The organism is Amycolatopsis sp. VC5-11 (assembly GCF_037034185.1).
Classification (GTDB): domain Bacteria; phylum Actinomycetota; class Actinomycetes; order Mycobacteriales; family Pseudonocardiaceae; genus Amycolatopsis; species Amycolatopsis nivea.
Genome location: NZ_JBAGKF010000003.1, coordinates 1 through 115,343 on the forward strand (window position 1 = coordinate 1; position 115,343 = coordinate 115,343).

Annotated in this window: 98 protein-coding genes, 4 tRNA genes and 1 pseudogene (1 of these 103 running past the window's edge); 62 read left to right on the forward strand and 41 right to left on the reverse strand. The window is 70.5% G+C overall.

The features are described from left to right. Together WA670_RS11505 and WA670_RS11510 are read left to right on the forward strand one after the other, a co-directional pair. Positions 1 to 160 (forward strand): aldehyde dehydrogenase family protein (locus tag WA670_RS11505; RefSeq protein WP_336158022.1); only part of this gene is annotated, 160 nt, incomplete at its 5' end. 25 nt (positions 161 to 185) lie between these two features. Beyond that, on the forward strand, positions 186 to 1,268 hold the full coding sequence (locus tag WA670_RS11510; RefSeq protein ID WP_238605718.1) for an alcohol dehydrogenase catalytic domain-containing protein: 1,083 nt from the start codon (positions 186 to 188) through the stop codon (positions 1,266 to 1,268). Between the two features lie 4 nt (positions 1,269 to 1,272). Here the strand turns inward: WA670_RS11510 and WA670_RS11515 are convergent, their stop codons facing one another. Beyond that, a complete protein-coding gene (locus tag WA670_RS11515; RefSeq protein WP_205673282.1) occupies positions 1,273 to 1,965 on the reverse strand; it encodes a GNAT family N-acetyltransferase in 693 nt (230 codons plus the stop codon). A gap of 14 nt (positions 1,966 to 1,979) precedes the next feature. Next, positions 1,980 to 4,295, reverse strand: coding sequence for a transketolase-like TK C-terminal-containing protein (locus WA670_RS11520; protein WP_336157688.1), 2,316 nt, complete (start codon positions 4,293 to 4,295; stop codon positions 1,980 to 1,982). A 133-nt stretch (positions 4,296 to 4,428) separates the two neighbouring features. Here WA670_RS11520 and WA670_RS11525 point away from each other — a divergent pair, with 133 nt between their 5' ends. After that, positions 4,429 to 4,908, forward strand: a complete 480-nt coding sequence (locus WA670_RS11525) for an Lrp/AsnC family transcriptional regulator (RefSeq protein WP_037815539.1) — start codon at positions 4,429 to 4,431, stop codon at positions 4,906 to 4,908. A 3-nt stretch (positions 4,909 to 4,911) separates the two neighbouring features. Here the strand turns inward: WA670_RS11525 and WA670_RS11530 are convergent, their stop codons facing one another. Next, entirely contained in the window at positions 4,912 to 5,205 is a 294-nt protein-coding gene (locus WA670_RS11530) for a DUF3040 domain-containing protein (protein ID WP_167754255.1), read from the reverse strand. Between the two features lie 151 nt (positions 5,206 to 5,356). Here WA670_RS11530 and WA670_RS11535 point away from each other — a divergent pair, with 151 nt between their 5' ends. The 5 genes from WA670_RS11535 to treZ all read left to right on the forward strand — a co-directional run bounded on the left by WA670_RS11535 (position 5,357) and on the right by treZ (position 14,593). After that, positions 5,357 to 6,211 (forward strand): TIGR03619 family F420-dependent LLM class oxidoreductase, encoded by an 855-nt coding sequence (locus WA670_RS11535; protein ID WP_336157689.1) that lies wholly within the window; start codon positions 5,357 to 5,359, stop codon positions 6,209 to 6,211. A gap of 264 nt (positions 6,212 to 6,475) precedes the next feature. Beyond that, positions 6,476 to 8,416, forward strand: a complete 1,941-nt coding sequence (gene malQ / locus WA670_RS11540; protein ID WP_336157690.1) for a 4-alpha-glucanotransferase — start codon at positions 6,476 to 6,478, stop codon at positions 8,414 to 8,416. 53 nt (positions 8,417 to 8,469) lie between these two features. Further along, on the forward strand, positions 8,470 to 10,596 hold the full coding sequence (glgX, locus tag WA670_RS11545; RefSeq protein WP_037815545.1) for a glycogen debranching protein GlgX: 2,127 nt from the start codon (positions 8,470 to 8,472) through the stop codon (positions 10,594 to 10,596). Next, positions 10,593 to 12,869, forward strand: coding sequence for a malto-oligosyltrehalose synthase (gene treY / locus WA670_RS11550; protein ID WP_336157691.1), 2,277 nt, complete (start codon positions 10,593 to 10,595; stop codon positions 12,867 to 12,869). Before glgX (WA670_RS11545) ends, treY begins: the two co-directional genes overlap by 4 nt. Continuing rightward, on the forward strand, positions 12,866 to 14,593 hold the full coding sequence (treZ, locus tag WA670_RS11555) for a malto-oligosyltrehalose trehalohydrolase (RefSeq protein WP_037815657.1): 1,728 nt from the start codon (positions 12,866 to 12,868) through the stop codon (positions 14,591 to 14,593). The genes treY and treZ overlap by 4 nt, the downstream gene beginning before the upstream one ends. On the opposite strand, the gene WA670_RS11560 is transcribed toward treZ, so the two are convergent. After that, complete coding sequence (locus WA670_RS11560; protein WP_037815550.1) at positions 14,562 to 15,530, reverse strand: helix-turn-helix transcriptional regulator; 969 nt, start codon at positions 15,528 to 15,530, stop codon at positions 14,562 to 14,564. The genes treZ and WA670_RS11560 overlap by 32 nt on opposite strands. Positions 15,531 to 15,699: 169 nt before the next feature. On the opposite strand from WA670_RS11560, the gene glgX (WA670_RS11565) reads away from it, so the two are divergent. The 7 genes and pseudogenes from glgX (WA670_RS11565) (at position 15,700) to WA670_RS11595 (ending at position 28,593) form a co-directional block, all read left to right on the forward strand. Further along, positions 15,700 to 17,844 (forward strand): glycogen debranching protein GlgX, encoded by a 2,145-nt coding sequence (gene glgX / locus WA670_RS11565; protein ID WP_037815552.1) that lies wholly within the window; start codon positions 15,700 to 15,702, stop codon positions 17,842 to 17,844. A 358-nt stretch (positions 17,845 to 18,202) separates the two neighbouring features. Beyond that, a complete protein-coding gene (locus WA670_RS11570; protein ID WP_037815555.1) occupies positions 18,203 to 20,182 on the forward strand; it encodes an alpha-1,4-glucan--maltose-1-phosphate maltosyltransferase in 1,980 nt (659 codons plus the stop codon). A gap of 90 nt (positions 20,183 to 20,272) precedes the next feature. Further along, positions 20,273 to 22,066, forward strand: coding sequence for a maltose alpha-D-glucosyltransferase (treS, locus tag WA670_RS11575; protein WP_037815557.1), 1,794 nt, complete (start codon positions 20,273 to 20,275; stop codon positions 22,064 to 22,066). 46 nt (positions 22,067 to 22,112) lie between these two features. Next, a complete protein-coding gene (locus WA670_RS11580) occupies positions 22,113 to 23,480 on the forward strand; it encodes a maltokinase N-terminal cap-like domain-containing protein (protein ID WP_336158023.1) in 1,368 nt (455 codons plus the stop codon). Positions 23,481 to 23,485: 5 nt separating this feature from the next. Then, complete coding sequence (gene glgB, locus WA670_RS11585) at positions 23,486 to 25,687, forward strand: 1,4-alpha-glucan branching protein GlgB (protein ID WP_336157692.1); 2,202 nt, start codon at positions 23,486 to 23,488, stop codon at positions 25,685 to 25,687. A 428-nt stretch (positions 25,688 to 26,115) separates the two neighbouring features. Further along, positions 26,116 to 26,940 (forward strand): annotated as a pseudogene (locus WA670_RS11590) (glycoside hydrolase family 16 protein); the annotation flags it as partial. Between the two features lie 201 nt (positions 26,941 to 27,141). Continuing rightward, positions 27,142 to 28,593: a S1C family serine protease gene (locus WA670_RS11595; RefSeq protein WP_037815660.1), complete on the forward strand. Its 1,452-nt coding sequence runs from the start codon at positions 27,142 to 27,144 to the stop codon at positions 28,591 to 28,593. A gap of 29 nt (positions 28,594 to 28,622) precedes the next feature. Here WA670_RS11595 and WA670_RS11600 read toward each other — a convergent pair whose 3' ends face one another. Then, complete coding sequence (locus WA670_RS11600) at positions 28,623 to 29,444, reverse strand: oxidoreductase (protein WP_336157693.1); 822 nt, start codon at positions 29,442 to 29,444, stop codon at positions 28,623 to 28,625. Between the two features lie 80 nt (positions 29,445 to 29,524). Between WA670_RS11600 and WA670_RS11605 the strand changes: the two genes are divergently transcribed. The 3 genes from WA670_RS11605 (at position 29,525) to WA670_RS11615 (ending at position 33,034) form a co-directional block, all read left to right on the forward strand. Beyond that, a complete protein-coding gene (locus WA670_RS11605; protein WP_037815563.1) occupies positions 29,525 to 30,049 on the forward strand; it encodes a MarR family winged helix-turn-helix transcriptional regulator in 525 nt (174 codons plus the stop codon). 59 nt (positions 30,050 to 30,108) lie between these two features. Beyond that, positions 30,109 to 30,669: a cysteine hydrolase family protein gene (locus WA670_RS11610; protein ID WP_037815565.1), complete on the forward strand. Its 561-nt coding sequence runs from the start codon at positions 30,109 to 30,111 to the stop codon at positions 30,667 to 30,669. Between the two features lie 1,228 nt (positions 30,670 to 31,897). After that, a complete protein-coding gene (locus WA670_RS11615) occupies positions 31,898 to 33,034 on the forward strand; it encodes an acyltransferase family protein (RefSeq protein ID WP_238605721.1) in 1,137 nt (378 codons plus the stop codon). Here WA670_RS11615 and WA670_RS11620 read toward each other — a convergent pair whose 3' ends face one another. Together WA670_RS11620 and WA670_RS11625 are read right to left on the reverse strand one after the other, a co-directional pair. Then, positions 33,035 to 34,240: an FAD-dependent monooxygenase gene (locus WA670_RS11620; protein WP_051729107.1), complete on the reverse strand. Its 1,206-nt coding sequence runs from the start codon at positions 34,238 to 34,240 to the stop codon at positions 33,035 to 33,037. Between the two features lie 600 nt (positions 34,241 to 34,840). Next, positions 34,841 to 35,116 carry a YggT family protein gene (locus WA670_RS11625; RefSeq protein WP_037815567.1) on the reverse strand — a complete coding sequence of 92 codons (276 nt, stop codon included), beginning with the start codon at positions 35,114 to 35,116 and terminating at the stop codon, positions 34,841 to 34,843. 145 nt (positions 35,117 to 35,261) lie between these two features. On the opposite strand from WA670_RS11625, the gene WA670_RS11630 reads away from it, so the two are divergent. From WA670_RS11630 to WA670_RS11710, 17 genes are all read left to right on the forward strand, one after another. Beyond that, positions 35,262 to 36,962 (forward strand): IlvD/Edd family dehydratase, encoded by a 1,701-nt coding sequence (locus tag WA670_RS11630; protein WP_308196542.1) that lies wholly within the window; start codon positions 35,262 to 35,264, stop codon positions 36,960 to 36,962. Then, on the forward strand, positions 36,962 to 37,795 hold the full coding sequence (locus tag WA670_RS11635) for a fumarylacetoacetate hydrolase family protein (protein WP_238605722.1): 834 nt from the start codon (positions 36,962 to 36,964) through the stop codon (positions 37,793 to 37,795). The genes WA670_RS11630 and WA670_RS11635 overlap by 1 nt, the downstream gene beginning before the upstream one ends. An 87-nt stretch (positions 37,796 to 37,882) precedes the next feature. Continuing rightward, positions 37,883 to 39,187 carry an alginate lyase family protein gene (locus WA670_RS11640; RefSeq protein ID WP_336157694.1) on the forward strand — a complete coding sequence of 435 codons (1,305 nt, stop codon included), beginning with the start codon at positions 37,883 to 37,885 and terminating at the stop codon, positions 39,185 to 39,187. A gap of 105 nt (positions 39,188 to 39,292) precedes the next feature. Further along, a complete protein-coding gene (locus tag WA670_RS11645) occupies positions 39,293 to 39,577 on the forward strand; it encodes an isoamylase early set domain-containing protein (RefSeq protein ID WP_336157695.1) in 285 nt (94 codons plus the stop codon). Between the two features lie 667 nt (positions 39,578 to 40,244). Continuing rightward, positions 40,245 to 40,859: a TetR/AcrR family transcriptional regulator gene (locus tag WA670_RS11650; protein WP_238605723.1), complete on the forward strand. Its 615-nt coding sequence runs from the start codon at positions 40,245 to 40,247 to the stop codon at positions 40,857 to 40,859. Between the two features lies 1 nt (position 40,860). After that, a complete protein-coding gene (locus tag WA670_RS11655) occupies positions 40,861 to 41,523 on the forward strand; it encodes an enoyl-CoA hydratase/isomerase family protein (RefSeq protein WP_037815577.1) in 663 nt (220 codons plus the stop codon). Positions 41,524 to 41,651: 128 nt separating this feature from the next. Then, positions 41,652 to 42,119, forward strand: coding sequence for a fluoride efflux transporter CrcB (gene crcB / locus WA670_RS11660; RefSeq protein WP_043835931.1), 468 nt, complete (start codon positions 41,652 to 41,654; stop codon positions 42,117 to 42,119). Further along, entirely contained in the window at positions 42,119 to 42,487 is a 369-nt protein-coding gene (crcB, locus tag WA670_RS11665) for a fluoride efflux transporter CrcB (protein WP_037815581.1), read from the forward strand. The genes crcB (WA670_RS11660) and crcB (WA670_RS11665) overlap by 1 nt, the downstream gene beginning before the upstream one ends. A 113-nt stretch (positions 42,488 to 42,600) precedes the next feature. Beyond that, positions 42,601 to 43,926, forward strand: coding sequence for a purine-cytosine permease family protein (locus tag WA670_RS11670; protein WP_336157697.1), 1,326 nt, complete (start codon positions 42,601 to 42,603; stop codon positions 43,924 to 43,926). A gap of 27 nt (positions 43,927 to 43,953) precedes the next feature. Next, a complete protein-coding gene (locus WA670_RS11675; RefSeq protein ID WP_336157698.1) occupies positions 43,954 to 45,504 on the forward strand; it encodes a hydantoinase/oxoprolinase family protein in 1,551 nt (516 codons plus the stop codon). A 3-nt stretch (positions 45,505 to 45,507) separates the two neighbouring features. Further along, entirely contained in the window at positions 45,508 to 46,578 is a 1,071-nt protein-coding gene (locus WA670_RS11680; protein ID WP_336157699.1) for a DUF917 domain-containing protein, read from the forward strand. After that, positions 46,575 to 47,669: a DUF917 domain-containing protein gene (locus WA670_RS11685; protein WP_336157700.1), complete on the forward strand. Its 1,095-nt coding sequence runs from the start codon at positions 46,575 to 46,577 to the stop codon at positions 47,667 to 47,669. Before WA670_RS11680 ends, WA670_RS11685 begins: the two co-directional genes overlap by 4 nt. Further along, on the forward strand, positions 47,666 to 48,385 hold the full coding sequence (locus WA670_RS11690) for an SDR family oxidoreductase (protein WP_336157701.1): 720 nt from the start codon (positions 47,666 to 47,668) through the stop codon (positions 48,383 to 48,385). Before WA670_RS11685 ends, WA670_RS11690 begins: the two co-directional genes overlap by 4 nt. 14 nt (positions 48,386 to 48,399) lie before the next feature. Next, positions 48,400 to 49,470 carry a DUF917 domain-containing protein gene (locus WA670_RS11695; RefSeq protein WP_037815588.1) on the forward strand — a complete coding sequence of 357 codons (1,071 nt, stop codon included), beginning with the start codon at positions 48,400 to 48,402 and terminating at the stop codon, positions 49,468 to 49,470. Next, complete coding sequence (locus WA670_RS11700; protein ID WP_336157702.1) at positions 49,467 to 50,963, forward strand: helix-turn-helix domain-containing protein; 1,497 nt, start codon at positions 49,467 to 49,469, stop codon at positions 50,961 to 50,963. Before WA670_RS11695 ends, WA670_RS11700 begins: the two co-directional genes overlap by 4 nt. A gap of 58 nt (positions 50,964 to 51,021) precedes the next feature. Then, positions 51,022 to 51,879 carry a helix-turn-helix transcriptional regulator gene (locus tag WA670_RS11705; RefSeq protein WP_336157703.1) on the forward strand — a complete coding sequence of 286 codons (858 nt, stop codon included), beginning with the start codon at positions 51,022 to 51,024 and terminating at the stop codon, positions 51,877 to 51,879. 77 nt (positions 51,880 to 51,956) lie between these two features. After that, positions 51,957 to 52,808: an oxidoreductase gene (locus WA670_RS11710; protein WP_336157704.1), complete on the forward strand. Its 852-nt coding sequence runs from the start codon at positions 51,957 to 51,959 to the stop codon at positions 52,806 to 52,808. A 61-nt stretch (positions 52,809 to 52,869) separates the two neighbouring features. Here WA670_RS11710 and WA670_RS11715 read toward each other — a convergent pair whose 3' ends face one another. Both WA670_RS11715 and WA670_RS11720 read right to left on the reverse strand, forming a co-directional pair. Continuing rightward, positions 52,870 to 54,099: an alpha/beta fold hydrolase gene (locus WA670_RS11715; RefSeq protein WP_336157705.1), complete on the reverse strand. Its 1,230-nt coding sequence runs from the start codon at positions 54,097 to 54,099 to the stop codon at positions 52,870 to 52,872. Between the two features lie 201 nt (positions 54,100 to 54,300). Next, positions 54,301 to 54,594, reverse strand: coding sequence for a hypothetical protein (locus WA670_RS11720; protein WP_037815596.1), 294 nt, complete (start codon positions 54,592 to 54,594; stop codon positions 54,301 to 54,303). A 121-nt stretch (positions 54,595 to 54,715) separates the two neighbouring features. Between WA670_RS11720 and WA670_RS11725 the strand changes: the two genes are divergently transcribed. Then, positions 54,716 to 54,904, forward strand: a complete 189-nt coding sequence (locus tag WA670_RS11725) for a hypothetical protein (RefSeq protein ID WP_043835915.1) — start codon at positions 54,716 to 54,718, stop codon at positions 54,902 to 54,904. A 221-nt stretch (positions 54,905 to 55,125) separates the two neighbouring features. Here the strand turns inward: WA670_RS11725 and WA670_RS11730 are convergent, their stop codons facing one another. Further along, on the reverse strand, positions 55,126 to 55,743 hold the full coding sequence (locus WA670_RS11730) for an RraA family protein (protein WP_037815601.1): 618 nt from the start codon (positions 55,741 to 55,743) through the stop codon (positions 55,126 to 55,128). Positions 55,744 to 55,786: 43 nt separating this feature from the next. Here WA670_RS11730 and WA670_RS11735 point away from each other — a divergent pair, with 43 nt between their 5' ends. Then, on the forward strand, positions 55,787 to 56,311 hold the full coding sequence (locus WA670_RS11735) for a methylated-DNA--[protein]-cysteine S-methyltransferase (protein WP_442893091.1): 525 nt from the start codon (positions 55,787 to 55,789) through the stop codon (positions 56,309 to 56,311). A gap of 3 nt (positions 56,312 to 56,314) precedes the next feature. Here WA670_RS11735 and WA670_RS11740 read toward each other — a convergent pair whose 3' ends face one another. After that, positions 56,315 to 57,109 (reverse strand): siderophore-interacting protein, encoded by a 795-nt coding sequence (locus tag WA670_RS11740; RefSeq protein WP_336157706.1) that lies wholly within the window; start codon positions 57,107 to 57,109, stop codon positions 56,315 to 56,317. 1,333 nt (positions 57,110 to 58,442) lie between these two features. On the opposite strand from WA670_RS11740, the gene WA670_RS11745 reads away from it, so the two are divergent. The 4 genes from WA670_RS11745 to fgd all read left to right on the forward strand — a co-directional run bounded on the left by WA670_RS11745 (position 58,443) and on the right by fgd (position 61,848). Continuing rightward, complete coding sequence (locus WA670_RS11745; RefSeq protein ID WP_134731346.1) at positions 58,443 to 58,733, forward strand: hypothetical protein; 291 nt, start codon at positions 58,443 to 58,445, stop codon at positions 58,731 to 58,733. Between the two features lie 78 nt (positions 58,734 to 58,811). Continuing rightward, positions 58,812 to 59,186, forward strand: coding sequence for a YciI family protein (locus tag WA670_RS11750; protein ID WP_107051095.1), 375 nt, complete (start codon positions 58,812 to 58,814; stop codon positions 59,184 to 59,186). Positions 59,187 to 59,310: 124 nt separating this feature from the next. Next, positions 59,311 to 60,738, forward strand: a complete 1,428-nt coding sequence (locus tag WA670_RS11755; RefSeq protein ID WP_336158027.1) for a glycoside hydrolase family 76 protein — start codon at positions 59,311 to 59,313, stop codon at positions 60,736 to 60,738. 105 nt (positions 60,739 to 60,843) lie between these two features. Beyond that, on the forward strand, positions 60,844 to 61,848 hold the full coding sequence (gene fgd, locus WA670_RS11760; protein WP_336157708.1) for a glucose-6-phosphate dehydrogenase (coenzyme-F420): 1,005 nt from the start codon (positions 60,844 to 60,846) through the stop codon (positions 61,846 to 61,848). 72 nt (positions 61,849 to 61,920) lie between these two features. Here fgd and WA670_RS11765 read toward each other — a convergent pair whose 3' ends face one another. Further along, entirely contained in the window at positions 61,921 to 64,344 is a 2,424-nt protein-coding gene (locus WA670_RS11765) for an SdrD B-like domain-containing protein (protein WP_336158028.1), read from the reverse strand. 228 nt (positions 64,345 to 64,572) lie between these two features. Here WA670_RS11765 and WA670_RS11770 point away from each other — a divergent pair, with 228 nt between their 5' ends. Beyond that, on the forward strand, positions 64,573 to 65,301 hold the full coding sequence (locus tag WA670_RS11770; protein WP_336157709.1) for a hypothetical protein: 729 nt from the start codon (positions 64,573 to 64,575) through the stop codon (positions 65,299 to 65,301). Positions 65,302 to 65,343: 42 nt separating this feature from the next. Here WA670_RS11770 and WA670_RS11775 read toward each other — a convergent pair whose 3' ends face one another. Beyond that, complete coding sequence (locus tag WA670_RS11775) at positions 65,344 to 66,660, reverse strand: right-handed parallel beta-helix repeat-containing protein (RefSeq protein ID WP_051729110.1); 1,317 nt, start codon at positions 66,658 to 66,660, stop codon at positions 65,344 to 65,346. Positions 66,661 to 67,345: 685 nt separating this feature from the next. Here WA670_RS11775 and WA670_RS11780 point away from each other — a divergent pair. Then, positions 67,346 to 68,467: a Dyp-type peroxidase gene (locus WA670_RS11780; protein WP_336157710.1), complete on the forward strand. Its 1,122-nt coding sequence runs from the start codon at positions 67,346 to 67,348 to the stop codon at positions 68,465 to 68,467. A 62-nt stretch (positions 68,468 to 68,529) separates the two neighbouring features. Here the strand turns inward: WA670_RS11780 and WA670_RS11785 are convergent. The 4 genes from WA670_RS11785 to WA670_RS11800 form a co-directional block, all read right to left on the reverse strand. Beyond that, positions 68,530 to 68,604: transfer RNA gene (locus tag WA670_RS11785), tRNA-Val, on the reverse strand. Position 68,605: 1 nt separating this feature from the next. Then, positions 68,606 to 68,676, reverse strand: a tRNA-Cys gene (locus tag WA670_RS11790). Positions 68,677 to 68,697: 21 nt separating this feature from the next. Beyond that, positions 68,698 to 68,770, reverse strand: a tRNA-Gly gene (locus tag WA670_RS11795). Between the two features lie 129 nt (positions 68,771 to 68,899). Beyond that, the gene (locus tag WA670_RS11800; RefSeq protein WP_005159130.1) at positions 68,900 to 69,325 is read right to left on the reverse strand and encodes an SsgA family sporulation/cell division regulator; all 426 of its coding nucleotides are present in this window, start codon (positions 69,323 to 69,325) and stop codon (positions 68,900 to 68,902) included. 391 nt (positions 69,326 to 69,716) lie between these two features. Here WA670_RS11800 and WA670_RS11805 point away from each other — a divergent pair. Next, positions 69,717 to 69,791 (forward strand) — tRNA-Val (locus tag WA670_RS11805). A 130-nt stretch (positions 69,792 to 69,921) separates the two neighbouring features. Here the strand turns inward: WA670_RS11805 and WA670_RS11810 are convergent. Together WA670_RS11810 and WA670_RS11815 are read right to left on the reverse strand one after the other, a co-directional pair. Next, positions 69,922 to 70,185 carry a hypothetical protein gene (locus WA670_RS11810; RefSeq protein WP_037815611.1) on the reverse strand — a complete coding sequence of 88 codons (264 nt, stop codon included), beginning with the start codon at positions 70,183 to 70,185 and terminating at the stop codon, positions 69,922 to 69,924. Next, entirely contained in the window at positions 70,182 to 70,721 is a 540-nt protein-coding gene (locus tag WA670_RS11815) for an RNA polymerase sigma factor (RefSeq protein WP_336157711.1), read from the reverse strand. Before WA670_RS11815 ends, WA670_RS11810 begins: the two co-directional genes overlap by 4 nt. Positions 70,722 to 71,111: 390 nt before the next feature. Here WA670_RS11815 and WA670_RS11820 point away from each other — a divergent pair, with 390 nt between their 5' ends. The 11 genes from WA670_RS11820 to WA670_RS11870 all read left to right on the forward strand — a co-directional run bounded on the left by WA670_RS11820 (position 71,112) and on the right by WA670_RS11870 (position 82,195). After that, positions 71,112 to 71,993: a nitroreductase/quinone reductase family protein gene (locus tag WA670_RS11820; protein ID WP_336157712.1), complete on the forward strand. Its 882-nt coding sequence runs from the start codon at positions 71,112 to 71,114 to the stop codon at positions 71,991 to 71,993. Between the two features lie 647 nt (positions 71,994 to 72,640). Continuing rightward, positions 72,641 to 74,290 carry a sugar transferase gene (locus WA670_RS11825; RefSeq protein ID WP_037815620.1) on the forward strand — a complete coding sequence of 550 codons (1,650 nt, stop codon included), beginning with the start codon at positions 72,641 to 72,643 and terminating at the stop codon, positions 74,288 to 74,290. Between the two features lie 155 nt (positions 74,291 to 74,445). Further along, positions 74,446 to 75,057: a malonic semialdehyde reductase gene (locus WA670_RS11830; protein ID WP_238605733.1), complete on the forward strand. Its 612-nt coding sequence runs from the start codon at positions 74,446 to 74,448 to the stop codon at positions 75,055 to 75,057. A 155-nt stretch (positions 75,058 to 75,212) separates the two neighbouring features. Continuing rightward, positions 75,213 to 77,258, forward strand: a complete 2,046-nt coding sequence (thrS, locus tag WA670_RS11835) for a threonine--tRNA ligase (RefSeq protein WP_336157713.1) — start codon at positions 75,213 to 75,215, stop codon at positions 77,256 to 77,258. Further along, entirely contained in the window at positions 77,255 to 77,797 is a 543-nt protein-coding gene (locus tag WA670_RS11840) for an HIT family protein (RefSeq protein ID WP_336157714.1), read from the forward strand. Before thrS ends, WA670_RS11840 begins: the two co-directional genes overlap by 4 nt. A 50-nt stretch (positions 77,798 to 77,847) precedes the next feature. Continuing rightward, positions 77,848 to 78,378: a MarR family winged helix-turn-helix transcriptional regulator gene (locus tag WA670_RS11845; protein WP_275294963.1), complete on the forward strand. Its 531-nt coding sequence runs from the start codon at positions 77,848 to 77,850 to the stop codon at positions 78,376 to 78,378. A gap of 100 nt (positions 78,379 to 78,478) precedes the next feature. Beyond that, positions 78,479 to 79,126 (forward strand): phosphatidylinositol phosphate synthase, encoded by a 648-nt coding sequence (pgsA, locus tag WA670_RS11850; RefSeq protein WP_037815631.1) that lies wholly within the window; start codon positions 78,479 to 78,481, stop codon positions 79,124 to 79,126. Continuing rightward, positions 79,123 to 80,025: a phosphatidylinositol mannoside acyltransferase gene (locus tag WA670_RS11855; protein WP_336157715.1), complete on the forward strand. Its 903-nt coding sequence runs from the start codon at positions 79,123 to 79,125 to the stop codon at positions 80,023 to 80,025. The genes pgsA and WA670_RS11855 overlap by 4 nt, the downstream gene beginning before the upstream one ends. Positions 80,026 to 80,042: 17 nt before the next feature. Next, positions 80,043 to 81,185 carry a glycosyltransferase family 4 protein gene (locus WA670_RS11860; RefSeq protein WP_336158029.1) on the forward strand — a complete coding sequence of 381 codons (1,143 nt, stop codon included), beginning with the start codon at positions 80,043 to 80,045 and terminating at the stop codon, positions 81,183 to 81,185. After that, positions 81,182 to 81,667 carry a hypothetical protein gene (locus WA670_RS11865; RefSeq protein ID WP_037815634.1) on the forward strand — a complete coding sequence of 162 codons (486 nt, stop codon included), beginning with the start codon at positions 81,182 to 81,184 and terminating at the stop codon, positions 81,665 to 81,667. Before WA670_RS11860 ends, WA670_RS11865 begins: the two co-directional genes overlap by 4 nt. Positions 81,668 to 81,682: 15 nt before the next feature. Then, a complete protein-coding gene (locus WA670_RS11870; protein ID WP_205673286.1) occupies positions 81,683 to 82,195 on the forward strand; it encodes an XdhC family protein in 513 nt (170 codons plus the stop codon). Positions 82,196 to 82,205: 10 nt separating this feature from the next. Here the strand turns inward: WA670_RS11870 and WA670_RS11875 are convergent, their stop codons facing one another. Both WA670_RS11875 and WA670_RS11880 read right to left on the reverse strand, forming a co-directional pair. Beyond that, entirely contained in the window at positions 82,206 to 83,180 is a 975-nt protein-coding gene (locus WA670_RS11875; RefSeq protein WP_336157716.1) for a 5'-nucleotidase, read from the reverse strand. A 121-nt stretch (positions 83,181 to 83,301) separates the two neighbouring features. Then, complete coding sequence (locus WA670_RS11880) at positions 83,302 to 85,413, reverse strand: elongation factor G-like protein EF-G2 (RefSeq protein ID WP_238605735.1); 2,112 nt, start codon at positions 85,411 to 85,413, stop codon at positions 83,302 to 83,304. Between the two features lie 444 nt (positions 85,414 to 85,857). Here WA670_RS11880 and WA670_RS11885 point away from each other — a divergent pair, with 444 nt between their 5' ends. Further along, entirely contained in the window at positions 85,858 to 87,450 is a 1,593-nt protein-coding gene (locus WA670_RS11885; protein WP_051729111.1) for a M4 family metallopeptidase, read from the forward strand. A gap of 135 nt (positions 87,451 to 87,585) precedes the next feature. Here the strand turns inward: WA670_RS11885 and WA670_RS11890 are convergent, their stop codons facing one another. Together WA670_RS11890 and WA670_RS11895 are read right to left on the reverse strand one after the other, a co-directional pair. After that, the gene (locus WA670_RS11890; RefSeq protein ID WP_037815638.1) at positions 87,586 to 87,906 is read right to left on the reverse strand and encodes an AzlD domain-containing protein; all 321 of its coding nucleotides are present in this window, start codon (positions 87,904 to 87,906) and stop codon (positions 87,586 to 87,588) included. Continuing rightward, on the reverse strand, positions 87,906 to 88,601 hold the full coding sequence (locus tag WA670_RS11895) for an AzlC family ABC transporter permease (RefSeq protein WP_336157717.1): 696 nt from the start codon (positions 88,599 to 88,601) through the stop codon (positions 87,906 to 87,908). Before WA670_RS11895 ends, WA670_RS11890 begins: the two co-directional genes overlap by 1 nt. Positions 88,602 to 88,671: 70 nt before the next feature. Here WA670_RS11895 and WA670_RS11900 point away from each other — a divergent pair, with 70 nt between their 5' ends. Both WA670_RS11900 and WA670_RS11905 read left to right on the forward strand, forming a co-directional pair. Continuing rightward, entirely contained in the window at positions 88,672 to 89,235 is a 564-nt protein-coding gene (locus WA670_RS11900; RefSeq protein ID WP_037815642.1) for a helix-turn-helix domain-containing protein, read from the forward strand. A 466-nt stretch (positions 89,236 to 89,701) separates the two neighbouring features. Next, on the forward strand, positions 89,702 to 90,178 hold the full coding sequence (locus WA670_RS11905) for a cupin domain-containing protein (RefSeq protein ID WP_037811256.1): 477 nt from the start codon (positions 89,702 to 89,704) through the stop codon (positions 90,176 to 90,178). 2 nt (positions 90,179 to 90,180) lie between these two features. Here the strand turns inward: WA670_RS11905 and WA670_RS11910 are convergent, their stop codons facing one another. Together WA670_RS11910 and WA670_RS11915 are read right to left on the reverse strand one after the other, a co-directional pair. Further along, positions 90,181 to 91,422 (reverse strand): flavin-dependent oxidoreductase, encoded by a 1,242-nt coding sequence (locus WA670_RS11910; protein WP_037811257.1) that lies wholly within the window; start codon positions 91,420 to 91,422, stop codon positions 90,181 to 90,183. Between the two features lie 118 nt (positions 91,423 to 91,540). After that, on the reverse strand, positions 91,541 to 91,735 hold the full coding sequence (locus WA670_RS11915) for a hypothetical protein (RefSeq protein ID WP_037811258.1): 195 nt from the start codon (positions 91,733 to 91,735) through the stop codon (positions 91,541 to 91,543). Between the two features lies 1 nt (position 91,736). On the opposite strand from WA670_RS11915, the gene WA670_RS11920 reads away from it, so the two are divergent. Continuing rightward, positions 91,737 to 92,234 carry a hypothetical protein gene (locus WA670_RS11920; protein WP_336157718.1) on the forward strand — a complete coding sequence of 166 codons (498 nt, stop codon included), beginning with the start codon at positions 91,737 to 91,739 and terminating at the stop codon, positions 92,232 to 92,234. A 195-nt stretch (positions 92,235 to 92,429) separates the two neighbouring features. Here the strand turns inward: WA670_RS11920 and WA670_RS11925 are convergent, their stop codons facing one another. Together WA670_RS11925 and WA670_RS11930 are read right to left on the reverse strand one after the other, a co-directional pair. Then, a complete protein-coding gene (locus tag WA670_RS11925; protein WP_037811573.1) occupies positions 92,430 to 92,861 on the reverse strand; it encodes an Hsp20/alpha crystallin family protein in 432 nt (143 codons plus the stop codon). 265 nt (positions 92,862 to 93,126) lie between these two features. Then, positions 93,127 to 93,393: a hypothetical protein gene (locus WA670_RS11930; RefSeq protein ID WP_336157719.1), complete on the reverse strand. Its 267-nt coding sequence runs from the start codon at positions 93,391 to 93,393 to the stop codon at positions 93,127 to 93,129. Between the two features lie 163 nt (positions 93,394 to 93,556). Between WA670_RS11930 and WA670_RS11935 the strand changes: the two genes are divergently transcribed. Then, positions 93,557 to 94,447, forward strand: coding sequence for an aminoglycoside phosphotransferase family protein (locus WA670_RS11935; protein ID WP_336157720.1), 891 nt, complete (start codon positions 93,557 to 93,559; stop codon positions 94,445 to 94,447). A 4-nt stretch (positions 94,448 to 94,451) separates the two neighbouring features. On the opposite strand, the gene WA670_RS11940 is transcribed toward WA670_RS11935, so the two are convergent. From WA670_RS11940 to WA670_RS11975, 8 genes are all read right to left on the reverse strand, one after another. Next, positions 94,452 to 94,967, reverse strand: a complete 516-nt coding sequence (locus WA670_RS11940; protein WP_336157721.1) for a hypothetical protein — start codon at positions 94,965 to 94,967, stop codon at positions 94,452 to 94,454. Between the two features lie 55 nt (positions 94,968 to 95,022). Further along, positions 95,023 to 96,990 (reverse strand): glycoside hydrolase family 31 protein, encoded by a 1,968-nt coding sequence (locus WA670_RS11945; RefSeq protein WP_336157722.1) that lies wholly within the window; start codon positions 96,988 to 96,990, stop codon positions 95,023 to 95,025. Between the two features lie 193 nt (positions 96,991 to 97,183). Continuing rightward, entirely contained in the window at positions 97,184 to 97,960 is a 777-nt protein-coding gene (locus WA670_RS11950) for a DeoR/GlpR family DNA-binding transcription regulator (protein WP_043835871.1), read from the reverse strand. A 75-nt stretch (positions 97,961 to 98,035) separates the two neighbouring features. Further along, the gene (locus WA670_RS11955; protein ID WP_336157723.1) at positions 98,036 to 99,916 is read right to left on the reverse strand and encodes a DUF5107 domain-containing protein; all 1,881 of its coding nucleotides are present in this window, start codon (positions 99,914 to 99,916) and stop codon (positions 98,036 to 98,038) included. After that, positions 99,913 to 100,980, reverse strand: coding sequence for an ABC transporter ATP-binding protein (locus WA670_RS11960; protein WP_134661817.1), 1,068 nt, complete (start codon positions 100,978 to 100,980; stop codon positions 99,913 to 99,915). The genes WA670_RS11955 and WA670_RS11960 overlap by 4 nt, the downstream gene beginning before the upstream one ends. 7 nt (positions 100,981 to 100,987) lie before the next feature. Next, positions 100,988 to 101,917, reverse strand: coding sequence for a carbohydrate ABC transporter permease (locus tag WA670_RS11965; protein WP_037811268.1), 930 nt, complete (start codon positions 101,915 to 101,917; stop codon positions 100,988 to 100,990). 10 nt (positions 101,918 to 101,927) lie between these two features. Continuing rightward, a complete protein-coding gene (locus tag WA670_RS11970; RefSeq protein ID WP_037811270.1) occupies positions 101,928 to 102,875 on the reverse strand; it encodes a carbohydrate ABC transporter permease in 948 nt (315 codons plus the stop codon). Beyond that, positions 102,875 to 104,269, reverse strand: coding sequence for an ABC transporter substrate-binding protein (locus WA670_RS11975; protein ID WP_037811272.1), 1,395 nt, complete (start codon positions 104,267 to 104,269; stop codon positions 102,875 to 102,877). Before WA670_RS11975 ends, WA670_RS11970 begins: the two co-directional genes overlap by 1 nt. A 252-nt stretch (positions 104,270 to 104,521) precedes the next feature. Here WA670_RS11975 and WA670_RS11980 point away from each other — a divergent pair, with 252 nt between their 5' ends. Continuing rightward, positions 104,522 to 106,264, forward strand: coding sequence for an RICIN domain-containing protein (locus WA670_RS11980; RefSeq protein WP_336157724.1), 1,743 nt, complete (start codon positions 104,522 to 104,524; stop codon positions 106,262 to 106,264). Positions 106,265 to 106,333: 69 nt separating this feature from the next. Here the strand turns inward: WA670_RS11980 and WA670_RS11985 are convergent, their stop codons facing one another. The 6 genes from WA670_RS11985 to pdxS all read right to left on the reverse strand — a co-directional run bounded on the left by WA670_RS11985 (position 106,334) and on the right by pdxS (position 114,344). Then, positions 106,334 to 109,471 carry a TIM-barrel domain-containing protein gene (locus WA670_RS11985; RefSeq protein WP_336157725.1) on the reverse strand — a complete coding sequence of 1,046 codons (3,138 nt, stop codon included), beginning with the start codon at positions 109,469 to 109,471 and terminating at the stop codon, positions 106,334 to 106,336. 212 nt (positions 109,472 to 109,683) lie between these two features. After that, complete coding sequence (locus tag WA670_RS11990) at positions 109,684 to 110,520, reverse strand: class II fructose-bisphosphate aldolase (protein ID WP_037811274.1); 837 nt, start codon at positions 110,518 to 110,520, stop codon at positions 109,684 to 109,686. Beyond that, entirely contained in the window at positions 110,517 to 111,404 is an 888-nt protein-coding gene (locus WA670_RS11995) for a 1-phosphofructokinase family hexose kinase (RefSeq protein WP_134727312.1), read from the reverse strand. The genes WA670_RS11990 and WA670_RS11995 overlap by 4 nt, the downstream gene beginning before the upstream one ends. Continuing rightward, positions 111,401 to 112,222: an ROK family protein gene (locus WA670_RS12000; protein WP_238605752.1), complete on the reverse strand. Its 822-nt coding sequence runs from the start codon at positions 112,220 to 112,222 to the stop codon at positions 111,401 to 111,403. The genes WA670_RS11995 and WA670_RS12000 overlap by 4 nt, the downstream gene beginning before the upstream one ends. Continuing rightward, complete coding sequence (locus WA670_RS12005) at positions 112,222 to 113,055, reverse strand: SIS domain-containing protein (protein WP_238608326.1); 834 nt, start codon at positions 113,053 to 113,055, stop codon at positions 112,222 to 112,224. Before WA670_RS12005 ends, WA670_RS12000 begins: the two co-directional genes overlap by 1 nt. A gap of 377 nt (positions 113,056 to 113,432) precedes the next feature. Beyond that, positions 113,433 to 114,344: a pyridoxal 5'-phosphate synthase lyase subunit PdxS gene (pdxS, locus tag WA670_RS12010; protein WP_037811282.1), complete on the reverse strand. Its 912-nt coding sequence runs from the start codon at positions 114,342 to 114,344 to the stop codon at positions 113,433 to 113,435. A 413-nt stretch (positions 114,345 to 114,757) separates the two neighbouring features. On the opposite strand from pdxS, the gene pdxT reads away from it, so the two are divergent. Beyond that, positions 114,758 to 115,343, forward strand: partial view of a pyridoxal 5'-phosphate synthase glutaminase subunit PdxT gene (gene pdxT, locus WA670_RS12015; RefSeq protein WP_336157726.1) — the 5' portion only. It continues 50 nt past the right edge of the window; the window shows 586 of its 636 coding nt (coding positions 1-586); it begins with the start codon at positions 114,758 to 114,760; its stop codon lies beyond the right edge, outside the window.

The following is a 115,343-nucleotide window of genomic DNA, read 5'->3' on the forward strand; positions in this document are numbered from 1 at the left end:
CGCCTTCGCGCGCAAGGTCCGGACCGGGCAGATCGACGTCAACGGCGGGGCGTTCAACCCGCTCGCCCCGTTCGGCGGCTACAAGCAGTCCGGGCTGGGCCGCGAAATGGGCCGCGCCGCGCTCGACGAGTTCACCGAACTCAAGTCCATCCAGCTCTAGCCCCGGCTCTCAAGGAGAAGACATCGTGGTCAAAGCCGTGGTCGTGCGCGAGCAGGGCGGGCGTTCGGAAGTCTGCGACATCGTGCTGCCGCCGGTCGGTCCGGAGGACGTGCGGGTGCGGGTCGCGGCCGCCGGGGTGTGCCATTCCGATCTGTCCATGGTGGACGGAACGCTGCGTCCGCAGTACCCGTTCGTGCCGGGACACGAGGCGTCCGGCGTCGTGGCGGAGGTCGGCAGCGACGTCACGCACGTGCGGCCGGGGGACCGGGTGGTGCTCAACTGGGCCGCCGCGTGCCGGGAATGCTGGTTCTGCCAGGCCGGGGAACCCTGGTTGTGCTCGGCGATCGAGGGCGTTACCACGCTGCCGCGCGGGGAGCTGGACGGCCAGCCGCTCAACGTTCTGCTCGGCGTCGGCGGGTTCGCGGAGGAAACCGTGCTGCCGGGGCACTCCGTCGTGCCGCTGCCGGACGGCGTGCCGCTCGACCTGGCCGCGCTGATGGGCTGCGCGGTGCTCACCGGGGTCGGCGCGGTGCGCAACACCGCGAAGGTCCGAAAAGGACAGAGCGTGCTCGTGCTCGGGCTCGGCGGGATCGGGCTGTGCGTGGTGCTCGGGGCGAAACTCGCGGGCGCCGGCCAGATCATCGCGGCCGACCTGTCGCCGGAGAAGGAAGCGCTCGCCCGCGCGGCCGGTGCGACGGATTTCCTGGTGAGCGACGACAAACTCGCCAAGCAGGTGCGCGGGCTGACCGAGGGGCGCGGCGCGGACTACGCCTTCGAATGCGTCGGCGCGGCGGCCACGATCCGCGCCGCGTGGAGTTCGGTGCGCCGCGGCGGGCACTGCACGGTGGTCGGCGTCGGGCGGAAGGACCAGCAGGTCGTGCTGAACCCGCTGGAGATCTTCCACTTCGCCCGCACGCTCACCAGCACCGTCTACGGCGCGTCCGACCCGGATCGCGACATCCCGGTGCTCGCCGACGAGGTCCGTTCCGGTGCGCTGGACCTGGAAACCCTGGTGACGCACCGGATTTCGCTCGACGAGGTCGGCGACGCGTTCGACCGGATGCGGCGCGGGGAGGGCGCCCGCTCGCTGATCCGGATCGGGGACTGAGCCGTCAGCGAGGCGAGCCGGGCGAGACGATGTCCCAGGTGCCGAACAGGGTCAGCCCGGCGGACGCGGCGAGGGCGATCGACGCGTGGTTGTCGAGCTGACACCGGTACTGCGGCTCGTGCTCTCGCCCGAGCGCGTGCCGCGAGATCGCCCGTACGAGGCGTCGGGCGTGCCCCTTGCCCCGATGTGCCGGCAGCGTCACCACGCCTAAGTCGGCCAGCGGTGCGTCACGCCACGGATACATGCTCGCGACCGCCGCGAGCTGTCCGTCGGCGAACGCGCCGTAGACCGCCCAGTGGTCCAGTTCGACGGACGCGTCGTCCAGATCCTGTTCGGACGCGGCGGCCTCGAACGCGGCGAACGCTTCGGCGTCCGAGCCGGTGAGCGGCCGGACCGACGCGTCGTCCGGTTCGGCGAGCAGCTTTTCCCTTGCCTCGTCGGTGAAATAGAACAGGTTGTCGGCCCCGTGCAGCAGAATCCCCGCCGAGGCCAGCCGCTGCCGGAACTCCGGTTCGTCGCGCGGGCGCCCGAGGGTTTCGGCCATCGCCGGGGTGAGCCGGATCCGGGTCCGCCCGTCCGCGGTGACGAGGACGGTGAGCCGCTCGTCCTCGTCCAGCGCGGCGTCGACGGTCAGGCTGAATCCGCCGCCGTCCGGGACCGGAGGCAGCCAATGGCGGGTGACGGCGGCGGCGAACAAGAAACGCTCCTAGCTCAGTCGGCCACGTCCAGCGCGGCCTGGATGATGCTGTCGGTGTCGATGCCGTGGTGCCGGTACACGCTCTCCAGGTCGCCGGACTGCCCGAACCGCGTCACGCCCAGATGCGCCGCCCGCACGCGGTGGACGTTCGCGAGGAACGCCAGCGTGTGCGGGTGCCCGTCCAGCACCGTCACCATCGGCGCGGACCGTTCGGACGGCAGCGCCGACTCCAGGATCCACGTGTCGGCGGTGTCCTGGCCTGCCCGTGCTTGCACCGCGCGGAACAGCAGGCCGGGGCTCGTCACGCACACGACGTCGGCGTGCTTGCCCAGCGCGTCCAGCCGGTCGGCGGCTTCCAGCGCCTCGGTGACCATCGCGCCCATCGTCACCAGCGTGACGTCCGGGCGCGCCACCGCGGCGGTGCGGATCGGGTACGCGCCCGCGACGACCTGGCGGCGGCGACGCTCCCGCGCGGCCGGATCAGCCGGCACCGCGGCCAGGCTCTGGTCCACCGGACGGGTCGACAGGCGCAGGTAAGCGGAAGTCCCGTCGGGACGGCCGAGCCGCGAAAGCGAAGCCAGCAGGGTCCACTCGACGTCCAGCGCGAACGCGGGCTCGTACGTCACGCAACCCGGCTGCTCCAGCCCGACCGACGGCGTGGTCACCGACTGGTGCGCACCGCCTTCGGGCGCGAGCGTGACGCCGGACGGGGTACCGACCAAAATGGACTGTCCGCCGCCGTAGATGCCGAACGACCACGGTTCCAGCGCGCGCTCCACGAAGGGGTCGTAAAGCACCCCGATCGGCAGCAGCGGACGGCCCCAGCGTGACCACGTCGTGCCCAGTTCGCCGAGCGCGCTCACCAGGTTCACCTCGGCGATGCCCAGTTCCAGGTGCTGTCCGCTGGGCCGCTCGCGCCAGTGCAGGATCGTTTCCGGGTCGTCGGCGAACCAGTCGACGCGTTCCTGCGGCGACCACACGCCGACCTTGTTGACCCAGCCGCCGAGGTTGGTGCTGGACGAGACGTCCGGGCACAGCGTCACCACGAGTTCCGCGGCCTCGGGCGCTTCGCGGGTCAGGTCGAGCAGCGCGCGGCCGAGCGCGGCCTGCGTGGTGGTGCGGCCGGACGGCGTGCGGCCGATGTCGGCCGGCAGGGCCGGAACCGGTTGCAGCTCAACAGGTTCCCGTTCCAGCCGGGCCGCGGTCGAAGCGCACAACTGTGCGGCCGCGGAGCCGTCGGCGAACTTCTGCCACGGGTTGTCCGGCGAGATTCCGACGCGCTCGGCCAGCGAGCCCAGCTGCTCGGCGGTCAGCAGCGACGAGTGGTTCTGCGGGTGTCCTTCGCTGGCGAGGCCGAATCCCTTGACCGTATAAGCGAAAACGACGGTCGGCCGGTGGTCGTCGATGGCGTCGAACGTGTCCAGCAGCGCGGACAGGTCGTGGCCGCCGAGGTTCCGGATGGCGGCGTGCAGCGTGTCGTCGTCGAGGGTGTCCAGCAGCGGAGCCAGTTCCGGCGTCGTCAGGCGTTCGCGCAGCTGCGCCGGGGTGCAGCGGAGCAGCCGCTGGTACTCCGGGTTCGACATCTCGTCGATGCGCCGGCGCAGCGCCGAACCGCCCGGCCGCTCGAACAGGTCCTGCAGCAGCCGCCCGTACTTGACGGTCAGCACCTGCCAGCCGGCCGCCTCGAACATGCCCTGCAGCCGGGTCGCGCCGATGTTCGGGACCACGCGGTCGAGCGACTGCCGGTTCAGGTCGACGATCCACACGACCTCGCCCAGTTCGGCCACGTTCGGGTCGAGGACGGCTTCCCAGCACGCGCCCTCGTCCAGTTCCGCGTCGCCGACCAGCGAGTACTGCCGTCCGGCGCCCGCGCCGCCGCCGTGCGATTCGACGTAGCGCCGTGCCAGCGCGCCCCAGATCGGGGCGGTCGCGCCGATGCCGACCGAACCGGTGGAGTAGTCGACCTGGTCCGGGTCCTTCGAGCGCGACGGGTAGCTCTGCAGACCGCCGAACTCGCGCAGCGTCGTCAGGTACTTCTCGTCGAGGTCGCCGAGGAGGTAGTTGATCGCGTGCAGCACCGGGGAGGCGTGCGGCTTGACCGAGACCCGGTCCTGCGCGCGCAGCCGGGCGAACCACAGCGCGGTCATGATCGACACCATCGAGGCGCTGGACGCCTGGTGCCCGCCGACCTTGAGCCCGGTCGGGTTGGGCCGCACCCGGTTCGCGTGGTCGATGATCGCGGTCGACAGCCACAGCACCCGGTCCTGCACCTCGCGCAGGACGGTCACCGTGTCGTTGTCCGGAAGGCGTTCGGGGGCGGCGCTGCTCACGAAGGATCGGACCTTTCTTGGGCGGAAAGTTCAGGCCAGTCCAGCAGAGCTGGGTAGGGTGCACAACAAGCGCGTTCAACATTGCGCAGAACGCCCAAGTCAGCACCGCACGGTGCGGAGAGGATTGCGCAGCATGCCCAGCACTCAGCGGCTCGACGCCACCGACGCCCGGATCCTGCTCGCGCTCGGCCGCACCCCGCGCGCCACCGCGGTCGCGCTCGCCGACGAACTGGGCCTGTCCCGCAACACCGTGCAGAGCAGGCTCGCCCGGCTCGAACAGGGCGACGCGCTGCGCTCGGCCGAACACCGGATCGACCCGGCCGCGCTCGGCTACCCGCTCACCGCGTTCGTGACCGTGCAGGCGCGGCAGCGGCTGCTGGACGAGGTCGGCCGCGCGCTCGCCGCGGTGCCGGAGGTGCTGCAGGTGCGCGGATTGACCGGCGCGCAGGACCTGCTGGTGCACGTGGTGGCGACCGACGCGGACGACCTGTACCGGATCGCCGGGGAAATCCTGGAGATCCCCGGCGTCGAGCGCACCAACAACGCGCTCGTCATGCGCGAGATGGTGCCTTACCGGCTCACTCCGCTGCTCGAGCGCGCTGCCCAGCGCTGAGGGTCACGTCTGGTCGTCGGCCGCGCGTTCGCGGCGGCGCTGCAGCATGGTCCGGTGCGCCCAGACCAGCAGCGGCGCGGCGAGCAGTCCCCACAGGAACCAGCCGGTCTCCCCGCCCATGAGGCCGAAGACCAGCATCATCAGGACAGTGACCTCGGCGAGCACGAGGATCTTCTGCCATCGCCGGGTCTGCACCGGCGGCACGCCTTGGCTCAGCGTCGCGGCGAACACGGGGTCGCTCGCGGCGAGTTCCTCTTCGATCTTCCGCAGGGCGCTGCGGTCGCGATGGGGCAGCATGATCCCCTCCTCGGGCAGGACGGGCCGGTGATCGCTCAAGTACCAGTGGAGTACCCGGCCGGGGGCGCCGTCAAGCCCGGGTTTTCGCAGGAATAATCGCCCGCGCCCGGGGCCGTTGCAAACTGAAACACGTTCTAATACCGTGCCGGGGGTGAGATACGGGATCGTGCTGTTCACCAGCGACCGGGGCATCTCCCCGGCGGCGGCCGCGCAGGCCGCGGAAGAGGCCGGGTTCGCGACCTTCTACGTGCCCGAGCACACCCACATCCCGATCCGGCGGGACGCCCCGCATCCCCGGACCGGCGACTCCTCGCTGCCGGACGACCGCTATCTGCGCACGCTCGACCCGTGGGTCGCGCTCGCCAGCGCGGTGCCGGTGACCTCGACGATCCGGCTGGCGACCGCGGTCGCGCTGCCGGTGGAGAGCGACCCGATCACGCTGGCCAAGACCGTGGCGACGCTGGACCACCTGTCCGGCGGACGGGTCACGCTCGGCGTCGGGTTCGGCTGGAACACCGACGAGCTCGCCGACCACGGCGTGCCCGGGAAGCGGCGGCGGACCGCGCTGCGCGAGTACCTCGAGGCGATGCGCGCGCTGTGGACCGAGGAAGAGGCGAGCTACGCGGGCGAGTTCGTCGAGTTCGGGCCGAGCTGGGCGTGGCCGAAACCGGTGCAGCCCAAGGTGCCGGTGGTCGTCGGCGCGGGCGGCACCGAGCGCACGTTCCGGTGGATCGCGCGCCACAGCGACGGCTGGCTGACCACGCCGGGCGAAGGCGACATCACCGGGAAAGTCGCGCAGTTGCGCGAAATCTGGCGCGAGGAAGGCCGCGAGGGCGAGCCGGAGGTGATCGCGCTCGGTCCGCGCCCGGATCCGGAGGGGCTCGCCAGGCTCGAGGAGGCGGGCGTGACCGAGGTCGTGTTCGGGCTGCCGGACCGTTCGCCGGGCGAGGTCGAAGCGTGGCTGGACCGGCTCGCCGGGAAGCTCGGGCAGCTCGCCGGAGCCTGACCGCGGCCATTTCGCACGGCGCTACCTCCTTAAGAAGAAAACCGCGCGCTGAAATCGCGAATAGCGCCTGAACGGGTGAACTGGGCGTTCGCGCGTCATTCCGGGGAACGCCTTCCCTCTTGTTTCGTGTGGCGGTGACCGGCCGGCACGCCCCCCGACCGGCCGGTCACCGCTTCGCCCGTCCGCGGCGGCGAGGCGAATGGCGCCGCGGGGCGCCGCCCGGGACACTGGTCCGGTGCGCATTCCCGTTCCCCGGACCGAAACGTGACCCCCGAACTGGCCGAACTGGCCGCAGCCCATGGAGTCGCCACCCACTACGAAAACTCCGACCAAGTCGAGGTACAGGTAGATCCCGACGTCGTGATCGCGGTATTGGCGCAGCTGGACGTCGATGCCCGTACTCCACAGGCAATTCAGCGAGAATTGGCCGCGGTGCAAGAAGCGAGCGCGGCGCGCGTGCTGCCGCCGACGGTGGTGGTGCGCGCCGGGCAAGAACGCGAACTCGGCCAAGCCGCGAGGATTGAGCTCGAAGACGGCACGACGCGTGACGTCGGCGCCACTCTTCCGGCTGACCTTCCGCTCGGCTGGCACCGGATCAAGACCGCGGAGCAACGGGTTTCGCTGGTCGTCGTCCCGGACCGGCTGCCCGCGGTGCCGCCCGCGTGGGGCTGGATGCTCCAGCTTTACGCGCTGCATTCCGAACGGTCGTGGGGGATGGGCGATTTCGGCGATCTCGCCGAGATGGCGTCGCGGTCGGCCGCCGAACTCGGCGCGGGCGTGCTGCTCGTCAACCCGGTGCAGGCGATCAGCCCGGCGCATCCGGTCGAGCGGTCGCCGTATTCGCCGTCCAGCCGCCGGTTCGCGAACCCGCTGTACCTGCGGGTGACCGACACCGAAGCGTTCGCCCGCGCCGACGAGGACACCCGGCGCCGGGTGCTGGCGCTCGCGCCGGACCCGATCGGCGAGCTGATCGACTACGACGCCGTGTGGACCGCGAAACGGGCCGCGCTGGAACTCTTGCGCCCGCACCATCCGCACCCGGTCGACCTGGACGACGACCTTCGCGATTTCGCCGCGTTCGGCGCGCTCGCCGAGGTGCACGGCAGCGATTGGCGCGAGTGGCCCGAGCCGTTGCGCGATCCCGGCAGCGCCGAGGTGGCCGCCGCGCGCGAGGAGCTGGCCGAGCGGATCGAGTTCCACGGCTGGCTTCAGCAGCTCTGTCACGAGCAGCTGGACACCGTCCGCCGCGCCGCGCGCGAGGCGGGCATGCCGGTCGGCGTCGTGCACGACCTGCCGGTCGGCGTGCATCCGGGCGGCGCGGACACCTGGGCGCTGCGGGACGTCTTCGCCGCGCAGGTGCGGGTCGGCGCACCGCCGGACGCGTTCAACCAGCAGGGCCAGGACTGGAATCTGCCGCCGTGGCGGCCGGACCGGCTCGCCGAAGCCGGGTACGCGCCGTTCCGCGACGTCGTGCGCGGCGTGTTGCAGCACGCCGACGGGATCCGGGTGGACCACGTCGCCGGGATGTGGCGGCTGTGGTGGATTCCGCCGGGCGAACCGGCTGGTCGCGGCACATACGTGCACTACGACGCCGAAGCGATGCTCGGCGTCCTCGCGCTGGAGGCGCACCGTGCGGGCGCGGTCGTGGTGGGGGAGGACCTCGGCACCGTCGAGGACACCGTCACCGAAACCATGCACGAACGCGGCCTGCTCAGCTCCGCGGTGCTGTGGTTCCAGCGCGACTGGGACGCGCCCGGCACGCCGTTCGTCCGCCCGGACCGCTGGGACCCGGACGCGATGGCCAGCATTTCGACGCACGACCTGCCGACCGTGTCCGGCTGGCTCGACGCCGAGCACGTCCGGGTCCGCGCCGAACTGGGCCAGCTCGACCGCCCGGTCGAGCAGGAGTACGCAGACGCGGCGGCCGAACGCCGGGCGTTGCTCGAACTGGTTGCGAGCGAAGGAATTCCGGACGACGACCTGGTGGTCGCCCTGCACACGCTGCTCGCCTCGGCGGCGTCGCGGCTGGTGCTCACCGCGCCCGCGGACGTCGCGGGCGAACGGCGCCAGCCGAATCTGCCGGGCACCGTGGATGAGTACCCTAACTGGCGCATCCCGCTTCCCGTCACCGTGGACGGGTTCTTCGCCGATCCGCGGGTGCGGGCGGCGGTCGCTCCGCTGGCCGCGGCCCGCCCGCTGCGCTGAACCCCCGAAAAGCCTGTCCGGACAACGTAAACCGATGCCCAAGGAGAAGCCCTGTGCGGCCCTGGCCCGGAAAGCCCTACCCGCTCGGCGCGACCTACGACGGCGTGGGGACGAACTTCGCGCTGTTCTCCGAGGTCGCCGAGCACGTCGATCTCTGCCTGTTCGACGACGAGGGCAACGAAACCCGCGCGCGGCTGGAGGAGGTCGACGGGTTCGTCCACCACGGCTACCTGCTCGGCGTCGGCCCCGGGCAGCGCTACGGATTCCGGGTCCACGGGCCGTACGACCCGAGCCGCGGCCTGCGCTGCAACCCGGGCAAGCTGCTGATCGACCCGTACGCCAAGGCGCTGTCCCGCGGCGTCGACTGGTCCGAGGCGCTGTTCAGCTACCGCTTCGACGACCCGGAACAGCTCAACGAGGACGATTCGGCCGGTCACGTGCCGTACTCGCTCGTGGTGAGCCCGTTCTTCGACTGGGCCAACGACCGCGCGCCGCGCGTGCCGTATCACGAGACGGTCATTTACGAGACGCACGTGCGCGGCATGACGATGACGCACCCGTTCGTCCCCGAGCGGCTGCGCGGCACGTACGCCGGGCTGGCGCACCCGGCGGTGGTCGAGCACCTGCAGAAACTCGGCGTGACCACGGTGGAGCTGATGCCGGTGCACCAGTTCGTGACTGACCACGGCCTCGACGAGAAGGGCCTGCGCAACTACTGGGGCTACAACACGATCGGGTACTTCGCGCCGCATGACGCCTACGCCGCGATGCAGGGCCAGGGCGGGCAGGTGCAGGAGTTCAAGGGCATGGTCCGCGCCCTGCACGAGGCGGGCATCGAGGTCATCCTCGACGTGGTCTACAACCACACCGCCGAGGGCAACCACCTCGGCCCGACGCTGTCCATGCGCGGCATCGACAACGAGGCGTACTACCGCCTGGTCGAGGACGATCCGCAGTACTACATGGACTACACCGGCACCGGGAACTCGCTCAACGTGCGCAGCCCGCACACGCTGCAGCTGATCATGGATTCGCTGCGGTACTGGGTGACCGAGATGCACGTGGACGGCTTCCGGTTCGACCTCGCCTCCGCGCTGGCCCGCGAGTTCTACGACGTCGACCGGCTGTCGACGTTCTTCGACCTCGTGCAGCAGGACCCGATCGTGAGCCAGGTGAAGCTGATCGCCGAACCGTGGGACGTCGGGCCCGGCGGCTACCAGGTCGGCAACTTCCCGCCGCTGTGGACGGAATGGAACGGGCAGTACCGCGACACCGTGCGCGACTTCTGGCGCGGCGAACCGTCCACCCTGGGCGAGTTCGCTTCGCGGATCACCGGTTCGTCGGACCTGTACCAGGACGACGGCCGCCGCCCGTTCGCGTCGATCAACTTCGTCACCGCGCACGACGGCTTCACGCTCACCGACCTGGTGTCCTACAACGAAAAGCACAACGAGGCCAACGGCGAGGACAACCGCGACGGCGCGGACGACAACCGGTCGTGGAACTGCGGCGTCGAGGGCCCGACCGACGACGAAGAGGTGCTCGCGCTGCGCGCCCGGCAGCGGCGGAACCTGCTCGCCACGCTGCTGCTGTCGCAAGGCGTGCCGATGCTGCTGCACGGCGACGAACTCGGCCGGACCCAGCAGGGCAACAACAACGCCTACTGCCAGGACACCGAACTGTCCTGGATGGACTGGGAGCTCGCCACGGAGAACGCCGACCTGGTCGAGTTCACCGGCGCGCTCGCCGCGTTCCGCAAGGCGCACCCGGTGTTCCGCCGCCGCCGGTTCTTCCAGGGCAAGCCGGTGCGCAAGGGCGAGGAGCTGGGCGACATCGCCTGGTTCACCCCGGCCGGCGAGGAGATGACCGAGCAGAACTGGGACGACGCGTTCGGCAAGTCCGTGGTGATCTTCCTGAACGGGGAAGGGATCCCGGACCTCGACCCGCGCGGGATGCCGGTGGAGGACGATTCGTTCCTGCTCGCGTTCAACGCGCACTGGGAGGACATCGCGATGACGTTGCCGGGCAACGGCTACGGTCGCGAATGGACAGTCGTGGTGGACACCCGGACCGGGGCGGTCGGGGACTGCGGCGTCGAACCGGTCGAAGGCGGCGGCAAGTTCACGCTCGCCGCGCGTTCGCTCGTGGTTCTCCAGCGCACGGCGAAGGAGAGCGAATGAGCACGCCGTCCTCGACGTACCGGGTGCAGTTGCGGCCGGAGTTCGGTTTCGCCGACGCCGCCGCGATCGTGGAGTACCTGCGCGAGCTGGGTGTCGGGGCGTTGTACGGCTCGCCGATGCTCGACGCGACACCCGGGTCGACGCACGGTTACGACGTCACCGATCCGACGCGCGCCCGGGGAGAACTGGGCGGCGAAGAAGCGCGAAAGGCGTTGGCAGCGCGGCTGAAAGACGCCGGGCTCGGGTTCGTCGTGGACATCGTGCCGAACCACATGTCGGTCGAGGTCGCGAAGGCGAACCAGTGGTGGTGGGACGTTCTCCGGAACGGCCGGGAATCGCCGTACGCGTCGTTCTTCGACATCGACTGGAGCCGCGGCAGGCTGCTGCTGCCGGTGCTCGGCGAGGACAACGACGTGCTGACCGTCGAAGGTGACGAACTCGTCTACTACGACCATCGTTTCCCGATCGCGCCCGGAACCGGCGACGGCACGCCGGCCGAGGTGCACGCGCGCCAGCATTACGAGCTGGTCGGCTGGCGGCGCGGCAACCGGGAGCTGAACTACCGAAGGTTCTTCGACATCACGAACCTGGCCGCGGTCGCCGTCGAGCGGCCGGAGGTGTTCGCCGAAACGCACGGCGAGGTGCTGCGCTGGGTGTCCGACGGCGACGTCACCGGCCTGCGCGTGGACCATCCGGACGGCCTCGCCGACCCCGGCGGCTACTTCCGGCGGCTCCGCGAGGGCGCGCCCGGGGCGTGGCTGGTCGCGGAGAAGATCCTGCACCCGGGCGAGGCGCTGCCGCAGAGCTGGCCGGTCGACGGGACCACCGGATACGACGCGTTGCGCGAGATCACCGGGGTGTTCGTGGACCCGGCCGCCGCGTCGGTGTTCACCCGGCTTGCCGCCGAACAGGGCGTGCGCACCGACTACCACGCGGTCGAGGAGAACGCGCGGAGGTTGGTGACCGACGGCATCCTGGTCGCCGAGGTGCACCGGATCGCGGCGCTGCTGCAAGGCGTGGACGCCGGTGCGGCCCGCGCCGCCGTCGCCGAGGTGATGATCGCGTTCCCGGTCTACCGTTCGTACCTTCCCGAGGGGGCCGGCCACTGGGCGACTGCCGTGGCGCGGGCCCGCAAGCGGCGGCCGGAACTGGCCCCGGCGCTCGACGCGCTCGACAGCCAGGTGCGCGGCGCGCCCGACGGCGAGCTGGCGACGCGGATCCAGCAGACGTCCGGCATGGTCGTCGCGAAGGGCACCGAGGACACGACCTTCTACCGGTTCACCCGGTTCGCCGCACTGAACGAGGTCGGCGGCAACCCGGACCGGTTCGGGCTGAGCACCGGGGAATTCCACACGCTGGCCGCGGGCCGGGCGGCCGCGGCCCCGGCCACGATGACCACGCTGACCACGCACGATACGAAGCGGTCCGAGGACACCCGCGCCCGGATGGCAGCGCTCTCGGAGGTCGCGGACGAGTTCGCCGTCGCGGTCCGCCGCTGGACGGCCGCGCGCGGGATCGACGAGCCCGCGCTGAATCTCCTGGCCTGGCAGACGCTCGTGGGCGCGTGGCCGATCTCGCCGGAGCGGCTGCGCGACTACCTCGACAAGGCCGCGAAGGAAGCGAAACTCCGCACCTCCTGGACGGAGCACGACGAGGGCTTCGAACGCGCCGTCGCCGAGTGGCCGTCCGCGGTGCTGGGCGACGCCGCTTTGGCGGCCGACGTCGAGTCGTTCGTGAAGCGGGTGCGCGGCGCGGGCTGGACGAACTCGCTGGGGCAGAAGCTGCTGCAGCTGGCCGGCCCCGGGGTGCCGGACGTCTACCAGGGCACCGAGCTGTGGGACTACTCGCTGGTCGACCCGGACAACCGCCGCGAGGTCGACTACGCCGCCCGCCGTTCCGTTCTCGACCGCATCCAGGGCGGCGAACAGCCGGAGATCGACGAGACCGGCGCGGCGAAACTGCTGGTGGTGCACCGAGCGCTGACCCTGCGCCGAGACCGGCCGGAGCTCTTCACCGGATACCGGCCGCTGCAGGCCGAAGGCGTTGCCGCGGAACACCTTCTGGCCTTCGAACGCGGTGCCGGCCTGACCGTCGCGGTCACGCGGCTGCCGCTGGGCCTGGACCGGGCGGGCGGCTGGCGCGACACCGTTCTGCCGCTGCGCGCCGGGGAATGGACCGACGTGCTGACCGGTCGCGGGGTCGGCGATGCCCCGCAGGCGTCCGCGTTGTTCGAGCGGTACCCGGTCGCGCTTCTGGTGCGGGAGGACTCCTGATGTTCCGCGTATGGGCCCTGTCGGCCGAGCGCGTCCGCGTCCGCGTGGACGGAACCGACCACGAGATGACCGCCGCCGGGGACGGGTGGTGGCAGGCCGACGTCACCGGCACCGATTACGCCTTCTTGCTCGGCGACGACGACCGCCCGCTGCCGGACCCGCGTTCGCTGCGCCAGCCGAACGGCGTGCACGAAGCGTCGCGGGTCTACGACCATTCGGCGTTCGAGTGGACCGACCAGTCGTGGACCGGGCGGCAGCTGCCCGGCGGCGTGGTCTACGAACTGCATGTCGGCACCTTCACCGAAGCGGGCACGTTCGACGCGGTCATCGACCGGCTCGGGCACCTGGTCGACCTCGGCGTCACGCACGTCGAACTGCTGCCGGTGAACTCCTTCGACGGCACCGCGGGCTGGGGCTACGACGGCGTCCTGTGGGGCGCGGCGCACGAACCGTACGGCGGTCCCGACGGGCTGAAACGCCTGGTCGACGCGTGTCACGCACGCGGGCTCGCGGTCCTGCTCGACGTCGTCTACAACCACCTCGGCCCGTCCGGCGCTTACCTCGACCGGTTCGGCCCGTACTTCGCCGGCCGCACCGACTGGGGCGCCGGGCTGAACCTCGACGGCCCGGGTTCCGACGAAGTCCGCCGCTATGTCATCGACAACGCGCTGGGCTGGCTGCGCGACTTCCACTTCGACGGCCTCCGCCTGGACGCCGTGCACGCGCTGGTCGACAACCGCGCCGTGCACCTGCTGGAGGAACTGTCCGCCGAGGTCGACGCGCTCTCGGCGGCCCTGAACCGCCCGCTGACGCTGATCGCCGAGTCCGACCAGAACGACCCCAAGCTCGTCACGACGCGCGACGCCGGCGGCTACGGCCTGCACGCGCAGTGGTCCGACGACCTGCACCACGCGCTGCACGTCCGGCTCACCGGCGAAACCACCGGCTACTACACCGATTTCGCCGAGCCCGGCGCGCTGGCCAAGACCCTGCGGGAGGCATTTTTCCACGCCGGGACCTGGTCGTCGTTCCGCTCGCGCGTCCACGGCCGCCCGCTGGACCGGCGCGTCGCCCCCGGCCACCGGTTCCTGGCGTATTTGCAGGACCACGACCAGATCGGCAACCGCGCGACCGGCGACCGGCTGTCCGCGACCGTTTCGCCCGGTCTGCTCGCCTGCGGCGCGGCGGTGGTGTTCTGCTCGCCGTTCACGCCGATGCTGTTCATGGGGGAGGAGTGGGCCGCGGAGACGCCGTGGCAGTTCTTCGCGTCGTTCCCGGACCCGGAACTGGCCGAGGCCGTCCGCACCGGCCGCCGCCGCGAGTTCGCCCGGCACGGCTGGGGCGAAACGGACGTTCCCGACCCGATGGACCCGGCCACCGTCGCCCGCTCGCGGCTCGACTGGACCGAACCGGGCAAACCGGGCCACCGGGAAATCCTCGGCCTGTACCGGACGCTGATCCGCCTCCGCCGCACGCATCCGGAGCTGACCGATCCGCGGCTGGACCGCGTCGTGGTGGAGACCCCGCCGGACGATGCGTGGCTGATCCTGCACCGGGGCACGCTGCGCCTGGCGTGCAACTTCGGAGCGAAGCCGGTCGAGGTTCCGGTGGCGGGGGAGGTGCTGGCTTCGTGGGGCAACCCCGAGGTCGGCGACGCGACGGTGCTGCCCGCGGAGTCGTTCGTGCTGGTCGCTACCCGGTGTAGCCCTGCAGCATCTTCGTGAGCGTCTCGGCCATCCGGTCGCGAAGCTCTTGCGGCGCAACCACTTCCGCCAACGGACCGAGCCGCAGCAGGTCGTGCACGGCTTGGTCGGGCTGCTCGACCGGAACGATCACCCGAGTCCACCCGTCCGCTTCGACAACGCCGCCCGCAGCCGCGCGGGCAACCGCAGGTTCGGCGAGCTGCGGCAGGAGTCGCATCCCTTCCGGCGACACCCGCAGTACCGCCTCGCCACGGTGCCGGCGGGCGTCGAAATCGTCGAGGTACTCCGACCAGTAGCCGCCCAGATCGAACCCCTCGGCCCGGTCGAAGGTCTCGTCCAGCATCGCCGCCTCGACGATCCGCGCCACCCGGTAAGTCCGGAACTCGCCGGAATGCCGGGCGACCAGGTACCAGTGCCCGGCCTTGAGCACCACACCGTGCGGCTCGACGGTCCGGGCGACTTCGCGGGGCGCGGCCCAGCGCTGATACCGGATCCGGACGCGCCGCTGCTGCCACGCCGCGTCCGAGACCGTCGGCAGCTGCGGCGTGGCCTCCCTGTCGTGGTACCAGGACGCCGCGTCCAGATGGAACCGCTCGCGGACCCGGTCGGCGTGGGACCGCAGTTCGGCCGGGAGCGCGGCCAGCAGTTTGCGCTCCGTGTTCGCCGCGACCGGCCCCAGCCCCAGCCCGGAAGCCGCGGCGGGCAGCCCGGTGAGGAAGAGCGCCTCGGCTTCTTGCCTGGTCAGACCGGTCAGCTGGGTGCGGTACCCGTCGACCAGCCGGTATCCGCCGTCGTGGCCGGGCTCGCCGTACACCGGGATCCCGGCGGCGCTCAACGCCTCGATGTCGCGGTAGACCGTGCGCGGCGAGACCTCCAGCCGGGCGGCCAGTTCGGCGGCGGTCCTCGGCTGGCGGGCCTGCAGCAGCAACAGGAGGGAGACGAGCCGGCTCGCGCGCATGCGGCCAGCATGCCCCGGTCCACTGACAGAACCTGTCAGGGATCCCGAGGGCACGCCCGGCGCGAACCCCTACTGCCGCCGCTGTCGGCCCAGGTCATCACCCCTGCTCCGGGCAAGTTCAGCCAAGCGCCGGAGCCCGTCGCCGCCGAGGGTTTGAAAGGATCGGCGCATGGCACAGCGACCCGCATCCGACAACCAGGTCCTCGCCGGACGTCCGTTCCCGCTCGGCGCCCACCCGGAGGCGGGCGGCGTCCGGTTCGCGGTGACGTCCGCCGTCGCCGACGCGGTCGAGGTGTGCCTCATCGGCGACGACGGTTCCGAGCGGCGGATCGAACTGACCGAACGCACGTTCGGCGTCTGGCACGGGCTCGTCCCGGGCGTCACCGTCGGTCAGCACTACGGCTACCGCGTGCACGGCCCGTACGACCCGGCGCACGGCTACCGCTGCAACCCGGCCAAGCTCCTCGTCGACCCGTACGCGCGCCGGATCGACGGCAAGCTCGCCAGCCTGCACGCCGCGCAGGGCTTCACCGGGGACCCCGAGCGCGGTCCGATGTCCACTGTGGACTCGCTGGGGGCGGTGCCGCTGTCGGTCGTCGCCTCGCCGGGCGGGCAGGACACCGGGGTCAAGCCCGAGGTGCCGTTCGAGGAGTCGGTGATCTGCGAACTGCACGTGAAGGGGTTCACCCAGCAGCATCCCTTCATCCCGGAAGCGCTGCGCGGCACGTACCTCGGCCTCGCGCACCCGGTCGCGATCGAGCACCTGACCCGGCTCGGCGTGACGACCGTCGAACTGCTGCCGGTGCACGCGTTCGCCGACGAGCCCGCGCTGATCCGCTCGGGGCGGCACAACTACTGGGGCTACTCGCCGCTGGGCTACTTCGCGCCGCACGCGGGCTACGCGAGCGAACCGGGCCGCGAGATCGAGGAATTCCGCACGATGGTGGCGGCCCTGCACGCGGCAGGCATCGAGGTGCTGCTCGACGTCGTCTTCAACCACACCTGCGAGGGCGGCCCGGACGGCCCGACGCTCTCGCTGCGCGGCCTCGACGCCCCGGCGTACTACCTGCACACCCGCCGCGGGCACATGGCCGACCTCACCGGCTGCGGCAACACCCTCGACGCCGGTTCGCCGACGGTCGTCCGGCTGGTCACCGATTCGCTGCGGTACTGGACGCAGGAGATGGGCGTCGACGGGTTCCGCTTCGACCTGGCGAGCACGCTCGGCCGGCCGCGCGGCGAGATGTTCGACCGCGAGTCGACGATGCTGACCGCGATCACCACCGACCCGGTGCTGTCGCGCTGCAAGCTGATCGCCGAACCGTGGGACGCGACCGGCGAGGGCTACCGCGTCGGCGACTTCGGCGCGCAGTGGGCCGAGTGGAACGGCCGCTACCGCGACACCGTCCGCGACTTCTGGCGCGGCGCGACCGGCGTGCGGGACCTCGCGTACCGGCTGTCCGGCTCGTCCGATCTGTACGACCACAACCTGCGCCGCCCGTGGCAGTCGATCAACTTCGTCACCGCGCACGACGGCTTCACGCTGCGGGACCTGGTGTCCTACAACGAAAAGCACAACGAGGCCAACGGCGAGGACAACCGCGACGGCACGAACGACAACCGCTCGTGGAACCACGGCGCGGAGGGCGAGACCGACGACGCGGCGATCGTCGCGCTGCGCACCCGCCAGGCGCGCAACCTGTTCGCGACGCTGCTGCTGTCCACCGGCACCCCGATGTTCACCGCGGGCGACGAGATGTGGCGGACCCAGCACGGCAACAACAACGCCTACTGCCTCGACGACGAAACGTCGTGGGTCGACTGGACCCCGACCGAGGCCTCGGAGCCGATGCTCGACTTCGCCCGCCGCGTGGTCCGGCTGCGCGCGCACAGCCCGGCCTTGCGGCAGCCGGAGTTCTTCGAGGGCCGCACCACGGTCACCGGCAAGCCCGATCTTGTCTGGTTCCGCCCGGACGGCGAGGAATTCGACGAGATCGACTGGTTCGACGAGGACCGCCGCACGCTCTGCATGTGGATCGACGGGTCGAACAGCCAGGCGCGCAACCGCGAGGGCGCGCTCGTCACCGACCACTCGTGGCTGCTGGTGCTGCACGCGGGCGCGGAACCGGCGGAGATCGTGCTGCCCGGACCGGAGTACGGCGAGACTTTCAAGCCCACTTTGGACACCAGCACCGCCGACGGCACCCCGGCCAGCCCGGGCGTGCTGGAGCCCAAGGCGCGGATCACGGTCGAGGCGCGGTCGCTGCTGTTGCTGCGCGCGCCGCGGGACACGGTGGAGATCCCGCAGTTGTAAGGAGACCGAGTCCGAGAAGTCCGGGCGCTTCGCGTGATCGCCGCGGGCGTCATGGGGCATCCTGACTGCAGTCAGCCGCCGCCGAGAAACCGTCACCCGGACATCCGCACCGATACTCACCGGTAATCACCGGAACGCGCCGCCGATTGTTAACGCAATTCGGCGAGCGTGTTGCGGGCGGGGGACGGGAATGCGTCCGGGAGTTCCGCCGAATGGGGGCGTTTCGCCCGACCGGGTGGCGGGAAAATCAGAAAAAGGCCCCGCTGTCAACGGCTTTGGAGGAATCAGGCACACTGACCGTGCTCGCGGAAGCACACTCCGACCACCCTCCCACCCACCGTGAAAAAGGGGCATCGCCATGACCGGCAGGCTCGGGATCGACGACGTCGCACCCATTGTCAGCTGCGGCCGGTATCCGGCCAAAGCCGTTGCGGGCGAACATTTCCCCGTGACCGCCACGGTCTGGCGGGAGGGCCACGACGCGGTCGCCGCGACGGTCGCCTGGCGCGGTCCGGGCGACCGCGCCGCGCGCCAGACGCGGATGGCCGAACAGGGCCGCGGGCTCGACCGGTTCGGCGCGGTGATCGTGCCCGACGCCGAGGGCATGTGGACCTACCGGGTGGACGCGTGGAGCGATCCGTGGGCCACCTGGGAGCACGCGGTCGAGGTGAAGATCGCCGCCGGGCAGGGGCCGGGGGAGCTGGCGAACGACCTGGAAAGCGGGGCGCTGCTGCTCGACCGCGTGTCCCGCCGCCCGGAGCGCCGGGCCGAGCGCCCGCTGCTCGCCGGGGCCGCGGCCGCGCTGCGCGACGACGAACGCGATCTCGCCGAGCGCGTCGGGCCCGCGCTCTCGCCCGAGGTCCGCCAGCTCATGCACGACTTCCCGGTGCGCGAGCTGATCACCAAGGGGCGCGTGCTGAAGCTGTGGGTCGACCGCAAACGCGCCGCTTTCGGTTCCTGGTACGAATTCTTCCCCCGCTCCACCGGCGGGGTCGACGCGCTGGGCCGCGCGGTGCACGGCACCTTCGCCACCGCCGAGCGCGAACTGGACCGCGTCGCGGGCATGGGTTTCGACGTCGTCTACCTGCCGCCGGTGCACCCCATCGGCCGGGTGAACCGCAAGGGCCCCAACAACACTCTCGACGCGACGCCGGACGACGTCGGCTCGCCGTGGGCGATCGGCGCGGACGAGGGCGGGCACGACGCGATCCACCCGGAGCTCGGCACGCTCGAGGATTTCGACGCCTTCGTGGCGCGCGCGGAGGAACTCGGCCTCGAGGTCGCGCTCGACCTCGCGCTGCAGGCCGCGCCGGACCACCCGTGGGTCGTCAAGTACCCGGAGTTCTTCACCACCCGCCCGGACGGCACCATCGCGTACGCGGAGAACCCGCCGAAGAAGTACCAGGACATCTACCCGGTCAACTTCGACAACGACCCGCGCGGCATCTACGACGAGGTGCTGCGCGTCGTGCTGCACTGGGTGTCGCACGGGGTGCGGATCTTCCGGGTCGACAACCCGCACACCAAGCCGCCGGACTTCTGGGCCTGGCTGATCCAGTCGGTGAAGGACGCGCATCCGGACGTGCTGTTCCTCGCCGAGGCGTTCACCCGCCCGGCCCGGCTGTGGGGACTCGCGAAGCTCGGTTTCACCCAGAGCTACACGTATTTCACCTGGCGCACCACGAAAGAAGAGCTCACCGAGTTCGGCACCGACCTCGTCGAGCACTGGGACCACGGCCGGCCGAACCTGTTCGTCAACACTCCGGACATCCTGCACGAATCGCTGCAGCACGGCGGTCCCGGCATGTTCGCGCTGCGCGCCGCGCTCGCCGCGACGATGTCGCCGACCTGGGGCGTGTACTCCGGCTACGAGCTGTTCGAATCCGAGGCGGTGCGCCCGGGCAGCGAGGAGTACCTCGACTCCGAGAAGTACCAGCTGCGCCCGCGCGATTTCGCCCGCGCGCTCGCCGAGGGCCGTTCGCTGGAACCGTGGCTGACCCGGCTCAACGCCGTCCGCCGTGCGCATCCGGCGCTGCAGGGCATGCGGTCGCTGCGCTTCCACCACATCGACAACGACGCGCTGCTCGCTTACTCCAAACAGGACCCGGCGACCGGCGACACGGTCGTCGCGATCGTGAACCTCGACCCGCACAACGCGCGAGAGGGCACGCTCTGGCTCGACCTGCCCGCGCTCGGCTTCGACTGGACCGAGCGGCTCATCGCGCACGACGAGGTCACCGGCGAGACGTGGGACTGGGGCCAGGCGAACTTCGTCCGGCTCGAACCGTGGCGGGCGGTGGCGCACATCGTGGCGCTGCGCCGCAGGCTCGCGGCCTGACGCCGCGGCCGCTCCGACCCCCGTGGTTATCCCGGAGCCGAACGGGATAACCACTACTCAGCACACGCGACTCACGACAAGGTGGAACGGATGGACGAGGAGAGCCGGCCCGGCGCCGCGGCGGGACTGGCGGACGTGCCGCACACGGGGGAGGCGGTGACCGCCGACGGCCTGCTGGTCGAACCGCAGGCGGACGACTTCGCGCACGCGCACGCGGCGCCGAAGGACCCCGAATGGTTCAAGAGCGCGGTGTTCTACGAGGTGCTGGTGCGCGCCTTCGCCGATTCGAACGGCGACGGCACCGGCGACCTGCGCGGCCTGGCGGGCAGGCTGGACTACCTCGCCTGGCTCGGGGTGGACTGCCTGTGGCTGCCGCCGTTCTACGCCTCGCCGCTGCGCGACGGCGGCTACGACATCAGCGATTTCCGGGCCGTGCTGCCGGAATTCGGCAGTGTCGAGGACTTCGTGTACCTGCTCGACGAGGCGCACCGGCGCGGCATCCGGGTGATCACCGACCTGGTGCTCAACCACACCTCGGACGCGCATCCGTGGTTCCAGCAGTCGCGCTCGGACCCGGACGGCCCCTACGGCGACTACTACGTGTGGAGCGACGACGATTCCCGCTACGCCGACGCGCGGATCATCTTCGTCGACACCGAAACGTCGAACTGGACCTACGACCCGGTGCGCGGCCAGTTCTACTGGCACCGGTTCTTCACCCACCAGCCGGACCTGAACTACGAGAACCCGGCCGTGCAGGACGCGATGATCGACGTGCTGCGGTTCTGGCTCGACATCGGCATCGACGGCTTCCGCCTCGACGCCGTGCCCTACCTGTTCGAACAGGAAGGCACCAACTGCGAGAACCTGCCGCGCACGCACGATTTCCTCAAGCGGTGCCGGAAAGTCGTCGACGACGAGTACCCCGGCCGGATCCTGCTGGCCGAGGCGAACCAGTGGCCCAGCGACGTGGTCGAGTACTTCGGCGACGCGGAGTCCGGCGGCGACGAATGCCACATGGCGTTCCACTTCCCGCTGATGCCGCGGATCTTCATGGCGGTGCGCCGGGAGTCGCGGTTCCCGATCTCGGAGATCCTGCTGCAGACGCCGCAGATCCCGTCCGGCACGCAGTGGGGCATCTTCCTGCGCAACCACGACGAGCTGACGCTCGAGATGGTCAGCGACGAAGAGCGCGACTACATGTACTCCGAATACGCCAAAGACCCGCGGATGAAGGCCAACATCGGCATCCGCCGCAGGCTCGCCCCGCTGCTGGACAACGACCGCAACCAGCAGGAGCTGTTCACCGCGCTGCTGCTGTCGCTGCCCGGCTCGCCGGTGCTCTACTACGGCGACGAGATCGGGATGGGCGACAACATCTGGCTCGGCGACCGCGACGCCGTCCGCACCCCGATGCAGTGGACCCCGGACCGCAACGCCGGGTTCTCCACCTGCGACCCCGGCCGGATCTACCTGCCGGTGATCATGGACCCGGTGTACGGGCACCAGGCGCTGAACGTCGAGGCGCAGGCCGACAACGCGGCGTCGCTGCTGAACTGGACGCGCCGGATGATCGAGGTCCGCAAACAGCACCACGCGTTCGGCCAGGGCGATTTCACCGACCTCGGCGGCTCGAACCCCAGCGTGCTCGCCTACCAGCGCCGGTGGCTGCGCCCGGACGGCCGCGAGGACGTCGTGGTGTGCGTCAACAACCTGTCCCGTTTCCCGCAGCCGGTGGAACTGGACCTGTCCGCGCACCAGGGCGCGACGCCGGTCGAGCTGACCGGCGGGGTGCGCTTCCCGGACATCGGCGAGCTGCCGTACCTGCTCACGCTGCCCGGCCACGGGTTCTACTGGTTCCAGCTGCTCGAGCCGGAAGAATGAGGTGAGTCCGCTGTCGCCCCACGGTTCCCCGCCTGACCTGTCCGCACTGTCCGAACCGCCCGAGCTGTCCGGGGCGCTGGCCGCCCTGCTGCCGGACTGGCTGCCCGCGCAGCGCTGGTTCGCGGGCAAGGACCGGCCGGTCGACGAGGTCCGCCCGGCGAGCCTCACCGTGCTGGCGGGCCCGGATCCGCTGCTGGTGCACGCGGTCGTCGACGTGGTGCAGGGCGACCGGACCGAGCCGTACCAGCTGCTGGTCGGCCGCCGGTCCGGGGTTCCCGAGGTGGCGTCGGCGGCGCTGCTCGGCGAGCGGTTCTACGAGGCGAGCGGCGACGCGGACCTCACCGCGGGGCTGCTGGACCGGATGGCGGCTGGCGGGTCCGCCGGGACGCTGCGGTTCGCCGCGGAACCGGACGCGACGCTCGAACCCGGGCTGCGCTCGCGGCCGATCACCGCGGAGCAGAGCAACACTTCGCTCGTCTACGGCGGGCAGTACATCCTCAAGCTGTTCCGCAAGCTCAGCCCGGGACTGAACAAGGACCTGCTGCTGCACCGCGCGCTGCAAAGCGCGGGCTGCAAGCACGTGGCGCGCGTGGTCGGCTCGATCTCCGGCGAACTGCACGGCGGACCCGCGACGATGGGGATGCTGCAGGAGTTCCTGCCGGACGCGGTCGACGGCTGGGCGATGGCGACCACGAGCGTCCGGGACCTGCTGGCCGATCCGGACCAGCCCGCGGCCGAGGCGGGCGGCGACTTCGCCGGGGAGTCCGAGCGGCTCGGCGCCGCGGTGGCCGAGGTGCACGCGGACCTCGCGACCGCGCTGGGCACCGAGCCCGCGGACGGCGACGAGCTGGACCGCACGGTGCGCGCGATGACCGAACGGCTCGACCAGGTGTCCGAGGCGGTCCCGGAGCTGGCGGTGCACGCGCCCGCGCTGCGCGAGGTGTTCGAGGCCGTGCGCGCGCACGAGGCGCCGATCTCGCTGCAGTACATCCACGGCGATCTGCACTTGGGCCAGGTGCTGCGTACCGTCAACGGATGGCTGTTGCTGGACTTCGAAGGCGAACCGGCCGCCCCGGTCGCGGAACGGCACGCGCTGCGCTCGCCGCTGCGCGACGTCGCGGGCATGCTCCGGTCCTTCGACTACGCGGCGCACCAGCGGCTCGTCGGGCAGCCCGAGAACGCGGACGTGACCCGGCACGCGATGGAATGGGCCCGCCGCAACCGCGCCGCGTTCTGCGCCGGGTACGCCCGCGCCGGCGGCCCGGTCGGCGACCCGCAGGAGCACGCGGACCTGCTTCGCGCCTTTGAACTGGACAAAGCGGTGTACGAGGTCGCCTACGAGCACGCGAACCGGCCGGACTGGCTGAGCGTGCCGCTGGCGGCGATCGCCCGCAGCACCGACGGAAGCGAGTGACCCCCGTGAACGCTGTCCCCGCGGATCTGCCCTCGGCGGCCCCGTCTCCGCTCGACATCGACCGGCTGCTGGCGGGCGAGCACCACGACCCGCATTCGGTGCTCGGCGTGCACACCGCCGGCGGCGACATCGTCGTGCGTGCGCTGCGCCCGGGCGCGACGTCGGTGTCGGTCGTCGCGGGCGAGCGCCGCGTTCCGCTGGACCGCGTGGCGGACGCGCTGTTCGCCGCGACGCTGCCGGAGCACCCGGGCGACTACCGGATCGAAGTCGGCTACGACAACCACACTGTCGTCACCGACGACCCGTACCGCTGGCTGCCGACGGTGGGGGAGCTGGACCAGCACCTCATCGGCGAAGGACGGCACGAACGGCTGTGGGACGTGCTCGGCGCGCACGTGCGCCGGTACGACACCCCGAACGGCGTCGTCGAGGGCGTGTCCTTCGCGGTGTGGGCGCCGACCGCGCGCGGCGTGCGGGTGATCGGCGACTTCAACGCGTGGGAGGGCCGCGGCCACCCGATGCGCTCGCTCGGGTCCTCGGGCGTGTGGGAGCTGTTCGTGCCCGGCGTGCCGGTCGGCAGCTGCTACAAGTTCCGCATCCTCGGCGCGGACGGGCACTGGCACGAGAAGGCCGACCCGATGGCGTTCGCCACCGAGGTGCCGCCCGCGACCGCGTCGAAGGTGACCGAATCGGAGTACACCTGGGGCGACGGCGACTGGGTCGCCCGGCGCGAGGCGACCGACTGGGCGGACGCGCCGATGAGCGTGTACGAGGTGCACCTCGGCTCGTGGCGGCCCGGGCTCGGCTACCGCGAACTGGCCGACCAACTGGCCGACTACGTCGAGGAAACCGGCTTCACCCACGTCGAATTCCTGCCGGTGGCCGAGCATCCGTTCGGCGGCTCGTGGGGCTACCAGGTCACCTCCTACTACGCGCCGACGTCGCGCTTCGGTTCGCCGGACGACTTCCGGTACCTCGTCGACCACCTGCACCAGCGCGGCATTGGCGTGCTCGTCGACTGGGTCCCCGCGCATTTCCCGCGCGACATCTGGGCGCTTGCGCGGTTCGACGGCAGCCCGCTGTACGAGCACGAGGACCCGCGCCGCGGCGAGCAGCCGGACTGGGGCACGCTCGTGTTCAACTTCGGCCGCAACGAGGTGCGCAACTTCCTCGTCGCGAACGCGCTGTTCTGGCTGGAGGAGTTCCACCTCGACGGCCTGCGCGTGGACGCGGTCGCCTCGATGCTGTACCTCGACTACTCGCGCAAGGACGGCGAGTGGCTGCCGAACGAATACGGCGGCCGGGAAAACCTCGACGCGGTCCGGTTTCTGCAGGAGCTGAACGCGACTGTCTACAAGCGACACCCGGGCGTCGTGATGGTCGCCGAGGAATCCACCGCCTGGCCCGGCGTCACCCGTCCGACGCATCTCGGCGGCCTGGGATTCGGCTTCAAGTGGAACATGGGGTGGATGCACGACACGCTCCGCTACCTGTCGCACGAGCCGATCCACCGGGCGTACCACCACAACGAGATGACCTTCTCGCTCGTGTACGCGTGGAGCGAGAACTTCGTGCTGCCGCTGTCGCACGACGAAGTGGTGCACGGCAAGGGTTCGCTGTGGGAACGGATGCCGGGCGACGACTGGAACAAGGCCGCCGGGCTGCGCTCGCTGCTGGCGTTCATGTGGGCGCATCCGGGCAAGCAGCTGCTGTTCATGGGCGGCGAATTCGGCCAGCCGCGCGAATGGTCGGAGTCGCGGTCGCTGGACTGGCACCTGCTGGAAACCCCGCTGCACCGCGGCGTGCGCGACCTGATCCGGCAGCTGAACGCGATCTACCGGGACACCGCCGCGCTGTTCAGCGGCGACGTCCGGCCCGAGGGCTTCCGCTGGATCGACGCGAACGACTCGGCCGGGAACGTGCTGAGCTTCCTGCGCCTGGGCGCGGACGGCTCGCGGCTGGCCTGCATCGCGAACTTCGCCGGAGTGCCGCACCACGACTACCGGGTGGGCCTCCCGGCGGCGGGCCGGTGGACCGAGGTGCTGAACACGGACGCGGAGTCGTTCGGCGGATCCGGGGTCGGGAACCTGGGCGCGGTGGAGGCGACCGAGGAGCCGTGGCACGGCCAGCCCGCGTCGGCGGTGCTGCAACTGCCGCCGAGCGGGGTGCTGTGGCTGCTGGAGGAGCGTCCGTCCGTCGAGGAGTGACCCTTTCGGCCCACTGCCGCTGGTCGTGAGGTGGCCCTGCGTGAGGGTGGCCCTCACGCACGGCGGCGGGTCGTGAGGGGAACCCTGGGGGAGTCAGCGTCTGTGAGGGTGGCCCTCACGGACGGCGGCGGCGGGTCGTGAGGGGAACCCTGGGGGGAATCAGCGTCCGTGAAGGTGGCCCTCACGGATCTCGCCGAGACCGGCCCAGCGCGCCAGCCCGGTTTCGGCCCGGACCGGTGCCGGTTGCCCGTCCATCCCTCCCGGATTGCCCGGAATTCCTCCCGTCAGCGCCTTTCGCCGGTCGCGGTCGGAAAATGACCCACGCGACGTCTTGCCGGTGAAGGCGCTGGTGGGCATACTTTGTTGCCATCCACAACAAACCCGGGGTGGCGCCGCCAGGCCGCCCCTCGAGTGATTGAGGGATGACAATGACGTCCACGCCCACCTCCTCCCGCTGGCGGCGGCTCGCGATCCCCGCGGCGCTCGCCCTCGCCGGCGCGGTCGCGCTGACGCCCGCGGGGCACGCCGCCCCCGCCGCCGCCCCGGCCGCCGGGTTCTCCGACGATTTCGACGGCCCGGCGGGTTCGCCCGCCGACGGCAGCAAGTGGACCTACGAAACCGGCGACAACAACGGCAACAACCACGAACGGCAGTGGTACACCGCGGGCGCGGCGAACGGCGCGCTCGACGGCCAAGGCCACCTCGTGATCACCGCGAAGAAAGAGAATTCCGGCAACACCTGCTGGTACGGCGCGTGCCAGTACACCTCGGCGCGGCTGAACACGTCCGGCAAATTCAGCCAGGCGTACGGGCACATGGAAGTGCGGATGAAACTGCCGCGCGGGCAAGGGATGTGGCCGGCGTTCTGGATGCTCGGCGGCGGGCAATGGCCGGACGACGGCGAGATCGACGTCATGGAGAACATCGGCAAGGAGCCGAACACCGTGCACGGCACGATCCACGGCCCCGGCTACTCGGGTGCGGGCGGCATCGGCGCGGCGTTCAACGGCCCGAATTTCTCCGACGACTTCCACACCTACGCGGTCGACTGGTCGCCGAACAAGATCGTCTGGCTGGTCGACGGGCAGGCCTACCAGACCCGCACCCCGGCGGACCTCAACGGCAAGAAATGGGTGTACGACCACCCGTTCTTCCTGATCCTCAACCTCGCGGTGGGCGGCGACTGGCCGGGCGACCCGGACGGCAGCACGCAGTTCCCGCAACAGCTGGTGGTCGACTACGTGCACGTGAGCTGACCACCCTCGCCGCCGGAACCACGGCGGCGCGGAGAAGGCGCGGTCTCCGCGGGCCCCGTCCGGCTCTTCCCGAGCCGGGCGGGGCTTTTCCGTGCCCGGTTCCGGGTACACAGCTTCCGCACGGATCACGGCAAGGAAAATCTCAGGTAGCGGGTGTTTGCTGAGCTGGCGGAGGGTGACGAGACGCGGGAGCGGACGATGAACGAGCAGGAGCGCGGCGGGCACGACCAGGGACAGCCCGGCTACGGCGGGCAGGCGCATCCTTATTCGCCGGGGCAGCCGTACCAGCAGGGCTGGGCACAGCAGCAGGCTTGGGGCACTCCGCCGCCCGGCGCGTACGGTCCCCAGCCGGGCGGCCAGTACGCCGGTCAGCCTTATCCGACGCAGCAGCTGCCGCGGCATCGTGCACCACACCCGTTGCGGACCGCGGCCGTCACGGTCGGCGCGATCGTGGTGGCGGTCGCCGTCGGGCTCGGGGTCGGGCATTTCGTGTGGACGCCGTCCGCGCCGTCCGGCGTGTCCGGGAACCAGAACTTCGGCTCGATCGGCAACCAGACCAACCCGTCGAACACGGCGATCGACCCGCAGGCGATCGCGAAGAAGGTCAGCGCGGGCATCGTCAACATCAACACCGAGCTGGGCTACCAGGGCGCGGCCGCGGCGGGCACCGGCATCGTGCTCACCTCCGACGGCGAGGTGCTCACGAACAACCACGTCGTCGAGGGCGCGACCAGCATCAAGGTCACCGACATCGGCAACGGCCAGACGTACACCGCCTCCGTGCTCGGCTACGACCGCAGCCACGACGTCGCGGTGCTCAAGCTGGCCGGCGCGTCCGGGCTGGCGACGGAGACGCTCGGCGATTCGTCGTCGGTGAAGGTCGGCGACGCGGTTGTCGGCCTCGGCAACGCGGGCGGTGCCGGGGGAGCGCCGATCCCGGCCGGCGGGCGGGTGACCGCGCTGAACCAGTCGATCACCGCGTCGGACGAATCGAACAGCTCGTCCGAGAAGCTGCAGGGCCTGATCCAGGTCGACGCGAACATCCAGTCCGGCGATTCCGGCGGCCCGCTCGTGAACGCGCAGGGCCAGGTCGTCGGCGTGGACACCGCGGCGTCGGCCGGGTACCAGTTCAACGGCGGCGGACGGCGCGGCCACGGCGGGCTCGGCAACGGCTTCCCCGGCGACAACTCCCAGGGCTCCCAAGGCGGCTCGCAGGGCTCCCCGGGCGACTCGCAGGGCGACGGCTCCCAGGGTTCGAGCGGGAACGAGGGCTACGCGATCCCGATCAACCAGGCGATCTCCCTCGCCCACCAGATCGTCGGCGGCACCGGCTCCGACACCGTCCACATCGGAAAGAGCGCGTTCCTCGGCGTGACCGTCAGCGATGCCGGACAGCAGCAACAGCAGGGCGGAACCGGTTCGGGCGCGGTGATCCAGCAGGTCGTCCCCGACGGCGCGGCCGCGAAGGCCGGCTTGGCCGCCGGCGACGTGATCACCGCGGTGGACGGCAAAGCAGTCGACTCGCCCACCGCGCTGACCACCCTGATGGACCAGCACCACCCCGGCGACAAGCTGACGGTGACCGTCGTCGGCCAGACCGGTCAGCAGCAGGATGTCACCGTCGTGCCCGCCGAGGGCCCCGTGGGCTGACTCGCCGGCGGTCCGGACGGCTGGATCGATCAGTCGTCCGGATACCGCGTGTCGAGCGAAACCTCCTCCCACGCCGCGAGATCGGCGAGCTGCTGCTCGAGCTTCGCCCGGATCCGGGTCACCGCCTCGGGCCCGAGCGGCAGCCGCAGCGGCGCGTCCGGGGTGTCGACCAGTTTGAGAATGGCCTCGGCGGCCTTCGCCGGATCGTTCGGCTGCGCGCCGTCCTGCGCGGAAAACCGTTGGCGCATCACGCCTGCCGGGGTGTCGCGGTAATCGTCGATGGGCTCGGAGAACGTCATCGACCGCCCGGCGAAGTCCGTCCGGAACGGCCCCGGTTCCACCAGGCTCACCCGGATCCCCAGCGGCGCGACCTCCCCGGCGAGCGCCTCGGACATCCCTTCGAGCGCGAACTTCGACGTCGCGTACAGCGCGTGCCCCGGGTTCCCGACGACTCCGCCGACCGACGACAACTGCACGATGTGCCCGCTGCGCTGCGCCCGCAGATGCGGCAGCACCGCACGCGTGACGTTGAGGACGCCGAACACGTTGGTCTCGAGGACCTGCCGGGCCTGCTCGTCGGTCAGTTCTTCAAGCGCCCCGACCAGCCCGTGCCCGGCGTTGTTGACCAGCACGTCGATCCGCCCGTACTCGGCGATCGCCGCGCTCACCGCCGCTTCCACCGACGCCGGATCAGTGACGTCCAGCCGGGCCGTGAACGTCTTCAGGTCTTCGAGCACACTCGTGTCGCGAGCCGTGGCCACGACCTTTTCTCCGCGCGCCAGCACGGTTTCCGCGAGCACGCGGCCGAATCCGCTGCTCGCTCCCGTGATGAACCAGACGCGTCCGGACATTGCGGACCTCCCCAGGACCAGTTACTTTGATACTCAAATCAAACTACCTTGAGTATCGAGGGAGTGTCCAGTTGGACTCAGTGGGGGCGGGCCTGCCCGAGTGGCTGGCCGTGATGCCCGACGGCGTGGACGAACAGGTCGAAGCGGCCCGCCAGCGGATCGGACGGCTGTCGCGGCAGTTCGAGCAGGTACTGCGCGGGGTCGCGGAGGAATACGGCTTCAGCGTGGGGGATTGGCAGGCATTGTCGGCGTTGCACCGCTCCGGCCGCGCGGCCGTCCTCACGCCCAAGGAACTGGCCGACCGCCTAGGCGTCACCTCCGGAACCGTCACGGTCCGCGTCGACCGCCTGGAACGGGCAGGCTTGGTAGAACGAGTCGCCGCGTCCTCGGACGGCCGGAGCCGCCCCGTCCGCCTGACCCGCAAAGGCCGCGCCCGCTGGGCCGCCGCCACCCGGAAACGCACCGAACGGGAACGGTCTCTGTTCAACGCGGTCCTGAACGAGGCCGACCTGTCTGACCTGAACGCTCTCCTCTCCCGCCTGCTGACCCGCTTCGAAACCGAGTTCGGCCTGTCCTCCCAGCACGATGCCCTCCGCCCCGAGTGACAGTTTTTTGTCGGTGGGCGGCGCTAGCGTGAGCGGTACCTGACTGGAGGGAAGATCCGATGACCACTCTCGACAACCGGCCGAACACCGCACTGCTAGTCGTCGACGTCCAGAACGGCGTCGTCGAGGACTCGCACGAACGAGACAACGTCGTGGCGAACGTGGCCGCACTGGTGGACAAGGCCCGGGAGGCCGAGGTTCCCGTGGTGTGGGTCCAGCACAACGGCGAAGGCTTGGCTAAGGGAAGCCCGGAATGGGGCCTGGTCCCGGAACTGACGCCGTCGCCGTCCGAGCCCTTGGTGGAGAAGACGTACGGGGATTCCTTCGAAGACACCACCCTGGAGTCGATCCTCGCCGAGTTGCGGATCGGACACCTGGTGGTCAGCGGAGCCCAAACGGACGCCTGCATCCGCTCCACCCTGCACGGCGCCTTCGTCCGCGGCTACGACGCGACCTTGGTGAGCGACGCCCACACCACGGGCGACCGCACGAAGTGGGGCGCGCCGCCGCCCGCGCAGGTCATCGCGCACACCAACTTGTATTGGACCCACCAAACCGCCCCCGGCCGGACTGCGGGCACTGTCGCCACGAAGGAGGTCGCCTTCAAGCCTGGCGCGTGAGACCGGCGGGGATCCTGGAAGGTTGCCGCGGGGCGGAGTCTTTCGCGTCCGGCACGTGGGACCGGCGGGCTGCGGGCTGGAACTGTCGTCCGGAGCCGGAGCAGCCCTGGTCGCGAGAGGTCACGGCTCGGAGCGTGAGACCGTCTACGGGAGCTGGAGGCGGAGGGACTCGAACATCATCCAGCCCGGGTCAGCCGATCTGCACGGGGGAGCGCGAGCCGAACCCACAAGGCGGAGAGCCGGGACCGGCGGATCGTCCGTGCCGGGCGGCGCGCGACGTCTCGCACGCGGAGCGTGCGCTGGCCGATTGCGTTCGCGGGGTGAGCTCGGCTGGTGGGCTGCGGCTGGCCGGTTGCGTTCGCGGGGTGAGCTCGGCTGGCGGGCTGCGGCTGGCCGGGCGCGTTCGCGGGGCGGACTCGGTCGGCGGGCTGCGGCTGGCCGGTTGCGTTCGCGGGGTGAGCTCGGCTGGCGGGCTGCGGCTGGCCGGTTGCGTTCGCGGCGTGAGCTCGGTCGGCAGGCCGCGGCTGGTCGGGCGCATGCGCGGGGTGGGCTCGGCTGGCGCGCGACGGCTGGCCGGTTGCAGTTGCGGGGCGGACTCGGTCGGCGGGTTGCGGGTGGCCGGGCGCATTCGCAGGGCGCGCCTGGCTCGGTGTCGGGCGGCGGGCTGCGACCGGCCGAGCGGGTCTGCGAGTTGAGCCTGGCTGGAGGGCCGGAGCAGGTCGGAGCGGAAGCCAGCTTGCCCGGTCGAACCGGGCCGGTCGTCCCGGTTCAGCGGAATGCCGGAGCGGGCCGTCGTACGGCGAGGGCGGCATCCCGCAAGTGACCCCAGCGCTCAACCCCGCGGTGCGCTCGAATCGTCATGCGGTCCGTGGCGCCCGGTCATGCTCGTGCGACACGAACAAGACCGATTCAGTCGCACCGCCGATCCATCCCCAACCCCGCCAACCGCACAGTGCACGGAAACCAAGCAAGCATTTGTCCGTCACATCCAACGAGTCAATCCCGCTTGCTCGCAACCGAAACCCTCTCACTCACCGGAACCCGACAACCCCGAGCCGCCCCTCCCCTCGCGAGCCGACCGAGCCGGAAACCCCTCTGCCACCACGGCTTTCCCCGCCAGACTCCCCGCCCGAAGACCACGAACCCGCGCCCTGTACCGGAAATGCCCGCCCGCCATGCCCCAGGGTCCCTCCGCACCGTGCGAAGCCGACCAGTTACGGTGGCGTGCGTGTCCTCGTTCCGTCCGGTGAGCGTGTCTTCGGGGAACCGGCGGATCAGCTGGGACCTCGTGCGCGGTGGGTGCGTCGTGCTGGTGCTGCTGTACCACGCGACCTTCATGAGCGTCGTCGTGCATCCCGAGCTCGGGCCGCGGCGGTTCGTGTTCCCGCATCAGATCGGGGCGAGCCTGCTGCTCGTGATTTCCGCGTACTTCGCCGCCGTCACGATCGGGCGCGGGTCGCTCGGCCGGTACTGGTGGGGGCGGATCGCGCGGTTGCTGCCGCCGTTTCTCGCCGCCGTCGTCGTGATCTACTTCGCGCTGCGGTACCTCTCGCCGCCCGGCTGGTTCAGCCCGCGGTTCGGCGACCTCGTCGGCAACCTGCTGATGCTCTGGAACTGGAAACCCGCCGTCTACCCCTTCCTCGACGGCTCGCACTGGACGATTCCCCTCCAGCTCATGGCGTTCACCGTCGCCGCGCTGCTCTATCGCGGCAGCTGGGGGCACGGCCGCAAGTTCCGCGTCGTCATGTGGGCCGCCCTGCTCGTCCCGCTCGCGCAGTGGCCGCTGCGCATCTCCGGTCCGCCCGAGTGGTACCGGGTCGTCGTCGACGGCTTCGGATTCCACCGCTGGCACCTGTTCGTCGCCGGCATCGCGGTCTGGCTCTGGACCAAAAAACGGGTGTCCACGACCGAATTCGTGCTGCTGGAAGTCCTGTGCGTCACCGCGCACGCCCTGCACGGCGCGGCCGTCACCCCGGCCGGGATCGACGTCGAATGGGGCTCGACGCTCGGCATCGCGACCGGGATCGCGGTGATCTCGCTGGCCGCGGCGGGCCCGGACTGGAACCGGTTCCTCCCGGCCTTCGTCCAGCGCGCGATCACCTGGTTCGCGGGGATCTCCTACGGCGTCTTCCTGATCCACCAGGCCATCGGCTACCTCGTGCTGCACTGGCTGTCCGGCTTCGGCGTCGACCCGCTGCTGCAGACCGCCGCCATGATCACCACCGGCGTCGTCCTCGGCTGGGCCCTCACCCGCCTGGTCGAACGCCCCGCCCACCGCTTCCTCATGCGCGGCTACGACACCTGGACCGCCCGGCGCCGGCCCGGCGACGAACCAGTCCCAGTCACCGCGGGACCCCGCGCCTGATCAGGTCCGCAGGCTAGGCCCGGAGTCCGGCACCCCGGCATAGTCGGGCAGTTCGACGCCGTTGATCGCGCGATCGATCAGCGCGGTCAACGCCTCCATATCCGGCTCCGGTGCCGGTTCGGCGTCCGGCCGCGGGACGGCGCGGCTCTCCGCGTGCAACCGGCCGATCTCCTGGTTGGCCTCGACGAACGAGCGCATCCGGGCCTCGTACCCAGCGAACCCGACCCCGGGATCCCACTGGGCGGCAGCCAGTTCTCCGGCGAGCAGATAGGCGCCGACCAGAGCCAGCCCGGTGCCCGCACCGGACATCGGCGACGAGCTGTACGCCGCGTCGCCGATCAGCCCCACCCGGCCGTCCGACCAGCGGTCCATCACCACCTGGGCGACCTGGTCGAGGTAAAAGTCCGGGGTGTCGTCCAGGTGCGTGAGAATGCGCGGCGCGAGCCAGCCCAGCCCGGCCGTCTGCTCGCGCAGCAGGCGTTTCTGTCCCTCGACATCGCGGTAATCGACGTCGAATCCGGCCGCGGGGAAGGTGAACATGGCCATCGCCCTCGTGGCGTCCCGGATCGGCCGCAGACCGACGGCCCGCGCGGACGCCTGGTCCTGGTACTCGATGAACCAGCGGTCCAGCCCGAACTCGTTGGGCACGCTGTAGAAGGCCAGCACGAGCCCGAGATGCCGGACGAACTTCTCGCGCGGCCCGAATACCGCCGCGCGCAGTGCCGAGTGCAGCCCGTCCGCCCCGATCACCAGGTCGAAGCGCCGCTGCCCGCCGCTCGCGAAGGTGACGTCGACGCCGTCCGCGTCCTGGACGAGATCGGCGATCCGGTCGCCGAAGACGTACTCGACGCCGTCGCGGGTGTCGTCGTAAAGGACCTGGGACAGGTCTCCCCGCAGGATCTCGATTTCCGCGATGTACCCGTCGCCGCCGTCGTCGTCGGCGCGGTAGGTCTCCAGCACGTTCCCGTCGACGTCCACGGTGTGCGCACCCGCGGTGTCCGTGCGGGCCGCGCGCACCGCCTCGTCCAGCCCCATCCGCCGGATGACCTCCTTGGCCACCCCGCGCGCATCGACCGCCTGACCGCCGGGACGCAAGCCAGGAGCCCGCTCCACCACGGTCACCTCGGCTCCCCGCCGACGCAGCCAATGGGCCAACGCAGGCCCCGCGATGCTCGCTCCGGCCACCAACACCCTGCTACCGCTCACCGCGGCCCCCCTCGCCTCCGGATGACGGTGGGGAGTCTACGGCGAGCGACGCCCGCGCAGGCGCTCCGCAGCCATCGAGGGCGGATGGCCGGGTGCCGCGATCGAGGGCCGACACGGGGTTGCCAGCCGCGAAGGTGCCAACCGGCGAAGTTGTGCCAGACGGCTCCAGGCTGAGAGGGAGCGAGCCCGCGAAGATGCGAGCCTGCGAAGGCGTCGGGGCGCGAAGAAGGTGCGAGCCCGCATGGGTGCCAGGCCCCAAAGACCGCCAGGTCGCGAGGGTGCCAGCCGTGAAGGCGTCAGGCCGCGAAGATGCGAGCCCGCGACGGCTCCAGACTGCGAAGGCGCGAGCCCGCCGAGGTGCCAGCCCGCAAAGGCACGAGGCGGCAAAGACACCAACCCTCGAAGTCGCCAGCCCCGCCAAGGCACCAGCCCGCGGAGTGTCAGCCCGCGAAGGTGTCAGGCCGCGAAGGTGCCAGGCCGCGAAGGTGCCAGCCCGCGAAGGTGCCAGCCCGCGAAGATGCCAGCCGCGAAGGTGCCAGCCCGCCAAGGCACCAGCCCACAACGGCATCAACCCGGCCACCAACCCGCGCACTCCTCGCCCTACAACGCGAACGCGATGCCCCGCACCACCAGCGCCGCGAAGAACACCACCGTGAACGCCAGGTCGAATCCGACCCCGCCCGCCCGTACCGGCGGCAGCACCCGGCGCACCGGGGCGATCACCGGTTCGGTGGCGCGGTGGCTGATCCGGCGCACCTGGCCGAGCCACGCGGGCCCGGTCGCGACCAGGCGGGTCCAGTCCAGGACCATCCGCACCACCAGCACCACGATGAACACGGTCAGGACATACCCGACCAGGGTCCCGATCAGGCTCATCGCACACCTCGCGTCTCCGGCAACGTTCTCACCCCCTCCAACGTCCGGCGGTCCCGCGAAGTGTCCGGTTCACCGGATTTCTCAGCCGATTGCCAGGATCCGCCCGATCGGGTATCGAGGAGAGTTCCGGGGAAGGGAGCGGCGGGTGCGCAGTGCGGCGTGGTTCGGGGCGTCCGGCCGGGCGGGGATGATCCACCGCTCGTGGATGCGGTCCCAGGGGTTCGGCCCGGAGGTGTTCGACGGCAGGCCGGTGATCGGGATCGCGGTGAGCGCTTCCGAGCTGGCCCCGTGCAACGTCCACCTCGACCGGGTCGCCGAGGCGGTCAAGCGCGGCGTCTGGCAGGCGGGCGGCTTCCCGCTCGCGTTCCCGACGATGGCGACCGGCGAGACGCTCATGCGCCCCACCGCGATGCTCTACCGCAACCTGATGGCGATGGAGGTCGAGGAGCTGATCCGCGCCAATCCGCTCGACGGCGTCGTCCTGCTTTCCGGCTGCGACAAGACGACCCCGGCGATGCTGATGGGCGCGGCGAGCGTCGACCTGCCCGCGGTGATGGTCACCGGCGGCCCGATGCTCAACGGCAAGTTCCGCGGCGGCGACGTCGGCTCGGGCACGCACGTCTGGAAGTTCGAGGAAGAGCGCAAAGCCGGCCGGATGACCGAGGAGGAGTGCTTCTTCGCCGAAGGCTGCATGGCCCGCTCGAACGGCCACTGCATGACCATGGGCACCGCCTCGACGATGGCCTGTCTCGCCGAAGCGCTCGGCATGCAGCTGCCCGGTTCGGCGACCTGGCCCGCGGTCGACGCGCGGCGGTTCGAGACCGCGCAGGCGGCCGGGCAGCGGATTGTCGCGATGGTGCGGGAAGACCTGCGCCCGTCCGGGATCCTGACCCGCGCGGCGTTCGAGAACGCGATCCGCGTCAACGCGGCGATCGGCGGGTCCACCAACGCGATCGTGCACCTTCTCGCGCTGGCCGGGCGCGTCGGCGTCCCGCTCGCGATGGGCGACTTCGACGAACTGGGCCGAGCCGTCCCCACGTTGGTGAACCTGATGCCGTCGGGGAAGTTCCTGATGGAGGATTTCTGTTACGCGGGAGGGGTTCCCGTGGTGCTGACGAGGCTCGCCGAAGCCGGGCTGCTGCACACCGACGTCCAAACGGTCGCCGGAAAGACGAGAGAACCCGCGGAGTGCTGGAACGACGAGGTGATCACGACTGTCGACGCGCCGTTCCAGCCGCCCGGCACCGGAACCGCTGTGCTCACCGGGAATCTCGCCCCGGAAGGCGCGGTGCTGAAGCAGTCGGCCGCGTCGCCGGAGCTGCTCACGCACACCGGCCCGGCGCTGGTCTTCGACACCGCCGAGGACTACCACCGCGTCGTCGACGATCCGGACCTGCCCGTCACCCCTGAAACGATCCTCGTGATCCGCGGCGCGGGCCCGAAGGGCTACCCGGGCATGCCGGAGGTCGCGAACGTCCCGGTGCCGAAGAAGCTGATCGAACGGGGGATCACGGACGTGGTGCGGATCTGCGACGGCCGGATGTCCGGCACCGGCTACGGCACGGTCGTGCTGCACGTGAGCCCGGAATCGGCGGTCGGCGGCCCGCTCGCGCTCGTCCGCACCGGCGACCGGATCACGCTCGACACCCCGGCCCGCCGGCTGACCCTGCACGTGCCCGACGAGGAACTCGCCGCCCGCCGCGCAGCGTGGACGCCGCCGGAAAGCCCGTACCGAAGCGGATACACCTGGCTTTACCGCGAGCACGTCACCCAGGCCCACCTCGGCGCGGACTTCGATTTCCTGCACGGCACCCGCGGTTCCGCCGTGCCGAGGGATTCGCACTGATGCGCCGCCTCCTGAAAACCGCCGCGGGCTGGCAGGTCACCGACGGCGAGTCCACCGGCGCACTCCCGCCCGGGACAACGCTCGGCTCCCTGCTGGCACTGTCCGCCGAAGACTTCGCCGAAGCGCTGGCAGTCGAGCTGACGCCGGGAGAACCGGGCGAGCCGCGAGCGCCGGTCGACGATGACACCGAGGTGTGGGCCGCTGGAGTCACCTACGAGGTGTCGCGCGAGGCGCGGATGGAGGAGAGCGGCGACGCGGACGTCTACGCCCGGGTCTACGAAGCGGAACGTCCGGAGCTGTTCTTCAAGAGCGTCGGGCACCGCGTGCGCGGGCCGGGGGAGCCGATCGGCGTCCGCGAAGATTCCACTTGGGACGTTCCGGAACCCGAATTGGCATTGGTGTGCAACGCGAACGCGGAGATCGTCGGCTACACGATCGTCAACGACGTGAGTTCGCGCAGCATCGAAGGCGAGAACCCGCTGTACCTGCCGCAGGCCAAGATGTACCGCGGCTCGTGCGCGGCCGGGCCGTGGATCGTGCCCGCGCAAGACATCCCGGATCCGTATGCGCTCGGCATCACCGTGTCGATCCACCGCGCCGGAGGGCTGCTCTGGGCAGGGGAGACGTCCACCGCGCGGCTGCACCGCCGGTTCACGGATCTGGTCGCGTGGCTCTATCGCGGCGACGTTTTCCCGCGCGGAGCCGTCCTGGCCACCGGTACATCCGCCGTTCCCGGCCCGGACGTCACGCTCGAGGCGGACGACGAGGTCACCATCATGATCGAGGGCATCGGCGCCCTCCGGAACCCGGTCCGGCGGGGCTGGTTCGCCTGACCTCCTCTTGACGCGGCCCCGCGCGTTCGGTTATTCAATCTCAGTTCACATATCTGTGGAGTATTCATATTCTTGAACGGAGTTGCGGTGCTGCCTCCTTCCCGGTCTTCCCGTCCGCGTCGTCTCGCGGCGGTTCTCGCGACGGTCGCGGGGCTGCTCGCGTCCACTGCCGGAGCGGCGACCGCCGCGCCCGCGCCGAGGTCGTGTTCGTTCGTCTGCGTGCCGGACACTGTGGTGCTCGACGGCCTGCACCTGGCAGGCAACAAGATCGGCCTGATGGCCGGCAACCCGACGCTGCGCACGTCGCTGTCGAACCTGCTTAAGCAGGCCGACGACGCGCTGACCAAGGGCCCGTGGACGGTCGTCGACAAGGAGCGCGTCCCGCCGAGCGGCGACAAGCACGACTACCTCAGCCTCGCCCCGTACTACTGGCCGAGCCAGCCGAAAACGCCGGAAAATCCGCAGGGCTGCCCGTACGTCGACCGCGACGGCCAGGTCAACCCCGAGATGAAGAACGTGCCGGACAAGGCCGAGCGGCTCGTCGCGTTCAACGCGATCTACCAGCTTTCGCTCGCCTGGTACTACACCGGCAAGGCCGAGTACGCCCAGCGCGCCGCGCTCGACCTGCGCACCTGGTTCCTCGACGCGGCAACGAAAATGAACCCGAACCTGAACTTCGCGCAGGGCATCCCGTGCAAGACCGACGGGCGCGGGATCGGCATCATCGAGTTCTCCTACACCTTCACCCAGGTCCTCGACGCCGCGCGGATCCTCGAAGCCGGCGCGCCCGGCTGGACGAAGGCCGACGGCAAGGCGTTCCGCGGCTGGTCGGCCGACTTCCTGACCTGGTTGCGCACCAGCAAGAACGGCACCGACGAGGCGAAGGCGACCAACAACCACGGCACCTTCTACGACCTGCTGACCGCGGCGACCGCGAGCTACGTCGGCCAGCGCGACCTGGCCCGCACGATCGTCCGCGACTCCGGCAAGGCCCGGATCGACCACCAGATCGCCGCGGACGGCGGCCAGCCCGAGGAATCCACCCGCACGCGGACGTACCACTACCACACGTTCAACCTGGTCGCGCTGACTCGCCTGGCGCAGCTGGGCAAGCACCTGGGCGTCAACCTGTGGGGCTACCGGAATCCGCAGGGCGGCAGCATTTTCGCCGCCGTCGACCACCTGCTCCCGGCGGCGACCGGGGCCGCGCCGTGGCCGTTGCCGGACATCCATTTCATCCAGTACGCCGCCCTCGACAGCGTGCACGCCGCCGCCGACGCGGGGGACTGGAAGGCCCGGGCCGCGGTCGGCCGCATCCCGGCCCCGCCCGGCGGCGACCTGTTCCCGGTGCGCCCGGCGGCCGAGCAGCTGGACGACGTTTCCACCACCTGAGCCCGCTTTTCACCCGGACGCGGCACCCGCCGCGTCCGGGTTCCCGGCGGCGGTCATGGAACGATTCAGAAGGACCGATTCGCCGGAACGGGAAAGGGAAACGCCGTGATCAAGACCAGCCGGAGCAGCGGCTCCGGGGCCCGGCGGGTGACGTTCGTCCTGCCGCTCGACACCCCGCCCGGCCCGGTGAGCGTGGTCGGCGACTTCAACGACTGGCAGCCCGGACGCCACGAACTCCGCAAACGCTCGAACGGCACGCGCTCGGCCGCGGTGGAAGTCCCGCCGGGCGCCCGGATCCGCTTCCGCTACCTGGCCGACGGCGGCCGCTGGCTGGACGACCCGGACGCCACCGCGCGCGACGGGCGGGATTGCTTGTACGTCGCGGATTGACCCGGCCCGCGGGGCGCGGTCGGTTGCGGCGAATGCGGCTCGGCTCCCGCGAACGAGGCGGGGATCGCACTCTGCTCGCCGGGCGGGATTGCCTGTACTTCGAGGGCTGATTCGGCCTGCGTGGCGGGCGCGGGGGGTTGCTGCGAATGCGGTCGGCTCCCGCGAACGGGGTGGGGGGGGGCCGCGCTCTGCTCGGCGAACGGGGCTGCCTGTACATCGCGGACTGGCCCGGTCTGCGCGGCGGGGCGCGGGCGGTTGCGGCGAATGCGGCTCGGCTCCCGCGAACGGGGCGGGGAATCACGCCTTGCCCGGTGAGCGGCCGAAGGTTGCTTCGCGCGTGGGCGATTCCTCGGTGCCGGACAAGATTTCCGGCGGTGAACGCTCGCTCCGGAGCGACATTCCCCCAGAGCGACCTTTGCCCCCGGAGACCGACGTTGCCTCCGCAACGACGCGTGCCCCGGCGAGTAGCTCGTGCGGCGTGCATCAGGCGAACGACGTCTGAGCAACCCCACGCAAAGCTGGGCACGCAGCGATGGCCCCAGCGAAAGTCATGCAGCGATCCTCGCGTGCGTTTAAGCCGGTGAGAACCAGCACCCCCAAGCACGAACCCTGAGCCACACCTCACCCCGCTCTAGTTTTGGAGCATCCGCTCCATTACCATCCACCCATGCCCCGCCCCCGGATCCACGATCCCGAGCTGATCCTCGACACCGCCGAGCGTCTCATCGCCGACCTCGGTCCCGAGGCGCTCACCGTCCGGCGGCTCGCGCTGGAGGCGGGCGTCCCGAACAGCACGATCTACCACGCCTTCGCCAACCTCCCCGCCCTGATCGGCCGGACCTGGCTCCGCGCCGCCACCTTCTTTCTCGACGAACAAGAACGGCTGGTCGACGAAGCCGCAAACCCGATCGAAGCAGTGGTCGCAGCGGCCGACACCCCAGCCGTAGTAGCCGACGCACGACCGGACGCGGCGCGGATGATGATCGCCGTCCCCTCGAAGCGGGTGCTGGGGCCGCAGCTTCCGGAAGACGTAGCGGAAGCCTTGCACGCCTTGGACAAACGCCTCGTCCGCCTCTTGGTCCGCCTCGCCCGCCAGCTCTGGAACCGCGGCGACGGGCAAGCCGTAGAAGTCATCACCGCCTGCGTCGTGGACCTCCCGACGGCCCTGCTCCGCCGCGAACTCGCCACCGGTCCCGCCAGCAGGGAAAGCCGGGAACGGCTGGCCGCGGCGGTCCGCGCGATCCTCGCACTCCAACCCCCGGAAAAGTCCAGAAAGGACTGAAATGCCCACCCTCACCACCACCGGCGCCGTCCACGTTCTCGACTTCGGCGCCGACGAAAACCGTTTCGCCCCAACGTGGCTGGAGGAAGTCCACGCGCACCTCGACACGGTCACCGCGGGCAAGGAACCCGCCGCGCTCGTCACGATCGGCAGCGGCAAGTACTACTCCAACGGCCTCGACCTCGACTGGCTCACCAGCCACCCCGGCGACGCGGGCAAATACGTGACCAGCATCCACGAACTCCTCGCCCGCGTGCTCGCCCTCCCGGTCCCGACGATCGCGGCGGTCAACGGGCACGCTTTCGGCGGTGGCGCGATGCTCGCGATGGCTCACGATTTCCGCGTCATGCGCGAGGACCGCGGCTACTTCTGCTTCCCCGAGGCCGACATCAACCTCCCCTTCACGCCAGGGATGGCCGCGCTCGTCCAGGCGAAGCTCACCCCGGCCGCCGCAGTCGCGTCGATGACCACTGGGAGCCGGTTCGGCGGTCCGCAAGCGAAGGCGCTCGGCCTGGTCGACGCGACCGCCGCGCTGGACGACCTGCGGACGGCCGCGGTCGACCGGGTCGCTCCGCTCGCGGGCAAGGACCGCGGCACGCTCGGGGCGATCAAGTCCACTATGTTCGGTCCGGCGCTGACCGCGTTGCGGGAGGCGGGGAACTGATCGGGTAGGCTCGCGTACGCGCGGCGGTGGGGCTCGCCGCTCCGGGAATCGCCCGGACAACCGCGGCCGGGGGCCGCCAACAGTCCCTACTCGAACGGTGACGCGTGTCCGTGGAGTAGGAGAAGACTGTGCCTGAAGAACCTCTCGACCCTGACGTCGACCTCCGGGATCCCGTGCAGCAACGCGAACTCGTCCGGCACCACGTGTCGGTGCTCGGGGTGATCGCGCTCGGCGGCGGGCTCGGCGCGCTGGCCCGCTACGGCCTCGCGCAGGCCCTTCCCGCCGAGACCGGCGGCTTCCCGTGGGCGACCTTCTGGACGAACGTCGCCGGCTGCTTCCTCATCGGCGTGCTGATGGTGCTGGTCACCGAGGCGTGGTCGGCGCACCGGCTGGTGCGGCCGTTCCTCGGCGTCGGCGTCCTCGGCGGCTTCACCACTTTCTCCACGTACGCGGTCGAAGCGCGCAACCTGCTGCGGCCGGACACCGTGCCGCTCGCCTTCGGCTATCTCGGCGGAACGCTCGCCGCCGCGCTGCTCGCCGTCCTGCTGGGGCACGCGATCACCCGCAAGCTGGTCCCGGTGGAGGTGGCTGTCTGATGACCGTCCTCCTCGTTTTCCTCGGCGCCGCGGTCGGAGCACCGATGCGGTACCTGACCGACCGGGCCGTCCAGTCCCGGCACCAGAGCCTGTTCCCGTGGGGCACGTTCACCGTCAACCTGATCGGCTGTGTCCTGCTCGGCGGTCTCGCCGGTGCCGGGACTGCGCTGCCCGCGGCGGTTTACTCGCTGCTCGGCACCGGATTCTGCGGCGCGCTCACGACGTACAGCACGTTCAGCTACGAAACCGTCCGGCTGGTCGAGCGCCAGTCGTACTTCGCCGCGGCGGCGAACGTGGTCGTCAGCGTCGCGGCGGGCGTCGGCGCGGCGGCGTTCGCGTACGAGGCTGTCCACGCCTTGGTCGGGTAAGAGTGCGGGTTGCACAGCCGGACTGTCTGGGCTGTGCAGATCGCACGGTGACCTCGCCGGAGCTGCTGCTTACCGTGCTGGGAACCGTTCCCCTCCAGGATGAGGAGGTCGCCATGGCCTCGGCTGTCGGTGTCGACGATTACGCGCTGACCAGGGTGCCCGATTCCGCCCGTTACTCGTGGTGGTCGGTCGCTGTGCAGCGGTTCGGCCAGGTTTCCGCGCTGTCGCAGTTCCTGCTCGGCGCCACCATCGGCTTCGGGATGAGCTTCTGGAACGCCGTGCTGGCGTTCACGCTCGGCTCCGTCATCCTCGAGCTGATCACCGTCCTCGTCGGCGTGATCGGCGTCCGCGAGGGCCTCACCACCTCGATGATCGCGCGCTGGACCGGCTTCGGCCGCGGCGGCTCCGCGCTCATCGGGCTGGCCATCGGGATCAGCCTGATCGGGTGGTTCGGCATCCAGTCCGCGGTGTCCGCGCAGGGTCTCGCCGCGCTGGTCGGCGGACTGCCGGAGTGGGGCTGGGCGCTCGTGTTCGGCCTGGTGGTGACCGCGATCGTGGTCCGCGGCTTCCACTCGATGGCGTGGACGGCGTACCTGATGGTGCCCGCTTTCCTGGTCTTGGTCGGCTGGTCGGTGGTCTCCGAACTGACCCGGCACGACCTCGGCGCGCTGGTGGCGTCCACGCCGCCCGGCCCGTCGCTGTCCCTGCTGCAGGGCACGACGCTGGTCGCGGGCGGGTTCATCGTCGGCGCGGTGATCACGCCGGACATGACCCGGTTCAACCGCACCACCGGCGACGTCGTCAAGCAGACGCTCGTCGGCGTCACCCTCGGCGAGTACGTGATCGGCCTGGCCGGCGTGCTGCTCGCGCACGCGGTCGGCACGGCGCAGATCACCACGATCGTCACGTCGTCGGTCGGCTGGGTCGGGCTGCTGATCGTCATCGCGGGCACGATGAAGATCAACGATTGGAACCTGTACTCGTCCGGGCTCGGCGTCGTGAACTTCATCGGCACCGTCTCCGGGAAACGGGCGCACCGCGGCCTGGTCACCGCCGTGCTCGGCGTGGTGGGCAGCGTGCTCGCCGCGGCCGGGATCCTCTCGAAGTTCACCGATTTCCTGACCGTGCTCGGGGTCGCGTTCCCGCCCATCGCCGGGATCATGGTCGCGGAGTACTTCGTGGTGAAGCAGTGGCGCGGCGACCTGGAGGAGGCGAGGGCGCGGGGCGCGGTACCCACCGACGCTCCGGTGTGGGTGCCCGCGACGATCGTCGTCTGGATCGCCGCCGCGCTGTTCGGCGAGTTCGTGGACTGGGGGCTGCCCAGCATCAACTCGCTCGTCGTCGCTTTCGTTCTGTACGTGGCCGCCGGGAAGCTCGGCCTGGTCCGCGGGGTCGGCAAGAGCCGGACCGCGGACGCCGAACCGGCTCCGGCCGCCTGATTCCGTCACCTGGAAGGGGATTTCTCCGTGCGCATCGGCATCGACGTCGGCGGGACCAACACCGACGCGGTCCTGCTGGACGGCCGCGAGGTGCTCGCCTCGATCAAGACCAGCACCACCGAGGACGTCACCTCGGGCATCGTCGCCGCGATCGACGGGCTGCAGCGGCAGCGGGCGTTCGACCCGGCCGCGGTGCGGGCGGTCATGATCGGCACCACGCACTTCATCAACGCGCTCGTCGAGGCGCACCGGCTGGCCCCGACCGCGGCGGTGCGGCTCAGCCTGCCCGCGGGCGCGTCGCTGCCGCCGATGGTGGACTGGCCGCAGCGGCTGGTCGACGCGGTGTCCGGGCGCAGCTACCTCGTGCACGGCGGCCACGAGTTCGACGGACGCCACATCGCCGAACTGGACGAGAGCGAACTGCGCAAGGCCGCCGACGACATGGGCTCGGCAGGCGTGCGCAGCGTCGCGATCACGTCGGTGTTCTCGCCGGTGAACGCGGAGTTCGAGGCCCGGGCGGCGGAGATCATCTCGTCGCAGCTGCCGGACGTCGCGATCTCGCTGTCCCACGAAATCGGCCGGATCGGCTTGCTGGAGCGGGAAAACGCGACCGTCATCAACGCCGCGCTGCGCGAGCTGGCGGCGCACATCGTGGACGGTCTGGCCGCGTCGGTGACCGGCGCGGGCATCATCGCGCCGCTGTACCTGAGCCAGAACGACGGCACGCTGATGGACGTCGACTTCGCCCGCCGCTACCCGGTGGCGACCTTCGCGTCCGGCCCGACCAACTCGATGCGCGGCGCGGCGGTGCTGTCCGGTTTGGACACGTGCGCGGTGGTCGACGTCGGCGGCACCACCAGCGACGTCGGCGTGCTGCGCCAGGGTTTCCCGCGCGAGGCGACCACGGACGTGAGCGTCGCCGGGATCCGCACGAACTTCCGGATGCCGGACGTCCTTTCGATCGGCATCGGCGGCGGCAGCCGGGTGCGCGGCGACGCGTCCGGCGTGACCGTCGGACCGGATTCCGTCGGCTACGAGCTGACCTCGAAGGCGCTCGTGTTCGGCGGAGACACCTTGACCGCCACGGACATCGCGGTCGCCGCCGGGCGTGCCGAGATCGGCGACCCGGCGCTGGTCGCGCACCTCGACCGGGACTTCGTGCGGGCGGCGCTGGACCGGATCGCGGCGGACGTTTCCGACGTCGTGGACCGGATGCGCACGTCCTCCGAGCCGCTTCCGGTGGTCGCCGTCGGCGGCGGCTCGGTGCTGCTGCCGGACGAGCTGGCCGGTTCCGGCGAGGTCCGCCGGCCGGACCACTACGCGGTGGCCAACGCGATCGGCGCGGCGATCGCGCAGATCGGCGGCGAGGTCGACCGGGTGTACGTGATCGAGCCCGGCCGCCGCGAGGCCGTGGTGGACGAGGCGAAGCAGGAAGCGGTCGACCGCGCGGTGGCCGCCGGGGCGAGCCCGGCGTCCGTCGGCATCGTCGACTTCGACGAGGTGCCGATCCCGTACCTGCCCGGCAACGCGACCCGGATCCGGGTCAAGGCGGTCGGCGACTTGCAGCTGGGGGCGTGAACGATGGCTGAGATTACCGAGAAGGACTTGGACGACATCGCCCGCGGCGCGGCGATCCTCGGCACCGGCGGCGGGGGAGACCCGTACATCGGCCGGTTGCTGGCGCATTCCGCGGTCCGCGAGCACGGTTCGGTGCCGCTGGTGAAACTGTCCGAATTGGACGACGACGCCGTGGTGCTGCCGGTCGCGATGATGGGCGCGCCGACGGTGATGGTGGAGAAACTGCCGTCTGCCGAACAGGTCGGGCTCGCCGCCCGGACGCTCGCTACCTATCTGGGCAAGGAACTCACGCACATCGCCTGCGCAGAAGCGGGCGGCGTGAACTCGCTGATCCCGGTCGTCGCGGCGGCCCAGCTCGGCCTGCCGCTCGTGGACGCGGACGGCATGGGCCGCGCGTTCCCGGAGCTGCAGATGGTTTTGCCGACCCTGTACGGAATCCGCGCCACCCCGATGTCCATCGCGGACGAGAAGGGCAACCGCGGCGTACTGGACACTGTGGACAATCACTGGGCGGAGCGGCTGGCCCGGTCGGCGACCATCGACATGGGCTGCTCGGCGATGATCAGCAACTACGCGATGTCCGGCGCGCAGGCCCGCGAATCGATGGTGCCCGGAACGCTGACCCTGTGCGCGGAACTCGGCGCGCTCGTGCGGCAGGCCCGCGAGGAGCACGAAAACCCGGTAGATCGCGTGGTGGAGCGGCTGCGCGGGCGGACGCTGTTCAGCGGCAAGGTCGTGGACGTCGCCCGCCGCACCGTCACCGGGTTCGCCCGCGGCGAGGCCCGGCTGTCCGGAATGGACGGTGACACCGGCACGGAAATGCTGCTGCGGTTCCAGAACGAGCACCTGGTGGCCGAGGTCGACGGCGCGGTGCGCGCCTCGGTGCCGGACCTGATCTGCACGCTCGACCGCGAATCCGGCGAGGCCGTCACCACCGAAGGCCTGCGCTACGGCCAGCGGGTCACGGTGCTCGCGGCTCCGGCGGACCCGCGCTGGCACACCCCGGAGGGCATCGCGCTGGCCGGTCCGCGGTACTTCGGCTACGACCTGGACCCGATCGGGGTCGCGGGATGAGCTGGACCCTGACCGAAGACCACCTCGAAGACCTCGCCCGCGGCGCGGCCGTCCTCGGCACCGGTGGCGGCGGCGACCCGTACGTCGGGCGTCTCTTGGTGCGCGAGGCGATCCGCGAGCACGGACCCGTCACCGTGCTCGACCCGGACGACCTGGACGACGACGCCCTCGTCATCCCGACCGCGCAGATGGGCGCGCCGACCGTCGTGCACGAGAAGCTCCCGAACGGCTCCGAACCCGAGCTTGCCTTGCGGGCGCTGGAAAAACACCTCGGCACGAAGGCCGACGCGACGATGCCGATCGAATGCGGCGGGATCAACTCGATGATCCCGCTGGTCGTCGGAGCACGGCTCGGGTTGCCGGTGGTCGACGCCGACGGCATGGGCCGGGCGTTCCCGGAGCTGCAGATGGAGACGTTCGGCGTGTACGGCGTCCCCGGTTCGCCGATGGGCATCGCCGGGGAACGCGGCGAGACGACGCTGATCGACACCGGCGCCGACAACCGGCGGATGGAATGGCTCGCGCGCGGGATCACCATCCGGCTCGGCGGGGTCGCGCACATCGCCGAGTACTCGATGAGCGGCGCGGACGTCAAACGCACCGCCGTGCCGCGGACGCTCTCGCTCGCACTGAGCGTCGGCCGGGCGATTCGCCTTGCCCGCGAAGGGAATGCCGACCCCGTGGCTGCGCTGGCGACCGCGCTCGGCGACACGTTGTACTCGCATCTGCGGGTGTTGTTCCGGGGCAAAGTGTCCGATGTGGAGCGGCGGACCGAAGAAGGATTCGCCCGGGGCCGCGCGGCGGCGGTGTCCTTCGACGGTGAGCACAAGCTGGAAATCCTTTTCCAGAACGAAAATTTGGTCGTGCTTGTCGACGGCGAGGTGCGCTGCTTGGTGCCGGACCTGATCTGCGTGCTGGAGGCGGAGTCCGCCGAGCCGATCACCACCGAGACGCTGCGCTATGGCCAGCGGGTCACCGTGGTGGGAATCTCGACGCCGCCGCTCATGCGCACTCCGGAGGCGCTGGCCACGTTCGGCCCGTCCGCGTTCGGGCTCGCGCACGAGTTCGTTCCGGTGGAGGTGGCTTCGTGAGTTCGCTCGACGGCCGGGTGGTCGTGGTGCTCGGCGGCGGGTCCGGGATCGGGCTGGAGGTCGCCCGCCGCGCGAGTGCAGCCGGCGCGCTCGTCCACCTCGGCGGCCGGACCGGCGACAAGCTCCGGGCCGCCGCGGCGGAGCTGGGTCCGACCGCGACCTGGCAGGTGGTGGACACCACCGACCAGGCGTCGCTGGCCGAGTTCTTCGGCGCGCTCGACCGGGTCGACCACCTGTTCACGCCCGCCGCGTCCTACACCGTCGGCCCGATGCGGGACCTGAGCGACGCGGAGGCGGAAAGCCCGTTCGTCACGAAGTTCTGGGGCCAGTACCACGCGGTGAAGCACGCCGCGCCGAAGCTCTCATCGGACGCCTCGGTGGTGCTGATGTCCGGTGTCGCGAGTGTGCGCCCGCCCGCCGCGGCACCGGCGTACATCGCGTGCAACGCGGCGATCGAGGGGCTCGGCCGCGGGCTCGCGGTGGAACTGGCGCCGGTCCGGGTGAACGTCGTGTCGCCGGGCACGATCGACGGGAACCTGTGGGCCGGGCGTCCGGCGGCCGCGCGGGAGGCGAGTTTCGCGCAGTACCGCGCGGACACCCTGCTGCACCGCGTCGGCCGGGAGTCCGAAGTGGCCGATGCCGTGCTGTACCTGTTCACCAGCACTTACACCACCGGTTCGACGCTGTATCCGGACGGCGGCTACAGCTTCCGCTGATACGCTGACCAGCCATGCGCATCACCGCCGCGGACGTGCCGGCACTCGAACGCGGCGTCGCGCTGCTCGGGTCCGGCGGGGGCGGCGACACCGTCACCGCGGCGGTGCTGCTGCGGCGGCTGACCGAATCCGGCCGCGAACCCGTCGTGCACCCGATCGCGGACCTGCCGCCGGACACCCTGGTGGTCCCGGTCGGGATCGTCGGCGCGACCGCCGCGTTCGCCGAGAAACTGCCGAGCGGCGACGAGTTCGCCTCGGCGATCAAGGCGATCGAACGCTGGACCGGGCAGCGCGCGCAGGCGTTGATGACCATCGAGATCGGCGGCCTCAACGGCCTGCTTCCGCTGGTGATCGCCCAGGAGCTGGGGCTGCCCTGCGTGGACGCGGACCTGTCCGGGCGCGGGCTGCCGCGGCTCGACCAGCTCTCGGTCGCCGCGACCGGCCGCGGCGTCGCCCCGGCCGCGATGGCCGAACCCGGCGGCCGGGTGGTGGTGCTCGCCGCCGCGGCGGCCTCGGTGGTCGAGAGCGGGATCCGCGCGTTCCTGGCCAGCTCCGGCGGCTGGGCGGCGATCGCGCTGGCCCCGATCCCGGCCGGCGAACTGGCCGACCACACCGTGCCCGGCACGACGAGCGAGGCACTCGCCCTCGGCTCCCGCGTGCTCGCGGCGGGGGAGAGCCCGGACCTCGCCGCGCTGGAAACCGCCCTCGACGGCCAGGTTCTCGCCCGCGGCCGGGTGCTGGAGGTGTCTCGGCACATCGGCCCCGGCCAGCACGGTCATCCGGGCTTCGGCCGCGGCTCGGCGACGCTGGCCGATCACCGCGACGGCGCGCTGCTGCGGCTGGAAATGGAGAACGAGTACCTGCTCGCGCTGCGGGACGGGCTGCCGGTGGCGTCCACTCCGGACGTTCTCTCGGTCCTCGATCGCCGTACGGGTGTCCCGCTGCAGTGCGACGCGATCCGCGCCGGAGTGGAGGTGGACGTCGTGTGCCTGGCCGCGTCCCCGTTCTGGACCGACCCGCGACGACGTCCGCTGCTGGAGCCGCGCGCATACGGAATCGACTGCGATCCGGTGGTAGCCCAGTGATTCTCCGCCAGCTGCTCGCGCTGCCCTCGTGGGCCGGCCCGGTCCGGGTGCGCTCCGGAGAGTCCGGTTTGGACCGTCCACTCAAGACAGTCAAGGCCGCGCTCGACGCGTCCGGCACGCCCGCTCGCGGCGAACTGGTGGTGGTCGTCCGCCCGCTCGGTTCCGATTGGCAGATCGACGCACTCCTGCGCCGCTGCGCCGACGCACAAGCCGCCGGAGTCCTGCTTCCCGGAGCCGAACCCCTTGCCGCGTCACGACTTCTGGCCGAACGGCTGTCGGTTCCGCTGCTGGTCACGTCCGGCGATCCGCTGGATCTGCTCGTGGACGCCCGCCTCGCCCTGGCCGCCCCGGACATCGACCGCGCCGAAGCCGTGCTCGCCGCACATCGGGCGCTAGGGGAGCGGTTGCGGCCGCCCGAAGAAATCGTGACCGTGCTGCGCCGACTGCTGGACGCTCCCGTCGCCGTCCTCGACGACCGCGGTGAAGTGCTCGCCGGAGAACTCGCCGAGGCCGCCCGCGTGCGAGTGCACGAGCCGGTCCCACAACGCGTCACCCTCGCGGACGGCGTTCTGCTGGCGCATCCCGCGGTGCTGCCGCAGCCTTCGGTCTGGCTGGCCGCTGAGCTGACCGGCGCGAAGGCCCCGCGCGCGGACGTCGTCGCCGCGACGCTGGCCGTCGCCGCCGGTGCCGTGCAGCGCTGGCTGCTGGCCCACCGCCTGGAACTGGAACGCGACGCCCGTTCCCGGTCCGCGCTGCTGGGCGACCTGCTTCGCCACGACACCGAACCCGGTGCCGACCTGCGCCGACGCGCGGCAGACGCGGGCTGGCGACTCGGCGGCTGGCACGTCGGCCTGCGCATCGGCGTGCCCGCAGACGTCGACACGGTCTCTCGCACGCAGGAGGTCGTGCGCGCGCTCCGGGCGGAGTCGATCGACGCGGTCACCGTCGAACACGGCGAGGGCTGGACCGGCTGGGTCACCTTCGAACAGGAACCGACCGCAGAACGGGTGCGGGCGCTGTCCGCTCGGCTGCGCGCCGTGCACCACAGCCTGCGCCGCACCCTCGACGCGCACCTCGGCGTCGGCCGCCCGCACGCCGACGGTCTCACCGCGACAGTCGCCGAAGCCACCGACGCCGCGCGCCTCGCCGCGACCCGTCCGGAGACCGGGCACTTCCTGCACGTAGACCAGCTCGGCATGGCGCAGCTGCTTCTGGAATGGACGCGCACGGACACGTTCGAGCCTGCCGCGCGTGCGTTGCTCGCTCCGCTGGTTTCCGTGCCCGGCGACCTGATCCGCACCCTCGCGGCGTATCTCGATGTGGAGTCTTCGCTGGCGGAAACCGCGACTGTGCTGGGGATTCACCGGAACACGGTCGCGGCGCGGATCAGCCGGATCGAGCAGTTGCTGCAGGTCGACCTGTCGCGTCCGGACGAACGGCTGGCGCTGCATCTGGCTGCTCGAGCAGTCATCCTCGCCCGGTCCGGTGAGTAGTACTGACAGGACCAGTTACGGCCTTGGGCAGCGCCCGGGCGGAAGGCAGACTCGAGGCATGGGCAAGAACGACCTGGGCGATTTCCTGCGGGCCCGCCGCGGCGGGCTGAAGCCGGACGAGATCGGTCTTCCGGACGGATTCGACGGCGGACGGCGGGTTTCCGGCCTGCGCCGCAGCGAGGTCGCGCAGCTGGCCGGGGTCAGCACCGAGTACTACACCCGGCTGGAACAGGGCCGCGCGCGGCAGCCGTCCGAGCAGGTGCTGCACGCTCTCTGCGACGCGCTGCGGTTCGACGACATCGAGCGGCGGCATCTGTTCGCTCTCGCGGGCGCCACGGCCGAACGCCTCGACCAGGCCGAGCACGCGTCCCGGCTGCGTCCGGCGCTGCGGCAGGTGCTGGACTCGATGGAGCTCGCGTCGGCGTTCGTCAGCGACCGGAACCTGACGGTCGTCGGCGGGAACGCGTTGTGGGCCTTGCTGTTTCCCGACGTGGCCGAGCTGCCGCGGCGGGAACGCAGCATGGCGCGCTGGACGTTGCTCGATCCGCGGGCCCGCCTGGTGTGGCGGGACTGGGAACGCGTCGCCCGCGACTACGTGCACGGGCTGCGGCTGGCCGCGGCCGCGCAGCCGCGGAACCAGCACATCGCCAACCTGATCGGCGAGCTGATGATGCGGTCGCCCGAGTTCCCGGCGTGGTGGTCGGAACACCGCGTCCAGGAACGCAGCACTGGCCTCAAACACCTGCGGCATCCGGTGGCCGGCGATCTCGAACTCCAGTACGAGATCTTCACCTCGGTCGCCGACCCGGGCCAGTCGATGGTCGTCTACAGCGCGCCGGCCGGTTCGCCTTCGCAGGAACGGCTGCGGCTGCTCGCCAGCTGGGGCCGCGAACCGGCCGCTCCCGCCGAGTCCTGACCTTCGCCCATCCTCGGGCCCCGCTGTCCTCGCGGGGTCCATGCCGTCCTGCCATTTTCACGAAAGGATCTTGAGCAGTGAGCAAAACCTTCCTGATCACCGGCGTCAGCACCGGCCTCGGAAGGGCCGTCGCCCGACGCGCCCTCGCCGCCGGACACCAGGTCGCGGGCACCGTGCGCACCGAAGCGCACGCGGCCGATTTCCGGGCACTGGGCCCCGAACGCGCCCGCGCCTTCGTCCTCGACCTGACCGACGCGGACCGGATCGAACCCACCGTGCGGGAGGTCGAAGCGGAACTCGGCCCGGTCGACGTGCTCGTGGCCAACGCCGGATACGGGCTCGAAGGCACCTTCGAGGAATCGTCGATGGCGGAGCTGCGCCGCCAGTTCGAGGTCAACGTCTTCGGCACGGTCGCGACGATCAAGGCGGTCTTGCCCGGCATGCGCGAACGGCGCGACGGCCAGATCTTCGTGATCACCTCGATGGGCGGGCACACCACCTTCCCCGGCCTGGCGTTCTACGAGGGCAGCAAGCACGCGCTGGAAGGCATCACCGACACCCTCGCCCAGGAGGTCACGCAGTTCGGCGTGCGGGTGACCGCGGTGGCCCCCGGCGCGTTCAAAACCGACTGGGCGGGCCGGTCGCTGGTCCGCGCCCCGCGCAGCATCGCCGACTACGACGCCCTGTTCGACCCGATCCGGACCCGCCGCCAAGCTCTTGCCGGACAGGGGATCGGCGATCCCGACCGCGCGGGCGACGCGATCCTGCGGCTGCTGGACGTGGAAAACCCGCCGGTGCACCTGCTGCTGGGCTCGGACGCGCTGCGGCTGGTCACCGCCGGACGCCAGCGCGTGCAGGAGGACTTCGACGCCTGGCAGGACCTGACCCTCTCCACCGACTCCGTCGACGGCGGCGTCACCGTCGCCTGATCCTCGCCGGTGCGGGGAATCCTGGGATGGCAAGGGGGTTCAGGGTTCCCCGCACCGCGGGTCAGACGCGCCCGCGCACGAGGTCGATCAACCGCCCGAGCACGTGATCGCCCGACGCGCGGAGGCCGTTGTGCTCGTACTCGTTGGTGATCCACGGCCGCAGCGTCGGGATCAGCCGCGCGGTTTCCTCGGAGAACACCCGCTCGACGTACATGTCGTTGGCGTAGATCGCGGCCGCAGCCGGGACCGTGCACTCGCGCAGCACGTCAGCGTCGTACAGCCGCGGCCACTCGTGCGCGGCGAGCAGTTCGGCGGTCTCCTTCATCGGCCGGAGGCTGTGGAGGTCGTCGAAGAGCGAGGGGAACACGTGCTCGCCGGTGAACAGCGTCCGGTCGGTGCGGAACTCGTCCGGCAGCACGCGCTCGGCGGACCAGCGGGTGGCGAACCCGTCGGAGTACGACGACTCGTGGATGACCGAATACAACGGATTGCGCGCGCTGAACGGCAGCGAGCTGGCGACATCGTGCGCGAAGGCGGGGGACTTCGGGTCGCGTTCGAGCAGGTAGTGCAGCGCCTCCTCGCCGCCGCTGGCGCCGAAGAGGTAGCCGAGCTGCTGGAACAACCGCGCGGTCAGCGGACTGCCGTCGGGCAGGACCACAGCCCCGTCGTCGAGCAACGGAAGCAGCGCTTCGACGCGCTCGCGATCGCCGGGGTAGCGGAGGTAGTACTGGCGGTTGCGCTCGAGGAGATTGGCGAACGTCGCGGTGTAGACGTCGTCCGGATGCCGCGCGATCGGCGGCAGCCCGCCGGTGAAGAAGGCCTCGGCCAGCCCTTCGGGGTACTGGGAAAGGTAAGCGAGCGTGCAGAACCCGCCGAACGACTGGCCGAGCACGCTCCACTTCCCGACGCCCAGCTGCTGCCGGATGAACTCCGCGTCGCGCACGATCGCGTCCGCGCGGAAGTGGGTGAGATAGTCGGCCTGCTCGCCCGGAGTGCCCGGCAGCGTGCCGACCGGCGTGGAGCGCCCGGTGCCGCGCTGGTCGAGCATCAGCACCCGGTATTCCCGCAACGCCCGCGGCAGCCAGCTCGGCGCGCCCCGCGACGGCCGCGGCGCCTCGTGCCCGGGACCGCCTTGCAGGTACACGAGAAACGGCCGGTCCAGCCCGTCCGGATCAGCGACCTCGCGCGCGAAGACGGTGATCTTCGCGCCGTCGGGACGGGAATGGTCGAGGGGGACGGAGAACTCGTGCTCGGTCAGCACGAGGCCGGAAATGCGCACGGTGGTTGCCATACGGGCGATTCAACCAGAACGGGCGGCGGGGAAGCCACGGAGTTTGGCAGGGCGGGTCTATTGTGGACGGTCGTGCCGCCGGGATTGGCCAGCCGACCCCGGTGGCGGATGATTGCCGCGCGCTCGTCCCAGTCTTTCCCGCTTGGCTTCACCTCTGCGGCGCGGAGTGTCCGCCGCGCTGAGCCCAAGCCGGAAACGGCGTTACTCCTTGCCCATCGACCGGCGGATCTCGGCCAGCTTGTCCTTCGCCGCCTCCTTGCGGTCGGCGATTTTCTTGTCCAGCGACTGCAGATCCTCCGGCCCGCCGATCCCGGCGAGCTCCTGCGAACCGACCGAGGTGGTGTAGCGCTTCTCGATCCGGTCCCGCACGAAGTCGAACGACGGGGCGCCGTTGTCGCTGTAGTCGGGCTCGGGGAGGTCAGCGGGCGGCGTGCCGGGACTCTCCACGATCTCCGCGTCGAGCGGCTGCTGCTCGCCGGGCTTGTCCGCGCTCATCGTCTCGCCTCTTCTCGGTTCGTCGGCTCCGCCTTCGACCCTAGCCGACCTCGCGCGGACGGGTGGATGTTTCGCCGCCGCCGGTGTGCGGTAGCCCATCAGGGAGAGAAAGGAGCCCGCGATGCTTCGCCCCCGCTCGACCGCGCCGCCCGCCCCGCCCGAGCCCGTCCCGCCAGGCCCGGTGGAACCCGATCCGGTGACGCCAGGACCGGACCGTCCGCTTCCCGACCCCGAACCCCTCCCGCCGGAATCCGAACCCGGCCCCGAGCTGGCAACGGCCGGTCCGTTGTGGACGGTGCGGCCGGAGTGATCGGGTGCTCCGGCGGGCAAGCCTCCTGATCCAGTAGCCGGGCCGCCTGACTAGCCGGGATGCGGAGGGGCCGGGTGCTCCGGCGAGCAAGCCCCCGATCCAGTAGCCAGGCGTCCGGCCAGCTGGGATGTCGACGGGCCAGCCGGAGCGAGCCGGGTTATCCAGCAATCAACCCCTCCCGATCCCGCAGCCAGCCGGGCATCGCGAGCGAGCGCTCCGGATCAGCCGCGAAAGCCGCCAGCCTCCAGGGCCGCGTCCACCTTCGCCCGGTGCGCCTCCGCCCACTCGTCAAGCGTCTGCGCCTCCTCCTTGGCCAGCTTCGCCCGCGCGTCCGCCAGCACCTGCGCCGCATCGGCCGCGGGCACCACGACCACGCCTTCCTCGTCCGCCACGACGATGTCCCCGGGGTGCACCGTCACCCCGCCGCACCGGGCGGGCTCGCCGAGCGGCGTCACCTTGGCTTTCGTCCCGGGAATCGGGATCACGCCCCGCGCGAACACCGGGAAACGTGCCTCGCGGACCTCGGACAGGTCGCGGATCACGCCGTCCAGGACGAAGCCCGCGATGCCGCGGCGCTGGGCGGTCGCGCAGACGTTGCCGCCGGCCAGCGCGTAGTCGACGTCGCCGGATTCCGCGACGATCACCGCTCCGGCGGGCGCGCGGTGGATGGCCGCGTGCAGCATGAGGTTGTCTCCCGGCGGGCAGCGCACCGGGTACGCGGGCCCGGCGATCCGCGGCACGGGACCCCACAAGGGCCGCACGCCGTAGTCGAGCACCTGGCCGCGGCCGAGCAGGTCGGCGAGGGTCGTGGTCGGGATGTCGGCGAAACCGTCTTCCATGGACGGCGATGCTCTCACGCACGGCCCGGCCGGATACCGTTCCGTGGCACCGATCACGGAGGAGAAGATGGCTTTCCGGCACACCGTCGCGACGTCCCCGGTCGGCGACCTCACCCTGGTCGCCGACGGCAGCGCGCTGGTCGCCGTCTACTTCGACGGCCACAGCCGGACCCCGCGTTTCCCGGACTTCGGCCCGCGCACCGACGACGGTTTCGCCGACGCGACTCAGCAGCTCTACGAGTACTTCACCGGCCGGCGCCGGACCTTCGACCTCGAACTGGACCTGCGCGGCTCCGAGTTCGAGCGCCGCGTCTGGCAGCTGCTCACCCGCATCCCCTACGGCGAGACGCGCACCTACCGCGACCTAGCCGTCGAACTCGGCGAGCCCGGCGCGGCGCAGGCGGTCGGCAACGCGAACGGCTGGAATCCGCTGAGCATCGTCGTGCCGTGCCACCGGGTAGTCGGCAGCAGCGGCGGCCTAACCGGGTACGCGGGCGGCGTCGACCGGAAACGGTTCCTGCTGCAGCTGGAGGAACCGCCCGCCGACGACGCCGGACGCCTGTTCTGAGGCTTACCCCAGCGAGGCGCGACCGTGCTTCCAATACCCCTGGAACGAGATCGCCTGCTTCGGCACCCTGCGCTCGCGCGTGAGGAACCGCCGCGCGCCGGTGGCCAGCCCGCTCTCCCCGGCGACCCACGTGTAGCCCGGAGGATCGGAAAGATCGAGCTGGCCGAGGACGTCGAGCGCGAGCCGCCCGGGCAGCCGGTCGTCCTCGCGGACCAGCCACTGCATTTCGGTGCCGAGCGGCACGTCGACCGCCTGGATGTCGTCCCGCGCCCCGACTTCCAGCAAGACGGTGGCCCGCAGACCCGGCGATGACTCCAAGATCGCCAACGCCGCCGGAATCGCGCTCTCGTCGGCGAGAAGGAGCTGCGTGACGCCCTCCGGCGGCAGATAAGTGATCCCCTCGTCGAGAATCCCGACCTCGTCGCCCGGCCGCGCGTTCTCGGCGAACTGCGAGGCCGGACCGCCGTCGCCGTGCACCGCGAACTCGATGTCCACCTCGCCGGGCCGCGTCGCCCGGATCGTGTAATTCCGCACCCACGGCCGGGACGCGGCGCTCATGAGCATGTGCTGCGCGAGCCAGCGATTGCTCGAAGCAGTGGGGAGGCGGAGCCCGCGCTGCCCCTCGCGCGGGAAGAACAACCGGCACCATTGATCGAACCCGAGCGGCGCGAAGTCCTCGAGATCCTCCCCGCCGACGGTGAGGGTGACGAAATGCGTGGACGTCCGTTCAGCTCGCAGCACGGACGCCCGGAGCAGCCGCCTGCTGTCAGGCGTGCGGCGCTGGGGGAGGGTCGGCATGGTGGTCCCGATTCACTTAGGTAAGGCTTACCTGTCTCACGCTAGCCAGTGGTGCGACGGGACGGCAAGGGCCGAAATCTCCCTGGTCGAAGCTGTGCGTACTCCTCGCCTAATGCGGATACGTCCGTTCGGGCCAGCCTGCCGGGCGTAACGCTCTCCTGTTGATCACTCTCCGTATCACTCTTGTGGGTGACTGTTGACCGCTCAATAACCGGGGATGGCGTGACACTCTGTGTATGATTGTGTGGCGTACTGGGGTGCCGAGCTCGAGTTTCTCCGGCTGGCGACTGTGCGAATGAACGTGCATCTTCCCGTGTCAGAGCCGGTTCGCCGCAGTTCGAGGGCACGCCAAGAGGTCTGGACAAGTCGCGGCTAGAGTGTCCGCCGGGTGTCGAATCGGTGACCGCGAAGAGTAGCGAAAACCGTCACTCGAACCGTTGGGCGACGCTGAGGGACCGTTCACCGCGACACTGCCAGTAGAGCTGGCTGGTGACGCACAGTCTTCGCCAGGATGAGCGCATCCGGGACCCGCTCCGCACGACGGCCAGGGCTCCGGATAGCCGTCGGGGCCGGTCCGCCGGCCGGAAGAGAAAGGGATGACGACCTCATGACGGTGGTTCCCTGCCTCGCCGACCAACCGCACCGAACCGGCGAGCCGCCCGCGCGGGCGGCAGGCGCGGTGCTGGTCCGGGAGCCTCAGCCGAATCGAGGGTCCGCTGGGGAAGCGGCGCTGCCTCGCGACCAGGAGAGTCTGGCGCGGCTTGCGGAGGAGATGCAGGACAGCGGGGCGAACGAGCAGGAAAAGCCCCTGCCGCCGGGCGACACGGCCGATGCAGATGCCAGCGCGGCGAATGCCAGCGCGGCCGCACGCGGCGCAGCCGAGCCAGGTGCCGCGCCGAAGCCCGACCTGGCTGCAGGCGACTCGGCGAAACCCAAGCTGGCTGGCGGCACTGCAGCCGCCCCCGCCCGTTCCGGCGAGGCAGCGGGGAGCGGCTTGGCGATCCCCAACCCGCCTGCAAGCACCGCAGTCGACCGGGTCAGGTCCGGCGACACAACGGCAAGCAACCAGAGGATTCCCAACCCGTCCGCAAGCACCGCAGCCGAGCCCTGCCGTTCCGGTGAGGCAGCGGCAAACGGCTCGGCGAGCCTCAACCCGCCCACAAGCATCACAACCGGCCCCGCCCGTTCCGGCGACATAACGGCAAGCAACCAGCCGCTCCCGCCCGCCCCCACCACAACGCAGCCACCCCCACCGAACCACCCCGACCCCGACCACCCGGCCCGAGTCCGGGTCGTCGTCGACTGGGATCCCTTCTCCCGTCCTCCTCGCCGGGTGGCGACCAGGGAAGAGATGGTCGCCTCCGCGCACCGCGTGCTGGCTCGGCGCAAGCCCGGGCGGCATCGCAAGCCCGACACTCGCGAGCCCTGGATGTCCCGGGCCGCGGATTTCGTCGTCGCCTGGGCGGCCACGCTCCGGATGGCGTTGCTTCTCCTCGCCGGGACCGCGTTCCTCAGCGGTCTCGTGCTGATGAACAGCCCCATCGCGGGCGCCGCGGTGACCCTGGTCGCGGGCGTCGCGGCGTGGGCAGCCCGGCCGCGGAAGTCGCCGACGCATCGCTGCTGAAAAATGTCGAACCCGCGCCAGGCCGTTCGACGAGGATGTGACGGCTGGACGAAGCCAGCCCCAACCGAGGAGCGGTCAATGCGTTTCCTGATGATGCACCGGCTCGACGAGAGCGCCCCCGAGGCCTGGAACCCCAGCCCCGAGTTCATGGAGAAAATGGGCGCGTTCATCCAGGACTGGACCGAACGCGGCATCCTGATCACCGCCGAGGGCGTGCACCCGTCGGAGAGGGGCGCGATCGTCCGCAAACCTCGCGGCGCGGCCCCGAAGGCGACGGACGGGCCGTTCACCGAGGCCAAGGAGGTCATCGGCGGGTTCGCCCTGGTCAACGCCGCGGACCGGGCGCAGGCGGTCCAGTACGCGAGCGAGTACGCGGACCTGTTCGACGAGATCGAGGTCGAGGTCCGCCAGGTCGTGGAGTTCGACGACCTCCCGGACCTGACCGCGGAATAGCCCAGCGCGCCGGGCAGCCGGCGGCATTCTCGAGCCAGGTCTTTGTCATTCGTTGACCCGCACCGCGTCTCGGGCGGATCTTCGTTCCGGGGGAACGGGGTCCGAGGAGGCAGCGGTGCGGGTCATGCTCACGGCGGTCCTGACAACGATGTCGGCGCTGCTGCCGGTCCACGCGAAAGCGCCCCGGCCGGCGGCGAACATCGTGGTGTGCAACAAATACTGCGACGACCGCGCCGCCGACCAGGCGTCGAGCGACCGGATCGCGGTCACGACGGCGCTCGACGACCGAGTCCTCCAGTTGCATTTCGCCGACGCAGACCCGATGGGCTGGGCCGTCGTCGACCACTCGCGCCCGGGCGACCGGGTGTGGCTCGACCGGTCCTTCGACGGCGGCGCGACCTGGGACGGCGGCGCGCAGCTCGGGCTCACCACCGCGCCGTCCGGGGTCGGCGGCTGGCGCACCCAGATGTACAACAACGACGACTGGAACAACCGCGGCGTCGGTGCCCTGCGCGCGTGCGGCAGCGCCATCGACAGCGGCCGGATCGCTTGTACGCCTTGGGCGCGCACCCGCTGGAACGCGGCGAACCGTGCGCAAGCGGCGGCGACCGCGATGATGGCGCTCTACGACAACGGCACCGGCTACTTCCGCAACGGCGGCGGCTGGGGCACCGCGGTGTCGCTCGCCGCGGTGATCCGCAACGCGTCGGTCAGCCGGATGGCCAGCTACGACTACGCGATGGCCACGTCGTACGACAAGAACGTCAACGCCGGCCGCGGCCAGTTCCGCAACGAGTTCTCCGACGACACCGGCTGGTGGGCGATGGCGTGGCTCGACGCCTACGACCGCACCGGCCAGCAGCGCTACCTCGCCACGGCGAAGGCCGATGCCGACCACATGCACACCTTCTGGACCACCGACTGCGGCGGCGGCATCCGCTGGAAAGAAGGCCTGACGTACAAGGCGTCCATCTCCAACAGCCTGTACATCGAGGTCAACGCGACGATCGCCGACCGCACCGGCGACGCGACCTACCGGACCCGGGCGCAACAAGGCTGGGATTGGTTCCGCGGCAAGGGACTCATCGGGTCCGACGGCCTGGTGGTGGACGGTGTCGACGGCACCAGCTGCACCGCGGTCGGGCAGCGCTACACCTACAACCAGGGCGTATTCGTCTCCGGCCTCACGGCGCTGTCCGAAGTGACCGGAGACCAGAACCTGATCAACACCGCCCGCTCAGTGGCCGACGCGACGACCCGCACCGGGTCGTACTTCACCGGCTCCGACGGCATCGTCCACGACCCGGGCGAGGGCAGCAGCTGCACCGACGACGGGTCGTACTTCAAGGCCGGTCTCGTCCGCGGACTGTCCGAACTGGACGCTGCGACAGCCGACGCGCCCTACCGCGATTTCCTGGCCAGACAAGCGGATTCCGCCTACGCCCATTCCCGCAACGACTTCGACCAGTACTCGCGTCCGTGGTCCTCAGGCGGGGACAAAGGCCCGGGCTGCCAGGCCGCGGCGCTCGTCCTGATGACCGCCACGTACTAGCCCCGTTAGTGACCGACAGCACACCCGCCTCCGCAAGGCCCGTCCGGGTACGGTTGACGGTGCCACGGAATCCTGCGTGGTGCGTGCGGACGGGGAAGGGCGATCGTGGAGCTGAAGGTCGGGTACAAGGCGTCGGCGGAGCAGTTCGGGCCTCGGGAGCTGGTGGAGTTCGCGGTGCGGGCCGAGGAGCTGGGGCTGGATTCGGTGTGGGTGTCGGATCATTTCCTGCCGTGGCGGCACGAGGGCGGGCACGCGCCGTGGGCGTTGGCGTGGATGCCGGCGGTGGCGGAGCGGACGAGCCGGGTGCTGATCGGGACGAGCGTTTTGACGCCGACGTTCCGGTACAACCCGGCGGTGATCGCGCAGGCGTTCGCGACGATGGCGTTGCTGTCGGGCGATCGGGTGATTCTGGGCGCGGGCACGGGCGAGGCGTTGAACGAGATCGCGGTGTCGGGCCGGGAGTGGCCGGAGTTCAAGGAGCGGTTCGCGCGGCTGCGGGAGTCGGTGCGGCTGATGCGGGAGTTGTGGAGCAAGGACAGCGTCGATTTCGAGGGCGACTACTACCGGCTGGTCAACGCGAAGATCTACGACCGGCCGGAGCGTCCGGTGCCGGTGTACGTCGCGGCGGGCGGTCCGGTGGTGGCGAAGTACGCGGGCCGCGCGGGCGACGGGATGATCTGCACGTCGGGCAAGGGCATGGACCTCTACACCGAGAAGCTGATGCCGGCGATGGCCGAGGGCGCGGCCGCGGGGGAGCGGGACGCGGCGAACGTGGACCGGATGATCGAGATCAAGATGTCGTACGACCGGGATCCGGAGAAGGCGCTGGCGAACACGCGGTTCTGGGCGCCGTTGTCGTTGAGCGCGGAGCAGAAGCACACGGTGTCGTCGGCGGAGGAGATGGAGCGGCTGGCCGACGAGCTGCCGATCGAGCAGGTCGCGAAGCGGTGGATCGTCGCGTCCGACCCGGACGAGGCGGTCGCGCAGATCAAGCCGTACCTCGACGCTGGCCTGAACCACCTGGTGTTCCACGGTCCCGGGCACGACCAGGAGCGTTACCTGTCGCAGTTCGCCGAGGACGTGCTGCCCCGGCTGCGCGCGCTGTCCTGACCGCGGTTTCCCGTCTTCGCTAGGGGTAAACCGGGCCGAGGTCCGCACCAGGCGTGCGGACCCCGGCCGCGGTCACTGCCGCCTGAACCGCCTTCTGCGGGCCGCCACCAGGAAGGCCGTGCCTCCGGCGACGAGCGCCCCGCCGAGGATCAGCAGCATCGGCAGGAGCGGAATCCCGGTCGAGGCCAGCGAATCCGTGTCCGTCGCGTCCGAGGCGGGCGGATGGGCCGCCGGGGGAGCCGGGTTCGGGCTCGTGCCCGGCGGCGCCGACGACGTGGGCGGACCCGGCGGCAACGGAAGATAGACACCGGCGTCGATGGTGTGGTCGACCCCGCCCGCCTCGGCGGGAGCGGTCACCGGCGCGTAGCCGTTGCAGAGCCGTCCGGACTTCGGCGGCACGACGTTCGAATCGTGCGCCCGGTCCGGTCCGGCGGTCGGGAGCGTGAACCGCAGATCGGTCGCCGGCGGTGTCCCGGGCACGTTGTCCGTCGCCGCGGTGCAGACGTCGAACTGCACGGTGTACTTCTCGCCCGGCTTCAGCTGGTATTCCGCGCCGACGCCGCCGAAGTAGTACTCGCCCGCCTTGTCGGTCCGGGTGCTGGCGACCTTCGCGCCGTCGGCGTCCAGCAGGTTGACCGTCGCCTTGGCGAGCGGGACCTCGTCGGTGCGGTTCGGGTCCTGGACGCCGTTGTGGTCGCCGTCGAACCACACGAGGTTGCCGATCTGGATCGGCGCGTTCGCCGCCTGGTAGGCGATGTCGCCGAGGCCGCCCGCCTTGCCGAAGCTGTTCGCCGGGCCCACGAACGCGTACCCGTGCTTCGGATTGTCCTGCCCCGGCCCGATGCCGGAGTCGACGTCGTAGTAGCCGACGCCGTCGGAGCTGACGTACTGCGCCGGGTCCATCTGGGTGCTGATCACCCATTGCTGCTGCGGGACGTAGGCGACCGACCCCTGCGAGGACTCCTGGTGCACGCCGTTGCCGGACCGGTTCGGATCGTAGAAGTCGCCCGGGAAGTACTCGACGACGCCGGGCGGTTCGTGGCCGTTCGTCTCGGGCTTGCCGTGGTTCGGGCAGGCCCCGGTGCCTTCCCAGTCGTATCCGCCGCCGGGCGCCGCGCACGCCATGGTGATGTCGCCGCCGGACATCCCGGTCCGGACCGTGTCGTCGGTGGGCCGCGGGTCTTTGCCGGAGCCGAAGACGTCCATGAACCGGTCGCGGAAGCCGAGGATCATCGAGCCGTCGCGGGTGAACGCCAGGCTCGCCAGTTCCGGCTGCGGGTTGATCCCCGCGCCCTTCCGGATGAACTTGTCCCACGAGGAGAACGAGGTGTCCCAGGGGTTCCAGTGGTCCATGCTGTCGTCCGGGTCCGGGACCGTGATGACGTAGCCGCGCCGGTAGTCGAGGCCGTGGGTGAGGACCGGGGTGAATTTCGCGCCGTCGTAGGTGTAGACCACGGCCTTCAAATCCTCGCGCCGCTTAGTGCTTTCCGCCGAGCAGACGCCGCCGACGTACAGTTTCGCGTCGTGCGCGGCGACCGCGAACGGCCGCCAGTCGTTGGGCACGGCACAATCCGGGGCCGGGATCGGGACGGTCTTGCCCGGTTTCGCGGTGGCTCCGGTCGCGTCGAAACTGAGCAGGCTCCGGGTCGCCAGGCTCACCGCGTACAGCGTTTTGCCGTCCTCGGTGAGCGCGATCCCGCCGAGGCTTTCTTTTCCGGGGACGTCCACGAAGTGCTGGTCTTTGAGCATGTCGACCTTGCCGTGCGCGGTGACCTCGGCATCCGGCACTTTCGCGAACAATGTGGGCGCGCCGCCGCCGAGCGGCGTGGTGTAAATAGCGCCGCCGCCTTCGGGGCCGTAGGTGGTGAAGCGTTTCGCGAACGCCGCCTGGAAAATGCGGTCGCGGTATTTGTCGTAGGCCAAGCCCCACGTGGTGCCGACCTGGGCCTGGGTGTTCAGCACGGTCGGGCAGGCCGAGTCGGCCGGGCAGGTGCCGCGGAGACTGCGGTCGAAAGCGACCAGCGCGCGGCTGTTCGGATCGGGCGCGCTGCCGTCGCTGTTCACCGCCGGGCTTTGCACCGGAACGTAATACCGGGCGTCGGGCGGAGTGTGGTCGGCCGGGTTCCAGACGCCGGTGATCACCGAAACGTCTTTGCCTTCCCGCAGATCCACGAACGTCGTGAAACTGTCGAAGTGGTTTTTCTCCGTCGACGCGGGCGCGGCCCGCAAATACGCGCGATACGGATCCGGAACGGAAACGTCGACGCGGTACCGGCCGCCGGCGAGCGGGGCGGCCGGGTCCACCACGACCTTGCCCGCCGCGTCGGTGCGGCCGCGCACCTGATGCCCGGCGGGGTCGGTGACCAGCACGGACATGCCCGGCTGCGGGGTGTCCATGGCGGCGTTGACGATGCCGGTGCCGAAGAAATCGCGGAGCACCTGGACGGTCAAGGTGCCGTCCTCGGCGGCAGTGGCGGTGCTGGTGGTCACCGTCATCGTGCTGCCGCCCAGCATCAGGACAGCGGCGGCGGCGCGCGCCAGCCTGAATCTGCCACTCGTTCTTCTGCCACCTCGGGTCATGACTGCGGGATCTCCGTTCTCTGCGCGGAATATTCGCGCGGCGTGGCGCAAAGCTGTAACAGTGAACCAGAAAAAGGTCAGTCCGGGTACGGCACCGGGACACACGGACCGGGTGAATCGAAAACCCTGCTACGGTCACTCGCTGTGCTGGGAAAACGGATCGCGCGCCGGTGGATCGTCGTCGCCGCGGCAGTGACAGTCGCGCTCGGCGCGGGAATATTCTGGTATGCCGCCGCGGGTTCCCCGGATTCCGGCCCGCGCGCGGTCACCGCGGACGAGGCGAGCCGGCTCGCGATCGCGCGATTCCGCAATTACCAGAAACAAGGCCGCGCGGTGACGATCAGTGTCCCCGGCGCGGCGGGCGAACTCGTGATCACCGGTTCGGCCGATTACCGCGCCAAGTCCGGTTACGGAGTGCTGAAAGGCAAGGGGCGCAACGACTCCGGCAATGGTCTGATCCGGTGGACCGCCAGCCGGATCGAACTCCGCCCGCTGGCTGTCGTCCCGGATTTCCCTCCGGAGAAACCGCCTTCGGACGGCTGGTTCGGCCGCCCGCTCAACCCGTCCGCGGGCGCACTCGACCGCGCATTGGCGATTCTTCTCGGCCTCGGCAGCGACCGGCCGGACAACGCGCAATTGCTGCCGCAGAACGGTGCCGAATGGGTAGCGGCCGATCAGGTGAACGGACATCCGGTCGACGTCTTCACCGGCCCGGATTCGCGCGACCGCCCCGGCAGCGCAGGAAAAGTTCGGTACTGGCTCGACGCGGACGGCGTCATGTACCGGGTGCAGGCCGCGATCCCGGGAGAAACGGATCCGGTCGTCATTTCCTTCGACACGCACGAATTCACCGCGGTGCCTTCTGTTCGGTGAGGTTTTCTTCGAGTGCGGTGTTGTCGCGGGTTGGGCGATTCCTTAAGCGGCGGCCACGGACGCGCGGTCGGCCAGCAACGACGCCGCTGGTGCTTGGATTTTCGCGACGTCCGGAAACTCCGGCACTGCCGGGACGACCGTGGGTCCAGCCGTGCGCGCGTCCGGAAACTGCGGCTGCAACGGCGGCGCCGCGACCTCGGTAAACGGAATTCCCGCGGGCGGTTTCGCCCTCGTCCACATCCCCGAGGGCGAGGCGGCGGCCGCGGGACAAGCGGCGCTGGTCGGCAGTCCCTCCGGAATCGTGTGCAGCGGCCCGGAATCAACGCAGTTTCCGCTGCCCTTGGTCGCGCCGGGGAACGTCCAGCCGACGTCGAGGCCGTTCGCCGCGAAGACGTCGCCGACGATCCGGTTGCCGTTCGGCGGAATGTCCTGGGTCGCGGTGAGGACGACCCCGGCGTTCGGGTTCCCGGCGATCCGGTTGCGCAGCACCTGGTTGCCGCTGCCGCCGTCGATGCCGATCCCGATGCCCCAGCCGCCGTCGGCCTGCTCCGGCGTCGCCGCCTGCCCGTTGGCCGCGACCAGGTTGCCCGCGAGCACGGAATCCTGCTGCGGCAACAGCTTCTCCTGGTGATCGGAGTTGCTGGTGGCCCCGACCCGGTTCCCGCTGAACCGGTTCCCGACGACGTACATCTCGCCGCTGGCGTTCGTCCCCTCGTACCCGACCGCGTTGAGTTCCGCGACGTTGTCCCGCACCACCGTCCGGCACGGTTTGCATTGGCCGACATAGATTCCGGAATCAGCGCCGCCGGACGCGTAGGACTGCTCGATCACTCCATTCTGCGCGGAAAACGCATAGATTCCGTAGAGCCCGTTGCGGGTCGCGGTGACGTGCGAGACCAGGAACGAACTGAGGAAACGGATCGGCTCGTCCCCGGTGTCGTACCCGCCGCCGTGGCCCGGCAGCCCGTCGGCGGCTTTACCCGAACCGGTCACGAGCACGCCGTTCTGCGTGTGATTCCGGACGGTCAGATTCTCGACGGCGACGCCCGGCGCGGACACGACGACGCCGTTGTCCCGCTTCAGCTGCCCGTCGACGACCACTTTTTCCCGCACTTCGCCGCGCAGCGTGACCCTCGGCGTCGTGATTTTCACCGTTTCGTGGTACTCGCCGGGCGCGACGAGCACGAGATCTCCCGCCTGAGCCAGGGAAACCGCGGCGGAAATGGTCGGCGCGTCGGCCGGAACGCGGATCGTGACACCCGCCCCGTCCGGCCGGTGCCCCTCGGCGGAGGAAGAACCACAACCGCTGACCAGCGCGGCGGACAGCCCCAGGATCGCCACCATGGCGAGAAAACGCATGCGCCCAGTCTGGCATGAGCGCCGGTTTCCGTTGGGGTGATTGTCAGCCGGGGCGGCGGTCGGGCGCTTGGTTGGGGTTGTGCTGCGCGGGCGCGGGGGAGTGGGGTGCGCTGGCGGCCGGGTGCGGGATCGGGTGTTGTTCGGCCGGAGTCGCGGGAAATGCGGAGACGGGCGTGATGAGGGGGGCGGCAGTTGAGCGCGGGGAACGGATGGTGCGTTGGCGAGGTCGCGGGTGGTGGGGGACTGGCGATGAGGTCGTCGGTTGAGCGCCGGGTGCTGCGGGATTCGCGGGTGCTGGGGTTGGCGGTTCAGCGCGGAGTGCTGCGGGATTCGCGGTGTGCTGGGACTGGAGATGGGGGGGTCGGTTGAGTGCGGGGGGATTCGTGGGTGCGGGGGAGGGAGTGGTGGGGGTCGGCGGTCGGGTGCGGGCGTGCGTCCTGCGCTGCCGGAGTCGCGGCGCGTGCGGGATCGGGGGTTGCGAGTTGGGGCGGGCGCCGCGCTGCCGGACTCGCCTACTTCCGCCGTTGATGCAGCAGCGGCATGCGGTTCATCTCGGGGTAGCGGACTCTGCCGGGACTCTCGTCGCGGGTCGCGAGCGGTGCGCCACCTCGCCGGGCTGCCGAGCAAACACCCGTTTGCCGAGCCGAATTCGCCTGCCGCATCGGGATCTGTCACGCTGCCCGTCGTGAATTCCGCTGAGCGCCGCCCTTCCCGGCGGGCTTTTCTCGGGGCGGCGGTGACCGCCGGACTCGCCGCCGGGTGTCATGCGGCTCCCGTGTCCGACGTCGAGAACCGGTCCGGTCCGATTGTGCCTACCGGGGCGCATCAAGCCGGGATCATCGCGCCGCAGCAGCCGCAATCGCATCTTTTGGTCGTCAGTGCGGAGGTTTCCGTTGCACCAGGGCCACTTCTCGCCGGATTGGGGCGGCAGATCCTGGCTGCGACTGCGGGGAAGGACGAGCGGCTGCTGGGCTTGCCCGCGGGCGACCTGACCGTGACGGTCGGGGTCGGGCCGAGGCTGGTCCGGGCCGTGGATCCGCATCTGCCGGGCGCACAAGACCTCCCTCCGGCCGCGCGCGAGGAGATTGCTCCGGCCGACCGCGGCGGGGATTTGCTGCTTCAGATCTGCGCGAGCGACCCGTTGGTCCCGCCGATCGTCGCGGCTGCGCTCCTGGCGACGCCGGGCGTGCGCGAGCGCTGGCGGCAATCCGGCGCGCGCGGACCGCACATCCCGGTCTCGGAGGGGCAGACCGCGCCGCGGAACGTCTTGGGGTTTGTCGACGGGATCGTCGGCCCGCGCACGCCGGTCGAGCAGCAGCGGGATCTGTGGATCGCCGGACCGGCGCCGGTGGCTGGCGGCACGATCGCGGTCGTCCGGCGGATGGTTCTCGATGTGGCGCGGTTCGCGGCGTTGCCGGTCGCGGAGCAGGAAGCCGTGTTCGGCCGCCGGAGGGACACCGGGGTTCCGCTGTCGGGCGGGGCCATCGGGGACGGGCCGGAGCTGGGCGCGAAAACGCCGGACGGCCGTTATCTCGTCCCCGCCGGCGCTCATATCCGCCGGGCGCACGCGAACGTCGTGGGCGCGGGGCTCATGCTGCGCCGCAGTTACAGCATGGACGCGCCGGCACCCGGCCTGCTGTTCGTGAGCTTCCAGAACGATCTGCACACGTTCACCGCGACGCTGGCGAGCATGGAGGCGGCGGACGAGCTGCTGCCGTTCACGACCACCACCGCGAGCGGGGCCTTCCTGGTCCTTCCCGGCTTCGACGAACACCGGCCGCTGGGGTCGACCTTGTTCCCGGCGTGAAGCACGGGCGACACGGAAAAGCCCTGCCTCTCCGAGGAGAAGGCAGGGCTTCCGGACAACGCTGGTGCGCGATACTGGGATTGAACCAGTGACCTCTTCCGTGTCAGGGAAGCGCTCTCCCGCTGAGCTAATCGCGCGAGGTGGAGACGGGATTCGAACCCGTGTACACGGCTTTGCAGGCCGTTGCCTCGCCTCTCGGCCACTCCACCGCATGGGGCTTGAGCCCTCCGAGCGGACGACGGGATTCGAACCCGCGACCCTCACCTTGGCAAGGTGATGCGCTACCAGCTGCGCTACGTCCGCACTACCTCGGGTCCGAGGCGGTGCCGGTATTCCGGTCCGCACCCCGTCGCCGTGGTGTGAAGAAACCATATCGGACCCCGGCAACCGTCCTGGCACCGGGGGGTTGTTGGCCCGCTCGCGGGCCGGTGATCAGGCCAGATCGTTCGGGATCAGGTGGGTGAGCGCGTCGTCGACGTCGACCCACAGGTGCTCGTTGCCCGGCAGCACGACGTCGTACGTGCGGTCGAGGAAATCGGCCAGCTCCTGCGCGGACGCCTCGAACATGGCGTGCCCGGACGGCGAGTTCAGCTCGATCAGGACCGACTCCGGGTCCTCCACCGAGGGCCGGATGCGGACGTCCCCGTCGCCCGCGTCGGCGAGGAGGCCGTCGGCGAGCAGGTCGCGCGCGTAGACCCATTCGACCCAGCCGGCCCGCCCGGTGCGGAAGGCGGCGACGACGGCATAGGGGTCGCGGGTGTCGTAGCGCAGCTCCACCTTCACCGGAACCGCCGGGGTCCGCGGCGCCAGCAGGTCGAAGACCGCCGTCGAGCGGAGCGTCACGTGATCGTTGCGCATCGTCCTACCCTTCGTCTCCCTTCCCGGCCCGGACGACCGAGGACAACGGTGAGACGCACCAGGAGCCCGGATCCGTCGCGAGTGCGCTCGAGATCACCCGTTCGAGACCGTCTGCCCCGAGGTCCGTCCGGTCCGTCGCCGTCCGTGCCGCGCAGCCTTCAGCGGGCGCCCGGTGGGGAGCCACCAGTACATCTTGCGCGGTTCGGCCGCTGTGCGATAGCACCGTCGCACGGATGTCGCGGACGCCCGCACGCGCCCCCGCCCGGGCAAGGCCTTGGTTAGCTTGGGATTGTTCGGACGGTATTCGCTGGCAGACGCGCTGTAGTCGGATCAAACCACCCGTTTGCAGGCCCCCGAAAGTCGTGGGGTAGACTGGATCCGCACCGCGAGCGGGCGATTAGCTCAGCGGGAGAGCGCTTCGTTCACACCGAAGAGGTCACTGGTTCGATCCCAGTATCGCCCACCAGCAGCATCCGATGGCCTGCCGACGATCTTCGCCGGCAGGCCATCGGCGTCTCCAGGGCTGGCCGCTCCCGTCCGGGCTGACACGTTGCGTCGCGCATGGCGTGCGCGAGAAGACGGTGGGGCCAGCCAGTTCAGGAACCTCTCGTCGAGATCCGGCACTGCCCGTCGGCGCACGTCCGTTCCAGGCGGCCCCGCGAGAGGGTCTGCGCCAGCCCGATCGCCCAGCACGTCGGACATCCGCGCAGGGCCAGCACGCCCGCGGGCAGGAACAGCACGCTCGCCCATCCGAGCACCGGGGCCAGCGCGATCGACGCGGCGATCAGGCCGAATCCGATCGCCCCGCGGGCGAGATGGACGGGCAGGGACTTGCTGGCGAACGACGGTCGGGTGCTCATCGGTCTTCCTCCGGGAGATCCAGGCGGGCGCGCACGGCGGTACGGGCACGGTGCAGGCGCGACTTCATCGCCGCCGTGCTCAGGCCGAGCGACTTGGCGACGGTCTTTCCCGGCAGGCCCTGGATGTCGCGCATGATCAGCACGCCGCGCTGATCGGCGGGCAGCGCGGCGACGGCGGCGGACAGGCGTTCGACCTCGAGCCTGCTCAGCACGTCTTCCTCGGCGGACGGGCCGGCCGCTTCCGGGACCGGCTCGTCGCGCTGCACCAAAGCCCGCGCCCGCCGCAGGCATTCGTTGCGCACGATCCGGAACATCCACGACGCGAGTGCGGCCGTCGCCCGCAGCGTTCCGATCTTGCGGAACAGGACGATCATCGCCTCCTGCGCCGCGTCCTCGGCGTCCTGGCTGCTCGCGCACAACGAGAACGCGAACCGCCGCACGTGCGGGTACGCGCCGGACACCAGCACGGCGACCGACGCCTCGTCGCCGCGCTGCGCCGCCGCCACGAGCTGCTCTGCCGGCCACGGCTCAGCCACGCTTCGACCTTCCGCGCGCTCGCAGGAAAACCACGCAACTGCACACCAGGACCGCCACGACTGCCGCCGCGACAATGATCAGGGTCATCGAGCCTCCTTCGTCGTGCCGGCCTCGTGGCCGCACGTCCATAAGAGCGACCGGCCCGGCGAAAGGATTCGGCCTTCGCCGCACGAGGTTCGGAAGCTGTGCTAATTTAGCCGTGCGCCCCGTATGGGCCTACGCATGGAGGTAGCGGCTAACCAGCCAGCACAGAGATCGGGCTCTCCGTCTCTCGCAGTTCCGCGGATCCGTCGACCGGATCGCTGCGCCATGCCTTGTGCCTGCGGGGTCTTTTCGCGTGCCCTTTTCCTGTGCTCGACTCCTCCTTTCCGAAACTCGAAAGGAATTGTGTGAGCAACGATTTTCACCGCCGGCTGATCGCCGAGTTCCGGGCGAACCGCGGCGCACTCGGCGGCATGTTCGAAGGCTGGTCCCTGGCGGTGCTGACGACGACCGGCGCGCGGACCGGCCTGCCCCGCGAGGTGCTCCTCGGCTACCTGGAGATCGAGGGAAACGGAGTGGTCGTAGCCTCGGCGAACGGCGCGGACCGCTATCCCGGCTGGTACCACAACATCCGCCGGAACCCGCTGGTGACCGTCGAGGTGGGCGGCGAGACCTACCAGGCGATGGCGGCCATTCCGCAAGGTGCCGCGTACGAGAAGCTTTTCGCGCAGGTAATCGCGCAGGCTCCGGGTTACGGCGATTACCAGGCGAAGACGACCCGGGAAATTCCGGTGGTTGTTGTGCATCGGATCGACGAGCGCGTCAAAGGAATGGGCGATTGGCTCGTCGAAGTGCACCAATGGTTTCGCGCGGAGTTGCGGGCGTTGCGCGAGCAGGCGGACGACCTGGCCAACGGCCGCGCGACGGCGATCGTCCGGCCGGAACCGGGCCTGGCGCAGGAGATGCGGACCCACTGCCTCAGCTTCTGCACCGCGCTGCGCAGGCATCACGTCGGCGAGGACTCGGTGGTGTTCCCTGCGCTGGCCGAGCAGTTCCCCGCGCTCGCGCCGGTGATCGCGCAGCTCGCCGAGCAGCACCAGGTGGTGGCGCGCCTGCAGGACTCGATCCGGGAACTGGTCGAGAGCTTCGTCCCCGGTGAATCCGACCCGGTGCGGCTGCGTGCGGAGTTGGAGCGGCTCGCCGGTGAGTTGGAGGCGCACTTCGAGTTCGAGGAGCAAGCGGTGGTGACTGCGCTCAATGCCACGGCTGCCGCTCCGCCGACTGCCTGAGCCGAGGCAGCTTCATTCTGGGAGGGGGCGCTCTCCGATTCGGAGGGAGTGAGCCAGGACTCGGCCGGGTGTCCAGTGTGGACTTGATCGCGGTGAGAACACGGCGGCAGTCCGCGAAAAATGTGCGGCGGACGCCCGGCCCGGCAGGTGGAGGGCCTCCTCGGATGGTTCAGACCAGCCGAATGGCCGCAAACCGGGCGGCCCTCCGCATTCCGGAGCGGATTGTGCTGCGGGCAAGGGAAATCGGCGGGTCGGCGGAGAGCTTGTGCCCGAACGGCGGTTGGGGCCGGGCGCATGCTCGGGTGATGACCCGCGCGGGGGAGCTGATTTGGCTGCGGGCTCGCTGGGCCGTTCGGTGTAGGTAGTGGGAAACTTGACTACAGCGGGTAATTTCCGTTGCCGGGTGAGCGTGACCCATCGTGACATCCCCGTTATCTTCCCGGTGCTTCCTGACGGGAAAGACTCGCAGGCCGTGGCTGGAAAATCTCTGTAACACCGCTCGCTGACCACCCGATACCTTGGCGAGTGTCACACCTTCGGCGACGTGGAGCCGGACCGTCTCGTGATCACCGGTTGTGATCATCGGCCCTGACTCAGCGTGCCGGTGGCGATCAGGTCCGGGGAGCTTGCGCAGCGCGGGAGGACTGATGGAAGAACCGGTGCGGTCATGGCCCGCGGACAGCGTCGGGCTGCCGCGGGTCGACCTCAGGGCGGTTCCCGCGCCGCCGGTCGACGTGGCGGTGCCGCCGCCCGGCCGGGTCGCGGAAGACCGGCTCGACTCCGCCGCCGAGCACCGGCTGGAGCCTGTCGGCAAGCACCGGCTCGACCCCGCCGCCGAGGACCGCGTGGATCCCGCCGCGGAAGACCGGCTCGATCCCGTCCCGGCGTCCTCGCCGGAAGAAGGCGATCCGCCGAAAACGCACGCCGCGGAGTGGGAGAAACGCTACCGCCGGACGGTCATCGCGTCGGATCTCGTCGCGGCGTGCGTGGTGATCGCGATCAGCGCCTTCGTCATCGACCGGCTGGCGCCGCACGACATGCACGCGTTCGGCACCGCGTTCGCGATCCTCTGCGCCCTTCCGGCCAGCCGGGCCTGGAGTGCCCGGGTGCTGGGGGAGGGTCCCGAGGAGTACCGCACGCTGGGTCGGGCGCTGATCACTGCGGCGGTCTTGGTCGCGTTCGGCGGACTGCTGTTCGGCGCGCTCGAAGTGCAGCCCTGGGTGTTTTTCGTAGTCCCCGCTGTCGCCTTAGTGCTGTTTCCCCAGCGATACGTGCTCCGCCAGATCTTGCACCGGAGACGGCGGCGCGGGCTGTGCCTGCTGCCGGTCATGGCGGCGGGCAGCGCGGAAACGGTCGCGGACCTGATCAAGCGGACGCGGACCGAAGCGCACGTCGGATGGCGGGTCGAGGCGGTCTGCACGTCCACCGGGCACGGGGAGATCGACGGGGTTCCGGTCGTCGGGCGGCTGGAGGAGCTGTCCCGGCACGTGCGCCGCGGCGGGTACCGGGTCGTCGCCATCACAGCCGACCAGTACTGGAATCCCGAGCGGCTGCAGCGGCTCGCCTGGGATCTCGAAGGCACCTCGTCGGAAATGGTCGTCGCGCCGGTGCTGATGGAGGTCGCCGGGCCGCGGCTGAACGTCAGCGGAGTCCTGGGCATGCCGCTGCTTCGGGTGACCGCGCCCGCGTTCACCGGCGGGCGCCGGTTGGTCAAAGAGGTCGTCGACCGCTGCGGCGCGACCTTGCTGCTGGCGCTGTTCTCCCCGGTGCTGCTGGCGATCGCGGTGGCGGTGAAGGCGGGCGACCGCGGTCCGGTGGTCTACCGGCAGCGGCGCATCGGCAAGGACGGCGAAGCGTTCACCATGCTCAAATTCCGCACCATGGTCGTGAACGCGCACCTCATCCGGCGCGACCTGGAGAACGCGAACGAAGGCGCAGGGCCGCTTTTCAAAATGAAGAAGGACCCGCGGGTCACCAAGGTCGGCGGGCTGCTGCGCCGGTACTCGCTCGACGAGCTGCCGCAGCTGTTCAACGTCGTCTCCGGGCGGATGTCGCTGGTCGGGCCCCGGCCGCCGCTGCCGGAGGAGACGGCGACGTACGCTCCGGCCGCGCGCCGCAGGCTGCTGGTGAAGCCGGGGCTGACCGGGCTGTGGCAGGTGAGCGGGCGCAGCGACCTTTCCTGGGACGAGAGCATCCGGCTCGACCTGCGCTACGTCGAGGACTGGTCGCTGGCACTGGACCTGGTGATCCTCTGGAAGACCTTCCGCGCGGTCCTCGCCGGGCAGGGCGCCTACTGACCTGCGAAGATCGTTCCTTCCGCGGCCGCCGGCCCCGTAACGGGCCGGCGGCCTTCCTGTGCGCTGAGTCACAACCGGGCCGTGAGCGAAATAGTCAAGCGTTCAACCATGTTGGTGCCGTGCGTAGGCGACAGCACGGAAGGAACGCCGAACCGATGACTACTTTCGCAGAGTCCCAGCAGCTGCAGGTGCCCGCCGAGGTGCAGGACCTGCTGTTCCGCGAGGCGCGCACGGCCAACAGCTTCAGCTCGGAGCCGGTGACCGACGAGCAGGTCCGCGCGATCTACGACCTCGTCAAGTGGGCCCCGACCTCGATGAACACCCAGCCGCTGCGCGCGCTGGTGATCCGCAGCGACGAGGCCAAGCAGCGCCTGCTGCCGCACATGGCCGAGGGCAACCGCGCGAAGACCGAGGCCGCGCCGCTGACCGTGATCCTCGCCGCGGACGTCGACTTCCACGAGAACATCCCGCAGACCTTCCCGCACAACCCCGGGGTGAAGGACATGTTCGCCGAGGAGTCCGGCCGCGTCGAGTTCTCCAAGCTGAACTCGCTGCTGCAGGTCGGCTACTTCATCATCGGCGTGCGCGCCGCCGGGCTGGCCGCGGGCCCGATGACCGGCTTCGACGCCGCGGGCGTCGACAAGGAGTTCTTCTCCGGCAACAACTGGCGTTCGCTCGTCGCGGTGAACATCGGCAAGCCGGGCGAGAACCCGTGGTTCGACCGCCTGCCGCGGCTCGACTTCGACCAGGTCGTCGACACTCTCTGACCCTTCCCGCGCCGCCGGGAGGCCGCCCCGCACGCCCGGGGCGGCCTCTCGGCGTCCAGGGGCAGTGTTGGCTGACGGCGGTCGAATCCGCGAACCCGCCGACGGCTAGCATCAGCGGAAGCCGTTTCAGTCACATCTCCCAAAGGAGTCCGATCGTGTCCCAACCGTCGTCAGCTGCCGCCGTACCCGCCCCGCGCGTGGTGGTGCCGGCGGGCACTACGGCGGGCGCCGCGGTGCGCGAAGCCGGGCTGCCCACCAAGGGCCCGGACACGATCGTCGTCGTCCGCGACGCTGAAGGGAAGCTGCGCGACCTCGCGTGGGCGCCGGAAGCCGAAGCCCAGGTCGAGGCCGTCGCGGCGAACACCGAGGACGGCCGCAGCGTGATCCGGCACTCCGCCGCGCACGTGCTCGCCCAGGCCGTGCAGCAGGAATTCCCGGACGCCAAGCTCGGCATCGGCCCGCCGGTGCGCGACGGCTTCTACTACGACTTCGCCGTCGAAAAGCCGTTCACGCCCGAGGATCTGCAGAAGCTCGAGAAGCGGATGAAGCAGATCGTCAAGGGCGCGCAGCAGTTCTCGCGCCGCGTGTTCGCCTCCGCCGACGAGGCCAAAGAGGAACTGGCGAACGAGCCGTTCAAGCTCGAGCTGGTGGACCTCAAGTCCGATGTGGACGCTGTGGACACCAGCGAGGTCATGGAGGTGGACAGTTCCTCCTCTGGCGAGCTGACCATCTACGACAACCTCGACCCGCGCACCAAGGAACGCGTGTGGAGCGACCTCTGCCGCGGCCCGCACGTGCCCACCACCAAGTTCATCCCGGCCTTCAAGCTCACCCGGGTGGCCGCCGCGTACTGGCGCGGCAACGAGAAAAACCCGCAGCTGCAACGGATCTACGGCACCGCGTGGGAATCGGCCGAGGCGCAGGACGCCCACCTCGAGCGCATCGCCGAGGCCGAGCGCCGCGACCACCGCAAGCTCGGCGCGGAGCTGGACCTGTTCTCCTTCCCCGAGGAGATCGGCTCCGGCCTGCCGGTGTTCCACCCCAAGGGCGGCATCATCCGCCGCGAACTGGAGAACTACTCGCGCCGCCGCCACGAGGAGGCCGGCTACGAGTTCGTGAACACGCCGCACATCTCCAAGGGCGACCTGTTCCACACCTCCGGGCACCTCCCGTACTACGCGGACACCATGTTCCCGCCGGTGCAGTTCGAGGAAGAGGACTACTACCTCAAGGCCATGAACTGCCCGATGCACAACCTGATCTTCCGCTCGCGCGGGCGGTCCTACCGCGAACTGCCGCTGCGGCTGTTCGAATTCGGCACCGTCTACCGCTACGAGAAGTCCGGCGTCGTGCACGGCCTCACCCGCGTGCGCGGCCTGACGATGGACGATTCGCACATCTACTGCACCAAGGAGCAGATGCCGTCCGAGCTGCGGTCGCTGCTCAAGTTCGTGCTGGACCTGCTGGCCGACTACGGCCTGTCCGACTTCTACCTCGAACTGTCCACCCGGGGCGACTCGGACAAGTTCATCGGCGAGGACTGGGAGTGGGAGGAGGCCACCGAGACGCTGCGCCAAGCCGCCGTCGACTCCGGCCTCGAGCTGGTGCCGGACCCGGGCGGCGCGGCCTTCTACGGCCCGAAGATCTCGGTGCAGGCGAAGGACGCCATCGGCCGCACCTGGCAGATGTCGACCATCCAGCTCGACTTCAACCAGAACAAGCGGTTCGGCCTCGAGTACACCGCGTCCGACGGCAGCCGCCAGCGGCCGATCATGATCCACCGCGCGCTGTTCGGCTCGATCGAGCGGTTCTTCGGCGTGCTGACCGAGCACTACGCGGGCGCGTTCCCGGCGTGGCTGTCGCCGGTGCAGACGGTCGCCATCCCGATCACCGCCGACCAGGTCGAGTACCTGCGCGGCGTGGAGAAGGCGTTGCGCGCCAAGGGGATCCGCGTCGAGGTCGACGCGAGCGACGACCGGATGCAGAAGAAGATCCGCACGCACACCACGCAGAAGGTGCCGTTCCTGCTGCTGGCCGGCGCGAAGGACGCGGAGGCGGGCGCGGTGTCGTTCCGGTTCCGCGACGGCGGCCAGATCAACGGGATCCCGGTGGACCAGGCGGTCGACGCGATCGCCGAGTGGGTCGAGCGCCGGGAGAACGCGTCGCCGTCGGCCGAGGCCGTGGAGAAGATCCTGAAGTGACCGAGCCGGAACTCGTCGAACAGGACGGGGTCGGGGTCCCGGACGCGCTGCAGCGGCTGTGGACCCCGCACCGGATGGCCTACATCCGCGGCCAGGACAAGCCCGAGGGCGAGGAGTCCGACGGCTGCCCGTTCTGCCGCCTGCCCGGTCTCGGCGACGACAAGCGCGCGCTGATCGTCGCCCGCGGCGAAACCGTGTTCGCGGTGCTGAACCTGTACCCGTACAACCCGGGGCACCTGATGGTGGTCCCGTACCGGCACGTCGCGGGCTACCCGGACCTGACGCCCGAGGAGACGCGCGAGCTGGCCGAGTTCACCCAGCACGCGATGGGCGTCATCCGGGCGGTCTCGGCGGCGCACGGGTTCAACATCGGGATGAACCAGGGCGTGATCGCCGGGGCGGGCATCGCCGCGCACCTGCACCAGCACCTGGTGCCGCGCTGGGGCGGCGACGCGAACTTCATGCCGGTGATCGGGCACACGAAGGTGCTGCCGCAGCTGCTCGGCGAAACCCGCGACCTGCTCGCGGGCGCGTGGTGAGGCCCGTCGCGCGGCGGTAATTGAGTGCTCAACCAGCGTATGATGACGATATGTCCGAACCACGCTGGCTGACCGACGAAGAGCAGCGGGTCTGGCGCGCCTACGCCCAGGCCAGTTCGCTGCTGCACGCACACCTCGAGGGACAGCTGCAGCACGAGTCGGGCATGCCGCACACGTACTACGAGGTGCTCGTCGCGCTGTCCGAAGCGGAGGGACGGCGGCTGCGGATGAGCGAGCTCGCGTCGGTGCGCGGTTCGTCGCGCAGCAGGCTGTCGCACGCTGTGGCGCGGCTGGAGGCGAAGGGCTGGGTCCAGCGCGAGTCGTGCCCGACGGACAAGCGCGGGTCGTGGGCGGTGCTCACCGACTCCGGGTTCGCCGCGCTGGAGGAAGCCGCGCCGGGGCACGTCGAGGCGGTCCGGGAGACGCTGTTCGACCAGCTGAGCGCCGAGCAGGTGCGTCAGCTGGGCGAGATTTCCGAGGCGATCCTGGCCGGGCTGCGGCCCAAGTGCCAGGCCGTCCGGGAGGCCGAGGAGGCGGCGGAATCGGCCGCGCCGCTCGCCGAACTGCCGAAATCCGGCTGACGTTCCGGCGGGTCGCGGGCGGGCGGGTCCGGTTCGGACAGCGGGGTCGATAGGCTTTCGTCGCCCACCCGCCCCCGAATCAGGTGCACAGACGAGGAAGATGCTCAACATTTTCGCCCGTGCCTCGGTCTCCCGTGTGACGGACCCGATCGGCGCCGCCCTGGTCCGCGCCGGACTGACCCCGAACGCGATGACCGTGCTCGGCACCGCGGGCGCCGTCGCGTGCGCGCTGGCGTTCTTCCCGCAGGGGATGCTGCTGTGGGGCACGTTCACCGTGTGGGGCTTCGCCATGCTCGACCTGCTCGACGGCGCGATGGCCCGCGCCCGCGGGTACGGCACGCCCTTCGGCGCGGTGCTCGACGCGACGTGCGACCGGCTGGTCGACGGCGCGCTGTTCGCCGCGATCGCGTGGTGGTGCTTCGTCCAGGACCACAACAACCGGGCCGCGGCCGCCGCGCTCATCTGCCTCGTGCTGGCCCAGGTCATTTCCTACGTCAAGGCGCGCGCCGAAGCGTCCGGCCTCGAAGCCGACGGCGGGCTGGTGGAACGCGCGGAGCGGCTCATCATCGCCCTCGTCGGCACCGGCCTGCACGGCTTGGGCGTGCCCTACACCGTCGAGATCACGCTGTGGCTGCTCGCCGTGCTGTCGGTGGTCACGCTGCTGCAGCGGGCCGCGGCGGTGGCGAGCGCGGCGCGGGCGGCCGCGGCGAAACAGGCCGACTCATCGGCAGGCGGGGCGCAACCGTGAGCACACTGTCCCAGCGGCTCAGCGAGTTCGGCTACGCGACGGGCTGGCGGTTCGTCCGGCGGGTGCCGAAGTCGTTCGGGTCGGCGACCTTCGCCTTCGGCGCCGACATGGCCGCGCGGCGCGGCGGCGGGGGAGTGCGGCAGTTGCGCGCCAACCTCGCGCGCGTCGTGCCGCAGGCAGGCGAAGCGGAGCTGGACGAGCTGGTGCGGCGCGCGATGCGGTCGTACGCGCGGTACTGGTTCGAGACGTTCCGGCTCCCGGCGATGGACCACGCGGCGGTCGCGAAGCAGGTGACGGTGACCGGCGCGGAGAACATCGACGCCGCGCTCGCCGAGGGCAACGGCGCGGTGATGACGCTGCCGCACAGCGGAAACTGGGACATCGCCGGAGTCTGGCTCGCGAGCTACGCGGGCACCTTCACCACCGTCGCGGAACGGCTCAAGCCCGAATCGCTGTACCGCCGGTTCGTGGAGTTCCGGGAATCGCTCGGCTTCGAGATCGTGCCGCTGACCGGCGACAGCGCGGCCATGCGGCTGTTGCTGCGGCGGCTGCGCGAGAACAAGGTGGTGGTCCTGCTCGGGGACCGGGACCTGACGTCGTCCGGGATCCCGGTGCGGTTCTTCGGCGAGCAGACGCACCTGCCGCCCGGCCCGGCGCGGCTCGCCGCCACCACCGGCGCCGCGCTGCTGCCGACCGGCTGCTGGTTCACCGAGGACGGCTGGGAGATCCGGATCCACCCGCGCATCCGCGTCACCCAGCGGGCCGAGGTGCCCGCCGCGACGCAGGCGCTGGCCGACGTGTTCGCCGGCGACATCGCCGCGCATCCGGCCGACTGGCACATGCTGCAGCCGTTCTGGCCCGCCGACGCGGCGGCGACGGCGCTGGAAGAAGCGAGCTGACCCGGGTGGCGCGCGGGTTGAAGATCGGGATCGTGTGCCCGTACTCGTTCGACGTTCCGGGCGGGGTCCAGGGGCACGTGATCGACCTGGCGAGGGCGCTGCTCGAACGCGGGCACCGGGTGTCGGTGCTGGCTCCGGCGGACGAGGACGCGCAGCTGCCGGATTTCGTGCACCCGGCGGGCAAAGCACTGGGGATTCCGTACAACGGCTCGGTCGCGCGGCTGCAGTTCGGGCCGGTTTCCTACGCCCGGGTGCGGCGGTGGATCCGGGACAACGGCTTCGACGTGCTGCACCTGCACGAACCGGCCGCGCCGAGTCTGTCGCTGCTGGCGCTGAAGGTCGCGGACGGCCCGATCGTGGCCACCTTCCACACCGCGACGACGCGCTCGCGGACGCTGGCGGCGTTCCAGCCGGTGCTGCGTCCGCTGCTGGAGAAGATCACCGCGCGGATCGCGGTGTCGGCGCTGGCCCGGCGGGTGCAGGTGGAGCACGCGGGCGGTGACGCGGTCGAGATCCCGAACGGCGTGGACGTCGAGTTCTTCTCCCGCGCCCTGCCGCTGGACGGCTACCCGCGCGCGGGCGGGACGATCGGGTTCGTCGGCCGGTTCACCGAACCGCGCAAGGGCATGGACGTGCTGCTGGAGGCCGCGCGGCGGTTGCTGCCGGAGTTCGAGGACCTGCGGCTGCTCGTGGTCGGCCGCGGCGAGCCGGACCAGCTGCGGCGGATGGCCGGGCCGCAGCTGTGGCCGCACATCGAGCTGCTGGGCCAGGTCGACGACGAGACGAAGGCGCGTGCGCTGCGCAGCGTGGACGTCTACTGCGCGCCCAACACCGGCGGCGAGAGCTTCGGGATGATCCTCACCGAGGCGATGGCCGCGGGCACCGCGGTGCTGGCGAGCGGCCTCGACTCGTTCCGCCGCGTCCTCGACGACGGCCGCGCCGGCATGCTCACCACGACCGGCGACCCGGCCTCCCTGGCCGACGGCCTGCGCGAACTCCTGGGCGACCCGGCGCACCGCGCGTCGCTCGCCGCCGCGGCGGGCGAGCGGGTGACCGCGTACGACTGGGGGGTCGTGGTCACCCAGGTGCTGCGGGTGTACGAGACGGCCATCGCGGCGGATCCCCGGCTGGTCGCGGCGGGGGAGCGGGAGCTCGCGTGACGGTGCTGGTGTGGCTGCTCGTGGCGGCGGCCGCGATCGTGGTGCTCGGCGGGCTGTTCCTGGTCGCGACCGCGAACCGGCTCGACCGCCTGCACGTCCGGACCGACGCGGGCTGGGCCGCTCTGGAAGCCGCTCTCGCGCGCCGAGCCGTGGTTGCCCGAGCCGTCGCCGCGGTCCTGCACGACGGCGCGGATCTGCACGCCGCGGCCGCTCGCGCCGAGGCTGCCGCGCGGCCGGACCGCGAGGCCGCGGAGAACGAACTGACGCTGGTCCTGGCCCCGATCGACCGGTCCCGGCTGCCGGTCGTGCTCGCCGAGGAACTGACCGACGCCGAACACCGGGTCGTCATCGCCCGCCGCGTGCACAACGACGCCGTGCGGGACACGCTGGCGCTGCGGCGGCGCCGGAAGGTGCGGTACTTCAAGCTCGCCGGGACCGCGCCGCTGCCGGAGTACTTCGAATTCGCCGAGCCGGACCTCTGAGGCAGACTGAGGCGCATGACGACCGAACCCGATGCCTGCGCCGTCGCACACGGCGAGGTCGAAGAACCGCCCGCCGAACGGACCCTGGTGGCCGTGTTCGCCTCGCCGGTGGCCCGGTACCTGCTGCGCTACGCGGCCGACCTGGGCTACCACGCCGTGCTGTTCGAGCCGGACGAGGCGCGGGCCAGCGATGCCCCCGAAGGCGTCGAAGTCCGCACCACCGCGCCGTCTCCGGGAGCGGACGCGGACGTCGTCGTGACCGACCACCACCGGCCGGAACTCGGAACAGTCCTGCAAGCCGCACTGGCGACGCCGACGCGGTGGGTGGGCGTGCTGGGCAACCCGCGGCATCCGGGACCGCACGTGGAAGCCCTGCGCGCGCTGGGCGTGGCGGAACCGGACATCGCGCGGGTCCACCGGCCGGTCGGGCTGAACATCGGCTCGCGCACCCCGGCGGAAATCGCGATCGCGACACTGGCCGGGTTGGTGGCGGACCGCAACGGGCGGCCGGGCGGGTTCGAGTTCTGACCCGGCTGGGTCATGGCTGCTCGTTCAGCACCCCGAAGGGGATGTGCACGCTCGGCACTTGGGTGGTCGTGCTGAGGTGCCGGATCTGATCGTCGAAGAAAATGTGCGGCTTCAGCACGTCGATCACGATGCCCTTCTCGATCCCGCCGAGGAAGAAGGCTTCGTTCACGGTGGCACCCCAGTCCTTGAGACTGGTGACCGCGCGCTCGTGGGACGGCGCGTTCCGGGCTGTGACAAGAGAAATACGAAGACGCCTTTGGTATTCGGGTTGGTCTTGGAGGCGTTTCCGCTCGAGTTCCTGCAACCGGTTGAGACCGGCGAGAAAATCCTTCAGCGGCCCGGGCGAATGAGGCGTCACGGCGTTGGCCGTTTCGTAGCTGTGGAACTCCTGGAGAGTGCCGTTCTGCATGACCTGCTCCGACTGGTCGTCGGCCAGGACGCCATCGAAGTCGAACGCGACCCTTAGTTCGTCGCCCTCGTCGTCCACGAACGACGACTCCATCACCCGCCCCGCCGGGAGACCCTGCCCGAGCGCTTGCCGGACATCGTTCTCGTTGGCGGAGAGGAAAAGCGACATGTTGAGCGCCTCCATGTAGGCATAGGGAGACCGGCCCTGCGTGAAAATCGCCCGGGTGATCGGCAACCCGTGGTGCTGGATCGACCGCATCACCCGGAGCCCGGTGTCCGGGCTGTTGCGGGAGAGGACTATGACCTCGACCGGAGGATCGTTCACGTCCGCGAGATCGTTGAGCAAAAGCAGGCGTCTGATGAAGGGGAAAGCGAAGCCCTGTCCCAACGGGTCGTCGAGCCTGTCCTCCTGGTATGCCCGGTACTCGTCTTCGCCTTGGTTCTCGAAGACCGCGTTCGATTCCCGCAGATCGAACAGTGCGCTAGATGCGACACCCAGGACAAGCCGGTTGGTCAATTCATACGACATGTCCGTCCGCCCCTTTTTTACGGCCCGACCTTGCCGTCGAGCGCTCATCGAGGAGATCGGGGACTATCCGGCGAACGTTGCTCTCCGTAACTGACAGAGATCCGATCCGCCGCCAAGTCGTGACCCGGAACCGGGTGGGAGGCGGACTGCCTTCCGCCTCCCACCCGGATTAGGTCGGCACCGCCGCACCTTGCGGCATCGGCTCGAACCGGGCATGCCGGCGAGTGAACGTCGCCGTTCCCGAGGTCAGCGAGCGCAGATCCACCGCGTACCGCAGCAGTTCTGCCGCGGGTACCTCGGCGTGCACGACGGTGTGTCCGCCCTCGCCGGATTCCGTGCCCAGCACGCGGCCGCGGCGGGAGGACAGGTCGCCCAGCACCGTGCCCAGGTGTTCGTCCGGCAGGCTCACCTCGACCGTGTCCAGGGGTTCCAGCAGCGAGATCCGGCTGGCCGCCGCGGCTTCCCGCAGGGCGAGCGCGCCCGCGGTCTGGAACGCCGCGTCCGACGAGTCGACGCTGTGCGCCTTCCCGTCGGTCAGCGTCACGCGCACGTCCACCACCGGATAGCCGTCCTGGACGCCGCGTTGCAGCTGTGCGCGCACGCCCTTCTCGACGCTCGGGATGAACTGGTGCGGCACCGCGCCGCCGACCACCTTGTCCACGAACTCGAACCCGCCGCCGCGCGGCAGCGGCTCGACCTCGATGTCGCACACCGCGAACTGCCCGTGCCCGCCGGACTGCTTCACGTGCCGTCCGTGGCCTCGCGCCGGTTTCGCGAACGTGGCGCGCAGGCTGATCCGCACCGGCTCGGTGCCGACGTCCGCGCCGCCCGCGCGCAGCCGCGACAGGACCACCTCCGCGTGCGCCTCGCCCATGCACCACAGCACGAGCTGCCCGGTTTCCGCGTTCCGTTCCAGGCGCAGGGTCGGATCGCCCGCGACGAGCCGGGAAAGGTTGCGGGACAACGTGTCCTCGTCGCTGCGGGACTTCGCGACGACGGCGACCGGCAGCAGCGGTTCGGGCATCCGCCACGGTTTGATCAGCAGCGGATCGTCCGGCGACGACACCGTGTCGCCGGTTTCGGCCGACCCCACTTTGGTGAGCGCGCACAGATCGCCCGCGACGCAGAACGGCACCTCGCGCAGGTTCGCGCCGAGCGGCGAGTAGAGGTGGGCGACGCGTTCGTCGGCGTCGTGGTCTTCGTGGCCGCGTTCGGCGAGGCCGTGGCCGGAGACGTGCACCGGGTGCTCCGGCCGCAGCGTCCCGGAAAACACCCGGACGAGCGAAACCCGTCCCACGTACGAGTCGACTGCGGTGCGCACGACCTCGGCGGCGAGCGGACCGTCCGGATCGGCGGACAGCGCGGCGTGCTCGGCGCCGTCGGGGCTGGTCACGCCGGGCGGGGTGTGCTCCAGCGGAGAGGGGAAGGCGCGCACGATGCCGTCGAGCACCTCGGCGAGCCCGACCCCGCTGGTCGCGCACACCGGGATGACCGGGTGGAACGAACCGCGCGCGACGGCCGTCTCGAGGTCGGCGATCAGCACGTCCTCGGCGATCTCCTCGCCCCCGAGGTAGCGGTCCATGAGGGTCTCGTCCTCGCTCTCGGCGATGATGCCCTCGATCAGCTCGTTGCGGGCTTCGGCGAACTCCTCGGCCACGGCCGGGTCCGGCTCGCCCACGCGCGGCGGGTAGCCGGCGGAATAGTCGTAGCGGCGCTGGGTGACGAGCCCGACCAGGCCGTCCGGCGCCGGAAGGTACAGCGGCAGCACGCCCGCGCCGAAGGCGGCTTGGCAGGCGGCGATCTCGGCGAGCGGGTCGGCGCGGTGGTGGTCGAGCCGGGACACGACGACGGCGCGCGGCATCCCCACCGACGCGCATTCCTCCCACACCGCGACGGTGGCGGCGTCCACGCCCTCGGCGGCGCAGACGACGAACAGCGCGGCGTCCGCGGCGCGCAGCCCGGCGCGCAGCTCGCCCACGAAATCGGCGTACCCCGGGGTGTCGATGAGGTTGATTTTGTGCCCGGCGTGCAGCACCGGGGCGACGGAAAGCCCGACCGAGCGCTGCTGGCGCACCGCGGCGGGGTCGTGGTCGCACACCGTGGTGCCCTCGACGACCGAACCGGCGCGCGGCACCGTGCCGGACGCGGCGAGCAGTGCCTCGGTGAGCGTGGTCTTCCCGGAACCGGAAGGCCCGACGAGGACGACGTTGCGCACCTTGGCGGGGTCGTCCACAGCGACGGCGGCCCCGGGGTCGGCACTCCTGTTCTGCTTGTCGGCCATGACGGCCTCCTCAGCGACGGCGGATGGAAGAACTGTGTCTCCGATCACACACCCGCGACCCGCCGGGAAGCAAGGCGAACGGCCCGGGACCAGCCGTTCGCTCACCGCGGGGTCCCGGCGGGGCGGACCGGTCGAGTCCACTGTGGACGCAGGAAAGCGCACTGTCTACAAAGGATTTACCGGGGTGTTGCCGCCGGATTCATCCGGAACGCCGGACTGCTGCCGGGGTGGGCGAGTGGCGATTCTTGGGCGGAACGCGGAATTTCCGGAAAGCGGGCACCGGAAATCGGGATCCATGCGCCGAAGTTGATAAATTAACGACCTTCGTCGGTTGTCCGGAGTGGGAAAAAACCCGACTCTTGGCGGGGTTCGATCCCATTCCACTTCCGAATCCGGCCCCCACCCCCGGGCCTGATCCGGCCTGTCCGGAGGAGAACACCGCCGATGAAATCGCGCCGACCGCTCGTGCTGCTCGCAGCCGGGGTGCTGGCCGGGGCCGTCACCACGGCCACCGCAGCACACGCGCAACCGCTCGAACCGCAGAGTCCGCAGGCCGCCGAAGCCATGGCGGCCACCGCCGCGCAGGCGCTGGTCGCCTCCCGGCCCGCCGCGCTGCACGCCGGCAAGGACGACGTTTTCCAGCAGCACAAGGTGATCTCGTCGGTCAACGGCCTGAAATACGTGCCGTACGACCGCTCGTACAAGGGTCTCCCGGTGATCGGCGGCGACTTCGTCGTGGCCACGAACTCGGCTGGGCAGGTGCTCGCCACCTCGGTCGCGCAGACCGCCGCGATCGACCTGCCCAGCACGTCGCCGAAGCTGACCGCCAAGCAGGCCGAAGCGATCGCCCGCACCCAAGTGCCCACAGTGGACAGCGTGCAGCCGGCGACGCTCGCCACTTATGCCTTGGGCAGCCCGAAACTCGCCTGGACGACCCGGGTGACCGGGCGGAACGCGGAAGGGCCGAGCAAGCTGGACGTCGTCGTCGACGCGATGACCGGAAAGGTGCTGCACACGCAGGAACACGTGGCGTACGGCGACGCGCAGGGCGTCTGGAACGGTCCGGAGCCGCTGCACCTCGACACGTCCTCGGACGGCGCGGGCGGATACTCGATGACCGACCCGAACATCGCGAACCTCAGCTGTCAGGACGCGGACACCCAGCAGACCTTCACCAAGTCGACGGACAGCTGGGGCAACGGCGACGAGACCGACCGGGAAACCGGCTGCGCCGACGCGCTGTACGGCATCCAGCAAGAGAACAAGATGCTGTCGCAATGGCTGGGCCGCAACAGCTTCGACGGCAACGGCGGCGCCTGGCCGATCCGCGTCGGCCTCAACGAGCAGAACGCCTACTACGACGGCACCCAGGTCCAGGTCGGGAACAACACCGCGGGCCAGTGGATCGGCTCGCTCGACGTGATCGGGCACGAGTTCGGCCACGGCATCGACGACCACACCCCGGGCAGCATGTCCGGCAGCGGCACCCAGGAATTCGTCGCGGACGTCTTCGGCGCCTCGTCGGAGTGGTTCGCGAACGAGCCCGCGCCGTACGCGGTCCCGGACTTCCTCGTCGGCAACCAGGTGAACCTCGTCGGCAGCGGGCCGATCCGCAACATGTACGACCCGTCCCAGCTCGGCCACGCGAACTGCTACGACAGCTCGATTCCCGGCACCGAGGTGCACGCCGCGGCCGGCCCCGGCAACCACTGGTTCTACCTCCTCGCCGAGGGGTCGAACCCGACCAACGGCCAGCCGACCAGCCCGACCTGCAACAACTCCACGGTCACCGGGCTCGGCGTGAAGACCGCGGTGCAGATCTTCTACAACGCGATGCTGCTCAAGACCAGCGGCAGCTCCTACCAGAGCTACCGCACCTGGACGCTGACCGCGGCGAAGAACCTGTTCCCCAACGGCTGCACCGAGTTCAATTCGGTGAAGGCGGCCTGGGACGCGGTGAGCGTGTCCGCCCAGCCGGACGAACCGACGTGCGGCGCGGTCGGCACGACCGGTTCGCGGGCTGTTTCCGCTCGATGAACCGAAACTGATTTCCCCGCCGATCAGGCGCGGGGACGAGCATTCGTCTCCCGCGCCTGATCGGTATTTTCCCGTCGGAAGATCGAGCGCGGAAAATTCCGCCGGGAATTCGCTGCGCAATTGTTCCGGGAACGGTTACGGCACCCCGGCGAGCCGGAGCAACGCCGCCGTCGCCGCCGCCGCGATCACGACCACCACGAACGGGGCCTTCCGCCACGCGAGCACCCCGCCCACCAGCACTCCGGCGGGCCGGGCGATTCCGGCGAATTCGGGCCCCTCGGTCAGCGCGCTGGTCGCGACCAGCGCGGCGAGCAGTACCACCGCCGACAGGGTCATCAGCCGTTCGGCCCTCGGGGACAACCGCACTTTCGTGCGCAGCAGCGGCCCGGCGAGCCGGAACGCGAACGTCCCGGCCGCCAGCACGAGCGTCGCGATGATCAGTTCCGCGCCGTCCATCAGTGCGCTCCTTCCAGGGACTTCGGCTCCTTCGCGGCGGCGCCCGCGACCACTCCGACCAGCGCCAGCAGCACCGGCAGGCCCGCCGGGAGCAGGTGAGTGGCCGCGAGCGCGACCACCACGCCGATCAGCACCGGCAGCCGCGACGCCCGGTCCTTCAGCGACGGCAGCACGAGCGCCAGCAGCACTGCCGGGAAGGCGGCGTCCAGACCGAACGCGTCGGTGTCGCTGATCGCGGACCCGGCGAACGCGCCCACCACGACGCCGAGGTTCCAGCACACGAAGAGCCCGGCGCCGCACGCCCAGTAGGCTGCCCGCCGCCGGGCCGCGTCGCGCTGGGCCAGCGCGAATGCCACCGATTCGTCGATCATCAGGTGGCTTCCGGCCAGTCGTCCGAGCAGCCCGCGCCCGAGCGCGTCGCCGACCGCGAAGCCGAACGGCACGTGCCGCGCGTTCACCAGCAGTCCGGCGGCCACCGCGGCGAGCGGATTGCCGCCCGAGGCGACGATGCCGACGAACATGAACTGCGACGCGCCGGCGAAGACCAGCAGGGAGAGCAGCATCGGCGCCCACAGCGGGAAGCCGGAGCCCACCGCGATGGCGCCGTAGGACACGCCTACGAGGGTGTCGGCCAGGCACACGAGACCGATGTCGCGGGCGAGGCCGCGGTCGAGTGTTCGCCAAATCGAACGCATAGTGTCCTATGCTGAACACGTCGGGGCCTGTTCGTCAAGGCGAACGAGAAGACTGATGGAGCGAACACACATGCCGAACGAGAGCACGGGCGCGCCGCTGGAGATCATCGCGGCGTCCCTGCGCCGCGAGCGGGCCCGCGCCGGCCTCTCGCTGACCGAGGTCGCGCGCCGGGCCGGCCTGGCGAAATCCACGTTGTCCCAGCTGGAATCGGGGGCGGGCAACCCGAGCGTGGAGACGCTGTGGGCGCTCGGCGTCGCGCTGGACGTGCCGTTCTCCCGGCTGGTCGAGCCGGAGCGGCAGGAGGTGAAGGTGATCCGCGCCGGCAAAGGCCCGACCGTGTTCGCCGAACACGCCGACTACGCGTGCACGCTGCTGTCCGCGTGCCCGTCCGCGGCGCGCCGGGACATCTACCTGGTCAGCGCCGAGCCCGGCGTCCCGCGGCGGTCGGATCCGCACATGAGCGGCGTGGTCGAGCACACCGTCCTGTGCGCCGGCCGCGCGCGGATCGGCATCATGGACGACCCGGTGGAGCTGCTGCCGGGGGACTACATCTGCTATCCGGGGGACGTGCCGCACATCTTCGAGGCACTGGAACCGGGGACGTTCGGGGTGGAGATCTCCGAGTACAACTGAGCGCCCGCGCAGCTAAGTTTCAAAGCCGTGAGGGGAACCCTGACGGAATCAGATTCCCCCAGGGTTCCCCTCACGTACCGCGGCGGGCACCCGCGCGAAGGCGACGAGATCGCGGCCCCATTGCTAAAGCGCGAGCCGTCCGATGCTGCCGGACTCGTCCGTATCGAGTCCTTCGAGGCCGCGCGACCAACGCGGTCGTCTACAGCGGATGCGCGCGGATCCGCGTTTACCCGGGCGAGCCCACTGGGGTCGAATGCCGCTTCACGAACCCGGTTTTCCCTGGGACAACGCTGTCGGTCCACGCGGGCCGGACGCTTCCCGGTGCCGTCGCCTTCGAGGTCTGCACGACGGACGGGACACCGGTTCTCGCGGACGGCGTTCTCGCCTTCTCGTGAATGGCACCTGTACACCGGCGTCCGGATAGCGCAGAGTCCCTGTCGGACGAAACCATCGGCCAGGAGGTGTGATGACCGGCGAGGAAATCGTGCTAGGTCCCCTGCCCAAGGGGATCACGCCCGCCCGCGAGGGCATGCGGAACAAGGTGTGGAACGTGCTCGGCCACACCTACTCGATGAAGGCGGCCAGCGAATCGAGCTTCGCGTTCGAGACCCTCGATCCGCCCGGCACCGGGGTGCCGCCGCACGTCCATCCGACCCAGGACGAGCACATCTACATCCTGGAGGGCGTCTTCACGCTCTACCTCGACGGCCAGTGGGAGACCGCCGGCCCCGGCGACACCGTGCGGATGCCGAAGGGGCTCCCGCACGCTTATTACAACCGCAGCGAGGGCATGACCCGGGGACTGTTCTGGGTGAGCCCGGCCGGGAAGCTGGCGACGCTGTTCGACAAGCTGCACAACCTGACCGACCCGGCCGAGGTGGTCCGGGTGTCGGCGCTGCACGACGTCGACTTCCTGCCGCCCGGTTCGGTGGAGGGCGCCTGACCTCAGGTGCGGTTCACCTGCTGCTGGGACGCCCCGGAAACCTGTGCGTAGCCGCTGACGATCGCGTCGAGCGTCGCCGCGTCGATGACGTCTTCGAGACGGTCGAAGCCGTCCGGCGCGCGCCGCTCGACCTCGTCGATGACGTTTTCCGGGCCGCCCCGGCGGTTGCGCAGCACGATCTCGCCGGTGGCGGCCAGCCGGTCGGCTTCGTACGCGCGCAGCGCCTCGGCGGGATCGGCGTGCCGCGTCAGCTGCGCGGCGAGACTGGACGCGTCGAGAATCGCCTGGCCGGCGCCGTTGGAGCCCATCGGGTACATCGGATGGGCGGCGTCGCCGAGCAGCGTCACGCGTCCGTGCGACCAGGCGGGCAGCGGGTCCCGGTCGCACATCGGGAACTCGAAGATCTCCTCGGTGGCCTCGGCCAGCGCGGCGTGGTCGACCTCCGGGCACCGGAACCGCCCGACGTGCCGGGCCAGCTCCGCGCGGTCGCCGGGCTTGGCCCAGTCCTGCCGGTCCGGGGGCGGGTCGCCGGGCCGCCCGGTCTGAACGCAAACCGCCCAGTTGGTGAGCCGGGTGCCCGCGCTCCGGCCCGGCCCGATCGGATAGATCACCAGCTTGGCCGCGGTGCCGCCGGAGACGATCATCGAATCGCCGCCGCCGAACGCGGGCCAGTCGGTGGCGCCGCGCCACATCAAGACCCCGTTCCAGCGCGGCGGTCCTTCCTCGGGGAACAGGAGTGACCGCGCGGCCGAGTGAATCCCGTCGGCCGCCACCAGGACATCCCCGGCCACGGTCACCTCTTCGCCGCTTTCCCGCTCAGCGAAACGCACCCGCACGCCCTGCGCGTCCTGCTCGAACCCAGTCAGCCGATGCCCGGTCCGCACCGCCTCCGGACCGAGGCGGGTCTGGACCGCTTGCAGCAGCATGTTCCGCAGCCTGCCGCGGTGCAGGCAGTACTGGGGGAGCGTGAACCCGGCGTCGAGCCCGCACGGCTTGCGCAGGATCACCTGCCCGAGCCGATGGGTGTAGAACAGCTCGCGGGTGCGGATCCCGATCTCGTCCAGCTGACCGAGCAACCCGAGCGCGGCGAGCTCCTTGACCGCGTGCGGCAAGGCATTGATCCCGACCCCGAGCTCGGCGACGCGGGTGCTCTGTTCGTACACCGCGCATTCGATGCCTTCGCGGTGCAGCCGCAGGGCAGCGGTCAGCCCGCCGATGCCCGCGCCGGCGATGACGACCTTCACGTGCGGCCTCCCGTCCTCGACTGCCCAGGGTGGCGGAGAGCGGGGTGGCGCGCTACCGCCGACCGGAGGTGCGACGGATTCGGTCTGGTGTGGACAGCTTTCGTAACGGTCGATCGGGTCATTGCGACTTGTGTGCTGCGATCGAGAAGAAAGCCTTCGGTGCGATCGCGTCGTCATGCTGATCGACCGGGAGTTCCTTGATGAGACCAAGTTCGTCGTTGCTGCTCTGCGCGGTGGCGACCGCAGCGGCGCTTTCCGCTGGCTGCTCCGGGAATGGCGATGCCGCAGTGGCGAGCGCACCGCCAACGGTCACCGTGACCGTTACTACGGAGGCGTCGTCCGCCGCGCCGTCCACGCCCGAGGCGACACAGTCCGCCGGGTCGACCGGCCCGCAGGGCAATCCGGTGAAGAAGGTCGGCGAGGTCGTGCACTTCTCGCGATCTTCGGCTGTCGCGCCGACGGATCCGTCGTTCACCGTCACCAAGATCGCGAAGCAGCGGTCGAAGTACGGCTCCGAACAGGTCATGGCGGTGATGGTGCACGTGGAGACCAGCACCGACTCCGAACTGAACAGCGACCTGAGCCTGGCGCTGGGTCCGGTCGTCTACGTCACGGATCCGGACAGCGGCGAGAGCAAATCGCCGCACGGGGCGATGCAACTGGGGGAGATGCCGGGGACGTTCGGCCGAGACAAGAAGTACGACTTCGGGTTCGAGTACAAGCTCGCGGACGTGTACGACCACGGATGGCTGACGATCAACAGCAATGGCGGGCCGGGTTCGGGGATCGACATCCAGTACGACCTCCGTTGAGTATTGCCGCTTTCCTCAACGAGATCCCGGCAATCACCGATCGAAGCGATTCAGCCGAAGGGCCCCGGCCCGGCGGCGACGTCGCGATTGGACAGTCCTCGTCCGAGCAGGAGCAGCACGGTGCCGGTGCGGGGCGGGAAACCTCGGAGAGTTCGTGGCCCCGCCCGCCGCGGGGCGGGGCCGGTATCGAGACAGTCAGGCGCGGATCTGCTTGGCTCCGCCGCTGCCGCCGATGGCGATCTTGCGCGGCTTGGCCTGTTCGGCGATCGGCACCCGCAGGGTGAGCACGCCCGCGTCGTAGTCGGCTTTGATGCTGTCGGTGTCGAGGGTGTCGCCGAGGAACAGCTGGCGGGAGAACACCCCGCGCGGGCGCTCGGAGACCTGGACCTCCGCGTCCTCGCCGTAGTCGGGCCTGCGTTCGGCCTTGACGGTCAGCACGTTGCGTTCGACGTCCAGGTCGATCGACTCCGGCGCGACGCCGGGCAGGTCGAACTGCACCACGTAGTCGTTGCCGGACCGGTAGGCGTCCATCGGCATCACCGCCGGACGGGTGGCGGTGCCGTTGCCGCCGAAGAACTGCTGGGTCAGCCGATCGAGCTCCCGGAACGGGTCAGTTCGCATCAACATGACCATGCGCCTCCCTTTCTCCTTCCCACGTGCCCGCCGCCGGGGCGGGCGTTCGCTTGTCGGGGCTGTCGCGGAGATCCGGCCCCGCCGGACGCAAGCGGCGGGGCCGGAACCAGTTCGGGTGAAAAGCAACCGTGCTGTGCTGTGCGGCGGCGGGGCGGTCGCGGGACCACGTCACGAGACGCGATGCCGGGGCTGTGCGAGCCTCTTCGGCCGGGCGTCGTGGCAGACCTTCCCCGTCTCCGGTATCACCTCCCCAGAGATGTCACGACTGTCGGGTGTGGTGCCTGCGGTTTGCCGGAGGAGAACGCTCCCGGTGCTCTGGCGGCCAAGCCCGCCACAAGCTCGCCGGAACCCGCTCCTCGGCTGGGTTTCCGGTGCTGCGCGGGGGAAAGTCGTTGGGGTGCAACGGCGGGAGTGCGGCGGCGGTCACGATCGACTCGAACTCGGCGCGCAACCAGACCGGATCGGCGCAGATCAGCTCGACGAATTCGCGGGCAGTCGCGCCCTGGCGGCTGATGGTGTCCGGCATCGTCGACCACTCCCCGGCTACGTAGTTTCGGCACCCAGGTCAGCTATCGCGTATATCCATTTCTATAGCGCGCACTGCAGATCGTGTCAAGCGGGAAGTGGAGACAATCTTGACCACGGCCGGGGAGGCTGCGTCGGCCGCCCTCTCGGTACTGTCCCTTCCCATGCCCACCACCGAGGTCACCGCAGATCTGGTCCGCGACCTGCTCCGGGACCAGCACCCGGATCTGGCCGGTCTGCCGATCCGCGAGGTGGCGGGCGGCTGGGGCAACCAGATGTGGCGGCTCGGGGACGAACTCACTGTCCGCATGCAGCGGATGGACCCCACCCCGGAGCTTCAGCTCAAGGAGCGCCGGTGGCTGCCGGTGCTGGCCCCGCGTCTGCCGCTCCCGGTGCCGGCGCCCGTGCGGTTCGGCGAACCGTCCGGGCGTTTCCCCAAGCACTGGACCGTGATGACGTGGGTCCCCGGCGAACCGCTCGACCACGGCACGATCAGCCGCGGCGCCCACGCGGCCGACACGCTGGCGGATTTCCTTCGGGCGCTCCACGTGGAAGCCCCCGCCGACGCTCCGATCGCCGCGGATCGTGGTGCCCATCCCCGGGATTGCACGGGCGGCTTCGAGGAATTCCTCGAGGCGGTTGCCCTCGACAGCCTCGCGGACGACGTCCGGGCAGTCTGGGACGACGCCGTCGCGGCCCGCGCGTGGGAGGGTCCGCCGGTGTGGGTGCACGGCGACCTGCATCCGGCGAATGTCCTTGTCTCGGAAGGAACCCTCTCGGGCATCGTGGACTTCGGCGACCTGTTCGCCGGCGACCCGGCGTGGGATCTCGCCGCCGCCTGGGTGCTGCTGCCCGCGGGCACGGCCGCGCGGTTTTTCGAGAGCTACGCGCGGGCGGACGAGGCGGCGATCCGGCGCGCCCGCGGGCTGGCCGCGATGAAGAGCCTCTTCCTGATCCTCATGGGACAGAACGGGGACCAGGGCCTGCCCGGCGGAAAACCGCACTGGGGTCCTGCGGGCCGGGCGGCGCTGGATCGGGTCTTGCGGGGGCTTTGACGGGTCAGTCCCACCACAGCGCGACGGCCAGTTCGCGGCTGGCGGCTTCCGCATAGAAATCGCGCAGAATGGCATGCTGCTCGCCCAGAATTTCCGCCAGGTCGCCGATCACGTCCAGCGCGATCGAGCCCAGTTCGGCCTCGATCTGCTCCGGGTCCGACGGCACGACGGCGCGGACCGCCTCCGGGGTGATGCCGTGCAACGCTTCGGCCACCGCCGCGACGTGCCGGGGCTCCAGCGCGGTCACCGGATGTCCGTCGATCGAGGAGAGAACGTCTCGGTAGGCCGGATTGACTTCTTCGTCGCCGTCGAAGCCGCGCCGCAGCAGCGCGAGGGTCTGGTCGTCGGCTCCGGTCAGTTTCCAGGCCGGTTTCAGGGTGGCCGGCCACCAGTTCAGGTCGCAGTAGTCCCTTTTCGGAACCGCCGTAAACGCACACAGCTCGCCCAGCGTTTCCGTCGACTGCCGGCAGGCGGCGAGGTGCGCGGCGGAAATGCGGGCGAGCTGCTGGGTCACGGCCATGCGCCGATTATCGTCGACGGAGGATCAGCCGCCGCGAGGACGCCAAGTCGGCGACTCACAGCTTCGCCGCGAGCTCCGTCCAGCCGGGAGCGCCGATCCGGACGAACATCGGCGTCGTGTCCAGCGGCGCCGCGTAATCGTGCAGGGTCCGGCCGCCGATTTCGACTCGCTTGGTGTGCGGGTCGAACCACAGTCCCGAAGGCAGCGCGATGTCGCGGGAGGCGCCCGCGGTGATCATCGGGGCCGCCAACAGGGCGGGGCCGAGCATCCACTCGTCGTCGACGGTGTCGAAGCGGTGGTCGGCGGGGAAGTCGAAGTACACCGGCCGCATGATCGGCGTGCCGTCCGCGACCGCCTGCTGTACCTGGGTTTTCAGGTAGCCCGCCAGTTTCGCGTGGGTGCGGACCGCGGCGGCGTACAGTTTCGCGGTGTCGGCCGGGTAGGCGACCGGTTTGCCGGTGGTGGTGTCGACCGTCGTCACCGGGGAGGTCGACGCGTACATCAGCGGCATCAGCGACGCGGCCTGCGCCCAGCGCACGAGCACCTCGCGCGACGGCGGCGGCATGCTGTTCGAGCCGCCGATCATGTCGGTCTCGACGAACGGGTAGCCATTGGCCGAGATCGCCGACGCCCGGCGCAGCGAGGTGCGCAGGCCGTTCCACGTGGTGTCCGCGTCGACCGCCCGGATCACGAAGCCGTAGCGCTGGTTGCCCCAGTGCGTGCGGATGCCCGCGCCCTGCTGGTCGAACGCGTCGGTCATGTCCGCGCCGAGCTTCTGGTAGTCCTGCGGGGTCAGGTTCCCGGTGGCGGCGCAGCGGTCGTCGAAGAAGCGGGTGTCGAACTTGAAGCCGTCGACGCCGTAGTCGGCCATCAGCTTGCGCAGGTTGCCGGTGTACCACTCGCGGGCCTGCGGATTGCCGAGGTCGATGATGCCCGCGGTGCCGTTCCACCAGGTCACCGTGCACGGCTGGGCCGGATTTCCCTTGGCGCGCACCAGATAGCCGTGGTCGCGGGCGTAGGCGTAGTTCGCCGAGTCGAGGTTGATCCAGAACGTGGTCCAGAGGCCGAATTTCTGGCCCATCGCGTGGATGCCGTCGGCCAGTTTCTTCGGGTCCGGGAACGTCTTCGGGTCGAAGGTCAGGTTGCCGTAGTTGGATTCCCATTTGTCGTCGAGCTGCACGGTGTGCCCGGCGACGCCCGCGGCTTTCAGGTCCCGTGCCCACGAAAGCACTTTGTCCTGGTCGATGTCGCGGTAGTACTGCGCCCAGGAATTCCACAGTGGACTCGCGTGCTCGGCGTCGGTCGCGTCGCTCTTGGCCGGCTTGCCGACCTCGCCGACGTAGTCGTCGTACACCGCGCGGCGGTTCGACTCCACGAACACCGTGCTCGAGTACTCCGCGGAGTTCGTCACGGTCAGGTCGGCGCGCCCGCCTGCCATCGCGACTTTCATCGGCTGCGCGGTGCGAACGAAGAGCCCGACCGATTTCGACGTGAAGAAGTAGGGTTCCTGCATCATGTAGCTGGCGGGGGAGAACTCCGGCTCGTCCACCGTTCCGGCGGAAAGCGGATACGGCTGGGCTTTCCCTTCGCTGGTTTCGCCGCCGCCGTACCAGTAGCCGGACGTCGTGAGGTCGAAGTGGGTCGCGCGCTGCCCGGCGGCGAGTCCGTCGACTGTCCACTTCAGATCAAAGCGGTCCTGGTGCGGGGTGATCCGCAGGGTCACCGGGCGGCCCGCCGTGCTGTCGGCGGTGGCGACGACGGTCGTGCCGTCTCGCGAGACCGATCGCACGCGCGTCGCCACGCCGCCGTCGAAGGTGAACGCGTCGGACGCGGTGCGCAGCAATTGTTCGCCGCCGCGGGTAAGACTCAGGCCGAGGCGGGCGGTGTCGATGCGCAGCTGGTAGCCGGGGGAGTCGGGACCGCGCGGGACGGAAATCGAGGTGAGCGGTTGCGCCGCGGCAGGAGTCGCGACGGAGCCGGTGAGGATGAGCCCGGCCGCCGCGTACGCGAGTCGTCGAGGCACTGGAGCCTCCTATTCTGCGTGAATATGCTCAAGGTGACGCTCGAACTTGCAGTAGTAAGCACATCGCGCAGCGGCTTTGTCAAGGCCCGGTGAGCGGGAACGGGTCGCGGAACAGGGGTGTCCTGAATGGACCCGGGCACGACAGAGCCGCCGTCCGCGGGAGCAGCGGCGGACGGCGGGCCGGAGCCGGGTTTCAGGCGATCTGGACCGGGATTCCGGCGGCCTTGAGCGCGGCGGTGACGTCGGGATCGGCGTCGCTGTCGGTCACGACTTCGTGGACGTCGGTGATGTCGCAGATGCGGGCGAAGGCGCGGCGGCCGAGTTTCGAGCTGTCCGCCACCGCCACCACGCGGGCGGCGTTGTTGACCATGAGCCGGTTGATGTCCGCTTCGCCTTCGTGGCAGGCGAACGCGCCCGCGGCCGGGTGCAGCGCGTCCACGCCGAGGAACAGCAGGTCCAGGCTGAGCTGGCTGAGCACCAGGGTCGCCAGCGGCCCGCTCAGTTCGAAGGACTGCGGGCGGGCGACCCCTCCGGTGACGACGATCTTCATGTTCGGCCGCACCGCGAGCTCGTGGGCGATGTTGAGCGCGTTGGTCACGATGGTGAGGCCGGGGGCGTCGGCGAGGTCCGCGCGCATGGCCAGCGCCCGGGCGACGCCCGCGGTCGTGGTGCCGCCGTTGAGGCCGACCACCATGCCGTTGGACACCAGTGCCGCGGCCGCGGCGCTGATCCGCTGTTTTTCCGGGGCGTGGCGGGCGGTTTTGTACCGCAGCGGCAGGTCGTAGGCGAGGTCGTTCGCGACGGCCCCGCCGTGGGTGCGGGTGAGCAGCTGCTGTTCGGCGAGATGGTCCAGGTCGCGGCGGATCGTGGCGGCGGAGACGTTCAGCTCCGCGGCCACCTCTTCGACGTCGAGTTTCTCCCGCTTCGCCAAGAGGTCCAACAGTGTGCTCAACCGTTCATGCCGAGCCATCGGCTTGTGCTCCCTTCGACCCATTCCCTGCGCGCCCGCCGCCGCGCCATTGTTCACCCATCTGGCCGGTCGCGCTCATCCGGCCCCACCACCGGTTTTCATCCGGAAGTCGTATTCGGCGGGCAGCGGGCCAGGGGAGATCGCGTGCCACACATCGCTCATCGACGTCTCTCCCTCGCGGATCCCGGGCACGGTGAAGCCGCGCTCGTAGACCTCGCGCGCCCCTTCGAGATCGCCGAGCGCGAGCGAGGTTCGCGCCCGCAGCAACGCGAACCGGCCCTCGGCCGGCCACGGTTCGAGCATTTCCCGTGCGGCGCCGGGATCTCCGGCGGCGAGCTGCGCGGCGACGGCTTCCACGGCGAGCGGAGCCAGTTTCGGCAGCAGGTCCAGTGCCTGCCGGTAGTACTCCGCGGCGCGCGCCGGATCTTCCTGGGCGACGGCGAGGTTGCGCCACGCCCAGCCGTTCGGCTCTGCCTCAAGCGACCGGTGCCACGCGGCCTTCGCGCCGTCGCGGTCGCCTGCCGCCCAGCGCGCGATTCCCCGGTGGTACCAGGTGAGCCAGCCCTCGTCGGGCACCGCCTCCAGCAGTTCTGCCCAGTGGCGGTTGACCAGGGTGTCCGGCGGTTCGGCGGCGGGGTCGGACCGGGGCGCCACGCCGTCGAGCAAATCCAGCCACGGTTGCTGGGCCGCGCCGAGACTGTCCTCGGGATACGGCGTGCCGGGCAGTTCCGTCAGCATCCGGCGGGTTTCCAGCGCGCCCCAGCCGGATCCGGTCGCCAGGATTTCTCCGGGCGCGGCATCCGCGACCGCGCGCCATTCTCGCCAGCGCCGGTCCAATTCCTCCGCGGCGGGCAGTTCGGCGGCGACCGAGGCGAGCGCGGCGGGCCAGTCCGGTCCGTGCGCGATCTCCGGGTCGGCCGCGACCGGGCCGTAGCTTTCGAGCCAGTCCCACGCGGCGCCCGCGGGCAGCCGCAGGTGTTCGAGCTGCGTCCGCGCCAGCCCGGCCTGGATTTCGAGGTAGCCCTCCATGCCCGGGGCGAGCCATTCCTGCCACCGCCGCCCGCCCGCGGATTCGCCCCACACGAACAGTTTCCGCCCGCGCAGCCGCGCCGTGGACGCCTGCCCGAGCCCGTATCCGGCTGCGTCGACGGCGGCGATCCACGGCGGACCGTCGACCTCGAAGAAGTAGTCGGCCGCCGTCTGTGCCCGGGCGGGATAGGTGAGTTCGTCCGCGACGTCGACGAGTTCCAGCCGCCCGGAGTAGCCGTAGTGCCAGGCTCGCGCGGCCGGGGCCAGCACGCGGGTCCCGGCCGTCTGCGTCACCGCGGTGTTGGACCACCAGTACACCGGCACGTCGTGGGCGTGCGGGTTGCGGATCCGCACGCCCACGAACAGCTGCCGCGACCCGTCGGGAAGCCAGAAATCCAGCTGATACGGCAGGTCGCGGGTGCGTTCCCACTCCCAGAGCCGCAGCACCGGTTCGCCGCCGGGGCCGGGTGCTTCGGCGGCGAACATCGGCGCGCAGGTCAGCGTGGTGTGCCCGGTGCTGCCGAGGTTCCACTCGACGCCGCCGGCGAACCACGCGTCGCGCAGCGCCAGGTTCGCCGGCTGGAACACCGGGTTGCGGTACACCAGGTCCCGGCCGGTTTCCTTGTCCAGCAGCGAATGCAGCCGCCCGCCGAGCCCGGGCAGGACGGTGGCGCGCAGCCGCTCGTTCTCCAGCACGAGCGCGGGCAGCCGCTGTTCCGTCCGGTCGCGGCCGTACCCGTCCTGCATCCGGCACGGCAGCACCGTGTCCAGCCTGCCGTAGGAAAGGTTCGCCGCCAGGTCCGCGGGCAGTTCGTCCACGTTGGACACCGAAGCCGCGGGTTCGGTCCGCAGCAGCGGCGGCAGCGGGTTCTCCGGGCCGAGTTCGGCCGCCGGGAGCACGAGTTCGGTGCGGCTGATCGTGCTCATGCGTCCGGCAGCCGTTCGCCGGTGGCGGCGTCGAACAAGTGCGCCGCGCCGGTCCGCGGGGCCAGTGAGATTTCCTCGCCGCGCTTCCACGGTGCCATGCCCGGAGTACGGACGGTCAGCACCCGGTCCCCGGTCCGGCAGTAGAGGTACTGGTCGCTGCCGAGTTCCTCGACCACTTCGACGACCGCGCGGTATCCGGCGCCGCCGATGTCCCAGCCTTCCGGGCGCACGCCGACGACGATCCCCGGCCCGGTCAGCGCGGACCGCTGGGCGGGGGTGAGCGGGAGCGTGCCGTCGCCCGCCGCCGCGCCGGAACCGTCCACTGTGGTCTCGATGAGGTTCATCGCGGGGGAGCCGATGAAGCCCGCGACGAACACGTTGCGCGGCCGCTCGAACAGCCCGACCGGGGAATCGCATTGCTGCAGCACGCCGTCGCGCAGCACGGCCACCCGGTCGCCCATGGTCATCGCCTCGATCTGGTCGTGCGTGACGTACAGCGTGGTGGTGCCGAGCCGCCGTTGCAGCGAGGCGATCTGCGTGCGGGTCTGCACCCGCAGCTTGGCGTCCAGATTGGACAGCGGCTCGTCCATCAGGAACACGCTCGGCTCCCGCACGATCGCCCGGCCCATCGCCACCCGCTGCCGTTGCCCGCCGGACAGCTTCGCCGGGCGGCGGTCGAGGTATTCGGTCAGGTCCAGGGTGGTCGCGGCTTCGCGGACGCGGCGGTCCCGTTCGTCCTTCGGCATGCGCGCGAGCTTGAGGTGGAAACCGATGTTCTCCGCGACGGTCATGTGCGGGTAGAGCGCGTAGTTCTGGAACACCATCGCGATGTCCCGTTCCTTCGGCGGGAGTTCGGTGACGTCCTTGTCGCCGATGCGGATCGAGCCCTCGTCCACGCCCTCCAGCCCGGCGAGCATCCGCAGGGTGGTCGATTTGCCGCAGCCGGACGGGCCGACCAGCACGAGGAATTCGCCGTCGGCGACCTCGAGGTCGAGCCCGTCCACTGCGGGGCGTTCGACCCCGGCGTAGTAGCGGGTGGTGTCGGTGAAGCTCACGGTGGCCATCGAAGTCCTACTTTCCGGCGCCGAGGGTCAGGCCGGTGATGATCCGGCGGGCGAGCACGACGTAGAGCAGCAGCATCGGGAGCACGACGATCGCCACCCCGGCGATCAGCCCGCCGTACTCGGACTGGTAGCTCGCCGCGCCGTAGAAGGTGAACAGCGCGCGCGAGAGCGTGAAGTGGGCCTGGTCCTTGAGGAACACGATCGCCAGCAGGGTTTCGTTCCACAGCCCGATCGCGTTGAGCGTCAGCGCGGTGACCACGCCGCCGCGGGCCAGCGGCAGCACCACCGACACGAACACCCGCACCGGCGAGGCGCCGTCGAGCACCGCCGCCTCTTCGATTTCGTCGGGCAGCGACCGGAAGAACCCGGTCAGCAGGAACACCGTGAACGGGATCGACAGGGCGACGTAGAGCACGAACAGCCCGTATTGGTTGTCCAGGTGGATCTCGCTGAACGCGACGAAAAGCGGGATGATCACGGTCTGGAACGGCACCCCCATGCCGATCGCGACGCCGTTGGTCAGCACGCCCGAACCGCGCACCCCGAGCCGGGTGAGCGCGTATGCGCACGGGGCGGAGACCGCGACCGTGGCGATCGTCGCCAGCCCGACGAGGACCACTGTGGACAGTACGGCGTCGCCGAATCCGGCGTTGTTCCAGGCGTAGACGAAATTCCGGAACGGCTTGCCGACGTGAAACCATTGGTACGGCAGGGCGAACGGCTTGGTGAAGATCTCCACCGGGGTCTTGAACGACGCGGTGATCAGCCAGTACAGCACCAGCAGGTTGCCCGCGGTGAACAGCCACACGAGCACGGAGCCGAGCAGCCGCAGCGGGCTGAGCCTGCGGCTGCCGGGAGCCGGGCGGGGACGGCGCGGCGGGGTGCGGCGGGGCTTGCCCGGGGCGGAGCCGCGCGGCGGTGCTTCCGTGACGGTCACAGGGTCTCCTTCAGAACTGGATGGCGTCACGGCGCATCAACCGGCGCAGGAGGACGACGAGGATCGAGACGAGCGCGATCATCGCGACCGCGCAGGCGCAGGCCGCGCCGAAGTCCGGCGTGCCGTTCGAGCCGAAGGTCCGGTCGAACACGTAGATGCCGAGCGTCCACGCCCGGTTCGGCGGCGCGTAGGTGCCCGGCCCGGCGAGCACGAAGACGAGTTCGAAGATCTTGAGCGCGTTGATCGTCCACAGCACCCCGGCCACGCCCACCACGTCCCAGGTGAGCGGGAGCGTGATGGAGCGGAACTTCTGCCAGGGCGAGGCCCCGCCCAGGTCCGCGTCCTCGTAGAGGTACGGCGGGATCTGGTCGACCGCGGCCATCAGGATGGTGATGTAGAAGCCGGAACTGGCCCAGATCAGCGACGCGGTCACGACGCCGGTCACGTTCTCCGGCGCGAGGAACTTCGCCGCGTCCGCGCCGAGGTGCTCCAGCACGTAGTTGGCGAGCCCCTGTTTGCCCGGCTGGTACTTGAACACGAAGCCGAGGAACATGCCGAGCGCGACCGGGGCGACGATGTTCGGGAAGAACAGGATCGCCCGCACGATCTTCCCGCCGCGCATGTCCCGCAGCACCATGGTGAACAGGAACGCGAGCAGGAAAGTGCCGATGCCGCCGAGGAAGACGTAGATCAGCGTGTTGCCGAAGGCGTAGCGGAACGCGTCGCTCTGCCACATCCGCACGTAGTTCCCGACGCCCTGCGGCCGCGGCGTGTCGCCCGCGCCGGACCAGCTGGTGAAGCTGAGCACCACGGTCGCGATCGTCGGCAGCACCAGGAACGCGAGGTAGAGCGCCAGCGCGGGGGCGGCGAACGGCCAGAACAGCTTGCGTTTGCGGCTCAGGTGCGGCCCGAGCGCGGGCCGCCGCCCGGCCCGGGCCGCCTCCGTGACAGTCGCCATCAGTGCTGGTTCTTCCAGAAGGCGGCGGACTTCTGCGCGAGCTGCGCCACGAACGCCTCCGGGGTCAGCTGTCCCTTGAGCAGCGCGGTGTCGGCGGGGTCGAACACGTCGGTCTGCCATTTGCCGCCGGCGATCGCGTCGATGCCGTCGTACTGCAGCACGTGCTCCTTCTTCTGGTCGTCCATCACGGTCTTGACCGGCTTCAGGTCGTCCGGCACCGCGAGGTCGGGCCGGGGCACCAGGTTGTCGGCCACCGCGGGGATGCCGGCGAGGTTGCCCTTGTTGAGGAAGTAGGCGATGAACGCCTTGGCCGCGTCGGCGTTCTTGGCCTTCTTGGGCACGGCGAAGCCGATCGACATCTGCTCCACGGTGTCGTGCGTGGCGCCGGGCGGCATCGGGAACTGGAACGAGCCGTAGTCGATCTTCGTGCCCGCGCCCTGTTTGTCCAGGTATTCGCGGGTTTCGCTGGGCGCCCAGGTGCCGACGTACAGGAACCGCGCGTCGCCGTCCGCCCAGCGCTGCTGGATCTGCGGGAACTTGGCCGCGTCCCAGCCGTCGATGAAGTACTTCGAGATCCGCGCGGTCTGCGCGGCGGCCTCGCGGAACCCGGGCACGTCGGTCCACGCGCGGCCGGTCGGGTCCTGCGCCGCCTTCGCCAGCCCGCCCGCGCCGACGTAGCGTTCGGCCAGCTGGGTGAAGTAGTACATGTTGTAGAACGGGATGTCGCCGTCCTGGCTGACCGCCGCCTTGCCGTCCGCCTTCGCCTTGTCGAACAGGCCGATCAGCTCGTCGACGGTCTTCGGGGCGGCGACGGCGCCCGCCGTCGCCTTGTCGTACCACCAGGCGCTGGACTGGATCTCGTACGGCACGAGGAAGCTGTGCCCCTCGTGGTCTTTGTTCTGCGGGAAGTCGTACGAGGTGGGGGAGAGGACGTCCTTGACCGTCTTGTCGCCTTCGCCGATCTTCATGCCGTACACGTCGTCGAGGCTCTGCGTGCCGCCCGGGGTCATGATCGCCGCGCCGACCTTGCTGACGTCCTGGTCGAACAGGTCGGGCACGGTGCCGGTGTTGAGCGCCGGGACCAGGTTCTGGGTGTAGGCCTTGCGGCCGAGCCACTGCACGTCGACCTTCACGCCGGTCTTGTCCTGGAAGCACTTCAGGGCTTTTTGCAGCACCTTGCCCTGCGGCTCGTCCGCGGTCCACATGGACCAGTACACGAGCTGCCCGCCGCCGGCCGGTTTCGCCGCCGGCTCCGGACAGGGCGAGGAAAGGAACTCGGCCGCGCCGGGGAGCGCGTTCTCCCCGGCGCCGCCGCCCGCCGCGTCGCCGCTGCCGCACCCGGCGAGCAGCAGCGTCGCCGCTAAGGTCGAGCCCACGAGCTTGTGAAACCGCATCAGCCACCACCTGATCGAGGTCGAAGACCACACACTCAGTGCGTGTTGCTGCGCATTTTTGGCGCTTACCAATCACTTGTCAACATTTTCCCTCAGGTTCGCGGTGGCATCGTGATCCTGTGGCGGAGACGGCCTGGCCTGCTCGAAGCAGGTCGAATGGCGGGTTGACAGTGCACAATCGATCACTAAAGCTGTGTGAACTTGTTCGTTCTTGTCGGTTGTTGATGCCGATCGCCTGCGAGGAACCGAGCCATGCCACGCTTCCGCACTTCGTTGACCGCCGGTGCGGTCCTGGCCCTCACCGCCGGGACCTGCACCGTGCCCCCGGCCGCGCACGCCGACCCCGGCTACTCCGTGTCGGTCGGGGCCGTCGCCGAGTACCCGTACCCGACGGACACCCCGGCCGCCCCGTTCCTGGACCGGGACGGGACCTTCCATTTCCAGCAGTCCGCCGCCCTCTACGGCAAGGACGGCCCGCGGGTCTGGGACTTCTACACCGGCAAGGACTTCGACTCGGCCAAGCGCGACGCGAGCCTGAGCGACGCGGTGAACCCGGCCGAGCCGCGCGACCGCAACAACGACACGACCTGGCGGTGCAACACGAGCCCGACCGGACGCGAGGCGACCGACCCGCCCGCCGGGTCCAGCTACACCCAGAAGAACTTCTGCGATCTCGTCGGCGCCTGGGTCGATCCGGATACCGGTGACTGGTACGGCTTGGTGCACAACGAGTTCACCCCCGAACCCTTCGGCGCCTATTCGTTCTCCCACTACGACGCGATCGACTGGGCGGTGTCGGCCGACCGGGGCCGCACCTGGCGGATCGGCGGGCACGCGATCACGTCGCCGTACTCGACGAAACGCGGCGACACGGCGGCGTTCCCGAACCAGACGTTCGACTACGGCGACGGCGATCCGCGGCTGTTCGCCGATCCGAAGTCCGGCTATTTCTACGTCTATTACGGCTCCCGCGTCGTGACGAAGGCCGGTCAGGGCGGCGGCGGGTTCAGCGGCCTCGCGCACGTGGCCCGCGCGCCGATGTCCGGGAAGATGGGCACCGGAACGTGGCAGAAGTGGTACGACGGCCGATGGGCGCAGCCGGGGGTCGGCGGCAAGGAAAGCAACCTCGTGCCCACGGACGTCGACCCGCTCGGCTACACGCCGCCGGAGAAGGATTACAACCCGGCGAACACCGGCACCGCCGCCCAGCAGGTAGCTGCTGGAACGCTGCCGCGGAAATCCGACCTGTTCGTCATGAACATCGCCTACGACGCGCACCTCGGGCTGTACATCGGCGAGCCGGAGGCGGTCGATTCGGTCGGGCCGCAGCGGTTCTACGCGACCGAGGACCTGGCGAACCCGAAATGGCGGCTGATCGGCGACACCGGTTCGTACCGGGACCAGTCGTGGTACCGCTGGTTCGTCGACTCGGGGAGCAAGACCACCGGGACGATCGTGGGCAAGACCTTCCGGTCGTATTGCTCGATCTCGTGCACGGACGGCCGCGACGGCGTCTACGCCGACGTGACCATCACGTCCGCCGCACCGGCCGCGTCCCTGGTCGACCCGGGCCGCGTCTACCGGATCGGCTCCGGTCGCGTGCTCGCCCAGTCGGGCCGCACCGGCACCACGTCCGTGCCCTCGTGGCTGGCCGGCGATGGAGCGAACTGGCGGTTCACCCCGGTCGGAGACGGTTCCTACCGCATCACCAACGCCGCGAGCGGTCTGGCACTGGGAGTTCCGGGCCGTGCCTGGGGGACCGCGCCGACCGTGAGCGCCGGTTCTGGCGTTGCCCAGCAATGGTTCCTGGTCCCGGCGAACGGCGGGACACGGCTGGTCAACCGCTCCAGCGGGCTGGTGCTGGCGCTTTCGGCCGAGCCGGGACGGCGGAGCGAGACCACGCCGGTGCGCGCTTGGACCGACCGCACCGGCAGCCTGGTCGGCGACGGCCGGACCGCGGGCGAGCAGATTCTGCAGCTGACGCCGCGCCGCTGACTTCATCCGCCTGTCCGTGAAGGGCTCCTTGAAGGAATCTGATTCCCGCAAGGAGCCCTTCACGGACGGTCAGGCGATCGCGACAGTGAAAACGTGCAGCGCCGAGTTCGACGGCAGGGTGACCGCGACGGCCCGTTTGCCCGGGTCGAGCGGGACGGAGTTCGCGAACACCCGGTAGGCCACCGTCGGATAGGCCGGACCGGACTTCGTGTTCTTGCCCTGCACCGAGGCGACCGTGGTCGCGCCGTACTGGGCCGGGTCGGCGCAGCACCAGTTCGGGAAGCCGAGTTCGGCCTGGCTCGTGCTGCCGTCGGCGTACCGGACGACGACCTGGCCCTTCGCGGCGGATCCGGTCCCGGTGCCGGTCAGGACCAGCTTGGCGCCGCTGCCCTGCACGGCGACGGTCTGGCCGCCCGCGACGACATTGTCCGGCTTCCCGGCACCGGCGTCGGGCCAGGTCGCCTGAGCGCCGTCCGCGGTGAACTGCGCTCCCGGTTTCAAGCCCGCTTCGGCGAGACCCTCCGCGCGGAAGCTGCTGCCGCTGCCGTCGAGGTCGCCGTTCGCGGCGTGTGCCGCGTCAGTGACCCCGACGTTCCCGTACGCCGCGGCCACCGTCGCGTACGGCACCGTGACCATCGCTGACCCGGTCGCTTCGTGCGTGCTCAGCCGGGCCTGGTACTTCGCGGTGGCGGTCAGCTCGTAGTCCGCCGGACGCAGACCCGCGTCCGGGGTGAGCCGCACCGGCACCTGCACTGTCTGCCCCGGCCACACGAGCGGCGGAGCCTGCGATGCCTCGGCGTGGAAACCGTTGGCCTGCACGGACAATGCCACGTCACGCACCGGCAGCGGGGTGCTGTTGGTGAAGCTGACAGTGGCCGACACAGCCTGGCCCGGCGCGGCCGTCGCGGGAGCGGAAAGCCGCACCGAGGCGTTGTCGTCGGCGGGGAAGAACCCGCCGACGGCGCTCGCCCCGAGCAGCCGGATGTCCTGAGCGGCACCGGAATCGACCGAGCCGGTCTTCACCCGCACCACGCCGCGCGCGGACGGGTCGTACCACCAGCCGGACGGGGCTTGGTCCAGCTCCGCCTTGCTGGCGTACTGCCGCAGCATGCCGTGGCCGCCCAGCACCGCCGCCGGTTTCGTTCCCGTGTGGACGGACAGCTGGTAGTTCCGCGCCGCCGGTTTGCCGGGATAGGACCCGGCGCTCGCGCCGATCCCGACGGTCACCGTGCCCGGACCGGACCCCGGCGCGTCCACCGTGAACGTCTGCCGGGCCTGCTCGCCGCGCTGGTAGCCGCGCGTGACGCCGTCGTCCTCCGTGAGGGTGAAGCTGCTCTTGCCCTGCGGGTACACGTCGACGTCCAGCCGGCTCTTGTCGCGGGTCTGCCAGGACGTCGTGCCCTCCGCCCACATCGGCACGACAGCGCCGCCGCGGACGAACAACGGCAGCTTGTCCAGCGGCGCGTCGTAACCGTCCACAGTGGTCGGACCGGTGTAGGTCTTGCCGCTCCAGTAGTCCGTCCAGGTGCCCTTGGGCAGGTAGATGCCGTTGCGCACGGACGAACTGTCGTAGACCGGGGCGACCAGGAAGTCCGTGCCGGAGAGGAATTCGTACTTCGCCTTGTCGGTCCAGGCGTTCGGGTCGTCGGGATACTCCAGGGCCAGCGGCCGGACCTGGCCGACGCCGGTCTGGTGCGCCTGCACCGAGTAGCTGTAGGTGTAGGGCAGCAGCCGTTCCTTGAGCAGCAGGTACTTGCGGTTGATCGAGGTGAAGGGCTCGCCCTGGCGCCAGGGCTGCTTGTCCGACTTCGCCCAGCCGTCCATGGTCATCGCGACCGGGAGGAAGGACTTCCACTGCAGGTCGCGGACGTAGGTCTGCGGGCTGCCGCCGAAGATGCCGTCGATGTCGCCGGTGTTGTAGGCGATGCCGGACAGCGTCGAACCGGCGTAAGTCGGGATCTGCCACTTGATGTAGTCGTAGGAGCCGGACTGGTCTCCGCTCCAGAGCACGCCGCATCGTTGCGCGCCCGCCCAGCTCACCGGCTGCCAGACGAACCCGCGCGCGTCGCTGTTGTCCTCGATGCCCTTGTGCGCGGTGTCGCACGCGTCGAGGGCGAACTGGTAACCGGGGCCGACCCACGCGACGTCCAGTTTGCGCACGCGGACTCCGGCCTTGACCTCCTCGGCCTGGTTGGGCACGCCGTTCTCGGTCCACAGACCGAGCTGCATCTTGTTGTCCCGCAAGCCTTCGCCGGTCTGCTGGAGGTTTTCGTAGCCGCAGCCGTAGCCGTCGTTGACCAGCATCCAGCCGTTGGGCATGCCGTGTTCGGGATAGCCCTCGGCGACCTTCACCGCGTCGAGGGTGTGCCGCTCGCCGCGGTTCGCGTTGTGCAGGTAGCAGTCGGAATCGCCGGTCTCCAGGCCGTAAATGGGCGGGAGGAAGGGTTTGCCGACCAGGTCGGTGTAGCCGGAGATGACGTCCTTGAGCCCGTCGCCGACGACGTAGGTGGCGTCGAAGCGGCGCTCGTCGTGGGTCGTGCGGACCGGATCGGCGAACGAGTAGCTGCCCGGGGAGAAGGTGTTGCGCAGCACGCCGTACCCGGCCGTCGAGGCGTAGAACGGCTGGGAGTTGGGCGCGCCGCCGTCGTTCCAGTTGTCGTCGGCGAAAATCTTGATGGTCTGGTCGCGGTGGCTGAACCGGCCGTTCTGCTCCCCGCCCCCGACGTACTGTTCGGCGGCGCCGCGGGCGAGCGTCTGCGTGGTGGTGTCCCCGGTCCAGGACAGCGGCGCGGACTCGGCCCAGAGCTGCTTGCGGTCCGCGCCGTCGTAGAGGGCGAACTTCAACGGGTGCTTGTAGGCACGGAGCGTGGCCTTGCCGGTGCCGATGGCCCAGTAGGCGCCTCGGTCGGTGCGCTTCGGCGGCACGGGCGCTTTGCCGTTCGGCAGCACGATCTTGCTGCCCGCCGGATCGGTGAAGGTCCCGTCCGGCGCGAGCCAGACCCGGACGGCGGCCGCCGAGGGGAAGCTGACCCGGACGGCCGCGGCGCCCGCGGTCAGGGTGGTCACCGGGCCGTCGGCGGAGACGCCGGTCAGGTCGCCGAGCTGCCCGGCGGGGGCGGTGGCGGCGTGGGCGGAGGCGGGGGTCGCGACGGCCAGCAGAACCAGCACTGAGGCCAGACATCGCAGCGATTGCTTAAATCTGCTCATTGCATACCTCTCTTGCGCATTAAAATGCACATGGCGCTTCTGTATAGCGCACTCAGGCAGCGAAAGTCACCGGCCGAAGCGGTGGAGCAGACTTCCGTCGGTATCGAGGTCCGGGGGTGCCCGCCTGGCCGGATCCGGTGGGCGGCAGGCAGATCCGCGCGGTGCCGCTTTCCGGCACCGCGTTCAGCCTGACCCTAACCTCCCGGTTTCCCTTACCCGGCCAGCAACCGGAGCAGCCGCGCCGTCTCCGCCGCCACCGCGGAACGGCCGAGCCGTACGTACTTGCGCGGGTCGACCGCCTCGGGCTGTTCGTCCAGGAACTGCCGGACCGCGCCGGTGAACAGCCCGTTGAGGTGCGTCGAGATGTTGATTTTCGCCATCCCGGCAGCCACCGCGCCGCGCAGTTCGTCGTCGGAAAGCCCAGAGGATCCGTGCAGCACCAAGGGAACCGGGACGGCGTCCCGCAGCCGCGTCACCAGCCCGCGGTCGACCGCGGCGGTGCGCGACAGCATCGCGTGCGACGTGCCGACCGCCACGGCCAGCGCGTCGACCCCGGTGGCGGCGACGAACTCCGCCGCCTCGTCCGGATCGGTGCGGGCACCCGGCGAGTGCACGCCGTCCTTGCCGCCGACCTCGCCCAGCTCGGCCTCCACCGCGACTCCCGCCGCGTGGCAGAGGTCCGCCACCTCGCGGGTGCTGCACACATTGTCCGCATAGGACAGTCGCGAACCGTCGTACATCACGCTGTGCACGCCCAGTTCGATGCCTTCGCGGACCAGCCCGGTGTCCTCGATGTGGTCGAGATGCACGAGCACCTCCACCGACGCCCGGCGCGCGATCTCCAGCGACGCCGCGGTGATCGGGGCCAGCCCGCCGTGATAGGTCACGCAGTTCTCGCTGATCTGCAGGATCACCGGCAATCGCGCCTGTTCGGCTCCGGAGACGATGGCCTCGGCGTGCTCCAGCAGGATCACGTTGAACGCGCCCACCGCGCCGCCCCGGTCCTGGGCCGAGGCGAGCAACCGGGCGAAGGCGGGACGGGTGATCATGCGGACGCTCCGTTCAGGAATCGGCGGTACGCGGACAGATCGATCTCTCCGGCGACCGGACGCAACACCGCGGCCGCACCGGCCGCGGCGGCCTGGCGCAGCGCCTCGTCCAGTGGCAGCCCGCGCACGAGCGCCGCGGCCAGTCCGGCAGTCGCCGCGTCCCCGGCACCGGTGGGGTTGCCGCGCACACCGGGCACGCCAGGAACCGAGATGACCTCGGCCCCGGTGTAGGCGGCGATGCCGTCCTCACCGCGTGACACCACAACCAGCCCGGCCCCGAGCCTGGACAACTCGGCGGCACCCGAGGCTGCATCGACGGCACCGGTGGCGGACAGGAGTTCCTCTCGATTCGGCTTAACATCGGCCCCGGCCCGCGCGGCGGCCAGCAACGCGGGCCCGGACGAATCGACCAGTGCCCGGACCCCGGCTTCCCGGGCCAGCCGAACCCAGTCGCCGACCAGTTCCGGTGCGGCGTTCCGGGGCAGGGAACCGGAAATCACGAGCAGCTCCGCGTCCCGCAGCCGGGTGGCGAGTAACGCCGCGAACCGTTCCCATTCGGCGGCGGACAGTTGAGGCCCCGGCTCGGCGTACACCGTGGGATGTCCGTCGCCGATGACCGTGACCGTCGACCGGGTCTCGGCTTCGCACGCAATCGCGTCGAACGGAACCGCCAGCGCCGAGCCGAGCCAGCGTCCCGCGTCGCCGTCGAGCGGGAGCACTGCGTGCACGGGAATGTCCAGTGCCGCAAGGACATGGGCGACATTCACGCCTTTGCCGCCAGCGCGCCGCTGCACGTCGAGCACCCGGTTCGTGCCGCCGAGGATGTGGGCGCCGACCCGGTAGGTGATGTCGACCGCGGGGTTGGGCGTGGCGACGATGATCATGGCAGTGCCAACAACGTCGCACCCACCACAGCGGCCCGATCCCCGTGGTGCGCCTGGACAATCGCAGGCGCGCGCAGCGCCCCGAGCCGATGCGCGACCTCGCGGGCGAGCGGGTCGAGCAGCAGGGCACCCGCCTCGGCGAGGCCTCCGCCGACGACCACGGTGGTGCAGCCGGCCACGGCGGTCGCCCAGGCGATCGGCTCCGCGAGCGCGCGGACGCACTCCTCCCACGCCTCGACCGCCGCCGGGTCTCCGTCGCGAACCCGTGCGGCGACAGCGGCCGCGTCCGAGGCTCTGGCTCGGCGCGCGAGTCCGGACGCCGACGCGACCTCCTCGACGCGCCGGCCGTCGGGCAGTCGGATCTGGCCGACTTCGCCTGCCCACGGGCCCGCGTCGAGCACCTCGCCGCGCACCACCAGCGCGGTCGCGAAGCCGGTGCCGACCGGGGCGAACAGCACCGGTCCCGAGTCGCCGGCCGCCGCTCCGGTGCGGGCTTCGGCGAGCGCACCCGCGCGGACGTCCTGCCCGAACGCGAGCGGGACGTCGAGGCGAGCGGAGACGAGGTCGTGGACCGGGACGTCGTCCCAGCCGAGATTGACCGCCTTCACGCACCGTCCGGCGCGTTCGTCCACGATCCCCGGGACCACCAGCCCCACCGCCTCGACCGGATAGCGCGCGGCGGCCCGGGCCACCAGGTCGGCGAGCGCCGCGGGGTCGCCGAACGGGGTCGGTTCGCGCCATTCTGCGGACACGGAACGGCCGTCGGTCACGCGCATCTTCACGGTCGTGCCGCCGACGTCGACGCCGAGGACGGCCATCAGGCGAGGATGACCGAACGGGTCAGCGACCGCGGCCGATCGGGATCGAGCCCGCGCCGCCGCGCGAGCGCCACCGCGAACCGCTGCGCCACGACCAGCCCGGCGAGCGGGTCGAGGTCGTGGTGCACGAACCGGGCCCCGGTGCGGGCGATCTCGGCGGCCAGCCCGTCCGGGGTCTCGCCGAACGACCACACGAGCCTGCCGGGCTGCGCGATGGCGATCGGGCCGTGCCGGTAGTCCATCGCGGGATAGGCCTCGGCCCAGAACTGCGCCGCTTCCCGGGTTTTGAGCGCGGCCTCGCAACTGATGCCGACCGCGGCCGCGCGCCCGATGAAGGTGACCTGTTCGGCGTCGAGCAGATCGTCGACCGGTTCCAGCAGCGCGCGTTCAGCCTGCCGCGCCAGCTCGTCGATGTCGTCGCCGAGGCCAGCGCGCAGCAGCGCGAGCGTGCTCGTGGCGAAGCGGGTCTGCACCACCGAACGTTCGTCGGCGAACGGCAGCTCGACCACTTCCGCCGCGACCGAGGCCGCCGGCCCGTCGCCCACCGCGGTGATCAGCGTGGTGGGCTGCCCAGCCAGCGCGGAGAGCAGTTCGATGATTTCGGTCGTGGTGCCGGACCGGGAGATCGCGACCACCCGGTCGTACTCCCGGCCGGCCGGGTACTCGGACCCGGCGAACGCGTCGGTGACGCCGAGGCCCCGCTGCTCCCGCATGGCGGCGTAGCTCATCGCGACGAACCAGCTGGTGCCGCATCCGACGACGGCCACCCGCTCGCCAGGCTGCGGCAGCACTCGGGCGGCGGGCCCGGCGCAGTCCGCGGCGGCGCGCCACATCTGCGGCTGGGAGGCCAGTTCGGCGGCCACGAAGGAACCCGGGGCGGAAAGCGCACCGGCCGCATCGGACTCGGAGGACACGGAGGACTCGGAGGAGAACGACTCGGGGGAGGACGGCTCTGACATGAAGGCCCTTCGGTCCGTGAACTGAGCGCGGCCCTCAGTGTAGACGATCGTTTCTGCTTGAAGTGAGCGATTTGCATCATCTTCAATCATCACGGATGGGCTGTTGTGAGCGTCCGAACGTCGCGGAGCGGCAACGCGGCTACGAGCGCTGCCTGGTTCGGCCATAACAGGTGCAGAACGTAAAAAGCGCGAGCGGTGAAGGACGGGTGTCCCTCACCGCTCGCGCAGTCAGTTCAGGTGGAGCGGCTACGTCACCAGCCGCGCTCGGCGAGGCGGTGCGGCTCCGGCACGTCCTCGACGTTAATGCCGACCATGGCTTCGCCGAGCCCGCGCGAAACCTTCGCCAGCACGTCCGGGTCGTCGTGGAACGTCGTGGCCTTCACGATCGCTTCCGCGCGCTGCGCCGGGTTGCCGGACTTGAAGATGCCCGAACCCACGAACACGCCCTCCGCGCCGAGCTGCATCATCATCGCGGCGTCGGCCGGGGTGGCGATGCCGCCCGCGGTGAACAGCACGACCGGGAGCTTGCCCGCCTCAGCCACCTCGCGGACCAGCTCGTACGGCGCCTGCAGTTCCTTGGCCGCGACGAACAGCTCGTCCTCGGGCAGGGACTGCAGGCGGCGGATCTCGCCGCGGATCTTGCGCATGTGCGTGGTCGCGTTCGAGACGTCGCCGGTGCCGGCCTCGCCCTTCGAGCGGATCATCGCCGCGCCCTCGGTGATGCGGCGGAGCGCTTCGCCGAGGTTGGTCGCGCCGCAGACGAAGGGCACGGTGAACGCCCACTTGTCGATGTGGTTCGCGTAGTCGGCGGGGGTGAGCACCTCGGACTCGTCGATGTAGTCGACGCCGAGCGACTGCAGCACCTGCGCCTCGACGAAGTGCCCGATCCGCGCCTTCGCCATGACCGGGATCGACACCGCTTCGATGATGCCGTCGATGAGGTCCGGGTCGCTCATCCGGGCGACGCCGCCCTGGGCGCGGATGTCCGCGGGGACGCGCTCCAGCGCCATGACGGCGACCGCGCCCGCGTCCTCGGCGATCTTGGCCTGGTCGGCGGTCACGACGTCCATGATCACGCCGCCCTTGAGCATCTCCGCCATGCCGCGCTTGACCTTCGCGGTGCCGGTGACGGTCTGGGGTTCGGCGTTCTGCTGCTGCGACACCTTGCGGGCCTTTCTCGGGGGAGCTGAATGGGTCTTCTCCTCCAGCGTAAGACGACGGTGGACCGCTGAGGCAGGCCATTGCGCGGCTATCTCGGAAGGCCACTTTCCGCGCCGAAAGATCCACTTGGGCTCGGTCACTTTTCCGCCGGGAAGCGTTGACCTGGGGCTTCCGGAACGGCCTACCATGGGAGACGAGGCCGGCCCGCAGGAGAAGGGCTGCCTCGATGTCAGGGGAGACCACCTTCGAGGTGGCCACTGGCGACAGATTTCAGCAGTCCACTTCACGTCGGCCCGGGACCGGCCGCCGGAGCGCTCCGCGAGTGGGCGGCGGCCCCGGTGCTGCCCGCCTGACCTGCCCGGTTGCGTTCCGGGCGGCCCCCCTAAGCTGATGCGAACGTCTCACGGGAGGTCGGGTGGCGACAGCTACGGGAGCACGGCCGGCGGTCGGCGTGCTCGCCCTGCAAGGCGCCGTGCGCGAGCACGTCGCGATGCTGGAGAGCGCGGGGGCGCGCGCGGTTCCGGTGCGCCGCCCGTCCGAGCTGTCCCAAGTGGACGGCCTGGTGCTGCCGGGCGGGGAGTCCACCACGATGTCGCGGCTGCTCGAGACCTTCGAGCTGCTCGAACCGCTGCGCGAGCGGATCGCCGACGGCCTGCCCGCGTTCGGCTCGTGCGCCGGGATGATCCTGCTGGCCCGCCAGGTGCTCGACGGGCGCCCGGACCAGCAGCAGCTCGGCGGGCTCGACGTCGTCGTGCGCCGCAACGCGTTCGGCAGGCAGGTCGACTCCTTCGAGGCCGACCTCCCGTTCGCCGGGCTGCCCGGCGGGCCGCTGCACGCGGTGTTCATCCGGGCCCCGTGGGTCGAGAAGGCGGGAGCCGGGGTCGAGGTGCTGGCCACCGTGCCGGACCCGGAGGACCCGCCGGACGGGCCGAGGGCGGATAGGATCGTCGCCGTCCGGCAGGGGGCGGTGGTGGCCACGGCGTTCCACCCGGAGATCACCC

What these genes read in the sequence shown, in the direction of transcription:
- WA670_RS11975 (WP_037811272.1), bottom strand. Translation starts at nt 104,269, where the DNA reads ATGCGGTTTCACAAGCTCGTGGGCTCGACCTTAGCGGCGACGCTGCTG.
- WA670_RS11530 (WP_167754255.1), bottom strand. Translation starts at nt 5,205, where the DNA reads ATGCTGCCCCATCGCGACCGCAGCGCCCTGCGGAAGATCGAAGAGGAA.
- WA670_RS11960 (WP_134661817.1), bottom strand. Translation starts at nt 100,980, where the DNA reads ATGGCCACCGTGAGCTTCACCGACACCACCCGCTACTACGCCGGGGTC.
- WA670_RS11995 (WP_134727312.1), bottom strand. Translation starts at nt 111,404, where the DNA reads ATGATCATCGTCGCCACGCCCAACCCCGCGGTCGACATCACCTACCGG.
- WA670_RS11625 (WP_037815567.1), bottom strand. Translation starts at nt 35,116, where the DNA reads ATGAGCCTGATCGGGACCCTGGTCGGGTATGTCCTGACCGTGTTCATC.
- WA670_RS11730 (WP_037815601.1), bottom strand. Translation starts at nt 55,743, where the DNA reads ATGGAAGACGGTTTCGCCGACATCCCGACCACGACCCTCGCCGACCTG.
- WA670_RS11685 (WP_336157700.1), top strand. Translation starts at nt 46,575, where the DNA reads ATGAGCTGGACCCTGACCGAAGACCACCTCGAAGACCTCGCCCGCGGC.
- WA670_RS11935 (WP_336157720.1), top strand. Translation starts at nt 93,557, where the DNA reads ATGCCCACCACCGAGGTCACCGCAGATCTGGTCCGCGACCTGCTCCGG.
- WA670_RS11880 (WP_238605735.1), bottom strand. Translation starts at nt 85,413, where the DNA reads ATGGCCGACAAGCAGAACAGGAGTGCCGACCCCGGGGCCGCCGTCGCT.
- WA670_RS11600 (WP_336157693.1), bottom strand. Translation starts at nt 29,444, where the DNA reads ATGTCCGGACGCGTCTGGTTCATCACGGGAGCGAGCAGCGGATTCGGC.
- WA670_RS11940 (WP_336157721.1), bottom strand. Translation starts at nt 94,967, where the DNA reads ATGGCCGTGACCCAGCAGCTCGCCCGCATTTCCGCCGCGCACCTCGCC.
- WA670_RS11875 (WP_336157716.1), bottom strand. Translation starts at nt 83,180, where the DNA reads ATGAGCGCTCGACGGCAAGGTCGGGCCGTAAAAAAGGGGCGGACGGAC.
- WA670_RS11985 (WP_336157725.1), bottom strand. Translation starts at nt 109,471, where the DNA reads ATGAGCAGATTTAAGCAATCGCTGCGATGTCTGGCCTCAGTGCTGGTT.
- WA670_RS11655 (WP_037815577.1), top strand. Translation starts at nt 40,861, where the DNA reads ATGCCCACCCTCACCACCACCGGCGCCGTCCACGTTCTCGACTTCGGC.
- WA670_RS11670 (WP_336157697.1), top strand. Translation starts at nt 42,601, where the DNA reads ATGGCCTCGGCTGTCGGTGTCGACGATTACGCGCTGACCAGGGTGCCC.
- WA670_RS11925 (WP_037811573.1), bottom strand. Translation starts at nt 92,861, where the DNA reads ATGTTGATGCGAACTGACCCGTTCCGGGAGCTCGATCGGCTGACCCAG.
- WA670_RS11890 (WP_037815638.1), bottom strand. Translation starts at nt 87,906, where the DNA reads ATGGACGGCGCGGAACTGATCATCGCGACGCTCGTGCTGGCGGCCGGG.
- WA670_RS11885 (WP_051729111.1), top strand. Translation starts at nt 85,858, where the DNA reads ATGAAATCGCGCCGACCGCTCGTGCTGCTCGCAGCCGGGGTGCTGGCC.
- WA670_RS11750 (WP_107051095.1), top strand. Translation starts at nt 58,812, where the DNA reads ATGCGTTTCCTGATGATGCACCGGCTCGACGAGAGCGCCCCCGAGGCC.
- WA670_RS11560 (WP_037815550.1), bottom strand. Translation starts at nt 15,530, where the DNA reads ATGCGCGCGAGCCGGCTCGTCTCCCTCCTGTTGCTGCTGCAGGCCCGC.
- WA670_RS11650 (WP_238605723.1), top strand. Translation starts at nt 40,245, where the DNA reads ATGCCCCGCCCCCGGATCCACGATCCCGAGCTGATCCTCGACACCGCC.
- WA670_RS11765 (WP_336158028.1), bottom strand. Translation starts at nt 64,344, where the DNA reads ATGACGGTGACCACCAGCACCGCCACTGCCGCCGAGGACGGCACCTTG.
- WA670_RS11905 (WP_037811256.1), top strand. Translation starts at nt 89,702, where the DNA reads ATGACCGGCGAGGAAATCGTGCTAGGTCCCCTGCCCAAGGGGATCACG.
- WA670_RS11900 (WP_037815642.1), top strand. Translation starts at nt 88,672, where the DNA reads ATGCCGAACGAGAGCACGGGCGCGCCGCTGGAGATCATCGCGGCGTCC.
- WA670_RS11635 (WP_238605722.1), top strand. Translation starts at nt 36,962, where the DNA reads ATGCGCCGCCTCCTGAAAACCGCCGCGGGCTGGCAGGTCACCGACGGC.
- WA670_RS11810 (WP_037815611.1), bottom strand. Translation starts at nt 70,185, where the DNA reads ATGAGCACCCGACCGTCGTTCGCCAGCAAGTCCCTGCCCGTCCATCTC.
- treS (WP_037815557.1), top strand. Translation starts at nt 20,273, where the DNA reads ATGGACGAGGAGAGCCGGCCCGGCGCCGCGGCGGGACTGGCGGACGTG.
- WA670_RS11980 (WP_336157724.1), top strand. Translation starts at nt 104,522, where the DNA reads ATGCCACGCTTCCGCACTTCGTTGACCGCCGGTGCGGTCCTGGCCCTC.
- glgX (WP_037815552.1), top strand. Translation starts at nt 15,700, where the DNA reads ATGGCACAGCGACCCGCATCCGACAACCAGGTCCTCGCCGGACGTCCG.
- WA670_RS11720 (WP_037815596.1), bottom strand. Translation starts at nt 54,594, where the DNA reads ATGAGCGCGGACAAGCCCGGCGAGCAGCAGCCGCTCGACGCGGAGATC.
- WA670_RS11870 (WP_205673286.1), top strand. Translation starts at nt 81,683, where the DNA reads ATGACGACCGAACCCGATGCCTGCGCCGTCGCACACGGCGAGGTCGAA.
- WA670_RS12000 (WP_238605752.1), bottom strand. Translation starts at nt 112,222, where the DNA reads ATGGCCGTCCTCGGCGTCGACGTCGGCGGCACGACCGTGAAGATGCGC.
- WA670_RS11895 (WP_336157717.1), bottom strand. Translation starts at nt 88,601, where the DNA reads ATGCGTTCGATTTGGCGAACACTCGACCGCGGCCTCGCCCGCGACATC.
- WA670_RS11990 (WP_037811274.1), bottom strand. Translation starts at nt 110,520, where the DNA reads ATGATCACCCGTCCCGCCTTCGCCCGGTTGCTCGCCTCGGCCCAGGAC.
- WA670_RS11845 (WP_275294963.1), top strand. Translation starts at nt 77,848, where the DNA reads ATGTCCGAACCACGCTGGCTGACCGACGAAGAGCAGCGGGTCTGGCGC.
- WA670_RS11595 (WP_037815660.1), top strand. Translation starts at nt 27,142, where the DNA reads ATGAACGAGCAGGAGCGCGGCGGGCACGACCAGGGACAGCCCGGCTAC.
- WA670_RS11830 (WP_238605733.1), top strand. Translation starts at nt 74,446, where the DNA reads ATGACTACTTTCGCAGAGTCCCAGCAGCTGCAGGTGCCCGCCGAGGTG.
- WA670_RS11725 (WP_043835915.1), top strand. Translation starts at nt 54,716, where the DNA reads ATGCTTCGCCCCCGCTCGACCGCGCCGCCCGCCCCGCCCGAGCCCGTC.
- WA670_RS11740 (WP_336157706.1), bottom strand. Translation starts at nt 57,109, where the DNA reads ATGCCGACCCTCCCCCAGCGCCGCACGCCTGACAGCAGGCGGCTGCTC.
- pgsA (WP_037815631.1), top strand. Translation starts at nt 78,479, where the DNA reads ATGCTCAACATTTTCGCCCGTGCCTCGGTCTCCCGTGTGACGGACCCG.
- WA670_RS11610 (WP_037815565.1), top strand. Translation starts at nt 30,109, where the DNA reads ATGACCACTCTCGACAACCGGCCGAACACCGCACTGCTAGTCGTCGAC.
- WA670_RS11680 (WP_336157699.1), top strand. Translation starts at nt 45,508, where the DNA reads ATGGCTGAGATTACCGAGAAGGACTTGGACGACATCGCCCGCGGCGCG.
- WA670_RS11705 (WP_336157703.1), top strand. Translation starts at nt 51,022, where the DNA reads ATGGGCAAGAACGACCTGGGCGATTTCCTGCGGGCCCGCCGCGGCGGG.
- treY (WP_336157691.1), top strand. Translation starts at nt 10,593, where the DNA reads ATGAGCACGCCGTCCTCGACGTACCGGGTGCAGTTGCGGCCGGAGTTC.
- WA670_RS11800 (WP_005159130.1), bottom strand. Translation starts at nt 69,325, where the DNA reads ATGCGCAACGATCACGTGACGCTCCGCTCGACGGCGGTCTTCGACCTG.
- WA670_RS11695 (WP_037815588.1), top strand. Translation starts at nt 48,400, where the DNA reads ATGCGCATCACCGCCGCGGACGTGCCGGCACTCGAACGCGGCGTCGCG.
- WA670_RS11525 (WP_037815539.1), top strand. Translation starts at nt 4,429, where the DNA reads ATGCCCAGCACTCAGCGGCTCGACGCCACCGACGCCCGGATCCTGCTC.
- WA670_RS11950 (WP_043835871.1), bottom strand. Translation starts at nt 97,960, where the DNA reads ATGGCTCGGCATGAACGGTTGAGCACACTGTTGGACCTCTTGGCGAAG.
- WA670_RS11570 (WP_037815555.1), top strand. Translation starts at nt 18,203, where the DNA reads ATGACCGGCAGGCTCGGGATCGACGACGTCGCACCCATTGTCAGCTGC.
- WA670_RS11715 (WP_336157705.1), bottom strand. Translation starts at nt 54,099, where the DNA reads ATGGCAACCACCGTGCGCATTTCCGGCCTCGTGCTGACCGAGCACGAG.
- WA670_RS11775 (WP_051729110.1), bottom strand. Translation starts at nt 66,660, where the DNA reads ATGCGTTTTCTCGCCATGGTGGCGATCCTGGGGCTGTCCGCCGCGCTG.
- WA670_RS12005 (WP_238608326.1), bottom strand. Translation starts at nt 113,055, where the DNA reads ATGTGGCGCGCCGCCGCGGACTGCGCCGGGCCCGCCGCCCGAGTGCTG.
- WA670_RS11930 (WP_336157719.1), bottom strand. Translation starts at nt 93,393, where the DNA reads ATGCCGGACACCATCAGCCGCCAGGGCGCGACTGCCCGCGAATTCGTC.
- WA670_RS11955 (WP_336157723.1), bottom strand. Translation starts at nt 99,916, where the DNA reads ATGAGCACGATCAGCCGCACCGAACTCGTGCTCCCGGCGGCCGAACTC.
- WA670_RS11970 (WP_037811270.1), bottom strand. Translation starts at nt 102,875, where the DNA reads ATGGCGACTGTCACGGAGGCGGCCCGGGCCGGGCGGCGGCCCGCGCTC.
- WA670_RS11825 (WP_037815620.1), top strand. Translation starts at nt 72,641, where the DNA reads ATGGAAGAACCGGTGCGGTCATGGCCCGCGGACAGCGTCGGGCTGCCG.
- WA670_RS11755 (WP_336158027.1), top strand. Translation starts at nt 59,311, where the DNA reads ATGCTCACGGCGGTCCTGACAACGATGTCGGCGCTGCTGCCGGTCCAC.
- crcB (WP_037815581.1), top strand. Translation starts at nt 42,119, where the DNA reads ATGACCGTCCTCCTCGTTTTCCTCGGCGCCGCGGTCGGAGCACCGATG.